This is a genomic window from Campylobacter sp. BCW_6877 (assembly GCF_001762445.1).
GTDB lineage: Bacteria > Campylobacterota > Campylobacteria > Campylobacterales > Campylobacteraceae > Campylobacter_D > Campylobacter_D jejuni.
On the sequence record NZ_MJWW01000035.1, the window covers coordinates 57,672 to 160,139 of the forward strand.

The 102,468-nt window shown below is 29.8% G+C and carries 106 protein-coding genes and 2 pseudogenes (1 of these 108 cut by a window edge); 64 read left to right on the forward strand and 44 right to left on the reverse strand.

Features of this window, described 5'->3' with window-relative positions; all coding sequences use genetic code 11:
• A protein-coding gene (locus AJ936_RS04020) for a DEAD/DEAH box helicase family protein (protein ID WP_070274103.1) crosses the window boundary here: on the forward strand, nucleotides 1-1,638 show its 3' portion. 912 nt of this gene lie to the left of the window's left edge; only the last 1,638 of its 2,550 coding nucleotides appear in the window; the start codon falls outside the window, past its left edge; the stop codon is at nucleotides 1,636-1,638.
• A 30-nt stretch (nucleotides 1,639-1,668) separates the two neighbouring features.
• On the opposite strand, the gene holA is transcribed toward AJ936_RS04020, so the two are convergent.
• The gene (holA, locus tag AJ936_RS04025) at nucleotides 1,669-2,634 is read right to left on the reverse strand and encodes a DNA polymerase III subunit delta (RefSeq protein ID WP_070274104.1); all 966 of its coding nucleotides are present in this window, start codon (nucleotides 2,632-2,634) and stop codon (nucleotides 1,669-1,671) included.
• On the reverse strand, nucleotides 2,627-4,561 hold the full coding sequence (locus AJ936_RS04030; RefSeq protein ID WP_070274105.1) for a ribonuclease R family protein: 1,935 nt from the start codon (nucleotides 4,559-4,561) through the stop codon (nucleotides 2,627-2,629). The genes holA and AJ936_RS04030 overlap by 8 nt, the downstream gene beginning before the upstream one ends.
• Nucleotides 4,562-4,679: 118 nt before the next feature.
• On the opposite strand from AJ936_RS04030, the gene ilvC reads away from it, so the two are divergent.
• The 5 genes from ilvC to AJ936_RS04055 are packed head-to-tail and all read left to right on the forward strand — an operon-like array spanning nucleotide 4,680 to nucleotide 8,799.
• The gene (ilvC, locus tag AJ936_RS04035) at nucleotides 4,680-5,702 is read left to right on the forward strand and encodes a ketol-acid reductoisomerase (RefSeq protein ID WP_070274106.1); all 1,023 of its coding nucleotides are present in this window, start codon (nucleotides 4,680-4,682) and stop codon (nucleotides 5,700-5,702) included.
• Nucleotides 5,703-5,705: 3 nt separating this feature from the next.
• Nucleotides 5,706-6,788, forward strand: a complete 1,083-nt coding sequence (locus AJ936_RS04040) for a divergent polysaccharide deacetylase family protein (RefSeq protein ID WP_070274107.1) — start codon at nucleotides 5,706-5,708, stop codon at nucleotides 6,786-6,788.
• Nucleotides 6,778-7,551: a DNA-processing protein DprA gene (locus AJ936_RS04045; protein WP_070274108.1), complete on the forward strand. Its 774-nt coding sequence runs from the start codon at nucleotides 6,778-6,780 to the stop codon at nucleotides 7,549-7,551. Before AJ936_RS04040 ends, AJ936_RS04045 begins: the two co-directional genes overlap by 11 nt.
• A complete protein-coding gene (gene ruvX / locus AJ936_RS04050) occupies nucleotides 7,548-7,931 on the forward strand; it encodes a Holliday junction resolvase RuvX (RefSeq protein WP_002852281.1) in 384 nt (127 codons plus the stop codon). Before AJ936_RS04045 ends, ruvX begins: the two co-directional genes overlap by 4 nt.
• 28 nt (nucleotides 7,932-7,959) lie before the next feature.
• Nucleotides 7,960-8,799: an RsmB/NOP family class I SAM-dependent RNA methyltransferase gene (locus tag AJ936_RS04055; protein ID WP_079861682.1), complete on the forward strand. Its 840-nt coding sequence runs from the start codon at nucleotides 7,960-7,962 to the stop codon at nucleotides 8,797-8,799.
• A gap of 175 nt (nucleotides 8,800-8,974) precedes the next feature.
• Here the strand turns inward: AJ936_RS04055 and msrA are convergent, their stop codons facing one another.
• From msrA to aspS, 4 genes are read right to left on the reverse strand one after another with little or no spacing between them, the layout of a single operon-like run.
• Nucleotides 8,975-9,472 (reverse strand): peptide-methionine (S)-S-oxide reductase MsrA, encoded by a 498-nt coding sequence (gene msrA, locus AJ936_RS04060; RefSeq protein ID WP_070274110.1) that lies wholly within the window; start codon nucleotides 9,470-9,472, stop codon nucleotides 8,975-8,977.
• A 40-nt stretch (nucleotides 9,473-9,512) separates the two neighbouring features.
• On the reverse strand, nucleotides 9,513-10,031 hold the full coding sequence (gene ppa, locus AJ936_RS04065; RefSeq protein ID WP_002871349.1) for an inorganic diphosphatase: 519 nt from the start codon (nucleotides 10,029-10,031) through the stop codon (nucleotides 9,513-9,515).
• Between the two features lie 9 nt (nucleotides 10,032-10,040).
• Complete coding sequence (locus AJ936_RS04070) at nucleotides 10,041-10,619, reverse strand: adenylate kinase (RefSeq protein ID WP_002855137.1); 579 nt, start codon at nucleotides 10,617-10,619, stop codon at nucleotides 10,041-10,043.
• Nucleotides 10,616-12,367 (reverse strand): aspartate--tRNA ligase, encoded by a 1,752-nt coding sequence (aspS, locus tag AJ936_RS04075; protein ID WP_070240550.1) that lies wholly within the window; start codon nucleotides 12,365-12,367, stop codon nucleotides 10,616-10,618. Before aspS ends, AJ936_RS04070 begins: the two co-directional genes overlap by 4 nt.
• Nucleotides 12,368-12,457: 90 nt before the next feature.
• On the opposite strand from aspS, the gene AJ936_RS04080 reads away from it, so the two are divergent.
• The 12 genes from AJ936_RS04080 to mrdA all read left to right on the forward strand — a co-directional run bounded on the left by AJ936_RS04080 (nucleotide 12,458) and on the right by mrdA (nucleotide 23,233).
• A complete protein-coding gene (locus AJ936_RS04080) occupies nucleotides 12,458-13,318 on the forward strand; it encodes an NAD(+) kinase (RefSeq protein ID WP_052858975.1) in 861 nt (286 codons plus the stop codon).
• Nucleotides 13,318-14,841, forward strand: coding sequence for an AAA family ATPase (locus AJ936_RS04085; RefSeq protein WP_002861340.1), 1,524 nt, complete (start codon nucleotides 13,318-13,320; stop codon nucleotides 14,839-14,841). The genes AJ936_RS04080 and AJ936_RS04085 overlap by 1 nt, the downstream gene beginning before the upstream one ends.
• Before the next feature lie 103 nt (nucleotides 14,842-14,944).
• A complete protein-coding gene (cbrR, locus tag AJ936_RS04090; RefSeq protein ID WP_044780550.1) occupies nucleotides 14,945-16,189 on the forward strand; it encodes a bile resistance response regulator CbrR in 1,245 nt (414 codons plus the stop codon).
• Nucleotides 16,180-16,995, forward strand: a complete 816-nt coding sequence (locus AJ936_RS04095; RefSeq protein WP_002861342.1) for a TatD family hydrolase — start codon at nucleotides 16,180-16,182, stop codon at nucleotides 16,993-16,995. The genes cbrR and AJ936_RS04095 overlap by 10 nt, the downstream gene beginning before the upstream one ends.
• Nucleotides 16,995-18,113, forward strand: coding sequence for a lytic transglycosylase domain-containing protein (locus tag AJ936_RS04100; RefSeq protein WP_004305487.1), 1,119 nt, complete (start codon nucleotides 16,995-16,997; stop codon nucleotides 18,111-18,113). The genes AJ936_RS04095 and AJ936_RS04100 overlap by 1 nt, the downstream gene beginning before the upstream one ends.
• Nucleotides 18,073-18,900: a septal ring lytic transglycosylase RlpA family protein gene (locus tag AJ936_RS04105; RefSeq protein ID WP_002852227.1), complete on the forward strand. Its 828-nt coding sequence runs from the start codon at nucleotides 18,073-18,075 to the stop codon at nucleotides 18,898-18,900. Before AJ936_RS04100 ends, AJ936_RS04105 begins: the two co-directional genes overlap by 41 nt.
• 5 nt (nucleotides 18,901-18,905) lie before the next feature.
• Nucleotides 18,906-19,394, forward strand: coding sequence for an HAD-IIIA family hydrolase (locus AJ936_RS04110; RefSeq protein ID WP_044780548.1), 489 nt, complete (start codon nucleotides 18,906-18,908; stop codon nucleotides 19,392-19,394).
• Nucleotides 19,385-19,900, forward strand: coding sequence for a hypothetical protein (locus tag AJ936_RS04115; RefSeq protein ID WP_044780546.1), 516 nt, complete (start codon nucleotides 19,385-19,387; stop codon nucleotides 19,898-19,900). The genes AJ936_RS04110 and AJ936_RS04115 overlap by 10 nt, the downstream gene beginning before the upstream one ends.
• Nucleotides 19,882-20,343: an LptA/OstA family protein gene (locus AJ936_RS04120; protein ID WP_002871339.1), complete on the forward strand. Its 462-nt coding sequence runs from the start codon at nucleotides 19,882-19,884 to the stop codon at nucleotides 20,341-20,343. The genes AJ936_RS04115 and AJ936_RS04120 overlap by 19 nt, the downstream gene beginning before the upstream one ends.
• Nucleotides 20,340-20,936 carry a ribosome biogenesis GTP-binding protein YihA/YsxC gene (gene yihA, locus AJ936_RS04125; protein ID WP_004305491.1) on the forward strand — a complete coding sequence of 199 codons (597 nt, stop codon included), beginning with the start codon at nucleotides 20,340-20,342 and terminating at the stop codon, nucleotides 20,934-20,936. Before AJ936_RS04120 ends, yihA begins: the two co-directional genes overlap by 4 nt.
• Nucleotides 20,933-21,427 (forward strand): hypothetical protein, encoded by a 495-nt coding sequence (locus tag AJ936_RS04130; protein ID WP_070274111.1) that lies wholly within the window; start codon nucleotides 20,933-20,935, stop codon nucleotides 21,425-21,427. The genes yihA and AJ936_RS04130 overlap by 4 nt, the downstream gene beginning before the upstream one ends.
• A complete protein-coding gene (gene mrdA, locus AJ936_RS04135; protein ID WP_070274112.1) occupies nucleotides 21,428-23,233 on the forward strand; it encodes a penicillin-binding protein 2 in 1,806 nt (601 codons plus the stop codon).
• A 120-nt stretch (nucleotides 23,234-23,353) separates the two neighbouring features.
• Here the strand turns inward: mrdA and AJ936_RS04140 are convergent, their stop codons facing one another.
• The 12 genes from AJ936_RS04140 to AJ936_RS04200 form a co-directional block, all read right to left on the reverse strand.
• Entirely contained in the window at nucleotides 23,354-25,144 is a 1,791-nt protein-coding gene (locus AJ936_RS04140; RefSeq protein WP_070274113.1) for an aminopeptidase P family protein, read from the reverse strand.
• 15 nt (nucleotides 25,145-25,159) lie between these two features.
• The gene (locus tag AJ936_RS04145; RefSeq protein ID WP_052794811.1) at nucleotides 25,160-26,731 is read right to left on the reverse strand and encodes a peptide MFS transporter; all 1,572 of its coding nucleotides are present in this window, start codon (nucleotides 26,729-26,731) and stop codon (nucleotides 25,160-25,162) included.
• 315 nt (nucleotides 26,732-27,046) lie between these two features.
• The gene (locus AJ936_RS10565; RefSeq protein WP_032599932.1) at nucleotides 27,047-27,313 is read right to left on the reverse strand and encodes a hypothetical protein; all 267 of its coding nucleotides are present in this window, start codon (nucleotides 27,311-27,313) and stop codon (nucleotides 27,047-27,049) included.
• A gap of 462 nt (nucleotides 27,314-27,775) precedes the next feature.
• Nucleotides 27,776-28,081: a peptide transporter gene (locus AJ936_RS10570; protein WP_126253410.1), complete on the reverse strand. Its 306-nt coding sequence runs from the start codon at nucleotides 28,079-28,081 to the stop codon at nucleotides 27,776-27,778.
• A gap of 8 nt (nucleotides 28,082-28,089) precedes the next feature.
• On the reverse strand, nucleotides 28,090-28,371 hold the full coding sequence (locus AJ936_RS10330) for a hypothetical protein (protein WP_052794812.1): 282 nt from the start codon (nucleotides 28,369-28,371) through the stop codon (nucleotides 28,090-28,092).
• A gap of 125 nt (nucleotides 28,372-28,496) precedes the next feature.
• Nucleotides 28,497-29,045, reverse strand: coding sequence for a hypothetical protein (locus tag AJ936_RS04170; RefSeq protein WP_004305497.1), 549 nt, complete (start codon nucleotides 29,043-29,045; stop codon nucleotides 28,497-28,499).
• Nucleotides 29,038-30,144, reverse strand: a complete 1,107-nt coding sequence (locus tag AJ936_RS04175) for a hypothetical protein (protein WP_079264390.1) — start codon at nucleotides 30,142-30,144, stop codon at nucleotides 29,038-29,040. The genes AJ936_RS04170 and AJ936_RS04175 overlap by 8 nt, the downstream gene beginning before the upstream one ends.
• Nucleotides 30,131-31,006, reverse strand: a complete 876-nt coding sequence (era, locus tag AJ936_RS04180; protein ID WP_004305501.1) for a GTPase Era — start codon at nucleotides 31,004-31,006, stop codon at nucleotides 30,131-30,133. Before era ends, AJ936_RS04175 begins: the two co-directional genes overlap by 14 nt.
• The gene (hslU, locus tag AJ936_RS04185; protein WP_004305504.1) at nucleotides 31,003-32,322 is read right to left on the reverse strand and encodes an ATP-dependent protease ATPase subunit HslU; all 1,320 of its coding nucleotides are present in this window, start codon (nucleotides 32,320-32,322) and stop codon (nucleotides 31,003-31,005) included. Before hslU ends, era begins: the two co-directional genes overlap by 4 nt.
• Complete coding sequence (gene hslV, locus AJ936_RS04190; RefSeq protein WP_002776411.1) at nucleotides 32,319-32,861, reverse strand: ATP-dependent protease subunit HslV; 543 nt, start codon at nucleotides 32,859-32,861, stop codon at nucleotides 32,319-32,321. Before hslV ends, hslU begins: the two co-directional genes overlap by 4 nt.
• Nucleotides 32,861-33,304 carry a 50S ribosomal protein L9 gene (gene rplI, locus AJ936_RS04195; protein WP_002781628.1) on the reverse strand — a complete coding sequence of 148 codons (444 nt, stop codon included), beginning with the start codon at nucleotides 33,302-33,304 and terminating at the stop codon, nucleotides 32,861-32,863. The genes hslV and rplI overlap by 1 nt, the downstream gene beginning before the upstream one ends.
• Before the next feature lie 12 nt (nucleotides 33,305-33,316).
• Nucleotides 33,317-34,537: an argininosuccinate synthase gene (locus tag AJ936_RS04200; protein WP_002861361.1), complete on the reverse strand. Its 1,221-nt coding sequence runs from the start codon at nucleotides 34,535-34,537 to the stop codon at nucleotides 33,317-33,319.
• Nucleotides 34,538-34,691: 154 nt separating this feature from the next.
• Between AJ936_RS04200 and AJ936_RS04205 the strand changes: the two genes are divergently transcribed.
• The 10 genes and pseudogenes from AJ936_RS04205 (at nucleotide 34,692) to AJ936_RS04245 (ending at nucleotide 45,531) form a co-directional block, all read left to right on the forward strand.
• Nucleotides 34,692-34,937 carry an RNA-binding S4 domain-containing protein gene (locus tag AJ936_RS04205; protein WP_070210754.1) on the forward strand — a complete coding sequence of 82 codons (246 nt, stop codon included), beginning with the start codon at nucleotides 34,692-34,694 and terminating at the stop codon, nucleotides 34,935-34,937.
• Nucleotides 34,934-35,341 carry a tRNA (adenosine(37)-N6)-threonylcarbamoyltransferase complex ATPase subunit type 1 TsaE gene (tsaE, locus tag AJ936_RS04210; protein WP_002854905.1) on the forward strand — a complete coding sequence of 136 codons (408 nt, stop codon included), beginning with the start codon at nucleotides 34,934-34,936 and terminating at the stop codon, nucleotides 35,339-35,341. The genes AJ936_RS04205 and tsaE overlap by 4 nt, the downstream gene beginning before the upstream one ends.
• Complete coding sequence (gene lptB, locus AJ936_RS04215) at nucleotides 35,334-36,062, forward strand: LPS export ABC transporter ATP-binding protein (RefSeq protein WP_002855252.1); 729 nt, start codon at nucleotides 35,334-35,336, stop codon at nucleotides 36,060-36,062. The genes tsaE and lptB overlap by 8 nt, the downstream gene beginning before the upstream one ends.
• A complete protein-coding gene (locus AJ936_RS04220; protein ID WP_053872598.1) occupies nucleotides 36,062-37,312 on the forward strand; it encodes an RNA polymerase factor sigma-54 in 1,251 nt (416 codons plus the stop codon). Before lptB ends, AJ936_RS04220 begins: the two co-directional genes overlap by 1 nt.
• A gap of 165 nt (nucleotides 37,313-37,477) precedes the next feature.
• Nucleotides 37,478-38,902 (forward strand): anaerobic C4-dicarboxylate transporter, encoded by a 1,425-nt coding sequence (locus tag AJ936_RS04225; RefSeq protein ID WP_004305519.1) that lies wholly within the window; start codon nucleotides 37,478-37,480, stop codon nucleotides 38,900-38,902.
• Nucleotides 38,903-39,043: 141 nt separating this feature from the next.
• Nucleotides 39,044-39,231 (forward strand): annotated as a pseudogene (kdpF, locus tag AJ936_RS09930) (K(+)-transporting ATPase subunit F).
• Between the two features lie 9 nt (nucleotides 39,232-39,240).
• Nucleotides 39,241-40,932 (forward strand): potassium-transporting ATPase subunit KdpA, encoded by a 1,692-nt coding sequence (gene kdpA, locus AJ936_RS04230; protein ID WP_004305525.1) that lies wholly within the window; start codon nucleotides 39,241-39,243, stop codon nucleotides 40,930-40,932.
• A gap of 9 nt (nucleotides 40,933-40,941) precedes the next feature.
• A complete protein-coding gene (gene kdpB, locus AJ936_RS04235; protein ID WP_070274114.1) occupies nucleotides 40,942-42,987 on the forward strand; it encodes a potassium-transporting ATPase subunit KdpB in 2,046 nt (681 codons plus the stop codon).
• A 1-nt stretch (nucleotide 42,988) separates the two neighbouring features.
• Entirely contained in the window at nucleotides 42,989-43,597 is a 609-nt protein-coding gene (gene kdpC / locus AJ936_RS04240; RefSeq protein WP_002861367.1) for a potassium-transporting ATPase subunit KdpC, read from the forward strand.
• A gap of 2 nt (nucleotides 43,598-43,599) precedes the next feature.
• Nucleotides 43,600-45,531, forward strand: a complete 1,932-nt coding sequence (locus AJ936_RS04245; RefSeq protein WP_002861368.1) for a sensor histidine kinase KdpD — start codon at nucleotides 43,600-43,602, stop codon at nucleotides 45,529-45,531.
• Here AJ936_RS04245 and uvrB read toward each other — a convergent pair.
• The gene (gene uvrB / locus AJ936_RS04250; RefSeq protein WP_014516973.1) at nucleotides 45,526-47,499 is read right to left on the reverse strand and encodes an excinuclease ABC subunit UvrB; all 1,974 of its coding nucleotides are present in this window, start codon (nucleotides 47,497-47,499) and stop codon (nucleotides 45,526-45,528) included. The two genes, AJ936_RS04245 and uvrB, sit on opposite strands and share 6 nt — an antisense overlap.
• A gap of 153 nt (nucleotides 47,500-47,652) precedes the next feature.
• Between uvrB and AJ936_RS04255 the strand changes: the two genes are divergently transcribed.
• Genes AJ936_RS04255 through AJ936_RS04270 form a run of 4 tightly spaced genes read left to right on the forward strand, consistent with a single transcriptional unit; the run spans nucleotide 47,653 to nucleotide 50,384 of the window.
• On the forward strand, nucleotides 47,653-47,883 hold the full coding sequence (locus AJ936_RS04255) for a hypothetical protein (RefSeq protein WP_002852327.1): 231 nt from the start codon (nucleotides 47,653-47,655) through the stop codon (nucleotides 47,881-47,883).
• Nucleotides 47,873-48,115 (forward strand): hypothetical protein, encoded by a 243-nt coding sequence (locus AJ936_RS04260; RefSeq protein WP_002854947.1) that lies wholly within the window; start codon nucleotides 47,873-47,875, stop codon nucleotides 48,113-48,115. The genes AJ936_RS04255 and AJ936_RS04260 overlap by 11 nt, the downstream gene beginning before the upstream one ends.
• On the forward strand, nucleotides 48,112-48,549 hold the full coding sequence (locus AJ936_RS04265) for a prepilin-type N-terminal cleavage/methylation domain-containing protein (RefSeq protein WP_002852324.1): 438 nt from the start codon (nucleotides 48,112-48,114) through the stop codon (nucleotides 48,547-48,549). Before AJ936_RS04260 ends, AJ936_RS04265 begins: the two co-directional genes overlap by 4 nt.
• Nucleotides 48,531-50,384, forward strand: a complete 1,854-nt coding sequence (locus AJ936_RS04270) for a primosomal protein N' (protein ID WP_002877679.1) — start codon at nucleotides 48,531-48,533, stop codon at nucleotides 50,382-50,384. Before AJ936_RS04265 ends, AJ936_RS04270 begins: the two co-directional genes overlap by 19 nt.
• On the opposite strand, the gene AJ936_RS04275 is transcribed toward AJ936_RS04270, so the two are convergent.
• From AJ936_RS04275 to AJ936_RS04305, 8 genes are all read right to left on the reverse strand, one after another.
• Nucleotides 50,377-51,135, reverse strand: coding sequence for a CTP:phosphoglutamine cytidylyltransferase (locus tag AJ936_RS04275; RefSeq protein WP_070274115.1), 759 nt, complete (start codon nucleotides 51,133-51,135; stop codon nucleotides 50,377-50,379). The genes AJ936_RS04270 and AJ936_RS04275 overlap by 8 nt on opposite strands.
• Nucleotide 51,136: 1 nt before the next feature.
• On the reverse strand, nucleotides 51,137-51,739 hold the full coding sequence (locus tag AJ936_RS04280) for a gamma-glutamyl-CDP-amidate hydrolase (protein WP_070274116.1): 603 nt from the start codon (nucleotides 51,737-51,739) through the stop codon (nucleotides 51,137-51,139).
• Nucleotides 51,730-54,069: a PEP-utilizing enzyme gene (locus tag AJ936_RS04285; RefSeq protein ID WP_070274117.1), complete on the reverse strand. Its 2,340-nt coding sequence runs from the start codon at nucleotides 54,067-54,069 to the stop codon at nucleotides 51,730-51,732. Before AJ936_RS04285 ends, AJ936_RS04280 begins: the two co-directional genes overlap by 10 nt.
• Before the next feature lie 14 nt (nucleotides 54,070-54,083).
• Complete coding sequence (locus AJ936_RS04290) at nucleotides 54,084-54,845, reverse strand: class I SAM-dependent methyltransferase (protein ID WP_002875996.1); 762 nt, start codon at nucleotides 54,843-54,845, stop codon at nucleotides 54,084-54,086.
• A 49-nt stretch (nucleotides 54,846-54,894) separates the two neighbouring features.
• Nucleotides 54,895-55,668: a class I SAM-dependent methyltransferase gene (locus AJ936_RS04295; protein WP_070274118.1), complete on the reverse strand. Its 774-nt coding sequence runs from the start codon at nucleotides 55,666-55,668 to the stop codon at nucleotides 54,895-54,897.
• Nucleotides 55,669-55,950: 282 nt separating this feature from the next.
• Nucleotides 55,951-56,118, reverse strand: a complete 168-nt coding sequence (locus tag AJ936_RS10335) for a hypothetical protein (protein ID WP_002877668.1) — start codon at nucleotides 56,116-56,118, stop codon at nucleotides 55,951-55,953.
• Nucleotides 56,119-56,351: 233 nt separating this feature from the next.
• Nucleotides 56,352-56,657, reverse strand: coding sequence for a hypothetical protein (locus AJ936_RS10340; protein ID WP_002877666.1), 306 nt, complete (start codon nucleotides 56,655-56,657; stop codon nucleotides 56,352-56,354).
• Between the two features lie 173 nt (nucleotides 56,658-56,830).
• Nucleotides 56,831-57,151, reverse strand: a complete 321-nt coding sequence (locus AJ936_RS04305; protein ID WP_022552263.1) for a S24 family peptidase — start codon at nucleotides 57,149-57,151, stop codon at nucleotides 56,831-56,833.
• 100 nt (nucleotides 57,152-57,251) lie between these two features.
• On the opposite strand from AJ936_RS04305, the pseudogene AJ936_RS09945 reads away from it, so the two are divergent.
• A pseudogene (locus tag AJ936_RS09945) lies at nucleotides 57,252-57,425 on the forward strand (DNA adenine methylase); the annotation flags it as partial.
• Nucleotides 57,426-57,862: 437 nt separating this feature from the next.
• Nucleotides 57,863-58,414: an ImmA/IrrE family metallo-endopeptidase gene (locus AJ936_RS04310; protein WP_002877662.1), complete on the forward strand. Its 552-nt coding sequence runs from the start codon at nucleotides 57,863-57,865 to the stop codon at nucleotides 58,412-58,414.
• Here AJ936_RS04310 and AJ936_RS04315 read toward each other — a convergent pair.
• Together AJ936_RS04315 and AJ936_RS04320 are read right to left on the reverse strand one after the other, a co-directional pair.
• Complete coding sequence (locus AJ936_RS04315; RefSeq protein ID WP_002877661.1) at nucleotides 58,411-58,695, reverse strand: hypothetical protein; 285 nt, start codon at nucleotides 58,693-58,695, stop codon at nucleotides 58,411-58,413. The two genes, AJ936_RS04310 and AJ936_RS04315, sit on opposite strands and share 4 nt — an antisense overlap.
• A 59-nt stretch (nucleotides 58,696-58,754) precedes the next feature.
• The gene (locus AJ936_RS04320) at nucleotides 58,755-59,384 is read right to left on the reverse strand and encodes a S24 family peptidase (RefSeq protein WP_070274119.1); all 630 of its coding nucleotides are present in this window, start codon (nucleotides 59,382-59,384) and stop codon (nucleotides 58,755-58,757) included.
• Between the two features lie 255 nt (nucleotides 59,385-59,639).
• Between AJ936_RS04320 and AJ936_RS04325 the strand changes: the two genes are divergently transcribed.
• Nucleotides 59,640-59,939: a hypothetical protein gene (locus AJ936_RS04325; protein WP_002876971.1), complete on the forward strand. Its 300-nt coding sequence runs from the start codon at nucleotides 59,640-59,642 to the stop codon at nucleotides 59,937-59,939.
• A 914-nt stretch (nucleotides 59,940-60,853) separates the two neighbouring features.
• Here the strand turns inward: AJ936_RS04325 and AJ936_RS04340 are convergent.
• Both AJ936_RS04340 and AJ936_RS04345 read right to left on the reverse strand, forming a co-directional pair.
• Complete coding sequence (locus AJ936_RS04340; protein ID WP_012006677.1) at nucleotides 60,854-62,245, reverse strand: DUF2972 domain-containing protein; 1,392 nt, start codon at nucleotides 62,243-62,245, stop codon at nucleotides 60,854-60,856.
• A gap of 10 nt (nucleotides 62,246-62,255) precedes the next feature.
• On the reverse strand, nucleotides 62,256-62,780 hold the full coding sequence (locus tag AJ936_RS04345; protein WP_002876965.1) for an adenylyl-sulfate kinase: 525 nt from the start codon (nucleotides 62,778-62,780) through the stop codon (nucleotides 62,256-62,258).
• A 122-nt stretch (nucleotides 62,781-62,902) separates the two neighbouring features.
• Between AJ936_RS04345 and ispG the strand changes: the two genes are divergently transcribed.
• Complete coding sequence (gene ispG, locus AJ936_RS04350; RefSeq protein ID WP_002854766.1) at nucleotides 62,903-63,976, forward strand: flavodoxin-dependent (E)-4-hydroxy-3-methylbut-2-enyl-diphosphate synthase; 1,074 nt, start codon at nucleotides 62,903-62,905, stop codon at nucleotides 63,974-63,976.
• A 29-nt stretch (nucleotides 63,977-64,005) separates the two neighbouring features.
• Here ispG and flgH read toward each other — a convergent pair whose 3' ends face one another.
• A complete protein-coding gene (gene flgH / locus AJ936_RS04355) occupies nucleotides 64,006-64,704 on the reverse strand; it encodes a flagellar basal body L-ring protein FlgH (RefSeq protein WP_002864738.1) in 699 nt (232 codons plus the stop codon).
• Between the two features lie 89 nt (nucleotides 64,705-64,793).
• Here flgH and pta point away from each other — a divergent pair, with 89 nt between their 5' ends.
• The 3 genes from pta (at nucleotide 64,794) to AJ936_RS04370 (ending at nucleotide 68,062) form a co-directional block, all read left to right on the forward strand.
• Entirely contained in the window at nucleotides 64,794-66,299 is a 1,506-nt protein-coding gene (gene pta / locus AJ936_RS04360) for a phosphate acetyltransferase (RefSeq protein ID WP_072238616.1), read from the forward strand.
• Between the two features lie 13 nt (nucleotides 66,300-66,312).
• Complete coding sequence (locus tag AJ936_RS04365) at nucleotides 66,313-67,500, forward strand: acetate kinase (RefSeq protein WP_002876956.1); 1,188 nt, start codon at nucleotides 66,313-66,315, stop codon at nucleotides 67,498-67,500.
• Nucleotides 67,501-67,570: 70 nt separating this feature from the next.
• The gene (locus AJ936_RS04370) at nucleotides 67,571-68,062 is read left to right on the forward strand and encodes a hypothetical protein (RefSeq protein WP_002855147.1); all 492 of its coding nucleotides are present in this window, start codon (nucleotides 67,571-67,573) and stop codon (nucleotides 68,060-68,062) included.
• Here AJ936_RS04370 and AJ936_RS04375 read toward each other — a convergent pair.
• On the reverse strand, nucleotides 68,050-68,988 hold the full coding sequence (locus tag AJ936_RS04375; RefSeq protein ID WP_002876954.1) for a hypothetical protein: 939 nt from the start codon (nucleotides 68,986-68,988) through the stop codon (nucleotides 68,050-68,052). The two genes, AJ936_RS04370 and AJ936_RS04375, sit on opposite strands and share 13 nt — an antisense overlap.
• Nucleotides 68,988-69,926 (reverse strand): 16S rRNA (cytosine(1402)-N(4))-methyltransferase RsmH, encoded by a 939-nt coding sequence (rsmH, locus tag AJ936_RS04380; RefSeq protein ID WP_072238617.1) that lies wholly within the window; start codon nucleotides 69,924-69,926, stop codon nucleotides 68,988-68,990. The genes AJ936_RS04375 and rsmH overlap by 1 nt, the downstream gene beginning before the upstream one ends.
• Before the next feature lie 158 nt (nucleotides 69,927-70,084).
• Here rsmH and AJ936_RS04385 point away from each other — a divergent pair, with 158 nt between their 5' ends.
• The 5 genes from AJ936_RS04385 (at nucleotide 70,085) to flgG (ending at nucleotide 75,876) form a co-directional block, all read left to right on the forward strand.
• On the forward strand, nucleotides 70,085-71,575 hold the full coding sequence (locus AJ936_RS04385) for a peptidylprolyl isomerase (protein ID WP_002866541.1): 1,491 nt from the start codon (nucleotides 70,085-70,087) through the stop codon (nucleotides 71,573-71,575).
• Nucleotides 71,572-72,960 carry a cell division protein FtsA gene (gene ftsA / locus AJ936_RS04390; protein ID WP_074469321.1) on the forward strand — a complete coding sequence of 463 codons (1,389 nt, stop codon included), beginning with the start codon at nucleotides 71,572-71,574 and terminating at the stop codon, nucleotides 72,958-72,960. The genes AJ936_RS04385 and ftsA overlap by 4 nt, the downstream gene beginning before the upstream one ends.
• A 15-nt stretch (nucleotides 72,961-72,975) precedes the next feature.
• Nucleotides 72,976-74,088 (forward strand): cell division protein FtsZ, encoded by a 1,113-nt coding sequence (gene ftsZ, locus AJ936_RS04395; RefSeq protein WP_002852071.1) that lies wholly within the window; start codon nucleotides 72,976-72,978, stop codon nucleotides 74,086-74,088.
• A 154-nt stretch (nucleotides 74,089-74,242) separates the two neighbouring features.
• Nucleotides 74,243-75,055, forward strand: a complete 813-nt coding sequence (locus AJ936_RS04400; protein WP_002861380.1) for a flagellar hook-basal body protein — start codon at nucleotides 74,243-74,245, stop codon at nucleotides 75,053-75,055.
• Between the two features lie 29 nt (nucleotides 75,056-75,084).
• The gene (gene flgG / locus AJ936_RS04405; protein ID WP_002852142.1) at nucleotides 75,085-75,876 is read left to right on the forward strand and encodes a flagellar basal-body rod protein FlgG; all 792 of its coding nucleotides are present in this window, start codon (nucleotides 75,085-75,087) and stop codon (nucleotides 75,874-75,876) included.
• Between the two features lie 66 nt (nucleotides 75,877-75,942).
• Here the strand turns inward: flgG and glnA are convergent, their stop codons facing one another.
• Nucleotides 75,943-77,373 carry a type I glutamate--ammonia ligase gene (gene glnA / locus AJ936_RS04410; RefSeq protein ID WP_002854995.1) on the reverse strand — a complete coding sequence of 477 codons (1,431 nt, stop codon included), beginning with the start codon at nucleotides 77,371-77,373 and terminating at the stop codon, nucleotides 75,943-75,945.
• Between the two features lie 202 nt (nucleotides 77,374-77,575).
• On the opposite strand from glnA, the gene AJ936_RS04415 reads away from it, so the two are divergent.
• The 18 genes from AJ936_RS04415 (at nucleotide 77,576) to AJ936_RS04500 (ending at nucleotide 90,539) form a co-directional block, all read left to right on the forward strand.
• The gene (locus AJ936_RS04415; RefSeq protein WP_002861382.1) at nucleotides 77,576-78,271 is read left to right on the forward strand and encodes a chemotaxis protein; all 696 of its coding nucleotides are present in this window, start codon (nucleotides 77,576-77,578) and stop codon (nucleotides 78,269-78,271) included.
• Nucleotides 78,268-79,521, forward strand: coding sequence for a peptidase U32 family protein (locus tag AJ936_RS04420; RefSeq protein WP_002861383.1), 1,254 nt, complete (start codon nucleotides 78,268-78,270; stop codon nucleotides 79,519-79,521). The genes AJ936_RS04415 and AJ936_RS04420 overlap by 4 nt, the downstream gene beginning before the upstream one ends.
• Nucleotides 79,522-80,016 carry a 5-(carboxyamino)imidazole ribonucleotide mutase gene (purE, locus tag AJ936_RS04425; protein ID WP_002861384.1) on the forward strand — a complete coding sequence of 165 codons (495 nt, stop codon included), beginning with the start codon at nucleotides 79,522-79,524 and terminating at the stop codon, nucleotides 80,014-80,016. It abuts the gene before it with no gap.
• A 9-nt stretch (nucleotides 80,017-80,025) separates the two neighbouring features.
• Nucleotides 80,026-80,562: a DUF3972 domain-containing protein gene (locus AJ936_RS04430; protein WP_004305571.1), complete on the forward strand. Its 537-nt coding sequence runs from the start codon at nucleotides 80,026-80,028 to the stop codon at nucleotides 80,560-80,562.
• A gap of 11 nt (nucleotides 80,563-80,573) precedes the next feature.
• Nucleotides 80,574-81,437: a glycine--tRNA ligase subunit alpha gene (gene glyQ / locus AJ936_RS04435; protein WP_002861386.1), complete on the forward strand. Its 864-nt coding sequence runs from the start codon at nucleotides 80,574-80,576 to the stop codon at nucleotides 81,435-81,437.
• Complete coding sequence (locus AJ936_RS04440) at nucleotides 81,424-82,149, forward strand: Nif3-like dinuclear metal center hexameric protein (RefSeq protein ID WP_002861387.1); 726 nt, start codon at nucleotides 81,424-81,426, stop codon at nucleotides 82,147-82,149. Before glyQ ends, AJ936_RS04440 begins: the two co-directional genes overlap by 14 nt.
• 9 nt (nucleotides 82,150-82,158) lie before the next feature.
• Nucleotides 82,159-82,875 carry a zinc ribbon domain-containing protein gene (locus AJ936_RS04445; protein WP_002861388.1) on the forward strand — a complete coding sequence of 239 codons (717 nt, stop codon included), beginning with the start codon at nucleotides 82,159-82,161 and terminating at the stop codon, nucleotides 82,873-82,875.
• Nucleotides 82,872-84,029 carry a lipid IV(A) 3-deoxy-D-manno-octulosonic acid transferase gene (gene waaA / locus AJ936_RS04450; protein ID WP_004305574.1) on the forward strand — a complete coding sequence of 386 codons (1,158 nt, stop codon included), beginning with the start codon at nucleotides 82,872-82,874 and terminating at the stop codon, nucleotides 84,027-84,029. Before AJ936_RS04445 ends, waaA begins: the two co-directional genes overlap by 4 nt.
• Nucleotides 84,010-84,762 (forward strand): RluA family pseudouridine synthase, encoded by a 753-nt coding sequence (locus AJ936_RS04455; RefSeq protein ID WP_070274120.1) that lies wholly within the window; start codon nucleotides 84,010-84,012, stop codon nucleotides 84,760-84,762. The genes waaA and AJ936_RS04455 overlap by 20 nt, the downstream gene beginning before the upstream one ends.
• A gap of 67 nt (nucleotides 84,763-84,829) precedes the next feature.
• Nucleotides 84,830-86,167 (forward strand): signal recognition particle protein, encoded by a 1,338-nt coding sequence (gene ffh / locus AJ936_RS04460; protein WP_002861391.1) that lies wholly within the window; start codon nucleotides 84,830-84,832, stop codon nucleotides 86,165-86,167.
• 64 nt (nucleotides 86,168-86,231) lie between these two features.
• Entirely contained in the window at nucleotides 86,232-86,459 is a 228-nt protein-coding gene (gene rpsP / locus AJ936_RS04465; protein WP_002852274.1) for a 30S ribosomal protein S16, read from the forward strand.
• Between the two features lie 2 nt (nucleotides 86,460-86,461).
• Nucleotides 86,462-86,704, forward strand: coding sequence for a KH domain-containing protein (locus AJ936_RS04470; protein WP_002861392.1), 243 nt, complete (start codon nucleotides 86,462-86,464; stop codon nucleotides 86,702-86,704).
• A complete protein-coding gene (gene rimM, locus AJ936_RS04475) occupies nucleotides 86,697-87,236 on the forward strand; it encodes a ribosome maturation factor RimM (protein ID WP_004305577.1) in 540 nt (179 codons plus the stop codon). The genes AJ936_RS04470 and rimM overlap by 8 nt, the downstream gene beginning before the upstream one ends.
• Nucleotides 87,233-87,937, forward strand: a complete 705-nt coding sequence (gene trmD / locus AJ936_RS04480) for a tRNA (guanosine(37)-N1)-methyltransferase TrmD (RefSeq protein WP_004305579.1) — start codon at nucleotides 87,233-87,235, stop codon at nucleotides 87,935-87,937. The genes rimM and trmD overlap by 4 nt, the downstream gene beginning before the upstream one ends.
• A gap of 9 nt (nucleotides 87,938-87,946) precedes the next feature.
• Complete coding sequence (rplS, locus tag AJ936_RS04485) at nucleotides 87,947-88,303, forward strand: 50S ribosomal protein L19 (protein WP_002861395.1); 357 nt, start codon at nucleotides 87,947-87,949, stop codon at nucleotides 88,301-88,303.
• Between the two features lie 132 nt (nucleotides 88,304-88,435).
• Nucleotides 88,436-88,849, forward strand: a complete 414-nt coding sequence (gene uraH / locus AJ936_RS04490; protein ID WP_002852246.1) for a hydroxyisourate hydrolase — start codon at nucleotides 88,436-88,438, stop codon at nucleotides 88,847-88,849.
• Between the two features lie 23 nt (nucleotides 88,850-88,872).
• Nucleotides 88,873-90,213 (forward strand): class II 3-deoxy-7-phosphoheptulonate synthase, encoded by a 1,341-nt coding sequence (locus AJ936_RS04495; RefSeq protein WP_002861396.1) that lies wholly within the window; start codon nucleotides 88,873-88,875, stop codon nucleotides 90,211-90,213.
• On the forward strand, nucleotides 90,210-90,539 hold the full coding sequence (locus AJ936_RS04500; protein WP_002861397.1) for an ArsC/Spx/MgsR family protein: 330 nt from the start codon (nucleotides 90,210-90,212) through the stop codon (nucleotides 90,537-90,539). Before AJ936_RS04495 ends, AJ936_RS04500 begins: the two co-directional genes overlap by 4 nt.
• A gap of 12 nt (nucleotides 90,540-90,551) precedes the next feature.
• Here the strand turns inward: AJ936_RS04500 and AJ936_RS09955 are convergent, their stop codons facing one another.
• Entirely contained in the window at nucleotides 90,552-90,794 is a 243-nt protein-coding gene (locus AJ936_RS09955) for a SelT/SelW/SelH family (seleno)protein (protein WP_257841545.1), read from the reverse strand.
• A 195-nt stretch (nucleotides 90,795-90,989) separates the two neighbouring features.
• Between AJ936_RS09955 and dnaE the strand changes: the two genes are divergently transcribed.
• Nucleotides 90,990-94,592, forward strand: coding sequence for a DNA polymerase III subunit alpha (gene dnaE, locus AJ936_RS04505; protein ID WP_004305583.1), 3,603 nt, complete (start codon nucleotides 90,990-90,992; stop codon nucleotides 94,590-94,592).
• Between the two features lie 12 nt (nucleotides 94,593-94,604).
• On the opposite strand, the gene AJ936_RS04510 is transcribed toward dnaE, so the two are convergent.
• The 5 genes from AJ936_RS04510 to AJ936_RS04530 are packed head-to-tail and all read right to left on the reverse strand — an operon-like array spanning nucleotide 94,605 to nucleotide 98,544.
• Nucleotides 94,605-95,237: a YggS family pyridoxal phosphate-dependent enzyme gene (locus AJ936_RS04510; RefSeq protein ID WP_002855231.1), complete on the reverse strand. Its 633-nt coding sequence runs from the start codon at nucleotides 95,235-95,237 to the stop codon at nucleotides 94,605-94,607.
• 35 nt (nucleotides 95,238-95,272) lie between these two features.
• Nucleotides 95,273-96,022, reverse strand: coding sequence for a flagellin C (gene flaC / locus AJ936_RS04515; protein ID WP_004305585.1), 750 nt, complete (start codon nucleotides 96,020-96,022; stop codon nucleotides 95,273-95,275).
• 39 nt (nucleotides 96,023-96,061) lie between these two features.
• Nucleotides 96,062-96,532, reverse strand: coding sequence for a DUF4149 domain-containing protein (locus AJ936_RS04520; protein WP_002871299.1), 471 nt, complete (start codon nucleotides 96,530-96,532; stop codon nucleotides 96,062-96,064).
• 12 nt (nucleotides 96,533-96,544) lie between these two features.
• Entirely contained in the window at nucleotides 96,545-97,360 is an 816-nt protein-coding gene (locus tag AJ936_RS04525; protein ID WP_044780514.1) for a HemK/PrmC family methyltransferase, read from the reverse strand.
• Entirely contained in the window at nucleotides 97,357-98,544 is a 1,188-nt protein-coding gene (locus tag AJ936_RS04530; protein WP_053872775.1) for a M48 family metallopeptidase, read from the reverse strand. Before AJ936_RS04530 ends, AJ936_RS04525 begins: the two co-directional genes overlap by 4 nt.
• A 126-nt stretch (nucleotides 98,545-98,670) precedes the next feature.
• Here AJ936_RS04530 and AJ936_RS04535 point away from each other — a divergent pair, with 126 nt between their 5' ends.
• Nucleotides 98,671-98,856 (forward strand): molybdenum cofactor biosynthesis protein, encoded by a 186-nt coding sequence (locus tag AJ936_RS04535; RefSeq protein ID WP_070209885.1) that lies wholly within the window; start codon nucleotides 98,671-98,673, stop codon nucleotides 98,854-98,856.
• On the opposite strand, the gene mog is transcribed toward AJ936_RS04535, so the two are convergent.
• From mog to AJ936_RS04550, 3 genes are all read right to left on the reverse strand, one after another.
• Nucleotides 98,853-99,395 carry a molybdopterin adenylyltransferase gene (gene mog / locus AJ936_RS04540; RefSeq protein WP_070209886.1) on the reverse strand — a complete coding sequence of 181 codons (543 nt, stop codon included), beginning with the start codon at nucleotides 99,393-99,395 and terminating at the stop codon, nucleotides 98,853-98,855. The genes AJ936_RS04535 and mog overlap by 4 nt on opposite strands.
• Before the next feature lie 20 nt (nucleotides 99,396-99,415).
• The gene (corA, locus tag AJ936_RS04545; RefSeq protein ID WP_002861405.1) at nucleotides 99,416-100,399 is read right to left on the reverse strand and encodes a magnesium/cobalt transporter CorA; all 984 of its coding nucleotides are present in this window, start codon (nucleotides 100,397-100,399) and stop codon (nucleotides 99,416-99,418) included.
• Between the two features lie 113 nt (nucleotides 100,400-100,512).
• Nucleotides 100,513-102,267, reverse strand: a complete 1,755-nt coding sequence (locus AJ936_RS04550) for a lipopolysaccharide assembly protein LapB (protein WP_070273945.1) — start codon at nucleotides 102,265-102,267, stop codon at nucleotides 100,513-100,515.
• Between the last annotated feature and the right edge of the window lie 201 nt (nucleotides 102,268-102,468).

The window sequence follows — 102,468 nt, forward strand, 5'->3', positions numbered from 1 at the left end:
ATGCAAAATCAAGAAAAATTTATAGATTTTATAGATAATTTAGAAAGCTTGCATATAGAAGATTTTTATAAAAATATAAACAAAGAAAGCGATCTTTTAAATAAAAGCTTAGAGTTTTTTAAAAAAGAATATCAAAATACTTATGCAAAAACTATTGTAAATTTTTTGAAAAATAATTTTAAAACGCTTTATATGTTAAACACAAATGATGATAAAGAGCTAGAAAAAAATCAAATTTTACTTAATAGCTTAGAAGAAAAAGATAATCAAATAAGAGTTATTTTTTGTGTTGATAAACTTAATGAAGGTTGGGATGTTTTAAATCTTTTTGATATAGTTAGGCTTGGAAATAAAAAGGCAAGCAAAACAATAACCACAAAGGAAGCACAACTTATAGGAAGAGGTGCTAGATATTATCCTTTTAAAGGCAATTTATTTGATTTTGATGATGAACTTAAATTTAAAAGAAAGTATGATAGCGATCTTGAAAATGAGTTAAATACTTTAGAAAGATTAACTTATCATACTAGAAACGATGTTGAGTTTATCAAGCAACTCAATGAAAGCATGAATAAAGAAGGATTGTTATTTGAAGAGGAAAAAACACGCATAGATTTAATAGTCAATGAAAAAATAAAAGAGATCGTTGAAAATAATAAAATTTATTATGCCAATAATAAAAGAATCAAAAAGCGTGATTTGAAAAATTTTTACATTACAAGAATTGAGATGGAGCAAAAAATAAAAGGTTTGCAAATTCCTTATTTTTCAAATTCTATAAAAGAAAGTGAGGAGAAATTTGAAGAAATCAAAGAAGAATATGATCTTCAAAAACCATCTGCTCTTAATCATATAGATAATATATATTTTTTAAAAGCTATGAATATATTAGGACTTGATTTTAATAAAATCAATGAAAATTTTACTTTTAAAAGTAAAAAAGATTTTATAGAAAATTGTTTAAAAAACATAGTTGTTTGTTTTTCAAAACGACAAGAATTTAATCAAATAAATAATCTTGAAATAGCCAAATATATTTTAGAAAATTTTAAATCGCTCAAGCAAAACATAAAACAAGAATACGAAGTAAGTGAGTTTATAACTCATGAATTTAATATAGGTAATAAGGTAGTATTTAAAAATAAAGAGAATTTTAAGGAAATGAATTTTGAGTGGCTTTATCACAAAACTTTTTGTTTTGATAGTAATTTAGAAAAAGAATTTTTAAATTTTATAGAAGTGAAAAAAGATGAAATCAATAAAGTGTTTTCTAAATGGTTTGTTATAAGAAATGAAGGCTTTGAAGAATTTAAAATTTACGATAATAGAAAAGATGAAGCAACTTATGCTATGGGATTTGAACCTGATTTTATTTTCTTTGGTAAGAAAAATAAAGATGATGATAATTTTTTAAGTATACAATGTTTTATAGAAACAAAAGGGGAGCATTTAGCAATAGCAAAAGATGCTTGGAAGGAAGAATTCTTAGAGACTTTAAAAGGAAAAATAATAACCACTAAGGATGATAAAAAAATAACTCTTCAATCTTTACCATTTTTTATAAACAAGAACTTTAATATAAATGATAAATTCCTTAGTAGTTTTGATGAATTTGTAAGTTTTCAAGATGAAAGATAAGTAATATTTATTTTTACCAAGCATATGAATCTAGCTTTTTAAAATCCTTGCAAGTTTAAGCAAATTTGAAATCAAAAATTCTTTTTTTACGAGCTTAGAATTGATTTTAAGCTCGTATTCGCTTTTAAGTAAAAGAGTGAAAATTTCTTTATATTGTTCGATTTTTAAACTAAAGGCTTGAGAGCTTAAATTTTGTCCCACTTGAGGGGGTGGAGTGTAGCCTAAAAGCTCTTTAAAATCAATTTTACCATTGACTTTAACATAAAGTGCGATTTTAAATAAACGATAAAAAGAATTATATAAAGAGTTGATTAAAGCAATTTCATTAAAATTATCTAAAATTTTTTCAAGTTCGCTTTTAAAGTCTTGTTTTTTTAAAATTTTATCAAAAAAGCTTTCAAAACTTCCTGTATTTAAACTATAGCAGTATTGTTCTATGGTTTTTTCATCTACTCTTAAACCGCTAAATTTATTAAGTTCGCTTGCAGCAAGATACAAGTTTTCATCAAAACTTGTAAAAAGAGTAAATAAAGCATTTTGAGTGATTTCAACCCCTAGTTGTTTTGCTTTTATGCTTAAAAGCTCCACGCCTTCTTTAGCTCCGTTAGCTTTAAAAAATCTTACAAAATGAGGAGAGAAAATTTTTTCTATGTCACTTTGCTTTGAGTTTTCATCATAAAATTCTAAAAGAAAGAAATTGTCCGCATTGTTTTTGCAAAGTTCGACTAAAATTTTAAGATCTTTTGTTGGAATTTTTTTAGAAGTTTTGATTTCTAGTAATTTTTTTTCGCTAAAAAGCGATCCTGCGCTTAAAAAATCACTCGCACGAGTGAAGTTGTATTCTTCAAAAAAAAGTTTTAAAGTTTCATCGGGCTTATATTTTTCTTTTATAAATTCAGCATAAAGTTCGCTTTGAAAATTATCTGCTCCATAAAGAAAGAAAAAATTAGGTATTGAATCTTTAGAAAGTAGGGTTTGAAGCTCTTTTCTATACATTTTCTTCCTTTATGAGTCTTTGGGTGATTTTAGCATAAATTTTTGCCATAACTATATCCGCTTCCATGATTTGCACTTCAACACTTTCTAGCAAATTTACACGCGTATCATAAAGGATTATATCCGCTCCTTTGATTTCATCATCTAGTTTGGCTATGCAAACTCCATCATTTTGCACAACTAAAGCTTTAAATTTTTTGTCTATATTTTTGGCTGCCCATCTAGCAAATTTTCTATCCATAAAATCAAAAGCAACCTTATCCGCCTCTCTTTCAAGCGTACTAAGACTCTCGCAAGTGCTTTCTATGTTTAAAAGTAGATAATTAAAAAGTTTTTCATCGTTTTTTTGTTTGGCTTTTAAAAGTCTGTGTAAAATAAGATCAGAATACCTTCTTATAGGGCTTGTAAAATGTGAGTATTTATCAAAACCTAAGCCAAAATGTCCCGCATTTACACTAGAATATTCTGCTTTTTTTTGTGCTTTGATGATGAGTTTATCTACTTCTGCTCTTAAATTTAACTCATCGGCTAAAGCTTGTATGTCTCGTATGAGTTCAGGAAGATTGGGCTTAAAATTTACATCGATTCCGAGTTCGCGTAATTCATTTAAAAGTTTATCGATTTTTCTTGTATCAGCACTTAAGTGATTTCTAAAAATACCTATATCTATGAGTTTTGCTGCCGCTTTATTGGCTAAAAGCATACAATCTTCGATCAAATTATGCGAAGGCGTGTCTTTTTCAAAAACTGTGCTTTTTAGACTTAAATTTTCATCTAAATTCATTCTTAATTCTTCGGTGCGAAATTCAAAGGCATTTTTAAGACGCATTTTGCGTAAATTTTTTGTGATTTCAAAAAGCTCATAAAGCCATGAAAGTTCTTTTAAATCAGGTTTTTGTACCAAAATTTCATCAACTTCATCGTAATTAAAACGGCGTTTTGAGTTGATAATGCCTTCAAAAAGTTCTTCTTTGATGACTTTATTTTCATGATTGAGCGTGATTTTAAAACAATACGCTAAGCGATCTAAATGAGGTTTTAAAGAACAGATATTTTCACTTAAAGGACGAGGTAACATAGGTATAGCAATGTGCGGAAAATAAATAGAAAATCCACGATTTCTTGCTTCTTTATCTATAGCACTATAAGCATAAACATATTCGCTAACATCAGCAATAGCTACATAAATTTCTCGTTTTTGAGTGTTAAAATAAATCGCATCATCAAAATCTTTTGCATGTATAGGATCTATAGTGCAAAAAGGCAAGGCTCTTAAATCCATGCGATTTTCATACATGCTCGCATCAACGCTATCACCGTTTGCTAGAGCTTCTTTGATACAAGCGTCGCTAAATTCGCTATTTTTATTAAAAAGAGCTAAGGAGATTTTTTCATCTATACTTTCATCATCGATATGTCCTAAAACTTCTATGATATTGTTATTTTCATTTTCTATTTTTAAAATTGTCCCTAAAGGTAGTGCTTTTAAGGATTTTTGAGAAGCTTTTAAGGCAGTGCTTAATCCTGTTTTGATATTCATTCCAAGCACGGCTTGGCCATACCTTTTGGTGATCACTAAAGAGGTTTCATTGGCTCTTTTTAGAACTAAAATCACCTTTGCACTGGGGCGTTTTTTCTTTAAAGGTAGAAGTTTTACCGCGACTATATCTTTATAGTTAGCACCTTTTAGGTTTTTGTTTTCTATCAAAAGATCTTTTTTAAAACTTTCATCAAAGCATTGTAAAAAACCTGTGCCTTTGCTTGAAATATCAAGTACTCCAAATGCAAAACCATTATTAAGATAGTATTTGTTTTTGTGTTCTTTGATGATATGATTAGCTAAAAGCTCTCTTAAAATTTGTTTAAATTCATTGCTTACTTCATGAGAGCTAATGCCATAACTAAGACTGTTTAAAAATTCTTTCACTTTTGATACTTTATGATTTTTTGTAAAATTCTTACATAAAGTTTATAAAAAAAATATGAAATTTATACTTTAATTGCTATAATAATACCTTTAATTTTTGAATTTTTAAGGAGTGAATATGGCTATTACAGTATATTATGATAAAGATTGTGATTTAAATTTAATCAAATCAAAAAAAGTAGCAATTATAGGCTTTGGCTCTCAAGGGCACGCTCATGCGATGAATTTAAGAGATAATGGCGTAAATGTAATTATCGGACTTCGTGAAGGTAGTGCAAGTGCTGTTAAAGCAAAAAATGCTGGTTTTGAAGTAATGAGTGTAAGTGAGGCTTCTAAAACAGCAGATGTGATTATGATTTTAGCTCCTGATGAAATTCAAGCAGATATTTTTAATGTCGAAATAAAACCAAATTTAAGTGAAGGTAAGGCTATAGCTTTTGCACACGGTTTTAATATCCACTATGGTCAAATTGTTGTTCCAAAAGGTGTAGATGTTATCATGATAGCACCTAAAGCACCAGGACATACAGTAAGAAATGAATTTACTTTAGGAGGTGGAACCCCTTGTTTAATAGCTATCCATCAAGATGAAAGTAAAAATGCTAAAAATTTAGCCTTAAGTTATGCAAGTGCGATTGGGGGCGGACGCACAGGTATTATAGAAACAACCTTTAAAGCCGAAACAGAAACAGATCTTTTTGGTGAACAAGCCGTGCTTTGTGGTGGGCTTAGTGCTTTGATTCAAGCAGGTTTTGAGACTTTGGTTGAAGCAGGTTATGAACCTGAAATGGCTTATTTTGAGTGTTTGCATGAAATGAAACTCATTGTGGATTTGATTTATCAAGGTGGTATTGCAGATATGCGTTATTCTATCTCAAATACTGCAGAATATGGCGATTATATTACAGGGCCAAAGATTATCACTGAAGAGACTAAAAAAGCGATGAAAGGTGTTTTAAAAGATATACAAAATGGTGTTTTTGCAAAAGATTTTATCTTAGAACGCCGTGCAGGTTTTGCTAGAATGCATGCAGAACGCAAAAATATGAATGATTCTTTGATAGAAAAAACAGGACGCAATTTGCGTGCTATGATGCCTTGGATCAGTGCTAAAAAATTAGTAGATAAAGATAAGAACTAAACATTGTCAAAGAAAAAATTAGTTCAAATTCAGCGTTATTTAATCATAGCTATACTTTTTTTACTTTGTATAGCTTTAGCTTTGGGAATTTTAGTAAAATATCAAAATTCCCAAGATGTTTCTTCTGTTAAGCCGGATTATTTTATTGATAAACAAGAAGATTTAATGTCATCAAATAAAGATCATTATGAAATTGGTATTTTTCAAGAGAATGAGTTTGATAATAATAAATCTGTAAGTATTTTAGAGCAAAAAATTCAAGAAATCGATGATTTAAATACAAGTTTAAATGAGCAAAATTTAAGCAGTGTGGAGCAGAATTTAAGTTTAGAGCAAAATCAGAGTTTAGAACAAAATTTTATTCCAAAAGATACAAATTTAACCCAAGATCAAAATTTAACTTTTGATGAAGATATTCATTTAAATAAAATTTCTAAAAAACCAAAACTTGCTATTATTATCGATGATATGGCAAATGCAAGTCAGGTTAGAGGTTTAAAAGCTTTAAATTTAAAGTTAAATCCTTCTTTTTTTCCGCCAGATAAAAACCATAGTGAAACGCCAAAACTTGCTTTAAAATTTGATTTTTATATGGTGCATTTACCTTTAGCAGCAATTAATTACAATAAACCCGAGCTTGATACTTTAAATCCAAATGATAGCAAAGAAAGAATTTTTAAAAAAATCAAGCAAATTAAAAAAGATTTTAAGGATTTAAGATATATCAATAATCACACAGGAAGTTTATTTACAAGCAATGAAGAAGCTATGAGAAAGCTTTACGAGGCTTTAAAAAATCAAAATATATTTTTTGTAGATTCTAAAACTATAGGAAATTCTAAGGCAAATAAAATCGCTAAAGAACTCAGTATGCCTTATATACAAAGAGATGTGTTTTTGGATAATGAAGATGATGTTAATTATGTTAAAAAACAACTCGAAAGCGCTGTAAAACTTGCACAAAAAAAAGGTTTTGTTATAGCCATAGGACATCCTAGGAAAAATACTTTTAAAGCCTTAGAGCAAAGTAAGGATTTGTTAAAAGGCGTTGATCTTGTGTATTTGAGTGAAATTTATGGCAAGTGAAATTTTGCCTGATGAATTTTTGAAACTTTTTAAAGATTTAAAAAAGCCTCCTAAAAAATTACACTATAAAGGAAATTTATCTTTATTAAAACAAGACAAAATCGCTATTATAGGTTCAAGGCGTATGAGTGTTTATACGAAAAATTGTGTTTTTTCTTTAGCGAGTATGCTTAAAAATGCTCATCTTTGTGTGGTAAGTGGCGGTGCTTTGGGTGTGGATATCACTGCAAGTGTGGCGGCTATGCCAAATACTATAGGTATTTTTGCTAATGGTTTAGATCAAATTTATCCAAGAACTAATGAAAAAATCATTAAACAAATTTATGAAAACGCTTTAGCTTTAAGCGAATACGAAGATGATTATTTGCCAAAAAATTATGACTTTTTACTAAGAAACCGTTTGGTTATTGCTTTAAGTAAAGCTGTTGTGGTTGCACAAGCAGATATAAAAAGTGGTTCTATGCAAAGTACAAGGCTTGCTTTAGAGCTTAATAAACCTTTATATGTTTTACCGCAAAGACTAGGAGAAAGCACAGGGACTAATTTGCTTTTAAAGGAAAATAAAGCAAAGTTAATCTGTGATTTTAAAGAATTTGTAAGTGAGTTTGCAAGTATAGATACAAATCAAGATGAGTTTTTAGAGTTTTGTAAAAAAGGTGTGAGTGTTGATGAGGCTTTAAAATTGTATGGACAAAAAGTTTATGAATACGAACTTGAGGGAAAAATTTCCATAGAAGGGCTTTTTATAAGGGTTTTAGTATGAGAGCTTTGGCTTTAGATGTAGGTTTAAAACGCATAGGTGTAGCGCTTTGCATAGATAAAAAGATCGCTTTGCCTTTAGATGCAGTTTTAAGAAAAAATCGCAATCAAGCCGCTAATGAAATCAAAAATTTACTTAAAATACATGAAATTTCTTTACTCATTGTAGGTATTCCTAAGGGTGGGTCAAGTGAAGAAGAAATGACAAGACGCATTAAGCATTTTGTTTCTTTGCTTGAATTTGATAAAGAAATTTGCTTTGTAGATGAAAGTGGAACAAGTAAAGAAGCTTTAGGATACGGTGTAGCCAATACACGCAAAAAAGATGGTAAATTAGACTCTTTATCCGCTTTTATCATGATAAAGGATTATTTTGCTCTCTAGAATAGAAAAACTTTATACCAAAGATGAAATGCAAAATATTTTATCTTCTTTTACTCAAGAAAAAAATGTTTGTGTATTTGCAAATACTTTAAAAATTAGCATTGAAGAATTAGAAAAAGAATTTTTAAAACAAAATTTAAAATTTAAAAAGATCAACGCTTATTGTTATTTGTTTGAGGCTAAAGATAAAGCCATCTTAAGCTCTATGAAAGCTTTTAATGAGGCGCACTTTTATATACAAAATTATTCTTCTTATTTGTGTGCTTTAAATTTAGAGGTCAAAGCAGGGCAAAGTGTTCTTGATATGTGTGCAGCTCCGGGTGGCAAAAGTATCAATCTTGCAAATTTTATGCAAAATACAGGTTATTTAGCTTGCAATGAGATGAGCAGGGATAGATTTTTTATTTTGCAAAAAAATCTTAAAAATTACGGCGTGAATGCTAAAGTTTTTATGAAAGATGGTAAAAATATAGGCAATTTATGTCCTTTAAAATTTGATAAAATTTTACTTGATGCACCTTGTTCAACTTTTGCTAAAATAGGTTTTGATTTGGAAAAAAGTTATAAAGAAATCAAAAATATTGCAAAAACTCAAAAAAAACTTCTACATTCTGCTTTAAAGGCATTAAAAATAGGTGGAGAGCTTGTATATAGTACTTGCACCTTTACCAAGGAAGAAAATGAAGAAGTGATAGAGAATGCTTTAAAAAGCGAGTTTAAATTAGAGCTTTTAGATATTGATTTGGAAAATGTTGAGGCTAAAGCAGGGCAAAGTGAAGAATTTGCTGAAATTTCAAAATGCAGACGGATTTTACCAAGCTTAAACTATGATGGATTTTTTATAGCTAAACTTAGGAAATTATGTTAATTAATAAAATTATTCACATTTAAATACAAATTCATAAAAAAACTTAAAAAACAATAAATAATTTTTTCTTTATTTTAAAGCTTAAAGTTCTATTTTTAAGCACTTTGAAAAGAAAATCACAGCGTGAAAAGGCTGTGAATAAAGTTGAAATTTTTTTAACCTTAAAAAGATGAAATTAGTCTGATTGTATTTTTTGCAGTTTTGGAGCTATTACAGCTTGACAATATCCTTGATTGGGATTATTTATAAAATAATGTTGATGATAGTTTTCAGCTTTGTAGTAAGTTTGCAATCTTGAAATTTTAGTAACTATTTTTTTGCTAAATATTTTTTGCTGTTCTTCGATAAAATTTTGAGCTAAAATTTTATCTTCTTCATTTTCGTAAAAGATTATTGAGCGATATTGCATACCAATATCTCCACCTTGTTTATCTATACTTGTTGGATCATGAATTTTAAAAAAGAGCGTTAAGATTTCAAGAAGAGAGATTTGTTTTTCATCGTAATTTATTTTGACAACTTCTATGTTACCATCACCATTACACACGCTTTCATAGCTAGGATTTGGATTTCCTCCGCTATATCCAACTTCAGTATCAATTACACCTTTTAGGCGTTCAAATACAGCTTCAATACACCAAAAACAACCACCACCTAAAACGATATTTTTCATTGTGAGTTTTCCTTGAGTTTAGCCCTTTGAAGGGCTAGGATTATTTGTAGTTTTTGATTGCTTTTTCTAAAATTTCAATTGCAGCTTTTTCATCTTTGAAATCTTGTACTTTAACCCATTTGTTTGGCTCTAAAATTTTATAAGTTTCAAAGAAATTTTTGATTTTATTTAAAGTTGCTTGTGGTAAATCTGTGTAAGTTTTTATATTATCGTATCTTGCATCTATTTTTGAATTTGGAACCGCAAGAAGTTTTTCATCCATTCCGCTTTCATCTTCCATGATTAAAACACCGATTAAGCGACAAGGAATCACAGCTCCAGCTTGGATAGGATATTCATTAAGTACTAAAATATCCACAGGATCGCCATCATCAGCCAAAGTATTGGCAATAAAACCATAGTTTGCTGGGTAAAACATCGCGCTAGCCATAACGCGGTCTACCATGATAGCACCACTATCTTTATCGATTTCATATTTTATGTTTGAGCCGTATGGAATTTCGATTACGGCATTGATTTTATTTGGAATATCTCCGATTTTGATTTTGCTTAAATCCATTTTTTCTCCTTATATACTTTGAATTTTTTTAATCAGTTCTTTCATATCTGCAACGATAGGTTCGATAGTGCGCTCTCCATCGATAATAAAATGAAGTTTTTTCTTTTGATAAAAATCTAAAATTTCATTTAAAGGTTCTGTATAAACTTTCATTCTATTGTAAAACACTTCTTCATTATCATCTGCACCACGATTTCTGCCTAGAACTCTTTCTTTGGCAACTTCTTCGCTTACTCTTACTTCTATGACGCCTTTAAGACAAATTTCATTTTGCTCACTTAAAACCTTGTCAAATTCCATCATTTGTTCTACGCTTCTTGGATAGCCATCGATGATGATAGTTTTAGTTGGAGCAGCTTTTAGTGCGCAAACTATAGTATTTACAACAACATCTAAAGGAACAAGATTGCCTTTGGATATAAAACTATCTATAGTTTTTCCAAGCTCACTCCCACTTGCTACTTCAGCTCTTAAAAGATCGCCTGTTGAATAGTGTGTGATATTTGTCGCATCTGCTTGTGCGATTAAACTAGCATCGGTAGTTTTTCCACTACCTGGTGCACCTATGATTAAAAACAATTCTTTCATTTTATATTCTCCCTTAATTTGATTCCTAATTCTCTCATTGCTTCATTGTTAGCAGGTGATGGTGCATCTGTCATTAAGCATTGCGCTCTTTGGGTTTTTGGAAAGGCTATAACCTCTCTTATGCTGTTTGCTCCTGTAACTAGCATGATGAGTCTATCAAGTCCTATAGCGATACCTCCATGTGGTGGAGCACCAAAACTTAAAGCATCAAGTAAGAAACCAAATTTTTCTTTTTGTTGTTCTTCATTGATATTTAAAAGTTTAAATACTTTTTGCTGAATATCGTTTTTATGGATTCTTATACTACCTCCACCTAGCTCAACGCCGTTTAGTACTACATCATAAGCGATAGATGAAATTTCTTCTAAATCAGTCTCATTGATATTTTTTGGCATAGTAAAAGGATGGTGCATCGCAGAATAACTTCCGTCATCATTTTGCTCAAACATAGGAAAATCAACAACCCATAAGAATTCTAAGGCATTTGGATCTATAAGATTTAACTCGTTGGCTAAGAAAATTCTAAATCTTCCCATATAATCAAGCACGGTTTTTTTAGTTCCTGCGCCGAAAAATACCACATCTCCTATTTCAAGCTCACAGCGTTTGCTGAGTTCATTTAAATCTTCTTCGCTAAAGAATTTGCAAAGTGGACCTTTAAGTCCATCTTCTTTAACTTGTATGAAAGCTAAGCCCTGAGCGCCAAATTTACGCACAAATTCTTCAAATCTTTGCATTTGTCTTTTTGAAAAAATAGTATCGCCTTTTGGAACGCGTATGGCTTTGATGCGATTTTTCTTTGTATCTTTGGCGATATTTGCAAAAATTTCATTATTTGACTTAGCGAAAATATCAATAACATCAATAAATTTAAGATCAAATCTTAAATCCGGCTTATCAGAGCCATAATTCTCCATAGCGTCTTTGTATTGCATTTGTCTAAAAGGGGTTTGAATTTCTTTACCGCAAGCTTTGAAAATATCTTTTAAAAAAGTTTCGGCTACATTGATCACATCTTTTTGTTCGCAAAAACTCATTTCAACATCAATTTGTGTGAATTCAGGTTGGCGATCAGCTCTTAAATCTTCATCTCTAAAACATTTTGCGATTTGAAAATAACGATCAAAACCGCTACACATTAAAAGTTGTTTGAAAAGCTGAGGGCTTTGTGGAAGAGCGTAAAATTCACCCTGATGCACACGAGAAGGTACGAGATAATCTCTTGCACCTTCAGGAGTAGCTTTGGTAAGAATAGGGGTTTCAACTTCTAAAAATCCCATATTTGCCAAAGAATTTCTAGCTGCTATACAAGCTTTAGAACGCAGGGCAAAATTTTCATAAAGTTTAGGATTTCTTAAATCTAAAAAGCGATATTTTAAACGTAATTCTTCATTTACACTTTCATCAGCGATAGCAAAAGGAGGTACGGCACTTTCATTTTCTATGGTAAGTTTAGAAACAACTACTTCGATTTCTCCTGTTTTTAATTTAGGATTTACAAGTCCTTCACCACGTGGACGAATAGTACCTTCTGCAATAAGTACAAATTCATTTCTTGCATTGGAAGCGATTTCATGAGCTTCTTTACTATCATTTGGATCGCAAACAAGTTGGATAATACCACTTCTATCTCTTAAATCTATAAAAATAACTCCACCATGATCGCGGTAGCTATTTACCCAACCGCAAAGTTTAACGCTTTGACCAACATGGGAAATTCCCAAGTCTGTATTATAATGACTTCGCAAATTTATTCCTTGAAAAAGATTTTTTAAGATAATGAGCAAAATTATAGTATTTTTATTCTTTTGCTTTGCTAAGATTTGATATAATTTTTTATGCAAAATAAAATAGATCATAAAAATATTAAAAAAATTGGACTTGTTACACGACCCAATGTGAGTTTAGATAAGGAAATTTTAAAACTTCAATCGATTTTATCTATATATAAAGTTGAACTTGTATTATTTAAAGAAAGTTCTGAAATTTTAGATTTGCCAAAGTATGGATTGGATGATTTGTTTAAAATATCTGATTTTGTTATTTCTTTAGGTGGAGATGGGACTTTGATTTCTTTATGCCGTAAAGCTTGTGAATACGATAAAGCAGTTTTAGGAATTCATGCTGGACATTTAGGTTTTTTAACAGATTTTAAAGTTGATGAAGCTGAAAATTTTTTTCAAGCTTTTTTTCAAGGAGAATTTAGAATAGAAAAGCCTTATTTGTTAAGTGTTTTTTTAGAAGATAGGCAAGGAAAAATTTTAGAAAAATTGGCTTTTAATGATGTGGTTATTAGTAAAAATAATCAAGCTTCTATGGCTCATATAGAAGTTTTTAGAAAAGAAAAGAAATTTAATGAATATTTTGGAGATGGGCTTATTGTTGCAACTCCTGCGGGTTCAACAGCTTATAATTTAAGTGCAAATGGGCCCATAGTTTATACTTTAGCTCAAGCTTTTATCTTAACTCCTGTTTGTTCTCATTCTTTAACACAACGCCCTATTGTCTTACCAAAAGGTTTTGAAATAGAGATTATGGCAAAGGATTGCATACTTTGTATTGATGGGCAAGAAAATTATAAAATGAATAATTTTAAAAGTATAAAAGTGGGTTTAAGTGATAAAAATGTGGCTTTAATTCACCCAAAAAATAGAGATTATTTTCAAATTTTAAAAGAAAAATTACACTGGGGAAATTGATGATAAATAGAATTTTTATGAAAGAAAATCTTGGTTTTAAAAAGGCTGAGCTTGAAATTTCTAAAGGACTTACTGTTTTTACAGGGTTAAGTGGAGCTGGAAAATCGGTCTTGTTTAAAGGAATTTTATCCGCATTTTCTTTGAGTGAAAGTGAGGCTAAAATTGTCGAAATAGAACTAGATGATAAATTAGATTTAGAAAGTTTTGGCATAGAAAGCGAAGAGGAGAATGTTTTTAAGCTTTTAAAAGAAAAAAACACAAAATATTTTATTAACAATCAAAGCATAGCGAAAAAAAGTTTGCAAAATTTAAGTAAAACTTTTATTAAGTATTTAAGCGCAAAGGAAAATAACGAATTTGGAAATGAAAAATTTTTAAATCTCTTAGATGCCTTGGAAATGCAAGAAAATACAAATTTTGTTTCCTTTTTAGAAGATTTTAAAAAAGATTTTAATGCTTATAGTCAAATTTCTAATGAGCTTAATGCAATTTTAGAAGAAGAAAAAAAAGTAGAAGAATTAAAAGAATTAGCTAGAGTACAAATTGAAAAAATTTCAAGCATTAATCCTAAAATAGGCGAGTATGAAGAGCTTTTAATACTTAAAAAGAAGCTTTCTAAAAAAGATAAATTAGAAGAAGCTTGGAGTAAGGCAGAGCGTATTTTTGAACTTGAAAAAGTTGTTATTGAAGCTTTAAATTTAAGCGAAGTTGATGCGAGTTTTTTTAGTGAATGTTTAAATGAATTGCGTGTGATTTGTGAAAATCAAAAAATGGAAGATTTGGATTTTGATGTGGAGACACTTTTAGATCGCATTGAAAATTTATCCTATCTCATCAAGCGTTATGAAAGCATAGAAAATGCTTTAGAAGTTTTAAAACAAAAAAAACATGAACTAGAACATTATGAAAATTTAAGTTTTGAAAAAAAAGAACTTGAAAAAAAATTTCAAGAATCAAAACAAAAATTAGAAGAAAAAGCACAAATTTTAACTCAAACAAGAAAGAAAAACCTTAAAAAATTAGAAAAATGTTTAAATAATTATCTTAAAGAACTTTATATGAAAGATGCAAGTTTGACGCTTAAAGAAAGTGGGAAAATTTCAATTTTAGGCAAAGATGAGATAATGCTAGATATTAATTTAGCTCATTTAAAAAATTTAAGTTCGGGTGAATTAAATCGCTTAAGACTTGCTTTTATAGCCACAGAATGTAAAATTTTAAATGCAGGTAAAGGGATATTATTTTTAGATGAAATCGATGCAAATTTAAGTGGAAAAGAGGCTATGAGTATAGCTAAGGTTTTAGAGGAGCTTTCTAAGTTTTATCAAATTTTTGCTATTTCTCATTTACCCCAACTTTCCTCTAAGGCACATAATCATTTTTTAGTTGAAAAAAATGGCGAAGAAAGTAAGGTAAAAAAGCTTGATCAAAAAGAAAGAATTAAAGAGCTTGCTAGGATGGTAAGTGGAGAGCTTGTTAGTGATGAAGCAATCGAATTTGCTAAGACCTTGTTTAAGAATTAAGCGGATTTTTTATTTTACTATGTTAAAATATATAACTATAAAATTTCCTTTCTTTTGAAATAAATATATTAAAAATTTTAGATATAAAGGTATTTTACGCACTATGAATAAGAAAATTTTAATTATTGATGATAATAAAATGCTCGGCAAACTTTTAGCTAAAAAAATTCAAATGACTTTAGATTATGAGGTAGATATTGCTTTTGGTTTTGCTGAAGCTAAGGAGTTAATGAACAATAATTATTTTTTAGCTTTTGTGGATTTATGTTTGCCAGATGCCCCAAATGGTGAAGTTGTGGATTATGTTATAGAAAAGAAAATTCCTGCTATTGTTCTTACGGCTAGTGGTGATAAGGCTACTAAAGAAAAATTTATGGATAAAGATATATTAGATTATATTTTTAAAGAAAGTGAAACTTGCATTGATGAGATTATTAGTTCTATTATAAAACTTAATCAATATGCAAAAACTAAAGTGATTTTAGCTATGAGCAAGCTACCTGAACGTAATGAAATTAAAAAAATACTTACTCAAAGACAATTTAATGTTTTAGCTGCAGCTCATGGTGAAGAAGCAATGAGTTATTTAAATGATAATAATGATGTTAAGCTTATTATAGCAGATGTCAATATGCCAGTAATTAGTGGTTTTGAGCTTTTAACTCAAGTAAGAGAGCGTTTTAGTGATGATGAATTAGGTGTGATTCTTTTGGGGGATCATAATGATTCATTTGAAGCGAATTCTTTTAAAAATGGAGTTAATGAGTATTTGTTCAAGCCTTTAAGCAAAGAAAGCTTTAATTGCCGCTTAGATCGTTGTTTATCTTATATGGATGATAAAAAATTTTTAAGCACTTATAATGTTTTAGATCCTGTATCTGGGGTTAAAAATTATAATGCCTTAATCGATGGAATAGATGATTATTTTAATGAAATAGCGACAAAAGACGAGGAATTTGCTTTTGCTTTCTTAGATATAGATAATCTTCAAATGATTAACGATGAATACGGCCGTGAAGTTGGTGATGAAGTAATTAAAATCTGCGCTAATGAAATAGTTAATGAAACTAAAGGAAGAGATCTTGTAGGTAGATATAGTGCAGAAAAAATTTGTATTTTACTTAAAAATATATCCCAAGAAAGAGCGATTAAAATCTTTTCTCGTATACGAGTAAATATAAAAAAGGCTGGTGTTTTGGTTAATTTAGATGAAATCTTTTTTACAGCTTCTATAGGCGTGGTTTTTGGAAAAAGTGGAGATAAGATTGATTCTTTGGTTGATAAAGCAAGTAAAATATTGTCTCAAGCAAAAGATAATGGCAAGGATAGAGTTGAAGTATGTTCTTAAATCTTGATTTTCAAGATGGTTTAAGGATTGTTGATACGCATTGCCATCTAGACAGTGAAGCATTTAAAGATGATTTAGATGAAACTTTAAATCGTGCTTTTAAAAATGGTATAGAGAAAATCATCATACCTGGTGCTGATATAAAAGATTTGCCCTATGCAGCTACAATTGCTCATAAATATAAAAATATTTTTTTTGCAGCAGGGGTGCATCCTTATGAAATTGATAATTATGATGAGAAAATTTTAAGGCAGTATTTATGCGATGAAAAGTGTGTAGCTGTAGGTGAATGTGGGCTTGATTATTTTCGTTTTAAAAGTGATCTTGCTGAAGAAATTCAAAAAGAAAAAGAAAATCAAAAAAAGATTTTTATCGCACAGCTTGAACTTGCTATTGAATTTAAAAAACCTGTTATCATTCACTCAAGAGAAGCAAATCATGATACTTATGAGATTTTACATGGGTATTCTAAGGATCTTGTAGGAGGAGTTTTACACTGCTTTAATGCAAGCGAACATTTGCTAACTCTTTTTGAAGATGGATTTTATTTTGGTATTGGAGGAGTTTTAACTTTTAAAAATGCTAAGAAATTAGTTGAAATTTTACCTAAAATTCCAAAAGATAGACTGCTACTTGAAACTGATGCTCCATATCTTACTCCAGAGCCTTATCGCGGTAAAAGAAATGAACCTTTGTTAACTCAATTTGTAGCAAACAAAATGTGTGAAGTATTGAAATTATCAAGAAAAGAGCTTTTAGAAATTTGTTTTAACAATTCTGAAAAATTATTTTTTAAAGGTTATTGATGAAAAAAATTTTATTGTGTTTTTTAATATGTTTTAATTTTCTTTTTGCACAAATTAATACTCCTGAATTTTATGAAAGACAAATGAATGTTTTAAGAAATTTGGATATTAATCCAAGTTTTATTAGTGATTTGATTTTTGTGCAAACTCAACAAGATATAAAATCAAAACACGCTCAAACTTTAATAGATAGTATGCAAAATTTTTCAAAAGTTACTCCTATGATAAGAAAAATTTTAGCCCAGCAGGAAGTTCCTGATGAGATTTTGTATCTAGCTATGGTTGAATCAGGCTTGAAAACTCATAGTGTTTCTAATGCCAAGGCTGTAGGGGTTTGGCAATTTATGCAACCAACAGCTAGAAATTTGGGTTTAAGAATCGATGCTTATGTTGATGAAAGGCGTGATCCGGTCAAGTCAACTTATGCCGCTACAAATTATTTAAAAGAGTTAAAAGAAGAATTTGGCAAATGGTATTTAGCGCTTTTAGCTTATAATTGTGGAAATGGTAAACTAAGACAAGCTATCAAGCAAGCAGGAAGTGATGATTTAAGTGTTTTATTGAACCCTGATAAGAAATATCTTTCTTTAGAAACTAGAAATTTTATAAGAAAAATTTTAACTCTTGCTTTTTTAGCCAATGATAGGGATTTTTTACTAGATAAAGATGCGTCTTTAATGAATTATGCTTTAAGCAACGAATTCGCAAAAGTTGATGTGCCTTCTTCTGCATCTTTAAAAGAAATAGCTAAAAATTTAAATATGGATCTTGCAACTTTTAAGAAATATAATCCACAATTTAAACATAATTTTACGCCTCCTGGTAAAGGGTATTATATGTATATACCACTTAATAAAGTGGCATTTTTTGATAAAAATTTTAAAGCAGAAAAACTTGCGAAGGTTGATACAACTATACCTATGACAAGAACTTATACCGTTAAGTCTGGTGACTCTTTATATAAAATAGCAAGAAATTATAATATAAGTGTTGATGAAATTCGAGAATTTAATAAAATAGCAAAAAATCATCTTAGTATTAATCAAAAATTAATTATACCAATCAAGGAGAATAAAAATGCAAATAAAAACAATTACACTAAAGTTGTCAGCCGTTAGTCTAGGGGCTTTATTTTTTAGTGGTTGTTTAGGCACTAGTTTTTTTTCTAGCTTGGATAATGCTCAAGTGTATTATCCTTCAAATGATTTTAAAAGCAGTCCTAGTTCTTCAGGGACTAAAGGAACGATGAAGCCTTATACTATCAATGGTAAAACTTATTATCCTACTGTTGTAGCAGTAGGTGAAACTGCTGATGGTATTGCGAGTTGGTATGGGCCAGGCTTTCACGGCAAGAAAACCTCTAATGGTGAAACCTATAATCAAAATGCTTTAACCGCGGCTCATAAAACTTTACCTATGAATACCATCTTAAAAGTAACTAATCTAAATAACAATCGTCAAGTTACCGTTCGTGTAAATGATAGAGGTCCTTTTGTGAATAATCGTATTATAGATTTATCAAAAGGAGCTGCTAGTCAAATTGATATGATTGCTTCAGGAACAGCTCCAGTAAGGCTTGAGGTTATAGGGTTTGGATCAAGTAATTCGGGTAATAATATTGTACATTCTAATGTAAACTATGGAAATAGTGGAGAGATTGCAAATAATGGACAAATTTATGAAGGTGGAAATTTCATGGTTCAAATTGGAGCCTTTAAAAACCCAGCTGGAGCACAAACGATAGCAGCAAGATATAAAACTTATAGAACTTATAGCTCTACTATACGCACAAGCTCAGTGGATGGGTTAAATCGCGTTTTCTTAACAGGCTTTAGAAGTGAAGATGAAGCAAGGGATTTTGCTGCAAGTGGTGCATTTGCAGGTGCATTTGTTGTAAGAGAGTAGAAATTATGACAGAATTGATTTTTTTGGATGTAGATGGCTGTTTAACTGATGGGAAGATTATTTATACTTCTAATGGAGAATTTATTAAAGAATTTGATGTAAAAGATGGAGCGGCTATCGAGGCTTGGCTAAAGCTTGGTAAAAAAATTGCTATTATTACAGGTAGAAATTGTCCTTGTGTTGAAAAAAGAACTAAAGATTTAAAAATAGAAATTTTATATCAAGGCATCAAGGATAAGTTAGCTTGTGCAAAAGAAATTTTACAAAAACTTAATTTAGATTTTTCTCAGTGTGCGGCTATTGGGGATTATTTTAACGATAAGGCTTTGCTTGAAAGTGTAGGACTTAGTTTTAAGCCAAAAGATGGTCATAAAGATTTAAATGTAGACATAGTGCTTAGCAAAAAAGGTGGTAAGGCTGCTGTAGCACAGATGATAGAAATTTTAGTAGAAAAAAATCATCTAGAAGAAGAATGGAATAAGCTTTGGCTATAAAAATTTTTGGAATTTTAATTGCTCTTTTTACAATTACTTTTACGATTTTAAGTTTGCAAGATCCGTATTCTTTGAATTTGCAAACTAATGCTTTAAATTTTAAAAATATTGAGGCTAAAAATTTGAAAGCTTATGAGAGTAATGCTAGTACAATTAAGGCATATTATAAGGCAAATTCTTGGGTGAGATATGCAGATAGAGATGAATTTAATGATTTTATTACTTTAAATTTAGATTTTAATCTTAGTGCGAATCGTTTAGAGTTTTTCAATAAAGATATGAGCAAGGTTTTGTTTGAAGGAAATGTTACTTATATAGGTTCTAATAATGTCAAAATTATTTCTCAAGAGGCAGAATACCAACCTAAGGATAAAATTTTACACACAAATACTAATTTTAAAGCTCTAATCAATGGAAGTATTATTAATGGAAATACTTTAAACTATGATACAAAAAACAAAATTTTAAATATCCAAGGAGTAAATGCGTGGTTGCAAGACAAATAATTTTATTGTTAGCTTGTGTAAGTGTAACTTGGGCAACTCAAATTGAAGTAAAAGCTTTAAATTTTTACTCAGATGAAAATAAGGGTGAAAGTATTCTTAGTGGAAATGTAGAAGTAATTAGGGGTGATGATATTTTAAATTCTGAAAAATTGATTATTTATACGGATAAAAATCGCAAACCTATTCGTTATGAAGCAATGCAAAATGCTACGTTTAAGATTGTTTTAAAGGGTAAAACTTATAAAGGTAGTGGAGATAAATTTATTTATAATGTTATTAAAGATACTTACGAGATTAATGGTCATGCTTATATAAATGAGCTTGGAAGTAATCAAAAACTTTTTGGTGATAAAATAATAGTCGATAGAAAAGCTAATATTTATCGAGTGGAGAGTAAGGATCAAAAACCTGCTCGTTTTGTGTTTGATCTTAAAGACAAATGATAATTAGTGCTAAATTTATCACTTCTTTAGTGAAATTTGATGAGAAATTGAGCTCAAATTTTAGTGAAGTAGCATTTTTGGGGCGTTCCAATGTCGGAAAAAGTTCTTTAATCAATTCTTTGTGTAAACAAAAAAATTTAGCCAAAAGTTCGGCAACTCCCGGAAAAACTCAGCTTATAAATTTTTTCCAAGTAACTTGCAAAAGAAATGAAGAAAAATTTAATATCAATTTTATCGATTTACCAGGGTTTGGTTATGCAAAGGTTTCTAAAAATTTAAAAGCAATATGGAATCAAAACTTAGATGAATTTTTAAAATTAAGAACCTCGATAAAGTTATTTATACATTTAATCGACTCAAGACATACTCATTTAGAGATCGATGTAAATTTAAATGACTATTTGAAAAGATTTTTACGACCTGATCAAAAAATTTTAAAAGTTTTTACCAAATGCGATAAATTAAATCAAAGTGAAAAAGCTAAGTTAAAAAATGAATTTAAAGATTCTATTTTAGTTTCAAATTTGAATAAAATTGGCCTTGATTCTTTAGAAGATATTATTATCAATCAAACTTTAGGTCTTGATAAATGAGAAGAAATTTAAGTGCTTATAAAGCAAAATTTAATGGATCTTATGTCTTTTTAGGATTTTTTTTTCTAATTTATCAGATTCTTGGTTCGACTTTTGTATATACTCCGTTACTTTATGGGATTTTTTTCTGTTATATGTTTTGCTTGCTAGAAGAGAGAGAAAGGACTTTTTCAAAGCTTGATTTTAGATGGTATTTTTCTTTATTTTTTTTATTTTTTACTGATATAACTTATAATTTTTTTATTTTTTCATCTTGGCTGGCGTTTTTTATTTTTTATTATCTTTGTGCGGATTGGATTAAGACAAATTTAAAAATTGGTAAATTTATCCCTGTTGTTTTTGTGCTTTGTGCTTACGGCATTATTTTGTTTTTGGATATGATATTGTCTTATATTGGAGATGAAAAAATTAAAATTTTAGGATGGGCGTATATTGTTTCAGTTTTTATAGAATGTTGTTTAGCTTATGTGTTTTTTAAAGGTAAAATTTAAATGAGAATGCGTTTAGTTGTTGGATTTATACTATTGTTTTTTATATTTTTATTAAGTCGTGTGTATTATTTGAGTATAAAATCAAATGTATATTATGAAGAACTTGCTAAACAAAATGCCATAAAAACTGAATTTTTAGCACCTGTTAGGGGTCAAATTACAGATAGAAATGGAACTTTATTGGCTATTAATGATTTGGGTTTTAGTATTTCTATTAAACCTTATTTAAGTATTAAAAAGTCAAATAAAGGAATTCTAGATAAAGAACTATCTGAACTTGCAAATTTATTTCCTGATTTAAATGCTAGTAAATTAGCAGAAATTTATAAGAGAAATGATTCTTACTATAATCAAGATTTTATTAAAGTTGTAGATTTTATACCCTACGATGAGATTATTCCGCATTATTCAGAGTTAAATCTTAATAAAACAATAAAAATAGATCCTGTTGTAAAAAGAAAATATCCTTTTGGAAAATTGGCTTCGCATATTATTGGGTATGTAGGTAAGGCAAATTTGCAAGATGTTCAAGAAAATGAAATAGCAAAACTTTCTAACTATACGGGAAAAAGCGGTATAGAACGCTATTATAATGATATTTTACAAGGAGAAAAAGGAACTAGGGTTTATAAGGTTAATGCCTTAAATCAAGAAGTAGAACAGCTTTCTTACACTCCTGCTATGTCTAATGATATAGAACTTACGATAGATATAGAGCTTCAGTCTTATTTAACTTCATTATTTGAAGGGAATGCTGGAGCTGCTATAATTATGAATGTAAATGATGGATCTATTTTAGCTGCAGGGAGTTTCCCTGAATATGATCTTAATCCTTTTGTAACAGGGATCTCTTTTAAGGATTGGGACGAGCTTTCAAATAGTCTTGATCATCCTTTTACAAATAAACTTATAAATGGATATTATCCTCCAGGTTCTGTTGTAAAAATGGGAGTAGGGCTTTCTTTTTTAAATTCTAAAAATATTAGCCCGACGACTCAATATGTTTGCAATGGAAGCATTGAGCTTGGAGGCAGGTTTTTTAGATGTTGGAATCGATCGGGCCATGGACCTGTGGATTTAAAACATGCGATAAAATATAGTTGTGATGTTTATTTTTATAATGGCAGTTTGCAAGTTGGAATCGATCAAATAAGTGAAACTTTATCTCGCATTGGTTTTGGAGCGAAAACAGGGGTAGATTTACCTAGTGAATTTGTAGGGACTTTACCAAGCAAAGAATGGAAGATGCAAAGATATAGACAATCTTGGTTTCAAGGTGATACTTTAAATACAGCTATAGGTCAAGGTAATTTTCTTGCAACACCTATGCAAATTGCTAGATATACAGCTCAAATCGCAAAAGGTGGAGAGGTTATACCTCATTTTTTAAAAAGTATAGAAAATAATAATACAACTATAGAAAATCAAATGGATGAAAATAAAAAAGAAATTTTTACTTTATTTGAAAAGAGTCAATTGCCTTATATAAGAGATGCAATGTATGCTGTTGCTAATGAGCAAGGAGGAACCTCTTATCGTTATTTGCATAATCTTGATGTGAAAGTTGCAGCAAAAACAGGAACTGCTCAGGTTGTGGGATTTTCACAGACAGATAAAAATAGGGTCGATGAAAAACAATTTGAGTATTATACTAGATCTCATGCGTGGCTTACTTCTTATGCTCCTTATTCTAAGCCAAAATATGTAGTTACCGTTCTTTTGGAACATGGTGGGAGAAATATTACTTCAGGGGCAACTGTAGCTAAAATTTATCAAAAAATGATTGAACTTGGATATTTTAAATAATTTTTAGTTGTAAATCGAGTTTTTCAAAAAAAACTTTTTTAGCAATTGGTTTAAAAACCTTGCATTAAACAAATTATAAGTTTAATACAAGGAAAATTTATCTATGTTAACAAAAGTATCTTAAAAGATGGCTTTTGTTCTTTTTTCAAGCCAAACTAGAGCTTTTGGATAATCACCTAGCTTAGGAGAAAGTTTTTCAAATACTTCTTTGTGATAATTGTTTAACCATTCTTTTTCTTTTTCATCTAACATTTTTATATCAATACAAGATATTTCAAAAGGACAAAGGGTAACAGGTTTAAAGTATAAAAACTCTCCAAAATCTTTATTTTTAGGATTTTCTACTTTGGTATGAATAACTAAATTTTCAAGTCTTATACCCCATTTACCTACTTTATAAATACCTGGCTCTATGGAGGTTAGCATACCTTCTTTAGCTTTTGTTTTTTCAAGCACAGGGGATAGATAAGATAAAACTTGTGGACCTTCATGGACATTTAAAAAATATCCCACGCCATGTCCTGTGCCGTGTATATAGTCAATTTGTTCTTTCCATAAAGGTGCGCGTGTGATTGCATCAAGTAAGGGCATAGCTATATCTTTTGGAAAAATTGCACTGGAAATGGCAATATGTGCTTTTAAAACCAAGGTATAGTCATGAATTTGTTCTGCATTAGCCTTTCCTATTGGTACAACGCGTGTAATATCTGTTGTACCGTTTTTATATTGTCCACCAGAATCAATAAGTAAAAGCCCATCTTTTTTAAGATAAGCAAAACTCTCTTTTGTGGCTTTATAATGTGGATATGCTGCGTTTTCGTTAAAGCCTGCTATAGTGGCAAAACTATCACTTATGTAGTACTTGCTTTGTGCTCTAAATTCGCTTGCTTTAGCATCTATGTCCAATTCGCTTATTAATTCTTTATTTTCTATCGCTTCTTCAAGCCAGGCAAAAAATTTACATAAAGCCACTCCATCTTCTATCATAGCATCTTGTATATGCGCTATTTCTTTTGTATTTTTAGCTGCTTTTAAGCGAGTGCTTGGATTAATTTCTTGGATGATTTTTACGCTTTTGTCTAAAGAATTTATGAGTAAAGCGGTCATTTTTGAAGGTTCAATAAGCAAATTTGTATTTGTAAGTTTTTCAAGCTCCATGATGATTTCATCATAATTTTTAAGCCAAAACCCATCTAAATTTAATTTTTTTTTAAGTTCTGAATTTACTTTTTTCTGATCAACAAAAAGCAAAGCTTTGTCTTCCAAGATTAGCAAATGACTTAAAAATACAGGATTATAATTTACATCATTCCCTCTTAAATTTGTAAGCCAAGCTATATCATCAAGGCTGGAGATTAAATGAGAGGTAGTATTTAAATTTTTCATTTTTTGACGCACTAATGCTAATTTTTCTTTTCTTGAGTAAGAGCAGTATTCTAGTTCGTGTTCATAAATTTTTTCTTGTGGTAAAGTGGGACGATCTTTCCAAAGTGGACTTATTAAATCTATATGTTTTAAATTTGCCTTGCAATTAATCTTTAAATCTTTTTGCAAAGATAAAGGTAAAAGTGCAAAATCGATGCCTAAAATTTGATCTTCGCTTAAATTTTTTTCCAACCATTTGGTAAAAGTATTTTTAGCATCTTGCTTTTGTAAAAGTATGCCACTACCTTCTAATTCCTTTTGTGCTTGAAGCCAATATCTTCCATCTACCCACAAAAAGCCCTCTTCTTGTGTGATAAGAACTGTTCCAACAGAACCCTTAAAGCCACTGATAAAGATTCTGTTTTTGTAATATTCTGGTAAATATTCGCTCAAATGCGGATCTGCACTTAAGATGAGATAGGCGTCAATATTATTTTCTTTCATTAATCTTCTAAGTTCTAATACTCTTTGTTTGTAAATACTCATATTTTCTCCTTAATATTAATTTTTTAGTATTTTATTGATAGGTTTTTTGAGTATAAGTAAAATTATAACAGCACCAAGTAATATCCACATACATTGGTAAAATAAATTTGGCAAATAAGCTATATTTTCTTTACTTGCTTTACCACCTATGAATCCAGCTAAAGCATTGCCTAATGCACTTGCTACAAACCAAAGTCCCATGACTTGAGATTTAATTAAATTAGGTGCAATTTTTGTCATTATAGAAAGTCCCACAGGGGAAAGGCAAAGCTCTCCTAAAACCATAAGCAAAAAGCTACTGACAAGCCACCAAGGTGAAACTAAAATAATTTGTGATGAATTTTCTAAATTTTCTCTTAATGTATTAGCATCGCCATTTAAACTAATTGCATGATTTGAAGCTAAAGCCATTATTAAAAATGCCAAAGCTGCACCCAAAAGTCCTAATGCAAATTTAATAATAGATGAAATTTCTTTATTATTTTTGGCACATATAGTCCATATAAAAGCACTAAAAGGTGCAAAAAGTATAACAAATAAACCTCCAAGAGATTGAAACCATATTGTAGGAATTTCATAATTTAATATGGTTTTATCTGTTAATTTTTCTGCAAAAAAATTAAAAGAAGTGTATTGTTGCTCATATACTGACCAAAATAACGCAGCCGCTAAAAATAAAACAATAAAAATAATTAAATTTCTTTTTTCTTCTATTTTTAAAGAAGTAAAAGCGAAAAGATATAAAAAATAAATTCCAGCACAAGCTAAGATAGTTAGAATAATATTTTTATTAATAACTTGTGCATCTAATTTTATAAAACCACCAAGGATTAAAAATATTGCTCCAAGCAAAACAATACCTGATACAATGATGATGTAAAATGCGTTTTTGCTTTTTTTGCTTGGTCTATCCCAAGTAGAGTCTATGCCAACTTTTTCATCAAATTCTTTTAAATCAGGCATAGTTTTTAGGTAGAAAATAATTACCGCTAAAAGCATACCAATCCCACCTGCACCAAAACCAAAATGCCATCCGTATTCTTTTTGTAAAAAGCCGCAAATTAAAGGAGCTACAAAAGCACCAAAATTAAAACACATATAAAAAAGAGTAAAACCAGAATCACGCCTTGCATCATTTTTTTTATAAAGCATTCCAACCATTACAGAAGCGCAAGTTTTAAAAAGTCCTGTACCTATAACCAAAAAAACCATACCAACAAAAATCATTTTATTGTTAAAATAAGAAAAGGCTATGCACAAATGTCCAAATGCTATAGTTAAAGCACCTAGTAAAATTGCTCTTTTTTGTCCTAAGTAATTATCCGCAAGCCACCCACCTGGCAAAGCAGCAAGATATAAACAACTTGCAAAAATTCCCATAATTGCACTTGCTTCTTCAGGTTTTAAGTTCATTCCACTTTTTTCAAAACTTGCTATCATAAAAAGGTAAAGCAAGGGACGAATTCCGTAAAAAGAAAATCTTTCCCAAAGCTCGGTAAGCGAAAGAGATAAAAGTGGTTTTGGATGTCCAAAAAATGAAGTATCTAAATTTTTTACATTTTTACTTAATTTATATCCTTTATGTATTTTTATTTATAAATTATAGACAAGAAATTAAAAAATATGTATAACTTTGTAATATTTTTAAATAATTTATATCATAATGTTACTTTTTTGCAAATATAAAAAAAGAAATATTAAGATCAATTTTCAACTTTGGTGTATTTTGTATTTTAAGTTTAATTAGATAATTGCTTATTTTTTCGTTAAGAATTTTATAAATTGGTTTTTTAGCAATAAAAAGCATCCACATGCATTGTCCAAAAATACTGGGAAGTTGATCGATGTTTTTAATATTGACATAAATCCTGCAACAAAATTTCCAAGCGCACTTGCTACAAACTAAAGTCCCATGACTTGATTTTCGATTAAATCAGGGGCAACCTTAGCCATTATAGAGAGTCCAATAGGAGACACGCATATTTCCCCAAGTGTTAAAAAGAATATACTTATGATAATCCAAGCCATGGATATTGGTAAACCATTGTTGTTTATTAGATTTTGTGAAGCAAAGGTCATCATCATAAAACCAATACCGGCAAATAATATTCCTAAAGTAAATTTTCCAATGGAAGAAAAATATATATTTTTTTCTCTAAAAATATCCAAATATAACTTGCTATAGGAGTAAGTATTATGATAAAAATTGGATTAAAAGATTGAAACCAGTTTGTTGGAATTTTTCAATCAAAAATATTTCTATTTGTAAAATCTTGCGCAAAAAGATTATAAGCAGTAGGTTTTTGTTTAAAAGTACTCCAAAAAAAAGTGGCTGCAAAGAATAAAACAATTAAAATTGTTAATTGCTGTTTTTCTCTTTTATTTAAGGTTTTAAAAACAAAAAGATATATGAAATAAATTACCAAACATAGTAAAATTACAATTAGAAGTTTTTTTGATAGTATTATGGGATTAATATCTGCAAGATTAATAAAAATTAGAAAAAATCCAATAATACTTAACAAGCTTATACTTAGTATAAGAGTTAAATTTTTACTTTTTTTAAATGGTTGTTCCCAGTTTCGCTTTAAAGTGTAATTTTTATGAAATTCTTCAAGCTCAGGGATAGCTTTAAAATATAAAATAAGCAAAGAGATTACCTAAACCTCCTATGCCAAATCCTAAATGATAATTCCATTTTGCTTGAACAAAACCACATATAAGAGGAGCAATGAATGCTCCAATGTTAATTCCTATATAAAAAATCGTATAGCCAGTATCGCATCTTGTATCATTTTGTTTGTATAACATTCCAACTGTTACAGAAGCGCTAGTTTTAAAAAATCCAGTACCAATAACGATAAAAGTAAGCCCTAAGAAAAACATAGGTGTGCTTAAAATAGATAAGGCTATGCTAATATGTCCTAAAGCTATAATAAAAGAACCTAAAAATAAAGCCTTTTTTGCCCTAAATAATTATCAATAATCCAGCCTCCAGGAAGTGCTGCTAAATACAAGCATCCTGCAATGCCATAAATTGCCAAGGCGTATTCAGTACTTATTCCAAGTCCACCTTTGCTTATGGTTGTTGCCATGAAAAGCACAAGTAAAGATCGTATGCCATAAAAAGCAAATCTTTCCCAAAGTTCTACCATTGATAGAGAGAATAAAGGCTTGGGATGACCTAGGAAATTTGTATCGAGTTTTTGTATTTCTTGCTTAGTCACTTCCCAACACCTTTCTTTTTTATGCTTAAAATATTTTAACTAATAGTAATAGAAAAATAATTAAATTACAATATTTTTAAATATTTTTTTATAATAATATTTAAAAATATAACATTTTAATATTATTATAAATTAATAAATTTAAACATTAAATCAAGCTTTAATTTTAAACCCTGTGTATTGTATAGTTTTATTTTATCAATTTTTAAAGCTATAGGAAGATTTTCTAAATTTTGTATAAAATTGAGCAAGTCTTTAAAGTTGCCATTTAAACTTAGAGAAACATAATTATAGTGAATAAAATTTTTGTTTTCTTGGGAAAATTTTATTTCATTAATGATTAAATTTTTGGATAAATTATTGATTTTTTTATTGAAAAAATCTTTATCATAAGAAAATAAATGTAATTTTTCTTTATAGTATTTTAATTTTTCTTCCTCTGTTTTTATCTGTTTTGTTAGCTTTGTCTCTATTTCTTTAAGATGTGAATTTTCTATTTTTGCTTCATTTAATGCAAGGTAATTATGTTCTACTAATGTTTTTTGAAAAATATCTTCCAAAAAGTGATCGTGAATTTTAAAAGCTAAAAACAAAGCACAAAGGCAGATAAAAGAAATAAAAAGAAATTTTTCCCTAGGATTTAAATTTTGCAAAAATACTTCTATTTTATTCATGTATGACTTCTAATATGATATTAAATGTTTCTTTATTTTTATCAAGAATTTTAAAAGCAGAATTTAGATTTTCTAATGCTCTTTTAAAGTGGTTTTCATCGATAAAAGAAAGAATGATTTTTGTTTGTTCAAATTCAAGATTTGTGATTTTAAGTTCATTGGAGTTAAGCCATGATATGATTTGATTTAGAATGATTGCTTTATTTTTATCTAAATTGATTTCTTTTGTTATGATGGATAAAATATGAAATTGTTGTTGTGTAGATGATATTTTATTGGAAAGAGTAAAGTTTAAATCTTGTATGTTTGTTAATAATTTTTGCTTATCTTGTTTTAGTTTAGAAATTTCTTCTTGTATGATAAAATTTTTATTTTGAATTTCCTTATTTTGTTTGTACTCTATAAAATCTTTAAATAATAAAATCATCATACTAAGACTAAAGCTAAAAATAAATATTAATATAATTTTAAAAGAAATAGATATTTTTATTTTATTATACTTGATAAAATTACAATTTTGATCTAGATTTTTTATGCTATATGAACTTAATTTCAATAAACTATTTTTATCAAGAATATCATTTAGATTTAAACATTTTATTTGAGACGAGAAGTAATGTTTGATTGTATCCAAATCCTGATAAAGTAGCAATTTGCTTTCATAGTGTTTTAAAAGTTCTATAAATCGATTTTGTTTAAAAAATAAATCCATATTACTTGGGTTGAAATTTTCGATTTTTTTAAGATTGATAAATTTTCCTTCTTGGTAAAAATATAAATATAAAGTTTGATCATATAAATTTAAAACACAATAATCACTTTCCTCAATAAATCTTTCATCAAATAAAGCTTGAAAAATTAAAGGCTCAGGAAAGCAAAAACGACTTTTTTTCAATTTGTAAACAGGTGCTAAAAAACAATGATAAATTTCATTATGTTTAAAAAAAGCTATTTGGTAGTCAAAGGGTTTGCTTAGCTTAAAATCTGCGGTTAAATTGTTAAAAAGTTCGTCTTCTTTGAATATTCCTGTTCTTTGAGTATAAAGCAAATCTGTAGATTTTATAAAATTTATTTTATTTAATGAATTAATTTTCATCATTTAAAAGTTTTTTTAAAAATTCTTCATCTTTTTGCCAGTTTTTTTTCACTGTTACGAAAAGCTTTAAAAGTACCTTTTTTTGTGCAAGTTTTGAAATTTTAAAGCGTGCATCTTTGCCTATTCTTTTTAAAGTTGCCCCTTCTTTTCCTATAAGCATACCCTTGTGAGAGTTTGTATCGGTGATGATATTGGCTTCTAGGATTAAAAGATTAGGTGTGTCTTTAGTGCGATGGATAAGCACTTCGCTACTATAAGGAAGCTCATCGCTTAAATTTTCATAAATACTTTCAAGTATGAAATCTCTATAAAGTTCTTTTTCGCTACTCGCACTTAAAAATTCAGGATCATAAAAATATTCATGTTCGTCAAGATATTTTACTATCTCATCTAACAAGCCTTTTTTATAGCTTTTTTTCTTAGAAGAATAAGGAATGATAGCCTTAAAATGTTGGCTAAATTTTGCATATTCGCCAAGTTTTTTTAAAAGCGTAGCATTGTCGGTTAAATCTACTTTATTTAAAACGATGATATGTGGTACTTGTGGGTTTAGACTAAGAAAATTTTCATAGTCTTTTGTACTATCAAAAATACTCGCCACAAATAAAATCACATCACAATCCCCCATGGATTTAATAGCACTTTGGACAAGCAGTTGATTAAGCCTAGCACCGCTTTCGTGAAGTCCTGGGGTATCGATGAAAATGATTTGATTTTTTTCATGTATCACTATGGCTTTGATTTTACGTCTTGTGGCGTTTTGTTTGTGAGAAACTAGGGCAATTTTTTCTTCTAATAAGGAATTGATTAAAGTACTTTTTCCTGCATTAGTGCGCCCTATGATGCTAACAAAGCCACTTTTCACAAAATATACCTTGCAAGATCTTTATTTTCTATGATATCTCCGAGTTTTTCTTCTACCATTTTTTTATCCACTACGAATTTTTTACCCGCATACTCATCAGCTTCAAAGCTTAGATCTTCAAGTAATTTTTCTATCACAGTATGTAAGCGTCTAGCACCTATATCTTGCATTTCTTCATTAGCTCTTGAAGCTATTTTTGCTATTTCTTTAATGGCTTCATCATTAAATTCAAGTTCTAATTTTTCAGTTTTTAAAAGCTGAGAGTATTGTTTTAAAAGTGAATTTTTAGGACGTGTTAAAATTTCATAAAGAGCTTTATCATCAAGACTATCTAATTCCACTCTTAAAGGAAAGCGTCCTTGAAGTTCAGGGATAAGATCGCTTGGTTTGCTAAGATGAAAAGCCCCTGCGGCGATAAAAAGAATATGATCGGTTTTTAAAGTACCTATTTTTGTTTGTACATTTGATCCCTCTACTATAGGAAGTAAGTCTCTTTGCACCCCTTCTTTACTTGGATCTTGGCGGTTTGAATTTCCGCTTGAAACAGCGATTTTATCGATTTCATCAATAAAAATAATCCCTTCATTTTCCGCTCTTTTTAAGGCTTCGCTTTTGATACTTTCTTGATCTAGGATTTTTTCTCCTGCTTCGTTTTTTAAAGCATTTTTAGCGTCTTTGATTTTCATTTCTTTTTTGACTTTTTTACTGCCAACGCCTATAACCTTAACTATATCTTGCATTGCACCCATTTCAGGAGGTAGGTTAGGATTGGTATCGAACATATTTTGTGAAATTTCTATCTCTATGGTGCTTTCATCAAGATCGCCATTTCTTAGTTTAGTTCTCATTTTTTCAAGACTGTTTTTATATTCTTCTTGTTTTTCATCGCTGATACCCTTTGGTAAAGGTGGTAAAAGTTTTTCTAAAATTTTATTTTCTATAAATTCATCGATTTTATCTTTGTTTTTTTCTCTTTGCTCATTTTTTACCAAATTTAAAGCTGCATTGGCAAGATCTCTTACCATGCTTTCCACATCACGACCTACAAAACCCACTTCAGTATATTTGCTCGCTTCGATTTTGATGAAAGGAAAGCCCATCATTTTAGCTAAACGCCTAGCGATTTCTGTTTTTCCTACACCTGTAGAACCTATCATCAAGATATTTTTAGGTACGATATCATCTTGTAATTCAGGGCTAAGTTGCATTCTGCGGTAGCGATTTCTTAAAGCTATAGCTATGATTTTTTTAGCTTTTTTTTGTCCTATAACATAATCATCTAAAAATTTAACAATTTCTTTTGGAGTTAGATTCATTTCTCATCCTCGATTACATAAGTTTTGATATTGGTATTGGTGTAAATGCAAATTTCACCTGCGATTTGAAGGCTTGATTTTACAAGTTCTTCTTCATCTAAATTTGCATGTTTTGCTAAGGCTCTAGCAGCTGAAAGTGCATAGTTTCCACCACTTCCTATGGCTGCGATTTGCCCATCTTCAGGTTCGACCACATCGCCTGTACCAGAAAGTAGAAAAATGTGATTTCTATCAAGTACAAGCATCATGGCTTCAAGTTTTCTTAGGTATTTATCTTTTCTCCATTCTTTAGAAAAGTCAATCGCTGCTTTTAAAAGATCGCCTTTAGAACTTTGAAGGAGATTTTCAAACATATCAAAAAGATTAAAAGCATCAGCTGTCGATCCTGCAAAACCTGCTAAAACTTTTCCATTATTAAGTTTTCTAATCTTTACAGCATTGCCTTTTAGTACCGTGTTTCCAAAGCTTACTTGTCCATCTCCGCCGATTACGGATTTATTTTTACCTTTGTAAGCTAAAATCGTTGTTGCGTGAAACATTATTCTGCCTTTATGTTTATGTTAAATTTAGCATGGATTGCGTGTCCAAGTTTTACGCTTACCTCGTGAATTCCTAAGCTTTTTAAGGTGTCGCATTCTAAACTTTTTTTATCGATTTCTATATGGCTTTGTTCTTTTAGGGCGTGAGCGATTTCATCTTTGGTTACACCACCAAACAAACTTCCATTTGCACCTACGGGTTTTGAAATTTCAAGAGTGATTTTGCTAAGTTCTTCTTTGAGTTTTTCTAAATTTGCGATTTCAAAGCGTAAATTTTCAGCCTCTTTTTTCTTATCGCTTTCGTATTTTCTTAAAACTTCATTAGTAGCTGCTTTAGCAAAGCCTTTAGCGATTAAGAAATTTTGTCCGTAGCCGTCTTTTACTTCTTTTATTTCTCCTGCTTTTCCAAGTGCTTTTACATCTTTGATTAATAATACTTTCATTTTATTCCTTTATTAAAATTTTCTTCCATTTTTTCCTGCAATGATAAAACGCAAAGCATTAAGCTTGATAAAGCCTGCTGCGTCTTTTTGATTATACACTTCATCTTCTTCAAAAGTACAATAAGCTGCGTTAAACAAGCTATCGTTCGCACTTTCACGTCCTATAACCATCACATTGCCTTTATAAAGCTCGAGTTTTACTCTGCCATTGGCGTGAATTTGAGACTCATCGATTAAGGCTTGAAGCATCATTCTTTCAGGCGAGAACCAATAGCCATTATAAATTAAACTTGCGTATTTTGGCATGAGTTCATCTTTTAAGTGTGCTGCTTCTCTATCAAGCGTGATGCTTTCAAGCGCTCTGTGTGCTTTTAAAAGTATAGTACCGCCTGGAGTTTCGTAACAACCACGACTTTTCATTCCTACATAGCGATTTTCTACTATATCAAGGCGTCCTATACCGTGTTTGCAGCCTAGTTCGTTAAGTTTGGTTAAAAGTCCTGCAGGACTTAGTTTTTCTCCATTTATCGCTACTAAATCTCCCTTTTGGAAATCAAGTTCTATAATTTCACTTTCATTTGGAGCGTCTTTTGGGCTTTTACTCCATCTCCACATATCTTCTTGGGGTGCGTGTGCAGGATCTTCTAAAACAAGTCCTTCATAAGAAATATGAAGTAAATTTGCGTCCATAGAATAAGGAGATTTTCCTTTTTTCTTAGAAATATCAATACCGTGTTTTTGTGCATAAGCAAGGAGTTTTTCACGACTGTTTAAATCCCACTCACGCCATGGAGCGATGATTTTTAAATCGGGATTAAAAGCAAGATAACCAAGTTCAAAACGCACTTGATCATTTCCTTTGCCTGTAGCACCATGACTTACCGCATCAGCACCTGTTTGCAGGGCAATTTGTGCTTGAGTTTTTGCTATAAGTGGTCTTGCTATACTTGTTCCTAAAAGATATTCTCCTTCATAAATCGCATTGGCTCTAAACATAGGAAATACATAATCTTTAACAAATTCATCTCTTAAATCTTTAATGAAAATATTTTCTTCTTTTATACCTAAAGAAAGGGCTTTTTTTCTTGCAGGTTCGAGTTCTTCGCCTTGACCAATATCTGCTGTAAAAGTTACAACTTCACAATTATACTCATCTTGAAGCCATTTTAAAATGATGCTCGTATCAAGCCCCCCAGAATACGCTAAAACTACTTTTTTTACTTCATTTTTCATAAGATATCCTTTGCTAAAATAGATTTGAAAATTGTAAAATTGTATCCAAATTTCATTAAAGAAAAGTTTTTACTTGCTATTTTCTTAAAAAATAAAGCAAAGGCGTAAGCAAATTTTGTTCCAAAAATTGATTTTTTTTGCTAAAATTGCTTTTATGAGAGTAGATAAATTTTTAAATGTAGTTAATATCACGAAAAGAAGAGCTATTTCTGAAGATATGTGTAAAAGTGGCATAGTGGGGATTAATGGCGTTATTGTTAAAGCGAGTAAAGAGATTAAGGTGGGTGATATTATCACTTTACATTTTATTGAATACACTCAAAAATATAAAGTCCTAGCTATACCTAGCACGAAAAGCATTCCTAAAAATGCACAAAATGAATATGTGGTAAAATTATGAAAGAATTTATTTTAGCAAAAGATGAGATCAAAACGATGCTTCAAATAATGCCTAAAGAAGGTGTTGTTTTGCTTCAAGGAGATTTGGCTAGCGGAAAAACAAGCTTGGTGCAAGCTTGGGTTAAATTTCTTGGTCTTGATGCAAGGGTAGATTCTCCAACTTTTTCCACTATGCAAAAATATGAAAATCATGATATTTGCATTTATCATTATGATATTTATCAAGAAGGTTTAGAAGGACTTTTAGCGAATGGTTTATTTGAAAATTTTTTTGAAAAAGGTTTACATTTGGTTGAATGGGGCGGTGAAAATTTGAAAAAAACTTTAATGAAATTTGGAATTTCTACTATCCAGATTAAAATTAGCATTAAAGACGACAAAAGAAAGTATGAAATTTATGAGTAAATTAGAAATTGTAAATTTAGAAAAAATTATTAAAAAAACTAAGATTATACATGGAATTTCTTTAGAGGTTAATAGCGGAGAAGTTGTAGGACTTTTAGGGCCAAATGGCGCAGGAAAAACAACAACTTTTTATATGATATGTGGACTTATTTCTCCAAGTAGTGGAAAAGTTCTTTTAGATGGTTTGGATGTAACAAAAGATCCTTTAAACAAAAGAGCTAGATCAGGGATAGGTTATCTACCTCAAGAAAGTAGTATTTTTAAGGATTTAAGTGTAGAAGATAACCTGCTTTTAGCGGCTCAGATTTTTTATAAAGATAAAAAAATTTTACATGATAAAGTTGAGCAAATGCTTGAACTTTTAAGTATAGAACCTATTCGTTTAAGGAAAGGTTTAAGTTTAAGTGGAGGTGAAAGAAGGCGTTGCGAGATCGCTAGAAGCTTGATGTGCGAACCTAAGTTTTTGCTTCTTGATGAGCCTTTTGCAGGTGTTGATCCTATAGCAGTGGCTGAAATTCAAACTTTAATTAAAGAGCTTAAAAGATTAGGGATTGGGGTTTTAATTACTGATCATAATGTGCGTGAGACTTTGGCTATTTGTGATAGAGCTTATGTTATAAGATCAGGTTCTTTACTTGCTAGTGGGAATGCTGATGAAATTGCAACCAATAAAGACGTGAAAAAGTATTATTTAGGAGCGGAGTTTAAACTCCTTGATTGATGTTAAAGCAAAAAATCACTCAAGCACCCAAGACTAAAATTTCTCAAACTTTACGCTCTTGGTTGCCGATTTTACAAGCAAACATAGAGGATTTAAAAGAAAATTTAGATAAATTTGCTGAGGATAATCCTTTCTTAAATGTTCAAGATTCGATACAAACTCATGATAAGGATAAGAATTATTTTGATTCATTTTATAAACATAATGCAAATTCGGCTTTTGTGGATAGTAAAGGACTTGCCAAAAAAAGTGTTTATGAGCTTTTAAATGAACAGATTCTTCCTCCTTTGTTTCCTACAAACAAATCTCAAGAGCTTGCAAAAAAAATTATAGAATGCTTAAATGAGGAAGGATATTTTGAATACGATGAAGAATTTTTAAAAGAGTATTCCTTAGAAGAAATTGAGCGAGTAAGAGCAAGATTTAAATTTTTAGATCCTGTAGGAGTAGGAGCTAAAGATTATAAAGAAGCATTTTTATTTGCTCTTGAAAATATGGAATTAGATGAAGATATTGATGAGTTTTGTAGAATGTTGATTATGGATTTTGAAAATATACAAAACTATACCAAAGAGCCTTTATATAAAGAAGCATTGGCTGTACTTAAGCGCTTTAGCACTCCTCCTTTTTTGGAATATTTTGAAGATTCTCGTATAATTGTTCCTGATATTTTTGTTTATAAAGAAAATGGTGAAATTAAAGTAAAAATCAATGATGATTATTATCCTGAAATTTCAATTCAAACTGATGGTTTAGAGCATGATTTTTTAAGTCATTACATCAAAGAAGCAAAAAATTTAGTCGATGCTCTAGCGATGAGAAAAGCTACTCTTTATAAAATAGGGCTTATGATAGTAGAATATCAATATGATTTTTTCATGGGAAAAGAGATAAAACCTATGACTTTTAAGGATTTAGCACTTGATTTAGAACGTAATGCTTCGACTATATCAAGAGCTGTGGCAAATAAATATTTAAGTTGTGAAAGAGGACTTATTCCCTTGCGTGATTTTTTTGCTTTTGCTCTTGATGAAGAGGGAGAGACTTCAAATGTAGGTGTTAAAGAATTCGTGGCAAATTTAGTAAAGAATGAAGATCGCAATAAACCTTTAAGCGATAGTAAAATTTTAGAATTAATCAAAGAAGAATTTAAGGTCGATATCGGACGAAGAACTATTACAAAATATCGCAAACATCTTAATATAGCAAGCTCTACAGATAGAAAAAAAATATATGAACTTGAAGGATAAAATTCTATACAATCTGTCAAACCCATTACGCTTGTGTTTTATATTTAAATTTAATTTAAATAATTTAAAAAATTGTTATTTTTATTTTTATAAATATTATTCTTTAATTTAAAAATGTGATACAATAATAACTGTTTTTAAATATCAATTTTCAAAGGAGTTAAAATGGATTTTTTAACAAGCCTTACCGAGGGAGGGCAATTTGCAGTCCAAATCATTATCGTTTTAATTTGTCTTTTTTACGGTGCAAAAAAAGGCGGTATAGCGCTTGGTTTGCTTGGTGGTATAGGTATTTTAATGCTTGTATTTGCTTTTCATATAAAGCCTGGAAAACCAGCCATAGATGTTATGCTTACAATTTTAGCGGTGGTGGTTGCGAGTGCAACTTTGCAAGCGAGTGGTGGTTTAGATGTTATGCTTCAAATAGCAGAAAGAATTTTAAGACGCAATCCTAAGTTTTTAACAATACTAGCACCTTTTGTAACCTGCTTTTTGACTATACTTTGTGGAACAGGACATGTGGTTTATACTATTATGCCTATTATTTATGATATAGCGATTAAAAACGGTATTCGTCCTGAGCGTCCAATGGCAGCAGCTTCTATATCATCACAAATGGGTATTATTGCATCTCCTGTATCTGTGGCTGTTGTGAGTTTGACTGCTTTGCTTTTAAATGCTAATCATAAATTAGCAGGTTTTGATGGTTATATTAATCTTCTTCAAATTACCATACCTAGTACATTATTTGGTGTGTTGTGTATAGGAATTTTTTCTTGGTTTAGAGGAAAAGATTTGGATAAAGATGAAGTATTTCAAGAAAAACTTAAAGATCCTGAATTTAAAAAATATGTTTATGGGGATTCTAAAACACTTTTAGGTGTTAAACTTCCAAAAAGCAATTGGGTCGCAATGTGGATTTTCTTAGGAGCTATTGCTTTAGTGGCTTTATTGGGTGTATTTGATTTTTTGCGTCCAAACTGGGGACAAGTTGTAAAAAATGGCATTCCTCAAGTAGATGCTTTAGGTAACCCTAAAATGGATGTTTTATCCATGGTTTCAGTTATTCAGATGTTTATGCTTTTAGCAGGTTCTTTGATTATCATCTTTACTAAAACAGATGCAAAGAAAATCGGCTCTAATGAAATTTTTAAATCAGGTATGATAGCGCTTGTTGCGGTTTTTGGAATTTCTTGGATGGCTGATACTATGTTTGCAGTTCACACTCCTATGATGAAAGCAGCACTTGGAGATATAGTAAAAGAGCATCCTTGGACTTATGCTGTAATGCTTCTTTTAATTTCAAAATTTGTAAACTCTCAAGCAGCAGCTATTTCGGCTTTTGTTCCTTTGGCTTTAGGAATTGGTGTTGAACCTGGTGTAATTGTTGCCTTTGCGGCTGCTTGTTATGGGTATTATATTTTACCAACCTATCCAAGCGATTTAGCTACTATACAATTTGATAGATCAGGTACTACTCACATTGGTAAATTTGTTATCAATCATAGTTTTATTTTACCAGGTCTTATAGGTGTAATCACTTCTTGTATAGCAGGATATTTTATTGCTATGGCAGCGGGTTATCTTTAACAATTTTTAGCAGGATTTTTCCTGCTAAATTCTTCATTTGTCTTTTTATTTAATGTAAATAAAAATTATAAATAAATCATAAAATTAGTATTAATCAAAATATAAGCTTAACAAGGATAGAATAAATCCTATTTTGAATCAATGAGAAAGGGCTATCCTATGGATGTTATCTTTGCTTTGCTTCTGTTTTTAGCTTTTGGTAGTTTATGGTTTTTTATCCGTTTTTGTGAAATTCAAACTAGGACACGCGGATGATATTTTTACTAGTTTTAAGCTTAATACTTGCTCTTTATTTATTTTATGCTCTATTATATCCTGAAAAATTTTAAAGGAAAAATATGCTAGAAATTTTAATAACACTGATTATAGCTTTTATATTAGCTTTAATTTTTGGAAATTATCTTTATAAAATTGCAAGCTGTAAAAAAACTATTTTTGATTTTATTTTTAATCCAATTGATAACTTAATTTATAAAATTTGTGCGATTGATAGAAAAAATATGACTTGGCAAAAATACTCTTTGCATTTAATTGCTTTTAATGCCTTAGTGGCTATTTTTTCTTTCGTGATTTTTTATTTGCAAGATAAACTTTTTTTAAATCCCAATTCGATAAATTCTATGAAAGGGGATTTGAATTTAAATACTGTAATTAGTTTTATTACAAATACAAACCTTCAGCATTATAGTGGAGAGAGTGCTTTAAGTTTGCTTTCGCAAAATACAGGCATTTTACTTGCTATGTTTGTTTCAAGTGCAAGTGGATATTCTGCTTGTATGGCTTTTTGTCGTGCTTTATGTGGCATGCAAATGGGAAATTTTTATGAAGATTTTACGCGTATTATTACGCGTTTGATGTTGCCTTTAAGTTTTATTTTGGCTGTAATTTTTATCTCTGAAGGCGTAGTGCAAAACTATCACGCAAATTTTAGCGTGCTTACTTTAGAAAATAAATTTCAAAGTATTGCCACAGGTCCTGTTGCAGCTCTTGAGTCTATAAAACATTTAGGGACAAATGGGGGTGGTTTTTTTGGTGCTAATTCAAGTATGCCTTTTGAAAATCCTACTTTACTTACAAATTTTTTACAAATTTTATCCATGATGCTTATTCCTAGCGCCTGTGTTGTAGCTTTTGGATTGATGGTTTATCATAGAAAAGAAAGACAAGGTTTTGCTCTTATGGGAAAAGAAGGGGGAGTTATTTTTGGTGCAATGGGGATTATTTTTATCATTTCTTTGCTTTTAATTTATTTTAGCGAAAAAATGTCAAATCCAAATTTGGATTCTTTGGGTTTAAATGCAAATTTGGGAAATTTAGAAGGTAAAGAAATAAGATTTGGCACAGATGGTTCGAGTTTATTTAGTGCTGTAACTACTGCTTTTACTACAGGAAGCGTCAATAATATGCACGATAGTTTAAATCCTTTAAGCATCAGTGCTACTTTGTTAAATATGATGTTAAATGTAGCTTTTGGTGGCGAAGGAGTAGGGCTTATGAATATGATTATTTATGTGCTTTTAACCGTGTTTATTTGTGCATTAATGATAGGCAGAACTCCAGAATTCTTGGGTAAAAAAATAGAAAGCGCACAAATGAAGCTTATAGCTTTGGTAATTCTTATCCATCCTTTATTAATCCTTGTTTTAAGTGCATTAGCTGTTGTTTTTGCAAAAGATAGTATAAGCAATCCTAGCTTTCATGGCTTGGCTCAAATTTTGTATGAATTTAGTTCTTCGGCAGCAAATAATGGTTCAGGACTTGAAGGTTTAAAAGATGATAATTTATTTTGGAATTTAAGTACAGCTTTTGCTATGTTTTGTGGGCGTTATTTGGTTTTAATAGCTCAGCTTGCTATAGCTGGATCGCTTTTGGCTAAAAATACACAAGAAAATACTGCAAATTCTTTAAAAACGGATAATTTAACTTTTATGTTTGTGCTTGTTTGTATTATATATATTTTTGCTGCACTTACTTTTTTTCCAGTGCTTACTTTATCAAGCGTTGCAGAATATTTATCTTTATGGCATTAAGGAGAGTCAATGTCTAAAAAACAAAATAAACTCATTACAAAAGAAATTTTAAATAATGCCATAAAAGGAGCATTTTTAAAATTTGATCCACGCTTTATGATAAAAAATCCTGTTATGTTTATGGTGGAAGTTGGATTGATTCTTACTTTGATTTTAAGTATTTTTCCTACTTTGTTTAATGGAAATTCTGATGAAAGAATTTATAATATCTTAATCACTTTTATTTTATTTGTAACCTTGCTTTTTGCAAATTTTGCAGAAAGTATTGCAGAAGGAAGGGGTAAAGCCCAAGCAGCTACCTTAAGACAAAGTAAAAAGGATTCTAAAGCTAGACGCATAAAAAGTGATGGCAGTGAAGAAATGCTTAATTCTAGCGAGTTAAAAATAGGTGATATAGTTTTAGTTAAAGCAGGTGAACTTATACCTAATGATGGAGAAATTATAGAAGGTGCTGCAAGTGTTGATGAATCAGCTATTACAGGTGAAAGTGCTCCTGTTATGCGTGAAGCGGGCGGTGATTTTTCTTCTGTTACAGGTGGGACTACGGTTTTAACTGATTTTTTAAAGATTAAAATTTTAGTTGGAGCTGGGGAAAGTTTTTTAGATAAAATGATCAATCTTGTAGAAGGCGCTGCGCGTCAAAAAACTCCAAATGAAATTGCTCTTAATACTCTTTTAATTGTGCTTAGTTTGAGTTTTCTAGTAGTGGTTGTAAGTTTATATCCTTTTATGCAATTTTTAGGCGTGAGCTTGCCTATTTCGTGGTTAGTAGCATTGCTTGTATGTCTTATTCCTACAACTATAGGGGGGCTTTTATCAGCTATAGGAATAGCAGGTATGGACAGGGTAACGCGTTTTAATGTGATCGCACTTTCAGGCAAGGCTGTTGAAAGTTGTGGTGATGTTGATACTATGATTTTGGATAAAACAGGAACGATTACTTTTGGAAACCGTTTGGCAAATGAATTTTATGAAGTTCAAGGTATAAGCAAAGACGAAATGATTAAAGCTTGTGTTTTATCCTCTTTAAAAGATGAAACTCCAGAAGGTAAAAGCATAGTTGCATTGGCTCAAAAAATGGGTTATGAGTTAGAAGGTAATGATATTAAAGAATTTATCGAATTTAGCGCTCAAAATAGAATGAGCGGTGTGGATTTGCAAGATAATACAAAAATTCGCAAAGGTGCTTTTGATGCTATAAGAGCTTATATAAGCGAAATGAATGGAAAAATTCCTAGCGATTTAGAAACTAAGGTAATGGAAATTTCAAATCTCGGCGGCACTCCTTTGGTAGTGTGTAAAAATGAAAAAATTTTAGGAGTAATTTATCTAAAGGATACTGTAAAACCAGGACTTAAAGAGCGCTTTGATGAGCTTAGAAAAATGGGCATAAAAACTTTAATGTGTACTGGAGATAATCCTTTAACAGCAGCTACTATAGCCAAAGAAGCAGGGCTTGATGGATTTATAGCAGAATGCAAGCCTGAAGATAAAATAGAAGCCATTAAAAAAGAACAAGCTCAAGGTAAGATAGTAGCCATGACAGGAGATGGAACCAATGATGCTCCAGCTCTTGCACAAGCTGATGTAGGTATAGCTATGAACTCAGGAACTCAAGCAGCCAAAGAAGCAGCCAATATGATAGATCTTGATTCTAATCCTACTAAAATTTTAGAAGTAGTTGAAATAGGAAAAGGTTTGCTTATTACTAGGGGTAGTCTTACAACTTTTAGCATGGCAAATGATATTGCTAAGTATTTTGCTATTTTACCTGCTATGTTTAGTGTGGTTTTACCTCAAATGCAAATTTTAAATATTATGCATTTGGCTACCCCGCAAAGTGCTATTTTATCAGCACTTATTTTTAATGCTATTATTATACCTTTGCTCATACCTATTGCTATGCGTGGAGTTAAATTTAAGCCTATGAAAAGTGAGTATTTGCTTTTAAGAAATTTGAGTATTTATGGTTTAGGTGGTATGATAGCACCTTTTATAGGGATAAAAATAATTGATATTCCTACAGCTTGGATACTTAGAATTTTAGGAGTGTGATATGCTTAGAACTTTGCTTAGTTTTTTTGTGGTAATGCTAATATTGTGTACTCTTATTTATCCTTTTGCTTTAAATACAGTTGCAAAATTTATTTTTCCTTATCAATCAAGTGGAAGTTTAGTGGATAAAGAAGGTCGTCCGACTTTGGATATAAGCAAAGCGGTAGGTTCAAAGCTTTTGGGTCAAGATTTTAATAAGCCTTATTTTCTACATTCAAGAACATCTGTGTCAAATTACAATACAAGTGATACAAATGAAAGCAGTGTAAGTTCAGGTGGATTTAATTATGCTATGTCAAATCCTGCTTTGAAAGAGCGTGTGCAAAAAGATTTGCAAAAATTTTTAGATGAAAATCCGCAAATTACAAAAGAACAAATTCCTTTGGATTTGTTAAGCGCTTCAGGATCAGGTCTTGATCCTCATATCAGTCTTCAAGCAGCCCTAGTGCAAATTCCTAGGATAAGCCAATCTTCAAAAATCACCAAAGAAGAACTAGAAAAAATCATTCAAGAAAATACCGAGTCTAAATTTTTAGGGATTTTTGGGGAAGAAAAGGTTAATGTTTTAGCTGTTAATATAGCTATTGCTAAAGCCATGAAAAAAGAATAAACATGCAAAGACAAAGTCCTGAACAAATTCTTAAAAAACTTGAGGTTAAAGCCAAGGAAGAAGAAAAAAACAAACTTGCAAAATTAAAAATATTCTTAGGTTATGCTGCAGGTTCTGGAAAAACTTATGCTATGTTAAGTGAAGCTAGAACTTTAAGGGATAATGGAGTTGATGTTGTTTTAGGCTATATAGAGCCTCACGATAGACCTGAAACAATGGCTTTAACACAAGGTTTTGAAAGTATAGCTAATCTTGAAATTCCTTATAAAAATATAGTATTAAAAGAGTTTGATTTAGACGCTACCCTTAAGAGAAAACCTGCTTTGGTTTTAGTAGATGAGCTTGCGCACACTAATGCTAAAGGCTTGCGCAATGAAAAGCGTTTTCAAGATATAGAAGAACTTCTAAAAGCAGGGATTGATGTTTATACTACTTTAAATATACAACATTTAGAAAGTTTAAATGATTTAGTCGCTAATATCAGTAAGATAGAAGTTAAAGAGCGTATTCCTGATCGTATTTTTGATGAGGCTGATCAGGTTGAACTTGTTGATATTGAACCTAATAAGCTTTTAAAAAGAATGCAAGATGGTAAAATTTATAAGGAAAAACAAGCTAAACTAGCACTTGAAAATTTCTTTCGCCAAGAAAGACTTATAGCTTTGCGTGAGATTGCCTTAAGAAGACTTGCTTCAAGAGTGAATTTAAGAGCAAGTGAACAAAGGCTTATTAATGATGATTTAGCTTATCATACTGGAGAGCATATTTTAGTTTGTATTAATGCTTCAAATGCAAAGGTTATTCGTGCAGCTGCAAGACTTGCTTTAGCTTTTCATGCTAAATTGAGTGCGCTTTATATAAAAAATCCCAATATTAAAGAAGAAAAAGCCTTAGAAGAAAATATAGAACTAGCTAAAAGTTTTGATGCTGAAATCATTAGCGTATATGATGATGATATAGCAAGACAAATTGCAGAGTATTCAAGCCTTAGCAATGTTTCTAAAATTGTTTTAGGTAAAAATAAAGATAAAAAAAAGTTTAAAGAAGAGATTTTTGAAGCTGTTGCTAAAAAAGCACCCAATATTGATTTATATCTTGTTAATGAAAATCAAATTTCTACTCCTAAAATACGAAGTAAAAAAGGTTTTGATTTTTTAGGTTTTTTAAAAATCACAGGAGTTTTGCTTTTAGCAACTTTTATAGCTTTTGTATTTCATAAATTTAATACTCAGCCAAGTAATATAGTTATGATTTTTATTTTAGCAGTTTTTGCTTCTTCTTTTATTTCTGATAATAAAATTTTCGCCTTTTATTCTTCTTTGGTAAGTGTCTTGATTTATAATTTTTTCTTTTTAGAGCCTATTTTTAGTTTTAAAGTTCATGATAGTGGAAATATTATTACTTTTACAACTATGTTTATAGTTGGATTTTTAACAGCTGTTTTTACTAGAAGATTAAAATTGCAATCTAAAGAACTCACTAAAAGAGCTTATAGAACGGCTATTTTGCTTGAAAATAGTGAAAAGTTAGCAAGAGTGAAAAGCAAACAAGAGCTTTGGGAACAACTTGGAAATCAAGCTTTAAAATTATTAAATTTACCTATTATTATTTATCCTATAAATAAAAACAATATTTTATCGAAACCTTTGTTGTTTTTTAACGATGATAAGCAAATGTTAAAAAATTGTTTTAGTGCTGATGAGATTGCTATTGCTCAATGGGTTGCAACAAATAAAGAAAGAGCAGGTGTTTGCACAAATACCCTGCCTAATGCCAATGCTATGTATTTACCTATAGAAGATGGGGAAAAAACTAAAGGGGTCATAGGTATAGTTTTAAAAGAAAAACGTCCCTTACAAGACTTTCAGTATGAAATTTTAAGTGCTTTACTTAATGAGGCGGGAGTTAGAACAAGGGATATATTTTTATTATAAATCCCTTAATTTATTAATCTCATCTCTAATTGCAGCAGCTTTTTCAAACTCAAGTGCTTTTGCTGCTTCAAGCATTTGCTTTCTTAATTCTTTGACAAGTTTTGCTCTTTCGCTAGCAGGCATTTTTTCTAGTTTTTTACCTTTGCGATAAATTTCGCCTAAATCCTCTTCATTTTTCAAACTCTCTTCAATATGGCGTTTGACTGAAGTTGGGGTAATATTGTATTTTTTATTATAAGCCATTTGAAGTTTGCGGCGTTCATTGGTGGTATCCATAGCTTCTTGCATGGATTTTGTGATTTTTTTGCAAAAAAGCAAAACCTTGCCATTGACATTTCTAGCTGCTCTTCCCATGGTTTGGATTAAACTTGTAGTGCTTCTTAAAAAGCCTTCCTTATCTGCATCCATAATGGCAATGAGTGAAACTTCAGGCAAATCAAGTCCTTCTCTAAGTAAGTTAATGCCAATTAGCATATCAAAAGCACCGCTTCTTAAACCTCTTATGATTTCATTGCGTTCTATAGCATCGATGTCTGAGTGCATGTATTTGACTTTTATACCAAGCTCTAAATAATACCTTGTAAGTTCTTCAGCGAGTTTTTTAGTTAGCACGGTTACTAAAACCCGTTCGTTTCTTTGTATGACTTTTTTAGCCTCATCAAATAAAATTTCAACCTGATTATCACTATCTTTTAATTCTATTAAAGGATCAAGCAGTCCTGTAGGACGCATGATTTGATGAAAGATGTTTTCTTTGCTAAGTTCAAGTTCTAAAGGTGCAGGTGTAGCTGAAACAAAAAGAAATTGACAATTTTTATGGATAAATTCATCAAACATTAAAGGACGATTATCCAAGGCTGAAGGCAAACGAAAACCATAATCCACTAAGGTTTGCTTTCTGCTTCTATCTCCTGCAAACATACCTCTAAATTGCGGTAAAGATACATGGCTTTCATCGACTATAACAAGAAATTTTCTATCTTTAATCGCAAAATAATCAAAAAGCGTATAAGGAGTATCACCTTCTTTAAGCCCTGTTAAATGCCTTGCATAATTTTCAACGCCTTTACACATTCCTGTGCTTGTAAGCATCTCAAGATCAAATTCAACCCTTTGTTTAAGGCGTTGATATTCTACGAGTTTATTTTCATGCTCAAAATAAGCAAGGCGTTCGTTAAGTTCTGCTTTTATGTCTTTTATCGCTTGTTTTAATCTTGTTTCGCCCACGCTAAACTGGCTTGTAGGATAGAGTATGAAGCGTTTTAAATCTTTACCTTTTTTATTTTCTAAAACATTGTAATGATACATAGCATCAAGCTCATCGCCAAAAAATTCAAGTCTTACTACTTCATCTTCATAATAAGCTGGATAAATGTCTATAATATCTCCTTGAACTCTAAAATCTGCACGATCAAAAAAATTATCATTTCTTTTATAACCCATATCTACAAGTTTTTTTAAAAGTTCTTTTTGTGAAATTTGCATACCTAGTTCAAAGATTAAAACCATGCCTATGTATTCATTTGGATTACCAAGTCCATAATTTGCTGAAACACTAGCTATGCAAACTACATCTTCATAACTTAAAAGAGAAGCAGTAGTACTCAGTCTTAAACGCTCTAAGTCTTCATTGGTCGAGCTGTCTTTTTCTATGAAAACATCAGTGCGTGGGATATAGGCTTCAGGTTGATAATAATCATAATAAGATATAAAATATTCTACATGATTTTTAGAAAAAAAGCCTTTAAATTCACTATAAAGTTGTGCACAAAGGCTTTTGTTGTGACTCATGATAAGAGTGGGTATATTAAGTTCTTTAATGACATTTGCCATGGTAAAGGTTTTTCCACTTCCTGTAACGCCTAGTAAGGTTTGATATTTGTTGCCTTTTTTTATACTTTTTACTATGCCTTTTATGGCTTCTTGTTGATCGGGACTGGGTTTAAATTCGCTGGTAAGTTCTAACATTTTTCTACTTTATTTTTATTTTTGAAAAAATTTTAAAAGAAAATGCTTTAATTAAAAATTAATTGACAATAAAAACCTAAATTTAAATTTTTTTCTGCTACAATATCAAATAATATTTTCCATAAATTACAAATTTCTTAAGAAGGCAAAAATATGTTTGATGAAAAAATAATCAATACTATGACAGATAAAGTAAATGAATTAATTGAAAAATATAACGAAGTTTGCGAAGCCAATGAGGCTTTAAGAAATGAGCTTGTAAGCGTTAAAGCACAAAATGAAGCGAAAAGTAATCAAATCATGCGTTTAGAAGAAGAACTTAAATCTCGCAATATAGAAAGCGAAGATATTTACAAGAAAATAGAGGCTGTTCTTGGCAGATAATCTAAAACAAGTCATTGTTAATGTCAATGCAAAAGATTTCATTGTTAAGTGCAGTGAAGAATTTGCAAATTTTTTAGAAGATGATATCGCTTTGATTTCTGGCGGTACTAAAAAAATAGAACTTAAACGCTTTGTAGATGCGTTTGTTAAAAAAAGTTATGAAAATTATATTTTAGAAAGAGAACTTAAGAAACTAATAAAAGCAATCAATGAAGAACTCCCGACAAAATGAATAAAGCTTTTACTCTGCTTGAGCTTGTTTTTGTGATTTTGATTTTGGGAATTTTATCAAGCTTATCTTTATCTTTTATCAATACTACAAAAGATGAGGTTAAAATTTTAAAATTAAAAATGGACTATGAAATGCTAAGCTCAGCTCTTGCTTTAATGCGTAGTCAAATGAGACTTAAAAATTTAAATTTTCCAGAAATTTTAGATAATGCGCAAAACAATCAAGCCAAAGAAAAACTCTTTTATTGTTTAAATGATTGTGATTATTCTTTGCTTGATACACCTATTTATTCTGATTTTAAATCTTGGATAAAAATAGGTAAAAATCACTATAGATTTGCATTAAACGCCAAAGAGATGGTTGAATTTATTTATGATTCTAAAGAAGGCTTGTTAAAGTGTATAGGAAGTTCTAGATGCAAAGATCTGATATAAGATATTATGAACTTGCAATTTGTGGTTTGTATTTGGATAATTTAACTTTTCATAGTTTTGATGAAATCAAACCTTTAACACAAGTATTAGTGGATTTAAAAACTAAAAAAAACCTTAAAGCTATCGTGCTTAAAGAATGTCAAAAACCTGATTTTAAAACCGTAGAAATTAAAGAAATTACAAAGTATTTTTTAACTCCTTTGCAATTTGAATTGGCAAATTTTATTGTTTATTATTATGCTTCAAAACTTGGTTTTGTTTTGGGCTTTTTTGAAACCAGTCCTAAATATGAATGTCAAAAAATGTTTTTTAAAGATACCCCTAAGCTAAGCAATCAACAACAAAATGCCTTAAGTTTTCTTCAAAAAGAAAATAATTCCTTACTTTTTGCTGATACAGGTAGTGGCAAGACTGAAATTTATATTTCTTTGATAAAAGAGTGTTTAGAACAGGGTAAGCAAGCTTTACTTTTAATGCCAGAAATCGCACTTACTCCACAAATGAAAAAGCGTTTAGAAGTGTATTTTAAGGATAATTTTTTCCTGTGGCATTCTAAAATTTCAAAGAAAAAAAAGCAAGAATATTTAGAGCGTTTTTGCAAGGGAGAAGTACTTTTAGTAGCGGGTGCAAGATCGGCTTTGTTTTTGCCTTTTAGAAATTTAGGACTTATTGTAGTAGATGAAGAACATGATAATTCTTATAAGGCTTCTAATCAGCCTTTTATCAATGCAAGAGATTTAGCGCTTTTTTTGGGTCAAAAAAATAATATTAAAGTGGTTTTAGGTTCTGCAACCCCATCTTTGACGAGTTTTTACAAACAAAAAAGTTTTAGACTAAAAGGAACTTTTTTTGAGAGCAAAAAACATTTTTTATATGATGAAAATGAGCTTGGTATAACGCCTATGCTTTTAAGCGAATTAGAAAAAAGTTTAAAACATCAAAAACAAGCTATAGTGTTTTTACCTACAAGGGCTAATTTTAGGCAAATCATTTGCAAGGATTGCGGAGAAACGATAAAATGTCCTTTTTGTTCTATCGCCATGAGTATGCATAAAAAGAAAAATGTTTTAAAATGTCATTATTGTAATTATACTTCTTTAATAGAGCAAAATTGTCCAAGTTGCAAAGGAGAAATGTTAGAAGCTAGAAAAATGGGGACTGCTGAACTTTTAGAGCTTTTGCAAAATGCTTTGCCTTTAGCAAAAATAGCAAAATTTGATAGCGATGAAATCACAAGCGTTAAAAAGCTTAATACTATTTTAAAAGACTTTAATGAAAATAAGATCGATATACTTATTGGCACCTCTATGCTTGCTAAAGGGCATGATTATCATAGCGTGGATTTGAGTGTGATTTTAGGGCTTGATGAGTATTTGTTGCGTCCTAGTTTTAGAGCGAGTGAAGAAACTTTAGCTTTAGCTATGCAAGTTGCTGGTAGGGCAGGGCGTAAAGGCGAAGCAAGAGTGCTTTTACAAACAAAAAATAGAGCTTTTTTTGAAAGGTATATAGAGGATTATGATGCTTTTTTAAAAGATGAGTTAGAAAATAGAAAAGATCTTTATCCTCCATTTAAACGCCTTTTAAGAGTTCTTATAGAAGATAAAGATCAAAAAAATGCACAAAAACTTTGTGAAAAACTTGCCTATCAATTTAAAAATATCAAACAAGTAGAATTAGTAGGCTATGGAATTTGTGGAGTTGAAATGCTGCATGGAAAATATCGTTTTTATTTATTACTTAGAAGTGAAAATTATAAAGCTTTAGTGGCAATTGAAAATTATATTTTGCAATTTAAAAATGTAAGTGCGGATATTGATCCTATTGATTTTATATGAAATTAATTTTTAAATCACTCATAAAATCAATTTCACACCAATTGCCATCAATTTCCACTGCTTTTGCGTTGTTGTATTTTTCAATCAAAGCCTGCAAAAAACTTGTCATATACATATTTTCAAAATTTTTATTATCATATAAAATATCTCGGTCAAGCATTTCATAAAAAGCAATAACTTCAGAAAGAAATTGATAAGAAAATTTAAAAAGTCCTATATATTGAGCTTCTATCTCATCATAGGCATTAGCTTTTTTTCCAAGTTCTATAATATAACCATTTGTCATCTTTAATGTTTCAGCATCTTCTAAAGGATTTGCAAAGCGTTTACTCCAAAGCTTACGCCAAGACTTATCAACCACTATAGCAAATTCTTCTTTGGCATTTATAAGCTTTTGCACGCAATCTTGAAAATAAACAATATCCGCATAAGAAATAATCAAATCTTGTTTTTCTTCGATGCATTTTAACATAAAATCTTTAGCACAAAAAAAAGTATGAACCATATTGGTTTTATCATATTTTGAATTAATAAAAAAATGCTCAATATCATATTTATTAAGATAATTTTTTAGCACATCGTTTAAATATCCACCCACAACAGCTATTTCATTTATACCTGCTGATTTTAAAGCTTCGATTTCATAATCTATTATTTTTTTATTCTTATACTCAACCATACACTTTGGTTGATCTTTTGTTAAAGGCATCAGCCTTGATCCAAAACCTGCTGCTAAGATAATTGCATTCATATTATTCCTTGATTAAACTAAACCACTCTTTTAAAATTTGAATATTATTAAGCCCATTTTCTCTTTCAATATGCCACATTATACCAAAAATATTTTCATACTTATGTTTAAAAGCTTCTATAGTATTATCTTTTGCTAAGCAAAGTTCTATGAGATCTTCACCTAATTTTTCAATAGCAAAATTATGAAAAGAATTGCTTATAAATTTTTCTTTTGAGAAAAATACTTCATGTTTGCCTATATGATTTTCACAAGGACTTATATGGCTGTTAAAATAATGAGCTATCATCTGAGCTCCTCTGCAAATTCCTAAAAGTGGTATTTTTTGTTTTAAACAAATTTCTATAACCTGCTTTTCATATAAATCTCTCTTTTTAGATAAAACATTAGGACTATAAAAACTTAAATCATTACCACCGCTTAATATCACAGCTTTTATTAGATGTTTATAATGAGAAAAATCTATTTCATAGCTAAGAGGAAGAGGAGTAAAATTTTTAAATAAATCTTTATTAAATAATTTTCCCCAATCCAAAGCCAAGCATTCTCTTTCTTCATAATAACTTTCATTGCAAATAAGTCTTTGAGTAATACCTATAAACAAAATATTTGCTCACTTTCACATTCTATATTTATTTTTTTAGCTTTTAAATATTTTTCAAAATTTTCTTCTCCAACTCCTATAACAGCAGGCATTCCAAGTTCTGAAGCACGGATAGCCATATGTGAATTAGCACCCCCATAACATGTAATCAGTCCTGCTATATTTTTTGTAAATAAATAATCATATCCAGGATCTGCTGCATAAATTAAAACAATCTTTCCTTCTAAATCTTTATCATTTTCCTTCGCCGTAAATGCAGTAATGCTCTTTTGTGTAATAAAATTTGGAATAATACTATGATTATAAAAAGAAAAAATTTCATCGGCATTGCAAAGTAAAGAAGGAAGTTTTATAGCTTGTGTAAGTTCATATTCTTTTTTATTGCGATTAATTTCTTCTACAAACTGCTCTTTTGGATTTATAGAATAAAGACTAGAATAAAGATTTAAAATACTTTTTATATCAAGATGAGCCAAATCTTCTTTTTCAATACCATAATATTTGCCTAATTCTTCTATATAAACTATAGCTTTAGAAAGCAATCTAGTGAATTCAAATTTAACGAGCTCTCTACCTTCAATAGCCTGCTTTAAAAAATCAAAAAATTCACAAGCATTAATTTCTAGTCCATGTTCTTTAAGTAAAGCATTTAAAGCTTTTGTCTTTTCTTCTGAAAAAACAAAAGCTTTATCTTGTAAATAAACTTTACTATCTTTTTGATCTACATCAAAATAAAGTTCAAAATCTTCATCATATCTTGGAGATAAAATATTATAAGTTCCTGCTCTTAAGTGTCCAAAATCTTTCAAAAATTGATCTTTGGTGTGAAAATTAAGATGGTTTGTTTGTTTGCTTAAATTTTTACTCACTGTATTGAGCGAATTTAAAAAATCATCTTTTTCCTCTTTAGTTATAAAATCAATCTCAACTAAAGAATTTAAAAGTTGCATTGCTACAAATGCAGCCCTAGCCACCCCCGCAAAAGGCAAGGTCCCATAACGCTTGCATTCTTCAATAAGCCAATAAATTTTATCAATTAAAGAAAAATTAGAATTAATAATGCTATCGTATCTTTCTTTTAGCTTATAAACTTTTTGTATGTCTTTTAAATAAAGCCCTGATCTAGGATTAAGAATCTTATTTGTAAGTTCTAATAATGAAAATTCTAATCTTTTGATTTCATTTTCATTAAAACCATGATTTAAAAGTTCTTCTAATTTTTTAGAACTATTAAAATCATAGCAAGAATAAACAATATTAAATTCGATCTTATCATGCAATTCATGATTTTTATCAAGTTTATCTAAATAAAAATTAACAAGTTTGTGCGCAATATTTTCATCTAATTTTTTTGGTATAAAAGAATTAAAAGATAATCTTACATCCACATAAGGAATGCCTAAAAAAGAATGGATTAAAGGATGGGATCTTAAATCTCTATAACCATAATTATCTCTTTGATACGCCCAAATATTATCCGTAATGATTTCTTTATATAAACTAAAAGCTAAACGCTTAGGCCTTAACCCTATGATTTCAGCTGGATTCCAATCAGGCATTACCCCAAAAATGGCTTTATCTCCCAAAACTCTAGATCTTGATTCTTTTAAAGACTCAAAACGTTTATAAAATCTATATAAAGCTTCTTTTGGTAAAGAATAAAATAAATTATTTTTTTCATACATAACCAAAGGACGCACTTGCAAGCAAAAAAGTTCTTCCTCATCATCTTGAATAGCAAATGCAAATTCAACATCTAAAAAACAACAGTCATATAAAACTTCTAATTCCTTCATAAGTTCTATAATTTTTTGAAGTCTAATATCTTTAAATTCTAAATAATCTCTGTAATGATAGTAAGTTTTTGCACTCTTACTGCTTCCATCTGTAATAGAGCTATTTGAACCATTTTCATCATACTGAAGACAAAAATAAGGGGAAAAATTATCCTTATCAACACTAAAACCAACACCACAAAGAGTAATGTTTTCAAGCATAGGTTGAACTAAAATTTCATCGCTTTTTGATGGCATAGAATTGGCAACTTTATATAAAGCTTTTAACAACTCATCTTTAGAATCGGCTTTAATATTTGCCAAAGAAAGAAAAGCACCTGCATTGGAGTTTTTCATACTATCTTCACTTAAAGAAGAACTTCTTATAATGAGTCTATTAGTCTTTAAAGTTTGAATATCCTGTAAAACTTTATCTTCATTTGATATTAATTCTTCAAGCGAAGTTAAAACCAAAGGTAGAACTTTTGCTTTTTTTAATTTTGTTTGTAAATTTTTTAAATTTTGTGCTTTGGTTTTAAAATTTAACTCCGCCATGTTTTTCCTTAGTTTTATATTTTTTTAGCACTCCAACAACGAGTGGTATATTTTATGCTAAATTCCTTAGGAAGTCTTTGTGAAATTTTATCACTAATTTTATTAAACAATTCATTTCCTTCATCAGTCTCCAAATCCCAGTAAGGATTTTTAACACTTTTCCATGCATTAATATAATTTTCAATGCTTTGATGAAAATAAAAATCCTCTTCAATATAAACAATATTATCAAAAAGATCCTTTCGACTCTCTATAATTGGTCTTTGATCTTCTCTTCTTGTTCCCCTTGTATAATTTGGTACAAATTCTACAATAGTATCTTCAGCTATTTTTTGCACAGGATCGTTTAAATCCCTGTGATTCCACATACAAGAAAAATATCCCTCTGATTTTAATAAGCGATGCGCTTCTTCTAAGGCTTCATTTCTATCCATTACATTAAAACTACTACCAAAAGTCACCCAATCAAATTCACTATTTTGGAGTGTTGAGTTTAAGCCTGTTGCCCTAACCCAATCAATCTTTTGATCCTTAGTTCTTTCTATCCCGATCTCACGCATCGCATCATTTGGTTCTACAGATACTACCTTACATCCTCTTTCTAAAAGCATAATGCTTAAATTTCCTGTTCCTGCACCAATATCAGCGACTTTAATATCTTTTTTTCCAACTAAACTAATAAGCATATCTATAGTTTTTGGAGCATAATTTGGTCTATAGCTATAAAATTTAGCATGCTTGGTATAATCCCACACTTGTTCTACTAGTTTTTGCATTTTATTTCCTTTTTTCATCTTTGACAAGCTGATGAAAAAAGGAAATATTTTATGCTTTTCTAGCTGTCCATGCTCTTATTTTATAAGGAATCTCTATACTTTGCATATGAGAAATTTTAGCTTCTATCATCTCTAAAATTTCCTTCCATCTTTTTTCACCTGCTTGTGCTTGTATATCATTTACAGAATGCCAAGCTCCAAGATAACGATCTTTATCCCAAAACTCTTTATAATCGCACTCCATAAAAAAGCAGTCCGTGAAATCTCCTGTTGAAACAAGAATTTCTTCCCATTTTTTAACATTTTGAGTGCCACTGCTTACACGAGCAAGCTCTGGAACAATATGTTTAATCTCCTTTTCGATTTCATCAAAAACCGAACCCTCTACAATGTGGCGAGGATTCCAAATCGCAGTGAAATACCCCCCCCCTGTCAATATACGATTAAATTCTGGGAGAGATTTTTTAGGGTCTGTCCAATGAAAAGAACTAGCCATGATGACCCAATCAGCTTGATTGTTGCTCATGCAGGTTTCTTCACCACTTCCTTTGTGCCAAGAAATATTTGATAAATTTTGTGTAAATTTTTGCCCTTCTTCACGCATATTATCGTTTGGTTCCACAGCACTAATTTGGCATCCAAACATTTCTCCCAACATCTTAGTAAGTTTTCCAGTTCCAGCTCCTACTTCAACAATATTTAAATCTTTTAAATTTTTATTTTTATCATTGATACAAGCTACGAGTTTTTCAAGTAAAAATGGACTATAAGCAGGTCTATTATGATAATGCTTTGCAACCTCTGTAAAATCCCCTTGTTTCATATGATTCCTTTCTCTAAATTAAAACATAATTATATCTTTTTTTTATTAATTTACAAATCTTTTGTCGGCGGAAAAATAAAATTTCCATTTGGAAAAATAAAACTTCCATAAAAGTGGAAATTTTATTTTTCTACAAACCTTAAACTTAAAATATAACTTTATTAAAATAAAACTAACAAAAAATTCGTTTATGATGTTCATTTTCTTTAACAATAGTTTTCATATCCAAATAATGCTTTACTATATATTTTGGAATGTTAAAGTCGCAATCAGAGTGTGGCTTTAAATCAAAACGATTAAAAGTTTGTAATTTTTATAATATTCCCTACTGTTAAAAAAACTATGTTCTACTATATTAAAAATTGATGTATCTTCATAAAAATTTGGCGGATAATATATATCTATACTTTCATCATCTTTTAAAAAAGTAAGTATTATATAAAGCTTCATTCAACTCATCACCCCTATGCATTGTTTGCATAGGAAAATAGCTTCCTTCTGGTATTTCATTAAAAAGAAGTCGATATAGTAGCGATAAGCTTTTAAACTTAATTTGCTTTTTATTTGAACGGGGTCCGAAAATTCGTGCAAATATCTCTTCCTAGATCGTATATCTTTTTTAAAATATTCAGGAAGTTCACTTTGTCATTTTAAATATTTGAATATTTGCTCATAAACCTCTTTTAACAATCCAATATCATCACAATCTTTAACTGTATATGCCAATTTTTTTCATACTTGTTAAGCTTTAAAAAATCATTCCAAGTTACTGGAAAACATTTGTATAAAAATTCTTTTCTAACAATCTCTTCATAATTAATTTGGCTAGTTTGAATTAATCCAGCTGTACAAGTTAATTCAACCTCAACATCTTTATTCTCTGGAGTTTTTATGGTAAAAATTTCGCGTGAGGTTATTTGAAATTTATTAAGTTCCAAGTCCTTATTTTGCTCTTTTTCTTTTTTAAAATTTTCATCAATTTTCTGCATTTTTTACCTATGCTCTTCGTTGATTTTTTGCATTTCCTGCTTATATTCATTCCAAATTTCTTTTAGCGGCTTATTTGGTGTTCCTTTTATTTTTCTATATAAATAATTACATAAAAGAAAATAAAGATACTTATTAATATTAGCAACACAATATTCACTTTAATTCCTTTAAATTATATAATAAAACGCAAAACTTTGCCTTGTATAATCAGCTCAACTTGCGAGTCTTTTAAGTCCAAACTATAGCTTTTATAATCCTTATTTACACTAATAATATCTAAAACTTTACTTATTGGATCTAATTGCAAAAGTTTAACCATTAATTGGTTATCAAAATTTAAAATATACAATCCATCTCCTTGATACTTATGCGTTTCTTCAAAAACAACCCAGCTATCAGGTAAAAGCATTGGAACCATAGAATAACCATCAACTTTAATAGCTTTCATATTTTTAGGCGTTGTTTTAAAAAAGGCTTTACTAAGCTCAAGCATTTCACCTGTTTCATATCCTTCGAGCCCAATTAACTCATTGTCACCACTGGTAGAAGCCGAAACATTAAGTTTTGGTATTGAATAAAAATTAGCATCTCGCTGCAAGTTGTTAAAAAATATCAAGGGTAAATTTATGCTTTCTTATAATGATTGTGAGCTTATAAGAGAGCTTTATAAAGATTTTAATATTAAGGAATTAAAAGTAAGGTATTCTTTAAATAATAATGTTTTAAAAAGAAAAGAAAGTAAAGAGCTTTTGATTATGAATTTTTAGCAAGCTAAGAGAGTAAAAATACTCTCTTTAATATTTAATTTTGTAAAAATATGGTAAAGTACCTTTAAAATTAAAAATAATTTAAGGATTTATTATAGAAAACAATTACACCAATTCTGATATTATTACTATTGCAAGTTCTTATCTAACTTATGGAAGTTTAATTGTTGCTATTGCTACTTTCTTAACAGCTGTTATTGCCATAGGGCTTACTATATATTATAACCGTGATAAACAAAGATTAATAAAAGAAACAACTGATGTATTTTTAAATAAAATTATAGAAGATGAGAAATTACGCAATGATTTTATAAATAAAATTCTAAAAAATAGTGAATTTATGGAAGAATTTGAAAGAATGGTCGATTTACATATAAATGATAAAATATCTATATTGACAGATATTGATCAAGAAAATCACAAATAGGAGGTTTGGAATGACTTATAAAGAAATAAAAGATAAAACCCCTTATGAAATTTTAGATTTATTGGAAATGAAAGAACCACCATTTAATCCGTTTGAAATTGCTCAAAAATTAGGTATAAATGTAGTTAAAGATCTTGACCTTGATAAAATTGACACTGAAGGTCAAATTAGCGTAGATGAAAAAGGTGAACCTATTATTTGGATAAATCCGCTTAAAAATGAAAATAGACAGCGTTTTACATTGGCACATGAATTAGGGCATTTAGCTAATGATATTTTACCTAGCATAGAAAATCCTATTATTGATAGTTATGAAACCCTTTATAGAAGCAATACATATGGTGGAATAGAAACTAGAGCCAATCAATTTGCGGCAAGACTACTTATGCCTCTTCGACAAATAGAAGATTTTATAGCAGAATGCAGAAAAACAACACCTGACTTAAAGGCAGCAGAAGCAATATTACTTATTGCTTCAAAATTCGAAGTTTCAAAGCAAGCTGTTTTTCACAGACTTAAAAATGTAGGTCTGATAAAACAAGATTATACATATCCTTTTTAGAGCAAAGAGGCTAAAAATTCTAAAGCTTCTTTGCTAAAATTTTTATTGCTTTCTTCTAGGTACTCTTTATCTAAAATAGCACCGTATTTTAATAAAAGTAAAATCGCTCCAAAATTATTATGAGTTACTGCATAAAACATAGGCTCTTTACCCATGCATTCTTTAGTAACACTCATACCATTTTTAAGATATTCTAAAACAAGTTCATTGTTATGATTGCAAATTGCGTTTATAAATCTTTTGTTAACACCTTGTCTTATGTCTGCTGATACTCTATCCATCTTTATATCCTTTTGTATTGATGAGACAAGATTAGCTTGGCTTAGCTTATTGTGTGCTGTCATAGTCTTGAAAGTTCTCCAATTACCACACCAATTAGCAAAAAATCTCCATTTTTATAAAATATATCTTCATATAAAGGATTTAAAGAGTGTAAAATCACTCCATCATCTTGTTTTAAAACTTGTTTTATAAAAAGTCCATCTCTAGTATTAATCACACAAATGCTTTTATTCTTAAAAGTTTTATTTCTATCTATTACACAAATTGAACCATCTTTTATTATTGGTTCCATACTCTCTCCGTAACAAGTAATAAACTCACATTCTTTACTTCCAAAAAAGTTTAAAACCTTTTCGTCGATGATTAAATCAGAGCTATCAATCAAATCATTTATACCACCTCCGCCTAAACTTGCATTTGTTTTATAAAGCTTTAAAATTTTATACTTGTTTTCACATTCTAATTGATCTTTTGGGGAACTTCTATAGAAGAAATAATTAATGCTTATATTTCTTTGATTTAAAAAGTTTAGGATTTGTGGATATGGAATGGAGTTTCTAAATTTCATGGAATTAAAAGTATCAGGATGAATTCCTAGTTCTTTGGCTATATCTTTTGTTTTTAAATTACACTTACCTTCACTGGCTAATATATCTTTTAACTTTTCAATCACTTCTTGCATTTGCATGTTAAATCCTTTGATTTTAATTTCAAAGAAATTTAACAAAAAATTACAAAAGGCAATTAAAAACTTTTGTTTTAAAAGGTTAATTTTTTAAGTTAAAATTATAAATTTATAAATAAAAATATACTTAATTTTGTATTAGAAATTAAAGTCAAAGAATAAAGCTTTAACTTTGCAAGGTAATTTTAAAATTGACTAAATTAAAAAAAATTAATATATAATTCTAATGAAATTTAATTATATATTAAAGGGATTTTAATGAAAATATTAAAAAATAAATATTTTATTCTGTGGATGATCGGGTTTTTTGCAATCGTATGTTTATGTTTATATTTTAATTTAGAAGTTAAAATTATTGCATCTGCCATTTCTGCCTATGCGGTGTCAATCTCATTGGTGTTAAATGCTTATTCTATTTTTGAAAAAACAAGAGCGGATAAATTTAATTTAACAATGCAGTTATTATCTAAATGGGATGAAAAACATTTTATAGAGGCAAGAGATTATACAAGAGAGCAACAAAATATAAAAGAAAAAAAGGAAATGAAGAAATATTAAAAGAAATTAAAGAAAAACCAGAATTAAAAAGATCAATTATAATGATGATGAATTATTTTGAAACACTTCAAACTTTTATTGAAAATAATAGGATAGATGAAGGTATTATAATGGAGCATTTTGCACATATGTTAAAAGATATCTTGGAAAGGTATGATTGTTACTTAAATAGCGATGATTTCAAAAAAAATAATCCCTTGGGGCTTAAAAAACTTATAAAATTAAAAAATAGATGCAATACCTATATATCATAATTTAATTTAAAAAATAATGTAGCTATATTTACAAACCTAAAACTAAATATAGCTATATATTTCTATAAAAGTTAATCACTCTTTATATTTATCTTTTAAAAAACATTATAATTGGCAAAAGTTATCATCAAAGTTAAAAAATAAAATCAAAAATAAAAATAATTTTTAAATAAATTGAAGTAATCTTAGTCTATTATAAGATTATAAAAACCAACTAAATGTTTAAGTTTTCTATGTAACTATCCTCCAAACCTTAAAGCTATAGATAGTTACATACTATTTTTATATAAAAAGTGGTTAAAGTATGATTATATAGTGTTTTATAGAGATAGTTACAAGGTTAAAAAATATAAGAATATTTTAAGCAAAAATGTAACTATCCTAGAGAGTAAAAAACACTTTTGGGATATAAAATTTAAAATCAAAGCTCGTATTTATCCGCCTTTTAAACAGCATTTAATCAGTTTTTTTGGGATAAAACAGACATTTTGGGATTTTTGGGATATTTGGGATTTTTTACACTTTAAACTAGGAAAGATAAAAAGTCATTTTTGTAAGCTTTAAAATCCTATTATTTGGTATTTTTTGCTAAAATTATTTAGGGATAGTTACATACTCTTTTTAAAATACCCCTTACATCTTTTCCCTGAATATTGTCATCTAACTCTTGACGCATTTTTCAAATTCTTTATAGTATGTCCAAGAGTTAATTATATTGGGAAATTTTTGCTTTAAATGATTTAGATCATTTTCAAAAATATTAAAAAAAGTGTAAACAAGTGATTTATTTTTTATAAAATAATCTATTACATCTTTTTCTTTCATCATTTTTGATTCTGTTTCATCTATGGTTATTTTAATTTGATATAAAAAATCATACAAATAATGTTTAATTGTTGAAAATAAAAGATTGTTTTGTTCTAATTGTTTAAAATCATTTTTATCAATATATACACCCATATCATTACATAGATCGTTTTTTATAATTTCTTGTATTATGTCTATTTTTTCATGATTGATATGTTTTCTGTCTAAAATTATGGGAATGCTAGAAGTTTTATCAATATTGAAATTTTTATTATTTTTAGGAGTATTAAGATAAAAGGTGTTATTAATATCTTTAGAATTTGCATAGAGTGTGATAGGAAAAAGATAGCGAATATAACCTCTAAATTCTTTAATTTTAAATAAATCTAATTTATCTTTATGGGGGGGGGTAAAATTAAAATTTATAGCAAGTAAATTCATGGTATCGAAGGCCTTTGATTGGCGGATTTCTTCCATATCAAGATAGTATACATTGTCTTTGTTAAAATATTTTAATAAATAAGAGATGATAAAAACTCCTTGTTGTAGTTCGTTTATATCGATTTTAATTTTATGATTTTGATGAGTAAGATAGTCAATATAATAACGCCAATCATAAGTTAGATTAAATTCAGAGGGATAGTTTCTTAAAACTTTACTCCAATCTCTTCCCCAGTTATGCTTTAAAATTCCTATTGGATCGCGAACTCCGCAAATAATTTTAGAGTTAAAATCCAATAAAGATAGATATTTATCAAAATAAGGTAGATTAATTTCTGATATATTAATAGCATATTGAGTAATCGTATTGTCATTTAGACACATGTAATTAAGACAATATCTTTCTTTGGCATCAGGTGGTAAAACCCAGGAGGCAAAACAAGTTACATCGCAACATTGATTAAGGTATCTTAAAAATGCTGCTGCTCCAACGCCATGTGGAGAAATATAGATAAATTTATAGTGTTTAGGTAGGGGTAAATTTAAATCCCAAGCTAATTCTGCACAATGTCGACTAGCATCTATTTCTATAAAATTAGGATTGATTAAAGGTGGATAAGGATGTTTTATTGATAAATATCTATTCTTAAATTCGCTAGAATTGAGCCAAGTGCAAATTGTTTCAATATTTTTCAAAACAAAGGTAAAAAATTTTTCATTATTCGAATTTTTTAAAGCTTGTAAAAGAATTTGAGCTAGGGTTGGAGTTAGGTTATTTTTTATATAGAGTAAAAGATTTTGCATGCTTTTTTCTTTATTTTTTTTCTTTTAGAGCTGTTAAGATGTAGGAAATTTTATTGTCAAGTTCTGTCATATAAGTATTATCAATTATTAAATTAGATTTTGGTTCATCAAAATCAATATCCATTCCCACAACATTTGAAATTTCACCTTTTAAGTTTTTGCTATATAAGTTTTTTTTATCACGTTTTTTTAATTCTTCAAAATCGCATTTTATGTAAATTTCAAAGTAATTTTTTAAAGTTTTTTTATTGTGTTCGTAAATTTCATTCCACATGGAAATAGCGCTTACGATAACTAGCATATTTTGAGAACTGAGAAAATGTGCAAATTTAGAACGCTTTATTGACATATCGATACGACTTTGTTTATCATATCCATAATGCTCTAAAAGATCTCTCAGTTCATCGCCATCAAGATAAATAATATTATTGTATTTTTCTTTTAATTTTTTGTATAATGCTTCTGCAATATAACTTTTGCCACTTCCTGCTAGTCCTGTAATCCAAATAACTCCACCATTTTTAAAAAAATCCATAGATAACCTCCTTTTTTGTTTAGTATAAATGTAAAAATTTTTCCTATATTATCAAAAATAAACTTTAATTAAAGCAATAAAAAGTTAAAATTTGATATTAAAATTTTTCAAAGAGTGAAGTTATGGAGTATAAAAGATTTAAAACCAGACAAATCAAAGTAGGAAATGTTTTAATAGGCGGTGATGCACCTATTTCAGTTCAATCTATGCTTTTTACTAAAACAAGAGATATAGAAGGTTCTTTAGAACAAATCAATCGTCTTTATTTTGCAGGAGCAAACATAGTGCGTTTGGCGTGCTTGGATATGGCTGATGCAAGGGCTTTAAAAGAGATTAAAGCTAAAAGTCCTCTACCTTTAATCGTAGATATTCATTTTAATCATAATTTGGCTGTATATTGTGCTGAATTTATCGATGGAGTGCGTATAAATCCTGGCAATATAGGTTCTAAAGAAAATATCAAAGAAGTGGTAAAAGCATGTAAAGAACGGGGTATCCCTATACGTATCGGTGTAAATCACGGCTCCATAGAAAAACAATTTAGTGATAAATTTGGCTATGGTGTCGATGCTATGCTAGAAAGTGCGATGTATAATATCAAGCTTTTAGAGGATTTAGACTTTTTTGATATTAAAATTTCCATGAAGACTTCAGATGCTCAAAAAACTATAGAAGCTTATGAGAGATTAAGACCGCTTTGTGATTATCCTTTTCACTTAGGGGTAACTGAAGCAGGAACTAAATTTCATAGCACTGTAAAAAGTTCTATAGCTTTAGGAAATTTACTTCTTAAAGGTATAGGCGATACTATGCGTGTTTCTATGACGGGTGAGCTTGAAGAGGAAATTCGTGTAGCAAGAGCGATTTTGCAAGATAGTGGAGTGCAAAAAAGCGGAGTAAATATCATCTCATGTCCAACTTGCGGTAGGATTCAAAGTGATTTGTTAAGCGCGATTAAAATCGTAGAAGAAAAAACCAAGCATATAAAAGAACCTTTAAATATCAGTGTTATGGGTTGTGTAGTAAATGCTTTAGGTGAAGCTAAGGGCGCTGATGTGGCTATAGCCTTTGGGAAAAATCAAGGACTTGTTATAAGACATGGTGAAGTTGTAGCTAAATTAAAAGAAAGTGAACTTGTAGATAGATTTTTAGCTGAAGTTGAAGATGAGGTTAAAAGTAGGGCTGTAAAAGAATAAAAGCCAAGAAGCAAGGTTTAACCTTGCTTTTAGAATGGCCATATCGCTTCTATAACTTTGCTACCCCAAGGTTTTCTTGTGCTTCTATCCACTTCACCTTCTGTTTTATAAAGAATTTTAGCATCTGCTATATATTTACTATCTATAGTATTGTCTTGACCGATGTCATAAGGACGAATAACACCGCTTAATTGTATGATTTGTTTCTCTCCGTTGATTAAAAGCTCTCTTGAGCCTTCGATAAAATAATTACCATTTGATAAAATTTTAATTACACGCGTTGAAATTGTAGTATTGAAACTTTCATTTCTGCTTTGTGAGCCTGTTCCTGTGTAGTTGTTTGAACTATTGGTTTGAAAGCCTATATTAGAATAAGCATTGACTTTATTAAGAGCATTAGCTACCACTCCTGAACTTCCTGTTAAAGCACCTCCGCCTAAATTTGAGGTATTAGTTCTACTTGTTGCTTTATTAGCTTGTGTGCTTTGAGTGGTACTTTCTTGTATAACAACTGTAACTAAATCATTTACATTCATAGCTTTTTTATCTGAAAATAAAGGATTATCCCCTTTGCCAAAAAGCGATCCTGGTGCACTTTCTACATTATTACTTTGTTTTGGTGCAAGTTCTTCTACATAAGCAGGTGGTTTCATTGAAATTTGCGGATCAACCGTTGCAGAACAACCAAAAAACGCAAACGGTAACACATAAAATAAAACTTTTTTCATTTTCGTCCTTTAAAATATGAATTTTTATTTTTCTTTGTTAAAATTAGAAAAAGCAAAGAGTGTTCCACATTTATAAATTCAAGGAGAAAATGATGGCAAATCTTTATTTGATGAGATCTAGAAGTGATGAGTTAAATACTATTATTAGTACAAATTTGCTTAAAAATTATAGCAAAATTTACAAAAATATCGCAATTTATTGCCCTGTAATATACATACATCGCGTCCCTGTTTTGCAAGGTTGGTTGGAAGAATTTAATATCAATCAAACTGTAAAAAGCGCTTATGGTTTTACCTTTAGAGAAGCAATGGAGGAATTTAGCAAAGATCCTCATAATTTTTTTAATGTTATTTTAGAAGAATACGAAGAGTTAAAACGCAAATACGATTTTGTGCTTGTAAATAGCTTTTGCGAATTTGGAATACTTGATGGATTTGATCTTAGTATAAAATTGGCTAAAAATCTTAATACCCCTATCGCTGCTATTATTAACGATGAGGATAAACTTATAGCTCAAAAATATTTCGATCATGCCCTAGATGGTCGTAATTATGTTTTGATTAATGAAAATTTTAATTTTGAGGAAGTGCAAAAGCTTGAAGAGTATGATTTTATAACTCCACATCGTTTTAAATATGAATTGATTAAACAAAGCGTAAAAAATAAAAAAACTGTTGTTTTGCCAGAAAGTAATGATGAGAGAATTTTAAAAGCTGCTGAAATTTTATTAAAAAGTAAAGTTGTTGATCTTATTTTATTAGGTGATGAGGAAAAAATCAAACAAGATGCTGCTAGATTAAGTCTTGATTTAAGTACTATACAAATTATGAATCCGCTCAATTCAGAATATAATCAAGAATTTACTTCCATTCTTTATGAGGCAAGAAAATCTAAAGGAATGAGTTTAGAAGAGGCTAAGATGCTAGTTCAGGATAAAACTTATTTTGGAACTTTGCTTATACATACTGGAAAAGCTGATGCTATGGTTAGTGGAGCATCAACTACTACGGCTGAAACGATTCGCCCTGCATTGCAGCTTATTAAAACCAAAGAAGGTATTAGTTCTGTTTCGGGAATTTTCTTTATGGGGCTTGAAGATCAAGTTTTAGCTTTTGCTGATTGTGCTGTAAATCCAAGTCCAACTGCTGAACAGCTTGCAACTAGTGCTTATGTAAGTGCTATGACTGCTAAATCTTTTGGACTTGAACCAAGAATAGCTTTGCTTTCTTATTCTAGTGGTGATAGCGGTAAGGGAGAAAGCGTAGATCTTGTAAAAGAAGCATTAAAGATTGCTAAAGAAAAATACCCTGAGTTAAATATAGATGGTCCTATGCAGTTTGATTGCGCTTATGATCCAAAGACTGCAGCAAAGAAAATGCCAAATTCTAAGATAGCAGGCCATGCAAATGTATATATTTTTCCTGATCTTAATGCAGCAAATATTTGTTACAAAGCAGTTCAAAGAACTGCTAATGCTTTAGCAATCGGTCCTATTTTGCAAGGTCTTAAAAAACCTGTTAATGATTTAAGTCGTGGATGTTTGGTAGATGATATTGTAGATACTGTTATTTTAAGTGCTATACAAGCTCAATAGAAAGGAATAATAAATGAAAATTTTAGTTTTAAATTCAGGTTCTTCATCGATTAAATTTAAATTTTTTGATAATAAAGTCGTTAAAGCGAGTGGTTTAGTAGAGAAAATCGGAGAGCAAAATTCAAAAGTTATATTAAAAAATGTTTTAAATAATGAAAGTTTTGAAAGAGAATTAATGATAAATAATCACGAAGAAGGACTTAGTATAGTCAATGAGCTTTTTAAAGAATCAGGAATTTTAGCGGATTTAAATGCTCTTGATGGCTGTGGTCATCGTATAGTTCACGGGGGAAGAAATTTAAGTGAGCATTGTTTAGTAGATGACTATGTTCTTAAAGAGATAGATAGGGTTAGTATTTTTGCTCCTTTGCATAATCCTGCCCATTTAGCAGGTATAAAAACAATGATTAAAGCTGCACCTAGTGTTGCAAATGTGGCTATTTTCGATACAGCTTTTCATCGTACTATGCCTGATTTTGCTTATATGTATGCTTTGCCTTATGATTTTTATGATAAGCATAATATTAGAAGATATGGTTTTCATGGGACTTCTCATGCTTTTGTCAGTTCTAGAGCGGCAAGTTTGCTTGAAAAAGATAAAAGTGAACTAAATGTTATCTCTGCTCATCTTGGAAATGGTGCAAGTGTATGTGCTATAGAAAAAGGTAAGAGTGTGGATACTTCTATGGGATTTACTCCGCTTGAAGGGCTTGTTATGGGAACGCGTTGTGGAGATTTAGATCCTGCTATTTTACCTTTTATTAGTCATCTTAAGGGTTTAACCATAGAAGAAATAGATACACTGATGAATAAAAAAAGTGGAGTATATGGAATTTGCGGTTATAATGATTTTAGAGATATAGAAAGAGAGATAGAACAAGGTAATGATAAAGCACGCTTGGCTCTTGATATGTTTTGTTATCGTCTTGTTAAATATATAGGATCCTACTTTGCTGTGTTGCCAAAAACCGATGCTATTATTTTTACAGGTGGCATAGGAGAAAATGATAGTTTGGTTCGACAAAAAGTATGTGAGAGATTAGCTCATCTTGGTATCGAGTTAGATTTTGAACTTAACAAACAAAGGATTTCGGGCGAAAGAATGATAAATCATGCAAATTCTAAAGTTAAAGTGCTTGTTATTCCTACAGATGAAGAATTAGAAATAGCCAGAATCACAGAAGAATTAATAAGCAATTGAAAGAGGATTATATTTAGTAAAAATTAATTTTGTTTAGATAAAATTTTAATTAAAAAATAAAGCGTGGATTATGAAAAAATTTAAAGAATTTAGCCTTCGTTTTTTATTTAAAGTATCAGAACAACCTGTTTTAGTGAAGGATTTATTAGAGGCAAATGCACTTTTTAATGACGGTATGCTTGTAGATCCTTCTAAGCTAAATTTTAATTTCAAAATTCTAAATTCTTATATTTATTTTGGTGTTTTTTGTGCTGTGGTTTTGTTACCATTGCTTTTAATTACTCATTATTTTTTAACAAAACTTGACTTTCATATAAGCATAGTGAGTGCTGTTATGGTTACTGCTTGTGTATTTATAGGATATGATATTTTTAAAGTTTATACTCGCAAAATAATCTCAAAAAAAATAATACAAAAAGCTTGGGCTTTGCATTTCCCTTATTTTGCTTATGAAAAATACTCTATAATGGCAGGTGAAATTTATAAGGAAGCCTTAAAAGAAGAAATTCCAAAAGCAAATTTAGAGCAGTATGTTTTAGATAAGATTATTCATTCTAAATAATCTAAAATTTGATTTTGGAATCGCATATTTTCAAGTCTTCTTTTTAAATCTTTATTTTCTTCGTTTAAAACGCTTTCTTCTGTTCTTAATGTAGCAATTTCTCTACTAAGATAATAAATTTGATTTCTAATATAAATTTGTGGAGCAAATAAAAATAACGCAAAACTAACAAGTAAAGCCGCAAAAAGAAGATGATTGAAATTTAGGTTTCTATCTTCTTTGGTGGCATTAGAGAAGCCTTCTAGTAAAACATTTTTTGCCTTTTGAGCATCTTCATCATTTTGTTGTTTTTCTTGAGCTTGATTAGATGGTTTTGGAAGTTCTTGTTTATTTTCTTGTGGTGTTATTTTTTTTTGTAAATTTTCCAAACTTTGTTTAATATCGGGTTGTTTTTTAATATCAGGTCGTTTTTCTATAGTTTGAGAATTTTGTATCTTAGGTTCGGTTTTTTGAATTTTTTCTATAGATTTTATGGATTCTTTTTTTTCTTTTTTATCTTGGATAGGGTTTTGATCATTTTTTGTTTGAATTTTTGGTTTGGTTTGAATATTTTTTATCTTGTTTATTTTTTTTCTTCCAAACGAAAAAATCTTTTTAGTTTTTTTATTTTCTTCTTTTTTCCTTTCTTTCATTTTGGAAAAAAATTTTTTAGCAAGAGATTGCTTTTCTTCTAATTTAACATTGATCAGATCTTCTTTTAAATATATATTTGATTTTTTAGTATGTTTTGACTCATACTCTTCATCGAGTTCTTCTAAGAATTTATTAGGAGTCTTTTTTTTAAAACGACGTCTTAAAATATCATCGCTAGAAATTTCATCTCTTAAATCATCATCAAGCGGTTTGCCTTGATTTATAGCGCGAGAAAATTTCAGCATTTTTTGGCGTATGTTTTGGCGTTCTTTTATAAAATCATCTTCTAGCATTATTTATTGTCCAAATTATTAAAATAAAAAGCCCGCATTTTAGCACAACTAGAGCGAGAATTTTTTAAAAGTTCTTCCTTGCTTGCACTTATAGCTTTTTTGGTTATTATTTGCCCTAGGCTATGGTTATTTCCACATTCGCAACGCATTATTTTTTCATCACAAATGCAGTTTTTTGACCATTTTTTGAAAAAATTTTTTACTATTCTATCTTCCAAAGAATGAAAACTAATGATTGCTAAAATGCAATTTTTTGGTTTTAAATTTTCTAAATGCCCAAGAAAATCTTTAAGCACTTTAAGTTCTTGATTTACTTCTATTCTAATGGCTTGAAATGCTAAAGTGGCTTTGGAAATTTTTCTATGATTTTGTTTGCCTTTTCCTATGATTTGATAAAGTTCCTTGGCGCTTTTGATTGGATTTTTACTTCTTTCTAGGCAAATTTTTTCAGCAATAAAATGTGCATCGTGCAATTCTCCATAATCTTTAAAAATGGAAGTTAATTGCTCTTTTGTATAAGTATTAATAATCTCATAAGCCGATATTTTGGAGTTTTGATTCATTCTCATATCCAAAAAGTCAGAATTTACACTAAAACCTCTTTCGTTATTATCAAGTTGAAATGAAGAAACTCCAATGTCTGCTAAAATACCTCTTAATTCTTCTTTATATGAAATTTTTTCTAAAACTTCACTAAAATTACTTTGTATAAAAGTTATCCTATTGTGAAAATCTTTAAGACGTTTTTTAGAAAATTCTAAAGCTTGTTGATCTTGATCACAAGCAATGAATTTAAGATCAGGATGATTTTTAAGCAAAGCTTCACTATGTCCGCCAAATCCTAAAGTGCAGTCTAAAAAATAACCTGTTTTAAGATTTTTAAAAATCTCTTGAACTTCATTAAGCAAAACTGGGATATGAGGAATTTCCAAAATCAATCCTAATAAATTTTTATAAACTATAATTATAACTAAATTTCATTGTAAAAATCATAAAATTTAAAGAACAAATATTTTTTGGTAAAAATTTTATAATTAAACTCCACTTAAACACTTCTACGATACAATATCTAGTTTAAATTTAATCAAGGAATGATATGCTTACTTGGATGCAACATCACAAAAAATATCTTGTTGTTACTATATGGGTTAGTACTATAGCTTTTGTTGGCGCTGGCTTTTTAGGTTGGGGTGCTTATGATTTTAATCTCAATAGAAGTTCGAGTGTTGCAACCGTAGGAAATGAAAAGATAGGTTTTAGCGAATTTGATACTAGATATAGACAAATTTTAAGTTATTATAATCAAATTAGCAATGGTGCTTTAACTCCAGAAAATGCTGAGCAACTAGGCATTAAAAATATAGCTTTAAGCTCCCTTGTTGAAGATAAGCTTTTGTTAAATTTTGCCAAAGATTTGGGTATTGGCGTAAACGAGAATGAAATTTTACAAAAACTTGCAAATACTAGAGAATTTCAAGATCCTACAGGGGATTTTAACAAAACAATTTATTATGAACTTTTAAATGCCAATAATTTAACTCCAAAAGATTATGAAACACAACTTGCAAATGAAGTAATTACCGATAAACTTAATCAAATTTTTAATATTCCTAGCAAAGATGAAGAATTAAAAATGTTAGCTTCTAGTTATTTCATGCAAGATGCTTTAAGTATTGCAAAAATTGATTATGACAAAAAAAATATTAAGATTAATGAAGAGGATTTAAAAAAGCTTTGGAATGAACATAAAGAAGATTATAAAACTAAAAAAATATATGAAATTTCAACTTATTTTTTGTCAGTTAGCAATGAGAAAATTGACGACAAAGAATTAGAAAAATTTTATAATCAAGATGAAAATAAACTAAAATATAAAGATTTTGCAGGTAAAGTGATGGATTTTCAGTCTGCTAAAAATGAAGTTGCTAAAGATTACGCCTTAATACAACTAAAGAATGTGGCTAATGCTAAATTTTTAGATTTAAAAAACGGGAAAGATAATTTTCAAAAAGATCAAAATATTAGTGAATCTGATGTTTATTATCCAATTGATCTTTTGAATAAAGCTAAAAATGGAGATGTTTTACGACCAGCACCTTATAATAACGGATATATCATAGTTAAACTAAATAAAGTAGATCCTATAAGAAATAAAACTTTTGAAGAAGCTAGAGAAGAAGTTTTACCTATGTATTTAAGCGAACAAGCTAGAAAAAATTTAGAAGAAAAAGCTAAAAATAGTTTAGTAAATTTTAAAGGCGATGATATAGGCTTTGTAAGTCGAGATAGTTCTCGCGAGAGTGTAAAGCTTAGTGATAAGATATTAAATGATTCTGAATTTGCTTATTTTTTGATGAATGTATTTAATACCGATCAAAATAGTTCTTATGTGATCATTAATGACAATAAAGCAATATTATATAAAATAAATAAACAAAAATTAGATATGAACTCCGATAAATTTGAACAATACAAAACTATGCTTGAACAAAATTTGCGAAATTTAAAAGCAAATGAGCTTAAGCAAGAACTTGTTGATGAACTTAAAAAGATATATCCGATAAAAATTTATTATAAAGGGAATTGATTTTGAATATATTAGGAATTGACTTAGGCTCAACCCAGACTTGTGCCATTATTGCTCAAAAAGATGAAGATGGATTAAAAATTATTGGTTTTTCCAAGTCGAAAACCAACGGGGTTAAAAAAGGTGCCATTACCAATATAGAGCTTGCTTCTAAATCTATTGAAGAAGCTGTTAGAAGTGCTGAGATGATGAGCGGAGTTCATTATGATAAGGTTGTGGTGTCTATATCAGGTGCTTATACTAAAAGCGTTGATAGCATAGGTGTTGTTAATATTCCAAATCATGAAATAGGCATTAAAGAAATTCATCGTGCTGTAAGTACAGCTAAGCATACTGCCAATCTACCAAGTGGTTATGAAATTATCCATGTTTTGCCTTATAATTTTAAGGTTAATGATCTTGAACATGTTGATGATCCTTTGGGAATGAGTGGTAATCGTTTGGAAGTTTCAACCCATATAGTGATTTCACAAGAATCTCATATTAAAAATCTTAAGAAAGCAGTTGAATTAGCTGATTTAAGAGTGGATAATATAGTTCTTTCAGGATATGCTTCAGCTATAGCTTGTTTAGATGATAGCGAAAAGGAATTAGGTGCTGTTTTGATTGATATGGGTGGAGCGATTTGTGATATGGTTGTTCATACTGGAAATTCAATTAGATATAATGATTGTTTGCAAATTGGCTCGATTAATATTACCCAAGATTTATCAATGGCATTGCATACACCTTTAAAAGAAGCAGAAAAAATCAAGCTTAATTATGCAGCTCTTTCACAACAGCCTAATACCCTTATACAAATTCCTTCAATGGGTGATGAAAGAAAGGTTAATGAAGTTTCTTTGGATATTATTTCAAACGTAATTTATGCAAGAGCGGAAGAAACTTTGATGATTTTGGCAAAAATCTTAAGTGATAATCGTTATGCCAATGCTATAGGCGGTGGAGTTGTTTTAACAGGTGGAATGACTAAGTTAGCAGGTATTGATGAGCTAGCTCCTGCAACATTTGATAATCGCTCAGTTAGACTAGCTACTGCAAGAAAAGATTTGATTACTGGTTTTAGTGAAATTTTTAATGATCCTGAAAATACTTGTGCTATAGGACTTTGTTTATATGGAGCGGGGTATTTTACGCCTTATGAACTTGATTCTAATGAAAAATTAAGATATAAAGGGGAAATTGAAAATTTTAATCGTCAAATTAAACAAGATATTGTTTTGCAAAAAGATGCAGAAAGTGAAATAAAATCTGATTTTTTTGATGAAAATTTGCAAGAAAATGATACAATTGCAATACAAGAACAATTAGATTTTAAAGAGCCAAAAGAAAAAAAACCTAGCGTTTTTTCAAATATCTGGCATAAAATTATGAATCAATTTTAACAAGGAGAAATTTTTATGAGTGAATTTTTAGTAGAAGAAATGCAACATAATAAAGGTGCAAAAATTAAGGTTATAGGCTGCGGTGGCGGTGGCGGTAATATGATCAACCATATGGTTAAAATGGGATTAAATGATCTTGATTTAATTGCAGCAAATACTGATGCACAAGCTATTTCAATTTCATTAGCAAAAACTAAAATTCAACTTGGCGAGAAAAAAACTAAAGGTTTAGGCGCTGGTATGCTTCCTGAGGTAGGTGCAGAAAGTGCTAGAGAAAGTTTTGAAGAAATAAAAGCAAGTCTTAGTCAAAGTGATATTGTATTTATTGCTTCAGGTTTTGGTGGAGGTACTGGAACGGGTGCCACTCCAGTTATTGCACAAGCAGCTAAAGAGATTGGAGCTTTAACTGTTTCTGTTGTAACTATGCCTTTTGCATTCGAAGGAAAACAAAGAAAAAAACTTGCTGAAAGCGGTCTCCTTGAGCTTAAAAAAGAAAGTGATTCTATTCTTGTAATTCAAAATGAAAAATTATTGAGCATTATTGATAAAAAAGCAGGCATTAAAGATGCTTTTAGATTGGTTGATGATATTTTAGCTCGTGCTGTAAAAGGTATGGTGTCTATCTTGCTTGATAATGGAGATATTAATGTTGACTTTGCAGATGTAAGAACCATCATGAGTCATCGCGGACTCGCACTTATGGGCGTTGGTAGTGCTAGTGGTGAAAATGCTATAGAAGAGGCTCTTTCAAACGCTATAGAATCTCCTTTGCTTGATGGAATGGATATTAAAGGTGCCAAGGGAGTTATTTTACATTTTAAAACAAGTTCTAATTGCTCTTTGTTTGAAATTTCAGCAGCAGCAAATAGTATACAAGAAATTGTTGATGAAAATGCTAAGATTATTTTTGGTTCTACTACAGATGATAGCATGGAAGATAGAGTTGAAGTGACTATTATTGCGACAGGGTTTGAAGACAAAGATACAGTAGCTAAAAAATCTACCGAAGAAGCTCAAGCTTCTAAGAAAAATCCTTATTTAAGTCTTAAAAAGGTAAGCGGTGGTTACGATGAAGAGATAATGGCGCAAATTGAAACACCGACTTTCTTGCGTCGTCAAATGGATTAAAATTGATTTTAAAGCAAGATTGAGTCAAATCTTGCTTTTTATAGTTTAAAATTCTCTCCTAATAATCTTTCAAATATTTATTTTTCTTTGTTTTTAAAAGTTGGAACACTCTTTGCTTTTATAGCTATAAAATCTTAATTTTATAGGTGAAAATATGCAAAATGGATATTATCAAGCAACTGGCGGAATGGTAACTCAGTTTAATAAACTTGATGTGATTACTAATAATCTTGCCAATATTAATACAAGTGGATACAAAAGAGATGATGTGGTTATTGCAGATTTTAAAAGGATTTTTAAAGAAACTCAGGATGAGTTGCCTATAGAAAATCACACAAGAGATGCATCTCGTTTTGTAAATACTACAATAGATGGAATCCCACAAGTTTCTCAAGAATATACGGATTTTAGCCTAGGTTCTTTAAAGGCTACAAACAATCCTTTGGATTTGGCAATGACTAGAGAAGATGCTTTTTATTTGGTTCAGACCAAAGATGGAGAAGTAAGATTAACTAAAGATGGAAATTTTCAACTTGATGATGAGGGTTATTTGGTAAATAAGCAAGGATACAAGGTGTTAAGTAGTGATTATTTTAATAATCCTCAGAATGCTGGCATACGCATTCCTAATGGTGCTGTTCAAATTAGCGTTGATAAAAACGGAAGCATTGAAGTTGATGGAGTTCAAAATGCAAGATTATTTGTAGCGCAAGTAGATGATATAAGAGCTTTGCAAAAAGATGGAGATAATGTCTATAAAATAGATGATCTAACCCGCATTAGAGATTTGGAAAACTCCAATGCTATTCGCCAAGGTTTTTCTCAGGGATCAAATGTTAATCCAGTTACTGAAATGGTAGGACTGATTGAAGCAAACAGAATGGTAGAAATGTATCAAAAAGTTATGACAGCTCATATGGATGACTTAAATCAAGAAGCTATCAATAAGCTTGCAGCTGTTAAATAATTTAAAATAAAATAAAAAAAGGATTAAAAATGATGAGATCACTTCATACTGCTGCTACGGGAATGGTAGCGCAGCAAACACAAATTGATGTTACTTCAAATAACATCGCCAATGTTAATACAGCAGGTTTTAAGAAAAGTCGCGCAGAATTTGCTGACCTTATGTATCAAGTTATGAAGTATGCAGGAACTTCGACTTCGGCTACTACTCTTTCTCCTTCGGGTATAGAAGTGGGTGTGGGTGTGCGTCCAACAGCGGTAACTAAAGTTTTTACTGAAGGAAATTTAAAATCAACAAGTACTGATGGTCTTGATATGGCTATTGCAGGTAATGGGTTTTTTCAAATACAACTTCCTGATGGCACTATAGGATATACTAGAAATGGGCAATTTACAAAAGATAATGAAGGTAATATTGTAAATTCAGATGGTTATAGACTTTTACCTGAGATGACAATACCTGAAGGCGCAACAGCAATTAATGTTGCTACAGATGGAACCGTTTCTGTAATGCTACCAGGGGAGCAACAAGAAACTCAAATTGGCCAAGTGGAGCTAGTTCAGTTTATAAATCCAGCGGGTCTTCATTCTATGGGTGATAATCTTTATCTTGAAACAGGAGCAAGTGGTGCACCTGTTGCGGGTATAGCAGGACAAGATGGGCTTGGAACAATAAGACATGGATTTATAGAACTTAGTAATGTTCAGCTTGTTGAAGAAATGACGGATCTTATCACAGGACAAAGAGCTTATGAAGCGGGTTCTAAGGCAATTACAACAAGTGATGATATGCTAGGAATTGTAAATCAGCTTAAGCGATAGTTGATATAAAATAAATAATTTTTAATTCTTTTTTAGTTTAATGGCGTGTTAAACGCCATTAAATTTTTAGCAAGAGTAGCAAGTTTTAAATTCATAAGCAGTTGGACGAGCTTCTACTGGCCAAACTTGTGTTTCAAATTTTAAATGCTGATAGTCATCGATAAAAATATCACTCATTACAGGTTTTAAATAAGAATTATGTCGGATTAAAGCTTCTAAACTTCCTCTTAGAGTATGTGGTAATTGCTCTATCCCTTTTTCACGTATTTCATCCAAAGTAAGATCAAATAAATTTTCATCCATAGGACCCACAGGAATGGTTTTATTTTTGATTCCATCAAGACCTGCCATTAAAAGACTAACAAAAGCTAAATAAGGATTAGCAGTGCTATCAGGGAAGCGAATTTCTATACGAGCTGAATTTTTACCTATGCCATAAGGAACGCGACAACTTGCTGATCTGTTTTGACAAGAATAAGTTAAAATACAAGGAGCTTCAAAGCCAGGAACTATTCTTTTGTAAGAGTTGGAACTTGGATTTGTAAAAGCTGCAACACTTCTAGCATTTTTTAAAATTCCACCTATATAATTTATAGCAGTTTGACTAAGTCCACTGTATCCATCTTTATCGTAAAATAAATTTACTCCATCTTTCCATAAGCTCATATGAACATGCATACCATTGCCATTATCTCCGTATAAAGGTTTTGGCATAAAAGTGGCAGTTTTGCCATTTAAATGAGCTACCATTTTTACAACATATTTATAAATTTGAACATTGTCAGCTGCTTCTACAAGCGTGCCAAAATTTACTCCTATTTCAGCTTGTCCTTGTGCAACTTCATGATGATGAACAAAAGTTTTAAGACCTACTTTTTCAAGGGTTTGAACCATTTCAGAACGAATATCTACTAAAGAATCAATTGGCTGAACTGGAAAATATCCACCTTTGTTTCTTGGCCTGTGTCCAGTATTGTAGCTATCGGTAAATTCTCTATCGTCATTCCACTCTCCTTCTTCGGTATCAACTTCATACTTAGAACAATGAGTAGTATCAACTATTTTTACACTATCAAAAACAAAGAATTCATTTTCTGGTCCAAAGTAAGCAGTATCAGCTATGCCACTATTTTTAAGGTGTTCCATTGCTTTTTTTGCTATGCTTCTTGGACATTTTTCATACATTTGTCCTTTGTAAATATCATACACATCACAAAATACTATGATAGTAGGATCAGCTGTAAAAGGATCTAAAAAAGCACTTTGAGCATCAGGTTTTAAAATCATATCTGATTTTTCTATAGGCTGCCATCCATGGATTGAGCTTCCATCAAATGGAATGCCAGTTTGAAATGTTTCTTCATTGATTGCATGAAGATTATAGGTAATATGATGCCAAGTTCCTATCATATCTGTAAAACGAAAATCAACAAAAAGCACTTCATTTTGTTTGCAAAATTTGAAAAAATCATCTATATTATTAACAAATTTTCCCATATTTTTACTCCTTTACGTAATTAAATTTATAAAATTATATCATAAAATTTTTAATTAAGATTTAATTAATATATTTTTTTTAATAAATTTAAAAATTTAATTTAAAAAGATTAAAAAATAAAAATTTATATTTTTGTTTTAGATAAAATTGATTATAATTTTGAGCAATTATTGAAAATCTAGATTTAAAAAAGGGAAAAAAATGACTCAAGAAGAGCTTGATGCTTTGATGAATGGTGATGTTGATCTTGATTCAGAGACAGAAGCAGAGATAAAAACCGAAGAATCGAATACCGAAGAAGATGCTTTGATGTTAGAAGATGTCAAAATAGCTGATTACAAACCTAATCCTAGTGTAGTATGGCCACCACCCCCACCAAATCAGGAGCATAAAGTTGTACATCAGTTAGATGATGTTACAAAAGATAGCGAGCTTAAAGCAACGGAAATGATGGATAAGCTTGAAAGTATTAATAATTTTTTTGCGGATTCTGAAAGTTTACTCAAAGAAATAAATAAAGCAATAGAAAAAAATATTGATATTTTTTCTAAACTTAATGAAAAATTTCCTAATGTGGAAAGTTTCAGTGAAGCTTTAGAATTAAACAATCAAGCTAAAAAAAGTTCTAAGGAGATTGTCGGAAATCTTCAAAGCGGACAAGATGAAGTGATGATGGCAATGGATGCAATGCAGTATCAAGATATACATCGTCAAAAAATCGAACGTGTTATTAATGTAATGCGTGCTTTAAGCCGTTATATGAGTTCTTTATTTGAAGGTAAAATTGATGATAAAAAACGTGTAAGTTCTGCAGTGCATATTGAAGGTGATAGTACTGCTGATGTTGTAAGTAATGATGATATAGAAGCTTTAATTGCAAGTTTAGGGCAAAAATGATCATTCCTGAAATAGTAGCTCCTGCAGGAAATTTCACAAAATTAAAAATTGCTTTAGCTTATGGCGCAGATGCGGTTTATGCGGGTGTGAATAATTTTTCTTTAAGATCGCGCACTGCAAGAGAATTTAATTATGAAAGTTTTGAAGAAGCTATCAAATATACTCATGAGCGTGGTAAGAAAATTTATGTTACTTTAAATGGTTTTCATTTAAGCTCTCAAATTGAAGGCTTAAAAAGACATATATTAAAATTACGTGAGATGAAACCCGATGCTTTTATTGTAGCTTCTGTTGGAACTATGCGTCTTGTTAAAGAGCTTGCACCTGAAATTTCTTTACATGTTTCTACTCAGGCGAATATTTTAAATTATTTAGATGCTCAAGTTTATAAGGATATGGGCGCTAAAAGGGTTGTAATTGCGAGAGAATTAGGGCTTAAAGATGCTAAAGCTTTAAAAGAAAATTGCGATATTGAACTTGAAGCCTTTGTGCATGGTTCTATGTGTTTTGCTTATTCTGGGCGTTGTTTAATAAGCTCTGTGCAAAGTGGAAGAATGAGTAATCGTGGATCTTGTGCAAATGATTGCAGATTTAATTATGAGCTTTATGCTAAAAATCCAGAAAATGGTACTTTATTTCGTTTAGAAGAAGATGAAAATGGTACTCATGTTTTTAATTCCAAAGATTTAAATCTTTGTTCTTATATAGAAAAAATCATGCAAGAAAATTGTATCAGTGCTTTTAAGATAGAAGGACGCACCAAAAGCGAATATTATGTTGCGCTTACAACAAGAACTTATAAAATGGCTATACAGGATGTTTTAGAGGGTAAGTTTGAGTCAAACAAGTATGAAAAAGAGATTGCTACGCTTAAGAATCGTGGTTTTACAGATGGCTATCTTGTTTCGCGTCCTTTAGAAAAAACCGACACACAAAATCATAATACAAGCATAGAAGAAGGTTCTTATCAAGTGCATGCTATAAGCGAAGATGGAAGCTTTTTTAAATGTAAAGGGAAAATCGTTTTAAACACGCCTTATGAAATTTTAGCTCCTTTAGGCGATGTGATTCAAACTTGCGATAATGAACTAGGTAAAATTTATCAAAAAGAGGATAAATATTTTATAGAGTTTAAAAAACTCATTGCTAAAAACAATAAAGAATTTAGTGAAATTCATAGCGGCAATGAACATGAAATTCAATTACCAAGTAAAATCAGTGCATTAAGTTTTTTAAGAAAGGAAATATAGATGAATTTTGTTTCTATTTTAATGGGAAGCAAGAGTGATTATGAGACTATGAAAGAGGCTGCTAAAACTTTAGAAAGTTTTGGGGTAAAGTATGAACTTATTATCTCATCAGCTCATCGTAGTCCAAAAAGAACAAAAGAGTATATTGCAAATGCTGAAGAAAAAGGTGCGAAAGTTTTTATAGCAGCAGCTGGAATGGCAGCGCATTTAGCTGGAGCTGTTGCAGCTTATACAACAAAACCTGTTTTGGGAGTGCCTATGTCAGGAAGCAATCTTGCAAGTATGGATTCTTTATTTTCTACGGTGCAAATGCCTAGTGGAATTCCTGTAGGAACTTTAGCTATTGGTAAGGCTGGAGCAATCAATGCTGCTTATTTGGCTATGCAAATTTTAGCTATTTATGATGTTGATTTAGCACAAAAGCTTAAAGAAGATCGTCTTGAAAAAGAAAAAAAACTTGTATCTGATTCAAAAGAAGTAGAAGTTTTATTATAAGGGATAAAAATGCAAACCTATCTTGAACTTGAAGAATTTTGTAAACTTGTGCATTTAAATGAAGATGTGGTTAAGGGTATGATGGCTAATGGGGCTTTAAATTTTAAAGAAGAAGAGGGTAAAATTTACATCGAAGCTCATCAAGGTACTTTTAGTGTGGTGCCTAGTGCTGCAAAATCTCAACCTGCAATGGTAAATTCAATGACTTTAGCAGGGGAAAGTTTTGTTGAAAAAACAATAGGAACTATTTTAAATTTACATGAAAAAGTTTTAGATGCTAAAGATGAAACACTTGAAGCATTAAAAAATGAGAATAAATTTTTAAAAGATGCTCTTTATTCTATGCAAGAACTTTATGATGAAGATAGAAAAACTATAGAAACCTTAAACAATGAGCTAAAACATGCGCGTGAAGAGATAGAATTTCTCAAGCGTAAATATAAATTAATGTGGAGTAAAACCGCAGAAATTTTTGGAGCTAAGACAGAGCCTGATTTGGAAATGAATAAAAATTTAGAAAAACCTATTGAAAATATGGAACGATAAAGAGAGATACAATGACTTTTTCACAAATGATACTTAATTTACAAAATTATTGGCAAGAGCAAGGTTGTGCGATTATGCAACCTTATGATATGCCAGCAGGTGCAGGAACCTTTCATCCAGCAACTTTTTTAAGAAGTTTAGGAAAAAAACCTTGGGCAGCTGCTTATGTAGCTCCAAGTAGAAGGCCTACTGATGGACGTTATGGTGAAAATCCTAATCGCTTAGGTGCTTATTATCAATTTCAAGTTTTGATTAAACCTAGTCCTGATAATATCCAAGAATTATATCTTAAAAGTCTTGAAAATTTGGGTTTTGATTTAAAAAGTCATGATATTCGTTTTGTTGAAGATAATTGGGAGAGTCCAAGTTTAGGTGCTTGGGGTTTAGGCTGGGAAGTATGGCTTGATGGTATGGAAGTTACTCAATTTACTTATTTTCAGCAAGTTGGCGGTATAGCAGTAGATTTAGTAAGTGCTGAAATTACCTATGGTCTTGAAAGAATAGCCATGTATCTTCAAAATGTTGATAATGTTTATGATATAGTTTGGAGTGAATTTAATGGAGAAAAAATTAAATACGCAGATGTGCATAAGCAAAGTGAATATGAATTTAGTAAATACAATTTTGAAGTAAGTGATGTTAAAATCTTGAATGAGCAGTTTGAAAATTCTTACAAAGAATGTAAAAATATTTTAGAACAAGGACTAGCTTTACCTGCTTATGATTATTGTATGCTTGCTGCACATACTTTTAATCTTTTAGATGCAAGAGGAGCAATTTCTGTAGCACAAAGACAAGATTATATGTTAAAAATTCGTGAGCTTTCAAAAAATTGTGCTGAAATTTATAAGAAAAATTTAAATGAAACTGAGTGAAATTTATAATTTTTTAGATCAATTAAGTCCTTTTAATACTCAAGAATCATGGGATAATAGTGGAATTTTGCTTGGAGATAAGGATAGCGAAATTTCAACTGTTTATTTAAGCTTAGATATTGATGAAAATATCATTAAAAAAGCGAGTGAAAATTCTTTAATTATCACACACCATCCTTTGATATTTAAAGGTTTAAAAGATTTATATGACAAAACTTATCCTAGGGCTTTTGTTAAAGAAATGATTTGTAAAAATATTTCTTTAATCAGTATGCATACAAATTATGATTTAAGTCATTTAAATACTTATTTTACGAAAGAAATTTTAGGTTTTAAAATTTCTTTTAAAGACGAATTTTTGATTTATGTAGAAAATTTTATGTCTTTTGAAGCTTTGTGTGACCGGGTGAAAAAAAGGTTAAATTTACAAATTTTACGTGTAAGCGATTGTGGTAAAAAAGACATTAAGCGTATTGCTATATGTACTGGAAGTGGTGGAGATTTAATTTCTAAAGTAGATGCGGATTGTTTTTTAAGTGGAGATTTTAAATATCATCAAGCTTTAGAGGCGCTTAGTAATCAAATCAGTCTTATTGATTTGGGTCATTTTGAAAGTGAGAGATATTTTTCTCAATGTTTAGCAAAAGACTTGAAAAATTTGCCGCTACAAGTTATAATAACAGTTTCAAAAAATCCATTTCAATATTTTTAAGGAAAATAAATGAATAAATATCTTGAACAATTAGTGCTTTTATCAAAAATAGATCAAGAGATTGATAGTTATGAACCAAAAATAGACAGTATTAATAAGACTTTAAAAGATGCTGAGTTAAAAATAGGAAAAATCAACACAGATTTAGAAAAAATTGATGAAGAAATCAAAGATATAGAAAATCAAAAAGTACAAAATAATGCTCATATTTCCGAGTTTTCAGCAAAAATTAAAGATCTTTCTAAAAAAAGTGGTGCGGTAAAAACAGAAAAAGAAGCTAATGCTTTAAAAATTGAAGAAGATATCGCAAAAGAGCAATTAGACGCTGCAAATGATGAGATTGTAAGACTAGATAAAATTTTAGAGAATAAAGAAACTTATAAAAAAGAACTCGAAGAAGAAAAAATCAAACAAGAGCAAAATATTAACGAGATTAGAGTAAGTATTAAATCTGAAATGGAAGTTCTTGAAAAAGATAGAATGAGTGTTTATGATAAAAAAACTAAACTTGTGAGTGAGATGAATCAAAAAGTTTTAAGTTTTTATGAGAAAATTCGCAAATGGGCGAAGAATACTGCTGTAGTTCCTGTTAAAAAACAAGCATGCTATGGATGTTTTATGAAAATTTACGATAAGACTTATCTGTCCGTTGTAAAAGGTGAAGAGATTGTAACTTGTCCTCATTGCGGAAGAATTCTTTATAAAGAGCAAGAAGAACAAAATTGATCTTTTTTTATTATTTTTTAACTTGGACGGCATTTTTATTTTGTGCCGTCTTTATTCTTTTGCTTTCTTTTTTAAAATCCAAATACAAAATTAGTTTAAAATCTCGATTTTTTCTTTATAAAAATTTACATCAAGAAAAAGCTGATGTACATTTTCATGCTTGTTCTTACGGGGAGGTAAGAAGTATTAAAGCTTTGGTTTTGAAATTTGATTCAAGAATAACTACTATTACTCAAACAGGTTTTGAATGTGCAAAAGAATTTTGTAAAAAGGTAAATTATCTTGCTTTTGAAAATTTTTTGCCTTTTTGGTTTAATCCTTGTAAGGTTTTGGTAATTTTTGAAGCAGAATATTGGCTTATGCTTGTTTTTATGGCACGTATTTATAAGGCTAAGATTATTTTGCTTAATGCGAGAATATCTGATAAATCTTATCATTCTTATCAAAAATTTTCTTTTTTTTATAAAAAAATTTTTTCTTATATTGATGAAGTTTTTGCTCAAAGTGAATTAGATAAAGTAAGACTTGAAAGTTTGGGAGCTAAAAATGTTAAAATTTTTAAAAATATTAAGGCAAATTTAGAAATTAAAAATAATAAAATTTATACCAAACCTAAGGAAAAACTTATCATTTTTGCTAGTACTCATAAAGATGAAGAAGAGCTTTTACTTGATCATTTTAAACTAGAAGAAAATGAAAAACTCATTATCGCCCCACGACACCCTGAGCGTTTTAAAGAAGTTGAAAATTTACTTTTAAACAAAGGTTTAGAATTTGAAAAATTTAGCTCTTTAAAAGATGAAAATAAGAAATTTTCTAAAAAAATTTTACTTTTAGATACTTTAGGGGAGCTTGTAAATTTTTATGCAATTTCTGATGTTGTTGTACTTGGAGGTTCTTTCATAGAAGGCATAGGAGGACACAATCCTATAGAAGTGGCATATTTTGACAATGTATTAATCAGCGGGAAATTTATTCACAATCAAAAGGCTTTGTTTGAAGAAGTGGAAAATGTATATTTTTGTGAAAATTTAAAAGATTTAAATGATAAAATCCATTATTTAAATTTAAAAGCTAAAATTTCCAAAAAAGAAAATTTAGATCTTATCATGCAAACTATACAAAAGGGAATTGATGCAAGAAAAAGCTTATAAACTCTTAGCTTTGCAAGAAAAAATTTCAAATCGTGAAGCTAAAGATTTGATTGATAAGGGTTGTGTTTTTTCACATGGAAAAAAAGTTGTGGTTGCTAGAGCTTTGATGAACAATAAGGCAAGATTTAATGTGATAAAAACCAAAAATCCTCAAATTATTTTTGAAGATGATAAGATTATTGCTATTAATAAACCTTACGCTTATGTGAGTGAAGACTTGGAGAAAAAATTTAATGCCAAGCTTTTAAATCGTTTAGACAAAGAAACAAGCGGTGTGATTTTGCTTTGCAAAGATGAAGATTTTAGAAAGCTTTGTATAGAAGAATTTAAAAAACACAGAGTTTATAAAAGTTATATTGCGGTTTTAGATGGGGTTTTGGCTGAAGAGGTTGAAGTGAATGAGCCTATTTTTACCATAAAAGCAAAATGTGGAGCATTAAGTAAAGTTTCAAAAGATGGTTTAAGTGCCTTAAGTATCATTACTCCTATTATGTTGCAGTTAAAAAAAACCTTAGCAAAAATAGTCATTCAAACAGGTAGAACTCATCAAATCAGAGTGCATGCTAAATTTATAAAACATGGCGTTGTAGGTGATGAAAAATATGCTAAAATTTCAAGCGATAGAATGTATTTACATAGTTATGAAATTAAAATTTTTGATTATTATTTTAAGGCTGAGCTAGATAATAGTTTTGCAAAAGTTGGCTTTGAGATAAAAAATTTAGATTTTTAAAGCCATTTAAGAAAAAATTTTGTATAATGCAAGGTTTAATTTAAAAATTTTATAGAAAGGTGATAAAGTGTTTGAGTTAGTTAGCGAATCTTTTAAATCAGCGATTAATAAATTACGTTTTGTTGATGATGAAAAAGCACTTAAGAACGCTTTAGAAACCTTAAAAAAAGCTCTTTTAAAAGCAGATGTTCACCATAAGGTAACTAAAGAGCTTTTGACTTCGATAGAAGAAGATGTAAAGCAAAACGGAATAGGTCAAAAACAATTTTTAAATGCCATTAAAGTAAATTTAGAAAATATTTTAAGTGTCAATGGCAAAAATCAAGGTTTTGTTTTTGCTTCTAAACCCCCAACAGTAGTTCTAATGGCAGGTTTGCAAGGGGGCGGTAAGACTACAAGCACTATCAAACTTGCAAATTATTTAAAATTACGCAATAAAAAAGTTTTAGTTGCAGCTTGTGATTTACAGCGTTTAGCGGCAGTGGAGCAGCTAAGACAACTTTGTGAAGCTAATGAAATTGAACTTTTCTTCATAGAAAATGAAAAAGATCCTATTAGGGTTGCTAAAGAGGCTTTAAAAAAGGCTGAAAGTTCTATGGTGGATGTTTTGCTTGTGGATACTGCTGGGCGTTTGGCTATAGATGAGACTTTGATGAATGAATTAAAAGCAGTTAAGGATGTTTTAAATCCTGATGAGATTTTCTATGTTGCTGATGCAATGAGTGGTCAAGATGGGGTTAAGACTGCGGCTAGTTTTAATGAAGTTTTAGGTATCAGCGGGGTAATTTTATCAAAATTTGATGCAGATACTAAAGGTGGAGTAGCCTTAGGTATAGCAAAACAAATCGGTATTCCTTTAAGATTTATTGGTGTAGGTGAAAAAGTAGCAGATTTAGAAGTTTTTATACCAGATCGCATAGTAAGTCGTATCATGGGCGAGGGTGATTTGGCTACTTTAGCTGAAAAAACTGCTGCAGTGATTGATGAAAAAGAAGCTAAAAAACTCAATCAAAAAATCAAAAAAGGTGAATTTAATTTTAATGATTTTCTTAACCAAATGGAAAGTATTAAAAAATTAGGAAGTATGAAGTCTTTAATCGGTATGATACCAGGGCTTGGCGGAATGGCAAATGCGGTAAAAGATATAGATTTGGATAATTCTAAAGAGATTATACATATTAAGGCAATGATTTCTTCAATGACTCCAAAAGAAAGAGAAAATCCTGATTTGTTAAATAATGCTAGAAAACGTCGTATAGCAGAGGGAGCAGGTCTTTCTCAGGTAGAAGTCAATCGTTTTTTAAAACAATTTAGTAATGCAGCAAAACTTGCAAAAAGATTTTCAGGCAAAAAAGGAATGGAGAATTTGACACAAATGATGAGCCAAGCTAGAAGACAATTTTAAATTTTATTTATAAATACTTTTTATAGTATCTATAAATAAAATTTTTAATTTTTAAGGAGTATAAATGACAGTTATTAGACTTACAAGAATGGGTAGAACTAAAAGACCATTTTATCGTATTGTGGTTACAGACAGTAGAAAACGTCGCGATGGTGGTTGGATAGAAAGTATTGGATATTATAATCCTATGGTAGAACCTGAGGTAATTAAAGTTGATGCAGAGCGTTTAGCTTATTGGAAAAGTGTTGGTGCAAAACTTAGCGATAAAGTTGCTTCTATCACTAGCAAATAATCATGGTAGAGAATTTTCTTAGGGAATACGCAAAATTAATTGCAGATTATCCTGAACAGATTAACACTCAAAAAATTGAATTAAGTGAAAATTTTTTTGAGATTGTTCTTTTTGCACATAAGGTTGATACAGGTAAGCTTATAGGTAAAAATGGAAAAATGATCAATGCTATAAAAACCGTAATCTCTGCTTATAAGAGCAAGGATGCAAGTTCTTATAGGGTAACGGTAAAAGCACTTGAGTGAAAAAGATTTTGTTCAAGTTGCAAAACTTGGTAAAACTGTGGGTCTTAAGGGTTATGTAAAATTGCATAACCTGAGCGACTTTTCTTCTCAATTTAAAAAAGATGCTACCTTTTTTATAAAAAATACCAAAGAAATATTAAAGATTAAGCATTATAATGCAAGCAATTCTACTGTTTTATTTGAGAATTATGAAGATATAGAAAAAGCTAAAGAATTAACCAATCTTATTCTTTTTCAGAGTATCGAGAAAAGCAGACAAACTTGTAAATTAAAAAAAGATGAGTTTTTTTATTTTGATATTTTAGAGTGTGAAGTTTTTGAAGAAGATAAAAGATTAGGTAAAGTTGTTGATATCTTGGAAATTGGAGCTTCTTATTTATTTGAAATTCAAAGTGATGAAAAATGGGTGAATAAAAAATATTCTAAAATATTTTTTATTCCGTATCTAGATAAATTTGTTAAAAATATAGATATAGAAAAACGACAGATTTTTTGCACGCAAGATGCTTTTTTAATTTTAGAAAATTCATGAAATTTAGTTTCGTTTCTTTATTCCCTAATCTTATGAAATTTTACTTTCAGGATTCTATACTTGCAAGAGCAAAAGAAAAAAAACTTTTCAAACTTAATTTTTATAACCCAAGAGATTTTTCTAAAAATTCTTATCATAAAGTCGATGATTATAAAATAGGTGGTGGAGCTGGACTTTTGATGCAAGTTGAACCTATGTATGAGGTGTTAAAAAGTATTCAAGAAAAAAAAGAAAATCCCTATTTTATTTTTTTAAATCCAAGTGGTAAAACTTTTAATCAAAAAGACGCCAAACGCTTAAGTAAAAAAGAACACATAGTTTTTGTATGTGGGCGCTATGAAGGTATAGATGAAAGAGTGCTTGAAATTTTTGCGAATGAAGTTTTTAGCATAGGGGATTTTATTTTAACAGGAGGAGAATTACCTGCGCTTGTAATGTGTGATGCGATTTTAAGAAATGTTAACGGGGTTTTAGGGAATATGGAAAGTTTGGAAGAAGAAAGCTTTGAAAATAATTTACTCGAAGCACCTGCTTTTTCAAAACCTTTTATTTTTGAGAAAAAAAATCAAAAATTTTATACTCCTTCAGAGTTTTTAAAGGGTAATCACGCTAGAATTGCAAGTTTAAAAACTACTTTGGCGTCTTGCAAAACGAAATTTTTTCGTCCAGATTTATTTTTAGAGCATGAACGCAAAAAATAAGGGATTTTTATGAAAAATAAATATATAGAACAATTTGAAGCAAAACAAATTGAAGGTAAAAATGTTCCAGATTTTCGTGCTGGTGATACTTTAAAGCTTGCAATTCGTATCAAAGAAGGAGATAAAACAAGAATCCAAAATTTTGAGGGTATTTGTATTGCTAGAAGAGGTAATGGCGTAAGCGAAACTTTTATCGTACGTAAAATGGGTGCTAATAATGTTGGCGTTGAGAGAATTTTCCCTATTTATAGTGAGAGTTTGGAAAGTATTATTGTTTTGCGTCGTGGTCGTGTACGCCGTGCAAGATTATTCTACTTAAGAGATAGACGCGGTAAAGCAGCACGTATTAAAGAGCTTAAAAAATAATTTATAATTATTTTTTATTATAAGTCTAACAATTAAATAATTATAATTAATTTATAATTTTTATTATTTGATTTTAATTATTAATAATGCTCTTATATAATATTCCTTGTAAATATTATATAAGGAGAGAAAATGTTTTCTATTAAAAAAACTTTATTAATATTAGCAAGCGTGCCAATGTTTTTGAGTGCTACTGAATATCAATTAAGCACTCATGTCTTGGATATTACTTCTGGACAACCCGCTCCTAAAGTAAAAGTTGAGCTTTATAAGTTGGAAGCAAATCAACAGTGGAAAAAAGTAAGTGAAGAATTTACCGAAGAAAATGGTAGAATAGGGGATTTATTACCATATGAAAAAGCTGAAAATAGGGCTTTTGGAATTTATAAGCTTAAATTTTTTACAAAAGACTATTACACATCACACAAAATAAATACTTTTTATCCTTTTGTAGAGGTAAGTTTTGAGCTTTCTAAAGATCAAAAACATTATCATGTTCCAATAACCCTTTCTCCTTTTGGTTATTCAACTTATAGAGGAAGCTGATCAATAAAACGAAAGAAAAAACCATGTGGACTAAGAATTCTTGGAAAAACTATCCCATAAAACAGCAACCTATCTATCCAGATCAAGAGGAAATGAATAGAGTTTTAGCAAGACTTGAGAAACTTCCTCCTTTGGTTTTTGCTGGAGAAGTGAGAAATCTTCAAAAGTCTTTAGCAAGAGTTTGTAAAAAAGAAGCTTTTTTACTTCAAGGTGGAGATTGTGCTGAAAGCTTTGAAAATTTTGGCGCTGTAAATATCCGTGACATGTTTAAGATTTTACTTCAAATGGCTATAGTGCTTACATTTGCCGGTGGATGTCCTGTTGTAAAAATTGGTCGTATTGCAGGGCAGTTTGCCAAGCCAAGAAGTAGTGATTTTGAAGAGTTAAATGGTATAAGTCTTCCTAGTTATCGTGGTGATATTATTAATGGTTTTGAATTTAGCGAACAAGCGCGCATTCCTGATCCTCATAGAATGCTTGAAGCTTATTATCAAAGTGCAACAACGCTAAATTTGTTGCGCGGATTTGCTAAGGGTGGTTTAGCAGATTTGCATGAAGTGCATCGTTGGAATTTGAGGTTTTTAAAAAAGAGTGAACTCCATAAGCAATATACTGATATCAGTGAAAAAATTTCACAAGCTTTGGCTTTTATGGAAGCTTGTGGGATTAATACAAGTAATACTCCGAGTCTAAGAGAAGTTAGTGTTTATACTTCACATGAAGCTTTACTTTTGCCTTATGAAGAAGCTTTAACTAGAGTGGATAGTTTAAGTGGAGAAATTTACGATTGTTCAGCTCACATGCTTTGGATAGGTGAAAGAACAAGGGCGCTTGATGAAGCTCATGTACATTTTTTAAGAGGAGTAAAAAATCCTTTAGGGGTTAAAATAGGACCTAGTGCAAGTGCTGATGATATCATAGCTTTAGCAAATGTTTTAAATCCAAATAATGAAGAAGGAAGATTAAATATTATTATCCGCATGGGTGCAGATAAAATTATCAATAATTTGCCAAAAATTTTCTCCAAACTTAAAAGTGAAGGTTTAAATTTAGTATACAGCATAGATCCTATGCATGGAAATACAGTAAAAGCAGGTAATTTTAAAACACGTGAGTTTGATAAAATCATGCAAGAAGTGGGATCTTTTTTTGAGATTGCAATAAGCGAAGGGATTTATCCAGGTGGAGTGCATCTTGAAATGACCGGAAAAGATGTAACAGAATGCACAGGTGGTGCAAGCAATGTTACTGCTCAAAGCTTAGAAGATCGTTATGAGACTCAATGCGATCCAAGGCTTAATGCGGATCAAGCATTAGAGCTTGCTTTTTTAATTGCAGATTTAGTAAAAAAGGCTAGAAAATGAAACTTTATGGTATTAAAAATTGTAATTCTGTAAAGAAAGCTATGGATGCTTTAACACAAAAAGGTGTTGTATTTGATTTTATGGATATTAAAAAGATTAATCAAGATATTTTATACACATGGTTAAAACAAAAATCTTTTGAAGATCTTATCAATACTGCTGGATTAACTTCTAAAAAACTTGGTTTAAACAAAGAAAAAGTTAAAAGTTTAAATGAAAAAGAACTTGAGAAAATTGTATTAGAAAATCCAAGCTGTATTAAGCGTCCTATTATCGAGTATGAGCAAAACATATATATTGGCAAGGAATATGAGAAAATATTATGATAGAGTGTTTGATTACACTCTATTTTTTATTAATTGATTAATTTCATTTTGATATGGAAATCTTTCACTTTCGCAATTAATAAGTTGTGTTTTAGAGAAGATAACTTTTCCGTCTACTTCAACGATAAAATCACCTCTGTCGCCAATTTCAAATTCTACTTCAACATCTTTGAAATCGCTTTGTAGTTCTTCTGCAACCCTTGCAGCTTGTGGGCGATAATTTCAAAGATTGCAATAAGCAATTTTTACTTTCATCATTTCATCCTTTGAAAAGTTTATTTTATTTAAGATTAAAATCTTAAATTTTTATTATAGTTTATTTTGGCTGAATTTTTGCCTTTTTTGTAAAATTTAAGTTGAAATTTAGGGTCAATTTCTTTCAAATTCAGCGAGAAAAATTTATAATTTTTATCAAAATTAAAATAAGCCTTAAAAAACTAAAGGAAGAAAATGAGTCAATTTACACACTTGCATTTACATACAGAATATTCTTTGCTTGATGGAGCTAATAAGCTTAAAGAATTAGCTTTGACTTTAAAAGAGCAGGGTGCTACAAGTGTTGCTATGACAGATCATGGAAATATGTTTGGGGCAATTGATTTTTATCAAACAATGAAAGCACAAGGTTTAAAACCTATCATTGGTATGGAAGCGTATTTACATAATCACGATGAATTAGATGATAAAAGTTCTCGTCAGCGTTTTCACCTTTGTTTGTATGCAAAAAATGAGATCGGATATCAAAATTTAATGTATTTAAGTTCTCAAAGTTATATTAAAGGTTTGTATTATTATCCGCGTATCAATAAAAAGCTTTTAGAAAAATATAGCGAAGGTCTTATTTGTTCTTCTGCTTGCTTGCAAGGTGAAGTAAATTGGCACTTAAATACTTATAGTGAAAGAAATGTGCGTTTTGGTGCAAAAGGCTATGAAGCAGCAAAAGAAGCAGCATTATGGTATAAAAAAGTTTTTAAAGATGATTTTTATTTTGAAATCATGCGTCATGGTATAGGTGATCAAAGAATGATAGATGATGATATTATCAGACTTTCTAAAGAATTAAATATAAAAATCATTGCTACAAATGATACGCATTATACTTTTAAAGAAAGAGCGGCTGCCCATGAGGTTTTTATGTGTATAGCTATGGGAAAAAAACTTAATGACCCTGATAGAATGCGTCATAGTGTGCATGAATTTTATGTTAAAAGCCCTGAGCAAATGAGTGAGCTTTTTGCAGATATTCCAGAAGCTATAGAAAATACACAAGAAATCGCGCAAAAATGTAATTTAGAGCTTAATCTTGGCAATCCCACTCCACCGAATTTCAAATTTACAAGAGAATATGCTAAAGATCATAATATTACCTTGCCTGAAGAAACAAAAGAATTTAGCTTTGATAATGATGACATAGTTTTTGAAGAGCTTTGTAAAAAGGGACTTGAAGAGAGATTAAAATTTATCGATGAAAGCAAGCATAAAGAATACAAACAAAGACTTGAGGTAGAAATTAATATCATTAAAAATATGAAATTTTCAGGTTATATGCTTATTGTTCATGATTTTATTAAAGTGGCTAAAGATAAAGGCATTCCAGTAGGTCCTGGAAGAGGATCAGCTGCAGGAAGTTTGGTTTCTTATTGTTTGAGGATTACGGATTTAGATCCTATTCCTTATAGTTTACTTTTTGAGCGTTTTTTAAATCCTGAGCGTGTGAGCATGCCTGATATTGATGTGGATTTTTGTCAAGACAGACGTGCTGAAGTGATTGATTATGTGATTGATAAATATGGAGCAGATAAGGTTGCACAGGTTATTACCTTTGGTAAGCTTTTAGCTAAAGGGGTGATTCGTGATGTGGCTAGAGTTTGTGATATGAGTATTCAAGATGCTGATGAGCTTGCTAAACTTGTGCCTGAAGAGCTTAAAATCACTCTTGATGCTGCTTATGAAAAAGAACCTAAAATCAAAGAATTTATTGATCGTCATCCTAAAGGTCCTGAAGTTTGGGAATATGCAAGAGCTTTAGAAGGATTAAATCGCAATGCGGGTATGCACGCAGCGGGTGTTGTAATTTCTAATGAAAGTTTATGGAAGAAAACTCCGCTTTTTAGACAAAGTAAAAATGATGAAAGACATTTAGTAACGCAGTATTCTAAAGATCATTTAGAAGATGTAGATTTGATAAAATTTGACTTTTTAGGTCTAAAAACTTTAACAGTAATCAATAATGCAATCAAGCTTATTAAAAAGCGTTATAATAAAGACATTATTTGGGAAACCATAGATGTAAATGATAGCAAAGTTTATAAAACCATACAAAGTGGAAATACTTTAGGGATTTTTCAAATCGAATCAGACGGTATGCAAAGCTTAAATGCACGCTTAAAACCAGAGCGTTTTGAAGATATCATTGCGGTTCTTGCGCTTTATCGTCCAGGCCCTATGGAATCAGGAATGCTTGATGATTTTATCGATAGAAAGCATGGTTTAAAAAGTATAGAATATCCTTTTGACAGTTTAGAAAAGGTTTTAGAGCCTACTTATGGGGTTATTGTTTATCAAGAACAGGTTATGCAAATTGTTCAAATTATAGGTGGCTTTTCTTTAGGAGGTGCTGATGTAGTGCGTCGTGCTATGGGTAAAAAAGATCCTGAGAAGATGAAAAAGCTTAAGACTGATTTTGCAGATGGAGCAGAAAAACAAGGATATGATAGAGCAAAAGCTGAGGATTTATGGGAGCTTATCGTAAAATTTGCAGGATATGGTTTTAATAAATCTCACTCTGCGGCTTATGCGTTGATTACTTTTCAAACAGCTTATTTAAAAACTTATTATCCTAGTGAATTTATGGCAGCGCTTTTAACAAGCGAAGAAAACAATGTGGATAAAATTGCTGTTTATATTGATGAGATGAAAAAAATGAATATTAAACTTTTACCTCCATCGATTAACAAAGCGATCCGTGAATTTAGTGCTTTAGAGCAAGATGGCAAGGATGCTATTATATACGGACTTGGGGCTATAAAAAGTGTGGGTATTCCTGCAGTTGAAAATTTACTTGAAGCAAGACAAGATGGAGAATTTAAGGATATTAATGATTTCTTAGGTAAGATAGATCCTACCAAAATAAACCGTAGAACATTAGAAAGTCTTATTAAGGCAGGGGCTTTTGATGAGTTTGGTTTTACTAGAAAAGCTTTGTTTGATAATATGGAAAATCTTAGCGAAGCATCGCGTAAAATGGCTGAAGTAAGAAAAAATGCTGCAAGTTCTCTTTTTGGTGAAGAGGAATTAACTTCAGGTGTTCAAGTAAATTTTACTCCCAAAAATGAAGAATTTGAAGTGATGGAAAAATTAGGATATGAAAAAGAAATTTTAGGAATTTATGTTTCAGGCCATCCTTTAGATCGATTTTATGAACAAATTAATGCCATAGATTATGTTAAAAGTTTAGATTTTGAAAGTTTAAAAAACAATGGAGAAATTTTAAGTATAGGTAAAATTGAAGATTTCAAATCCATGATGAGTAAAAATAATAAGCGTTATGGTAGAATTGAAATTTTGGATTATTATTCTTCGTTTGATGCTACTGTATTTGAAAGCAATGTAGAAGAAATAGAAAACATCATCAAAGATGAAAATTTAAAAAATAATGCCTATGGTTTTGTATTGGGATTTAAAGCTGAGGGAGGGGAGAAGCCTAGCTTTTTTTTAAAAGCAATTAAAGATTTACAAAGTCTTGAAGATGGCGAGATTAAAGCTATAAAAAAATTTGGAGCAAAAAAAGATTTCAAAAATAAAGAAGAAAATCATTTTACCGCAGAACCTAAGGAATTTGAAAAAAATATCATAGAGTTAGATTTGACAAGGTTAAATAGAGAATTAATCTATGAAATTCATGAAATTGCTAGAAATGCACATAATCCTAATGAAAAAAACAATAAAAAACTTGTTTTAAAAGTTATTAGTGCGGGATCTTGCTTGCTTTATCATACAGATTTTATTATCTCTGATAGTATAGTAGAGGAAATTTCTAATAAATATGCTTAAGTAAGATTGTTCTTACTTAAGATTTTTAAATAAAATGCTTCCAAGTCTTACTAAGTTGGATCCGCATTTTATAGCAATTTCAAAATCATTACTCATCCCCATAGAGCAAATTTTAGCCCCATGTTTTTGAAGAATTTCATAAATTTTAAATGTAGTTTCAAAGCTTTTGATAATACTTTCTTTATCTTGGCTGTGTGATCCTATGCTCATTACGCCACAAAGATTTAGATTAGAGCATTCTTCTTGTATTTGTAAATATTCTTCTACAGCTTGATTTGGATCTAGACCGCTTTTGCTATTTTCATTTGCACTATTGATTTCTAATAAAGTATTTAATTTATAATCAAGTCTTTTGTCCATAGCTTTAGCTATTTTAATACCATTGCAAGAGTGCCATAATATAGGTTTTTGTTTGATTAAGAGATTGATTTTGTTGCTTTGTAGAGTTCCTATAAAATGCCACTTTATGTCTAATTTTTTTTCATCAAGATTTTCTTTTTTTTGTGCTAGAGCTTGGACTTGATTTTCTCCAAATTCTACTATACCTTGATCAAAAAGCTTTTCAATTATACTTGCATCGACATACTTGCTTGCGGCTACAAGACGAACGTTTTTGGTTTTTTCTAAAATTTGCTCTAAAGTCATTTTGATAAAGAAATAAGCCCTATTTAGGGCTTATATTATTGTAATAAATTAGCAATTTTGCTTTGAAGCTGCATGTTGGATTGCGCAGCAACAAAAGCAGCAGCATTTTCTTTTAGATAATTGGCATTAAAATCATTAACATTTTTTGCTATGTCATTATTTAGTAAATTATTTTCAGCTGCTTTTGAGTTGATGCTATTTTGAACACTTGCATTAATATTTGATGTGATGGCATTGATACCTGAGCCTATTTCACTTCTTAAACTTCCAAGTTGATCCATAAAATTTGTAATACTATCTTGATTATCTATGCTTAATCCACCTGTTGCTAATGGATTTAAATTTGTAGTTTCAGTTCCGCTACCTACTACAAAATTCATAGTTTGAAAGACATTTTTTCCATTATAAGTTGCATTATTAAAAGAATCATTGATGGATTCTTGTATGCGTGTTGCTTCTGTTCTTAGCATTCCTTTTTGAGAATCATTAAGTGCAGCATTGTTCATTTTTACTGAAAGTTCATTAAGTCTATCTGCACTTTGAGAGATATTAGTAAGGCTAGCATCTGCAATTTGTAAAACCCCTATAGCATCATAAGCATTTGCGATACCTTGATCTATAGTGCTTGATTGAGATCTTAAAGAGTCAGCAATAGCTAAATTGGCACTATCAACTCCACTTATTGCGCGAACAGCTGCAATATTTTCTAAAGCTTTATCGCTAGCTTTTTGTGCATTGTTTAAATAGTAATTTTGTTGCATCATAGTTGCATCAGAGATCATCATGGCCTACTCCTTCTCTTTTTGGATTTATTTAATATTCTATCATTTTTTTGCTATTTTAAAGCTTAAGAAATACAAAAAAACTTGCATTATCAAGATGATTTTAATCACCACTTCACTTGCATTATGGATACTGATAAATTCTTGAGTTTTTGTAGCGTTTTCACCTAAGTTTTGAAGTTCAATTATGGTATTAGTAAAATAAAAAACAAATATTAAGCTTAAAATCAAAATAAGCAAACTTAGCATAAATTTTGAAAATTTTATTTGAAATTTTATTTCATCTTTTATAAGAGAATAAATTTCATATAAAAAATTAACCACTGAAACAAAAATCAGTAAATATCCCATTTTAATAAAAATTTGCGTCATCATTAAGCCACTTTGAAAATGGCTCAACACTCCTTCCCCTATAAGATTCTGAGGAAAAAAAATTGTTGGTGCAACAACTATTCCTAGTATGAGTTCAACCCCTATGATGGAGGCAAGTAAAAATAAATTAACAGCTTTCAAAAGTTTCTCCTTTTATTTTTTATCATAACGCATATTTGTAAATTTAGCTATAAAAGCACGATTATAACCTTGTTCATCTTTGAAAAAATCAACAATGAAATTATTTTGATATAAAATTTTTTCCAAAATTTCTTTTTGATCATAGCCAAATTCACAAGCTAAAAATTTAACTTTTTTATCGAGGGAAAAATGTATGATTTCTTCTAGAATTTCATATCCTTTTTCTCCGCCAAATAAAGCTTCTTTGGGTTCTTTTTGTACCCAAATATCTATAGGATATGAATTTTTAATATAAGGTGGATTTGAAAAAATAAAATCATAATTTTCTTTAATTTGCTTAAAATTACAAAGCTTAAAGTCAATCAAATGTTCGACTTTGTGTAATTTGGCATTCTCTAAAGCTAATTCTAAGGCTTTAGGATTGATATCACAGGCTGTGATTTTTAACCCAAGTTCTTTGGCTAAAACAATACTTAAAATTCCGCTTCCAAATCCTATTTCTAAAATCTTATTAAAAGTATTTTTTTTGCATAAATTTAAAATTTGAAAAAGTAAAATTTCACTATCGTAACGAGGGATTAGAACGCCTTTTTTTATCTTAAACTCTAAGCCCCAAAAATCCACTTTTTCAAATATATATTCAAAAGGTTCTCCAGATTTAAAACGTCTTATAAGCTCAAAATAAGGTTTGTGATCTATTTCTATATCTTGGTTTAAAAATAACCAAGCTTTATCTTTTTTTAGATATTCACAGAGTATAAATACTGCTTCATTTTCATAACCTTTTAAGCTAGATTTAGCTTCTATAAGAGCATTTTTTATAGTCAAGAAAGAGCCTTGATTCTATCGCTAATACTTGGATGACTGAGATAAAAAAATGTATATATTTTACTTGTTTTGATAAAAGCTTTATTTTCTCTTGCTAGAGCTATCAACGCATTTTTCATATCTTCTTTGCTTGTAACTTTAGCTCCGTGTTGATCAGCTGCAAATTCATTTTTTCTACTTAAGGCATTAAGTATAGGAGAGATTAAAAAGCTAAAAATATTTGCAAAGATAAATAAAAGAGCAAATACACCGCCATTTACTCCTTCTAGATGACTTTCTAAGTAAACAAATTCAGGTAAATTTGCAAAAACAAAAAAAAGTAAAAACATAGTTATAGCACCGTTAAATAAAGCTTTGATAATATCTTTATGAACAAAATGTCCAAGCTCGTGTCCTAAAACAGCTAAAAGTTCTCTTTCATTTAAAGCTTTTAATAATGTATCAAAAAGAACCACTCTTTTGCTTTTAAAAAGTCCACCAAAATAAGCATTTAAACGTTTATCTCTTTTGCTTGCATCAATAACATAAACCCCATTTGCATTAAACCCACATTGTTTCATTAAAGAGCTGATTTTTTTCAGCAAATTTTCATCGTTTAGTTTTTCCATTTTATTAAAAATAGGTGCTATCAAGGTAGGGTAAATAAGATTTATAATCACTATAATACAAAAGGCAAAAATAAAGGCCACAATCCACCAAAAAGTTCCAAAAAAATCATAGCAAAAAAGCAAAGCATAAAGGATTAAAAATCCAAATATTAAAGTTAAAATAAGACTTTTTACAGTGTCTTTGATAAAAAGTTTTGCAGTCATATTTGAAAAACCATGGGCTTTATCTTTGACAAAACTTTCATAAATACTTAAAGGTAGATTTAAAATGCTTGTGATTATTAAAAAAGATAATAAAAATAAAGTATTTTCAAAACGAGTGTTGTTTGAGATAAGTAATTCTTTAAGATATAAAAATCCAAAACCTATCCATGCAACATTGATGATTAAATTATAAAAATTGGAAAATAGTTTAAATTTTTCATTTTCGATGGCAATGTCTGCTGCATTTTGATAGTCTTTTTCGCTTAAAATTTGAGCTTGTTTGTCTTTTTCTCTTTCTAAGAAACGAATTTGAGTATAGGAAATCCAAGATAAAAGTGCTGTGTAAAGACATAAAATTGCAATTAAAGTCATTATTTTTCCTTGATTGGTTTTTTGCGAATTCTAGCTTAAAATAATGAAATAAAGTTAATAGCTTAAAATCTAAAATAATATTCTTGTCAACTAAGTTGATATATATTTATAAAAAAGGATTAAAGAATGTTTTTTAAGAAAAAGATTTCACAAAAGCAAAAAGAAAAACCTAAAATTCCAACCAATGATGTGATTTTAGATGACAGACTTTGTAAGTTTAAAAATAAAGTGCAAAAGATAAGTAAAGATGAAGCTTCGGCAAGTCTGCTTGCTAGACAATTAAGCAGACTTATCAGAGCTAATAAATTTTAATTTTGACATTTTTTCTTAGGGCGAAAAACCTTAATAACTTCATCATTTGCTTCTATATAAGTGCCTTCTATCAAATCGATACAGTAAGGTATAGCTGGAAAAACAGGCTCTAGACATTCTTTTATAGCTTTAGGATTTCCTGGTAAATTAATAATAAAAGATTTATTGCGAATTCCTGCATTCTGTCTTGAAAGTATAGCTGTTGGGACATATTTTAAACTTTCTAAGCGCATAAGCTCTCCAAAACCTGGCATCATTTTATCACACACGGCTTCCGTGGCTTCTGGGGTTACATCACGAAGCGCTGGACCTGTACCTCCGCTTGTAATAATCAAATCGCATTTTTTTTCATCTGCTAGATAAAGTAATTTTTTAATGATCAAATCATAATCATCAGGGATTAATTCTTTATGATAAATAATATCATTTTTTATATATGAATTTAACACTCTTTCAATTTCAGCAGTAGCTTTATCTTCGTATATGCCACTACTTGCTCTATCGCTTAGGGTTAAAATTCCTATGTTTATCGTATCCATTATTCCTCCTTAATAAATTTTTATAACCATCCTTTTTTCTTGAAAACAACCAAAGGTAAAATGATAGAAATTACCATCACGCCAAGCACTATGGGATAAGCATAGTGAAGTTCAAGTTCTGGCATGAATTTAAAATTCATACCATAAACAGTTCCTATTAAAGTAGGAGGCATCATGGCAACAGTTGCAACGGTAAAAATTTTAATGATTTTGTTTTGTTCTATGTTGATTTGGCTGGCTAAAATGGTTTGAATATTGTCTAAGATATTAAGTTGTGAAACACTAAATTCAACCAAAGAATTTAAGTCTTTTAAAACTATAGTAAGATTTTGTTTTATATCTTTATCGATTTTATCGCTTTTTAGCAAAGAAGTCATAGCACGACGTTTATCAAATAAAGAATCTCTTACACGCATATTAAGCTCTTGTAAGCTTGAAATATCCTTTAGCATTTCATCATAACTATATTCATCTTTTTTTTCTAAAACACTTGTTCTTAAGCGTCTTGCTTCTTTATCTATCCATTCTAGCAAATCCGCATCTTTTTCAACGCGCACTTCAAACATTTTATCAATAATATCAAAACCATCTTCAAAATTCTTCGGACTAGCTAAAATCCTTGCTTGAATTTCTTCAAAAGTACTAAATTCGTTATATCTTATAGTAAATAAGATATTTTTAGCTGTAGCAAAAGTAACAATTTCTGTGCGAAGCTTGATTAAATTCCTATCTTCTTCATCGCTTTTAAGATCTCTTACTAAAAAATGAGCATTGATGGTTATTGTCGCATTGTCTTCCCAATATTTTGCGCTAAGTTCTATTTCTTCTCTTTCTTCTTTTGTAGGAAACTCAAGATTAAATTCACTTGATATAAAAGCAATTTCCGCTGCACTTGGATGAAGTAAATCAATCCATAAAATATTTTGTGGTAGTTCTTGACTATCGAGATTAAAGTTGATTCTTTGAACTAAAGCATTTTGAGTTTTGATATAAACATAGAGCATAGTTATTCCTTATTTTTAACTTTAAAATTATACCTTGATTAGTTTAAAAATCAATTTTTTAATTTTTGCAAATCAAAAACCAAATTTTCCACCTAAAGCTCTTAAACTAAGCTTTAGTTTAAGATTTCTTTAATCAGTTTTTGCAAATTCCTTTTTGTTTCTTCTTGTTCTTTTATGATAAAACATTTTGCTTTTGGCCAAAAATAACTTTTAGGATTTTCAAATTTTCCCCAACGCCAATCAAACCTAGGATGTAAAAGAACTATAGTAGGAAGATCCATAGCTAAACTTAAATGCGCTATAGCACTATCAATACTAAGCATACAGTCAATATCATATAAATAATTTAGAGTATCATTCCAATTTTTTATAAGCTTGCTTCTATCTTCTATTACCTTAGGTAATTCTTCTTTTAATTGCATTTGAAAAGAAATGATTTCATAATCTAAGTCTTTTAATATATCAAATAAAAATTCAAATTTTACATTTCTTAATAAATCAGAATTTTCAGCATTAGGAGTAGAGTAAAAAATACCAAGTTTTTTTCTTTTATTATGCGGTTTTTTTTGTGGCAATATAGGTGTTTTTAATCGTGTAATCTCATCAAGCTTAATATCAATAAAAAAAGGCAAAGAACAAATAGGAATAGCATAATCAAAATTTGTAGGTAGATTTTTTAAAACCTTTACATTTTTAAAAATATCATCATTTTGATTTAAAAATTTGATTTGATTTTTAAACATTTCATACATGGCACTTTGAGGAGCAAATAAAACCTTTGAAGCGATTTTGCAAAGTTTTTCTAAGCATCTTGCATACATTATAGTATCGCCAAAGCCTTGCTCGCAAAATACTAAAACTTCTTTATTTTTAAAAGCATCAACGCCAAATTTATTAAAAGCTTTTAGGCTTTCATTATAATGATAAGTAGAAAAAGTTTCATTATGAGCATAAAATAATCTGCTTTCATAATATTTCTTGCCCTCTTCAAAATTATCATCCACTCCCATACGCATCAAAAGATAAGCCAAATCAAATTGATAGGTTGCATGAGAATCCAAGCTAAGACATTTTTTATAAGCATGATAAGCTTCTTGATAGTTTGAGTTAAATTCTAATACCTTAGCATAGTTTTGCCAAAACTGTGCATGGTGTTGATTGGCTTCTTGTAGTGATTGAAAAAGTTCTAAAGAATCAGATATTCTAAAAAGCTTAAAAAGCAAGTATGCTTTTTGGGGTAAAATTTGATGAGTTAAAAAATCTTCTATTTTAGAAATGGTAAGATTTTCTTTGGTTTTACTGTGAAGCCTATCTTCGAGTTTGACTAAATTAAGATTGGTTTGTTCAGCAATGATTCCTTTTTGTAGTTTATCAATCAAATCTTGCATAAAATGACACAAGTGCTCATGTGCATTTAATGCCTTCGTAAAATCATGTTTAAAATAAATTTCTGCATAATTTTTCCATAGATTAAGATTATACATATCTTTAGAAAGTAATTCTTTGAAAATTTGTTCAGATTCTTCTAGTTTATTACTCAGTTTATAAATAAAAGCCAATTCTAACTTAAGTTCATCTTCTAAATCATCTTTGCGAGTTAAAAGTGTTTGTAATAAATTCAAGGCTTCATCAAGTCTTAAATTTTCAATATAGCTTTTAGCAAGCATAAGACCATTAAAACTTGTAGGATTTAAAGAAAAAAGCTCTTGAGCATAATATAAAGCTTTTTGAAAAAGAGAAAGTTTATAAGAAGAAAGCATAGCAAATTCTAAAGCAAATTTTGGACTTTCTTTTAAAAATTGCTCACTCAAGTTTAAACATTTTTCATAATTAGCATTAAAATAATAATAATGAATTTTATCAAACATATTTTTCCTTGATGGTTACATTAAATCCAATATTATCTTATAAGTTGCATAAAAAGATAATTATATTTTTATAAAATTAAATAATAAAACAAAAATAAATACAATAAAAACATCCATCCTAATAATTTTAAAATTATTAGGATGAAATTTTTAACAAGTAGGAGAGTAAACTAATTAAACTAAGTATGATCTTTTATAAGA

Bases quoted from the DNA above. Each gene is read 5' to 3' on its own strand.
- holA (WP_070274104.1), bottom strand. From the start codon at position 2,634: ATGTATAGAAAAGAGCTTCAAACCCTACTTTCTAAAGATTCAATACCT.
- ilvC (WP_070274106.1), top strand. From the start codon at position 4,680: ATGGCTATTACAGTATATTATGATAAAGATTGTGATTTAAATTTAATC.
- AJ936_RS04045 (WP_070274108.1), top strand. From the start codon at position 6,778: ATGGCAAGTGAAATTTTGCCTGATGAATTTTTGAAACTTTTTAAAGAT.
- ruvX (WP_002852281.1), top strand. From the start codon at position 7,548: ATGAGAGCTTTGGCTTTAGATGTAGGTTTAAAACGCATAGGTGTAGCG.
- AJ936_RS04055 (WP_079861682.1), top strand. From the start codon at position 7,960: ATGCAAAATATTTTATCTTCTTTTACTCAAGAAAAAAATGTTTGTGTA.
- msrA (WP_070274110.1), bottom strand. From the start codon at position 9,472: ATGAAAAATATCGTTTTAGGTGGTGGTTGTTTTTGGTGTATTGAAGCT.
- ppa (WP_002871349.1), bottom strand. From the start codon at position 10,031: ATGGATTTAAGCAAAATCAAAATCGGAGATATTCCAAATAAAATCAAT.
- AJ936_RS04070 (WP_002855137.1), bottom strand. From the start codon at position 10,619: ATGAAAGAATTGTTTTTAATCATAGGTGCACCAGGTAGTGGAAAAACT.
- AJ936_RS04080 (WP_052858975.1), top strand. From the start codon at position 12,458: ATGCAAAATAAAATAGATCATAAAAATATTAAAAAAATTGGACTTGTT.
- AJ936_RS04085 (WP_002861340.1), top strand. From the start codon at position 13,318: ATGATAAATAGAATTTTTATGAAAGAAAATCTTGGTTTTAAAAAGGCT.
- cbrR (WP_044780550.1), top strand. From the start codon at position 14,945: ATGAATAAGAAAATTTTAATTATTGATGATAATAAAATGCTCGGCAAA.
- AJ936_RS04095 (WP_002861342.1), top strand. From the start codon at position 16,180: ATGTTCTTAAATCTTGATTTTCAAGATGGTTTAAGGATTGTTGATACG.
- AJ936_RS04100 (WP_004305487.1), top strand. From the start codon at position 16,995: ATGAAAAAAATTTTATTGTGTTTTTTAATATGTTTTAATTTTCTTTTT.
- AJ936_RS04105 (WP_002852227.1), top strand. From the start codon at position 18,073: ATGCAAATAAAAACAATTACACTAAAGTTGTCAGCCGTTAGTCTAGGG.
- AJ936_RS04110 (WP_044780548.1), top strand. From the start codon at position 18,906: ATGACAGAATTGATTTTTTTGGATGTAGATGGCTGTTTAACTGATGGG.
- yihA (WP_004305491.1), top strand. From the start codon at position 20,340: ATGATAATTAGTGCTAAATTTATCACTTCTTTAGTGAAATTTGATGAG.
- AJ936_RS04130 (WP_070274111.1), top strand. From the start codon at position 20,933: ATGAGAAGAAATTTAAGTGCTTATAAAGCAAAATTTAATGGATCTTAT.
- mrdA (WP_070274112.1), top strand. From the start codon at position 21,428: ATGAGAATGCGTTTAGTTGTTGGATTTATACTATTGTTTTTTATATTT.
- AJ936_RS04140 (WP_070274113.1), bottom strand. From the start codon at position 25,144: ATGAGTATTTACAAACAAAGAGTATTAGAACTTAGAAGATTAATGAAA.
- AJ936_RS04170 (WP_004305497.1), bottom strand. From the start codon at position 29,045: ATGAATAAAATAGAAGTATTTTTGCAAAATTTAAATCCTAGGGAAAAA.
- AJ936_RS04175 (WP_079264390.1), bottom strand. From the start codon at position 30,144: ATGATGAAAATTAATTCATTAAATAAAATAAATTTTATAAAATCTACA.
- hslU (WP_004305504.1), bottom strand. From the start codon at position 32,322: ATGAATCTAACTCCAAAAGAAATTGTTAAATTTTTAGATGATTATGTT.
- hslV (WP_002776411.1), bottom strand. From the start codon at position 32,861: ATGTTTCACGCAACAACGATTTTAGCTTACAAAGGTAAAAATAAATCC.
- rplI (WP_002781628.1), bottom strand. From the start codon at position 33,304: ATGAAAGTATTATTAATCAAAGATGTAAAAGCACTTGGAAAAGCAGGA.
- AJ936_RS04200 (WP_002861361.1), bottom strand. From the start codon at position 34,537: ATGAAAAATGAAGTAAAAAAAGTAGTTTTAGCGTATTCTGGGGGGCTT.
- AJ936_RS04205 (WP_070210754.1), top strand. From the start codon at position 34,692: ATGAGAGTAGATAAATTTTTAAATGTAGTTAATATCACGAAAAGAAGA.
- tsaE (WP_002854905.1), top strand. From the start codon at position 34,934: ATGAAAGAATTTATTTTAGCAAAAGATGAGATCAAAACGATGCTTCAA.
- lptB (WP_002855252.1), top strand. From the start codon at position 35,334: ATGAGTAAATTAGAAATTGTAAATTTAGAAAAAATTATTAAAAAAACT.
- AJ936_RS04220 (WP_053872598.1), top strand. From the start codon at position 36,062: ATGTTAAAGCAAAAAATCACTCAAGCACCCAAGACTAAAATTTCTCAA.
- AJ936_RS04225 (WP_004305519.1), top strand. From the start codon at position 37,478: ATGGATTTTTTAACAAGCCTTACCGAGGGAGGGCAATTTGCAGTCCAA.
- kdpA (WP_004305525.1), top strand. From the start codon at position 39,241: ATGCTAGAAATTTTAATAACACTGATTATAGCTTTTATATTAGCTTTA.
- kdpB (WP_070274114.1), top strand. From the start codon at position 40,942: ATGTCTAAAAAACAAAATAAACTCATTACAAAAGAAATTTTAAATAAT.
- kdpC (WP_002861367.1), top strand. From the start codon at position 42,989: ATGCTTAGAACTTTGCTTAGTTTTTTTGTGGTAATGCTAATATTGTGT.
- AJ936_RS04245 (WP_002861368.1), top strand. From the start codon at position 43,600: ATGCAAAGACAAAGTCCTGAACAAATTCTTAAAAAACTTGAGGTTAAA.
- uvrB (WP_014516973.1), bottom strand. From the start codon at position 47,499: ATGTTAGAACTTACCAGCGAATTTAAACCCAGTCCCGATCAACAAGAA.
- AJ936_RS04255 (WP_002852327.1), top strand. From the start codon at position 47,653: ATGTTTGATGAAAAAATAATCAATACTATGACAGATAAAGTAAATGAA.
- AJ936_RS04265 (WP_002852324.1), top strand. From the start codon at position 48,112: ATGAATAAAGCTTTTACTCTGCTTGAGCTTGTTTTTGTGATTTTGATT.
- AJ936_RS04270 (WP_002877679.1), top strand. From the start codon at position 48,531: ATGCAAAGATCTGATATAAGATATTATGAACTTGCAATTTGTGGTTTG.
- AJ936_RS04275 (WP_070274115.1), bottom strand. From the start codon at position 51,135: ATGAATGCAATTATCTTAGCAGCAGGTTTTGGATCAAGGCTGATGCCT.
- AJ936_RS04285 (WP_070274117.1), bottom strand. From the start codon at position 54,069: ATGGCGGAGTTAAATTTTAAAACCAAAGCACAAAATTTAAAAAATTTA.
- AJ936_RS04290 (WP_002875996.1), bottom strand. From the start codon at position 54,845: ATGCAAAAACTAGTAGAACAAGTGTGGGATTATACCAAGCATGCTAAA.
- AJ936_RS04295 (WP_070274118.1), bottom strand. From the start codon at position 55,668: ATGAAACAAGGGGATTTTACAGAGGTTGCAAAGCATTATCATAATAGA.
- AJ936_RS10335 (WP_002877668.1), bottom strand. From the start codon at position 56,118: ATGAAGCTTTATATAATACTTACTTTTTTAAAAGATGATGAAAGTATA.
- AJ936_RS10340 (WP_002877666.1), bottom strand. From the start codon at position 56,657: ATGCAGAAAATTGATGAAAATTTTAAAAAAGAAAAAGAGCAAAATAAG.
- AJ936_RS04305 (WP_022552263.1), bottom strand. From the start codon at position 57,151: ATGCTTGAGCTTAGTAAAGCCTTTTTTAAAACAACGCCTAAAAATATG.
- AJ936_RS04310 (WP_002877662.1), top strand. From the start codon at position 57,863: ATGACTTATAAAGAAATAAAAGATAAAACCCCTTATGAAATTTTAGAT.
- AJ936_RS04315 (WP_002877661.1), bottom strand. From the start codon at position 58,695: ATGGATAGAGTATCAGCAGACATAAGACAAGGTGTTAACAAAAGATTT.
- AJ936_RS04320 (WP_070274119.1), bottom strand. From the start codon at position 59,384: ATGCAAATGCAAGAAGTGATTGAAAAGTTAAAAGATATATTAGCCAGT.
- AJ936_RS04325 (WP_002876971.1), top strand. From the start codon at position 59,640: ATGAAAATATTAAAAAATAAATATTTTATTCTGTGGATGATCGGGTTT.
- AJ936_RS04340 (WP_012006677.1), bottom strand. From the start codon at position 62,245: ATGCAAAATCTTTTACTCTATATAAAAAATAACCTAACTCCAACCCTA.
- AJ936_RS04345 (WP_002876965.1), bottom strand. From the start codon at position 62,780: ATGGATTTTTTTAAAAATGGTGGAGTTATTTGGATTACAGGACTAGCA.
- ispG (WP_002854766.1), top strand. From the start codon at position 62,903: ATGGAGTATAAAAGATTTAAAACCAGACAAATCAAAGTAGGAAATGTT.
- flgH (WP_002864738.1), bottom strand. From the start codon at position 64,704: ATGAAAAAAGTTTTATTTTATGTGTTACCGTTTGCGTTTTTTGGTTGT.
- pta (WP_072238616.1), top strand. From the start codon at position 64,794: ATGATGGCAAATCTTTATTTGATGAGATCTAGAAGTGATGAGTTAAAT.
- AJ936_RS04365 (WP_002876956.1), top strand. From the start codon at position 66,313: ATGAAAATTTTAGTTTTAAATTCAGGTTCTTCATCGATTAAATTTAAA.
- AJ936_RS04370 (WP_002855147.1), top strand. From the start codon at position 67,571: ATGAAAAAATTTAAAGAATTTAGCCTTCGTTTTTTATTTAAAGTATCA.
- AJ936_RS04375 (WP_002876954.1), bottom strand. From the start codon at position 68,988: ATGCTAGAAGATGATTTTATAAAAGAACGCCAAAACATACGCCAAAAA.
- AJ936_RS04385 (WP_002866541.1), top strand. From the start codon at position 70,085: ATGCTTACTTGGATGCAACATCACAAAAAATATCTTGTTGTTACTATA.
- ftsZ (WP_002852071.1), top strand. From the start codon at position 72,976: ATGAGTGAATTTTTAGTAGAAGAAATGCAACATAATAAAGGTGCAAAA.
- AJ936_RS04400 (WP_002861380.1), top strand. From the start codon at position 74,243: ATGCAAAATGGATATTATCAAGCAACTGGCGGAATGGTAACTCAGTTT.
- flgG (WP_002852142.1), top strand. From the start codon at position 75,085: ATGATGAGATCACTTCATACTGCTGCTACGGGAATGGTAGCGCAGCAA.
- glnA (WP_002854995.1), bottom strand. From the start codon at position 77,373: ATGGGAAAATTTGTTAATAATATAGATGATTTTTTCAAATTTTGCAAA.
- AJ936_RS04415 (WP_002861382.1), top strand. From the start codon at position 77,576: ATGACTCAAGAAGAGCTTGATGCTTTGATGAATGGTGATGTTGATCTT.
- AJ936_RS04420 (WP_002861383.1), top strand. From the start codon at position 78,268: ATGATCATTCCTGAAATAGTAGCTCCTGCAGGAAATTTCACAAAATTA.
- purE (WP_002861384.1), top strand. From the start codon at position 79,522: ATGAATTTTGTTTCTATTTTAATGGGAAGCAAGAGTGATTATGAGACT.
- AJ936_RS04430 (WP_004305571.1), top strand. From the start codon at position 80,026: ATGCAAACCTATCTTGAACTTGAAGAATTTTGTAAACTTGTGCATTTA.
- glyQ (WP_002861386.1), top strand. From the start codon at position 80,574: ATGACTTTTTCACAAATGATACTTAATTTACAAAATTATTGGCAAGAG.
- AJ936_RS04440 (WP_002861387.1), top strand. From the start codon at position 81,424: ATGAAACTGAGTGAAATTTATAATTTTTTAGATCAATTAAGTCCTTTT.
- AJ936_RS04445 (WP_002861388.1), top strand. From the start codon at position 82,159: ATGAATAAATATCTTGAACAATTAGTGCTTTTATCAAAAATAGATCAA.
- AJ936_RS04455 (WP_070274120.1), top strand. From the start codon at position 84,010: ATGCAAGAAAAAGCTTATAAACTCTTAGCTTTGCAAGAAAAAATTTCA.
- rpsP (WP_002852274.1), top strand. From the start codon at position 86,232: ATGACAGTTATTAGACTTACAAGAATGGGTAGAACTAAAAGACCATTT.
- AJ936_RS04470 (WP_002861392.1), top strand. From the start codon at position 86,462: ATGGTAGAGAATTTTCTTAGGGAATACGCAAAATTAATTGCAGATTAT.
- trmD (WP_004305579.1), top strand. From the start codon at position 87,233: ATGAAATTTAGTTTCGTTTCTTTATTCCCTAATCTTATGAAATTTTAC.
- rplS (WP_002861395.1), top strand. From the start codon at position 87,947: ATGAAAAATAAATATATAGAACAATTTGAAGCAAAACAAATTGAAGGT.
- uraH (WP_002852246.1), top strand. From the start codon at position 88,436: ATGTTTTCTATTAAAAAAACTTTATTAATATTAGCAAGCGTGCCAATG.
- AJ936_RS04495 (WP_002861396.1), top strand. From the start codon at position 88,873: ATGTGGACTAAGAATTCTTGGAAAAACTATCCCATAAAACAGCAACCT.
- AJ936_RS04500 (WP_002861397.1), top strand. From the start codon at position 90,210: ATGAAACTTTATGGTATTAAAAATTGTAATTCTGTAAAGAAAGCTATG.
- dnaE (WP_004305583.1), top strand. From the start codon at position 90,990: ATGAGTCAATTTACACACTTGCATTTACATACAGAATATTCTTTGCTT.
- AJ936_RS04510 (WP_002855231.1), bottom strand. From the start codon at position 95,237: ATGACTTTAGAGCAAATTTTAGAAAAAACCAAAAACGTTCGTCTTGTA.
- flaC (WP_004305585.1), bottom strand. From the start codon at position 96,022: ATGATGATCTCTGATGCAACTATGATGCAACAAAATTACTATTTAAAC.
- AJ936_RS04530 (WP_053872775.1), bottom strand. From the start codon at position 98,544: ATGACTTTAATTGCAATTTTATGTCTTTACACAGCACTTTTATCTTGG.
- AJ936_RS04535 (WP_070209885.1), top strand. From the start codon at position 98,671: ATGTTTTTTAAGAAAAAGATTTCACAAAAGCAAAAAGAAAAACCTAAA.
- mog (WP_070209886.1), bottom strand. From the start codon at position 99,395: ATGGATACGATAAACATAGGAATTTTAACCCTAAGCGATAGAGCAAGT.
- corA (WP_002861405.1), bottom strand. From the start codon at position 100,399: ATGCTCTATGTTTATATCAAAACTCAAAATGCTTTAGTTCAAAGAATC.
- AJ936_RS04550 (WP_070273945.1), bottom strand. From the start codon at position 102,267: ATGTTTGATAAAATTCATTATTATTATTTTAATGCTAATTATGAAAAA.